The following is a 115343-nucleotide window of genomic DNA, read 5'->3' as shown; positions in this document are numbered from 1 at the left end:
CGGTGAGCAAGGTTCACGCCGACCGTGAGCTCTGCATTCAGGCGGGCAACTGCGTGATGGTCGCCGGCGACATCTTCGATCAGGACGACGACGGGATCGTGGTCATCCTCACCGACGAGGTCAGCGGCGACGCGGCCGAGCGCGCCCGGGAAGCGGTCAAACTCTGTCCGGCGAGCGCGCTGCGTCTGGATGATCGATGACGCCGGCACGGACCAGCAGCAGCACACTGACGATCAGCACCCAGACCGGGAAACTCACCGTCATCCACTTGGTGACGTCGCTGCCGATCAGGACACACAGCGCCACAACGTAAGTCACGACAACCAGCCAGGTCGGCATCAGCCGGGTGCGCAGCCAGATGGTGGCCAGCGAGATCATGAACACCGCGGCCATCCGCAGCGCGTAGGTGTCGGACAGCGCGAGCAGAAGCGCCTGACCGAAAGCGTTGACCTCGGTGCGCGAACCCGGCACGGCGGACTCCCTCGTCGCGATCAGCCCCGCACCTACGGCTGTCGACGCGAAGATCATCGCCAGGAACAGCAGACCGCTGCCGAGGAACACCGTCGAGAAGAACTTGTCCTCCAGCGCACCGACGCCGTCGCGGACCACGCCGAGGAACCACAGAAAGGCGATGCCGGCGAACGGCATCAACACGATGGCGATCCGCAGCCGGTGCACCGAGCCGTCCGGCAGCTCGGTGCGGATCAGCACCAGGGCCGCTCCGAACATCAGCGCGAACAGGACACCGGCGAACGCGGCAGCGCGTGGGGTGGTGAGCCGGCGCAGGTGCCGGTCTGCCGGATGGGTCATCGCATCATGCTGCCACGGCGGCCATCACGGTACGGTTCCCTCCGGCGTGTTTGGCGCGGTACATCGCGGCGTCGGCCCGCTCGATCAGCGTGCGGACCACGCCGCCGAGGTCGCCGTCGATCTGGGCGGTGGCCGCCCCGATGCTGACGGTCGGCACCAGCGCGGCATCGCAGCGCGCCACCGTGTCGTGCAGCAGCGCGGCCACGGCGGCGACGGTCTGCGGTCCGCCGTCGACGACGATGACGAACTCCTCACCGCCGGTGCGCGCGGTGACCGACCGCACGCCGAGGGCGGCCACCGCGGCGCGCGCCGCGTCGGCCACCGCCACCAGCACCCGGTCTCCGGTGTCGTGGCCGTACCGGTCGTTGATCGCCTTGAACTTGTCGATGTCCACCGCCAGCACGCCGACCCGGGTACCGCCCGGGGCCACCACCTCGGCCAGGTGAGTGTCCAGGCCGCGCCGGTTGAACAACCGGGTCAGCGGATCGTGGAGCGAGTCCACCGCGTCCATCCGCAGGGCCAGCAGGTAGGACTGGACGATGACCGGCAGCGCGATCACCGTCGGCATCAGCACCAGCAGGCGCACTGTGATCACCGAGACCGGCGCCGTGGCCTGGGCGATCGCGAGCCCGTAGGTGACCGCGAACACCACCGCGGTGAACCCCAGGTGCAGCAGCAACGCCCGGGGGCCGTGCACGACGACGATGTAGATGCCGTTGGCCGCCAGCAGCGCCAGACCGGGCATCGCGGTGAATGCGTCGTGATAGCAGGCCATCACCGCGACCACCGCGATGTCGGCGTACACCGCGAACGCGGCCGACTGCCGTTCGGTGGGCCAGGGCCCGAAGATCCACAGCACACCGAGCACGCACGAACTGGCGGCGATGGCAAGCACCAGGACGCGGCCCGCCACGGAGCCACCGTCGAAATAGGCCCACACCACCGACAGCACTGCGGTCAAGCCGTACAGCAACGAGAAGCAGCCGACGAAGACCTGATGCACCCGCAGCACCCCGCGGGCACGGAAATGTCTTGCCGTCCAGTCGAACTCGTGAGGTTGCCGCCACCAGGTGAGGAGAAACTCCCGCACCCCCATCGCTGTCCTCCCCCCAGAGGCGTCTGCTTAAGGCTGACCGGGCAAGAGCCTGATCATCAGCCCGTTCGACTCGGCGAGCACATTACCGTCGGCGTCGAGCAGCTCGGCGTTGACGAACGCTTTGCGCCCCTCGGCTTCCCGCAGCCAGCCCCGCGCGGTCAGCACGGTGTCGATCGGGGTGACCCTGCGGTAGTCCACGTGCAGAAATGCGGTGCGGCTGATCGGGCGGCCGGTCGCGTGGATCACCATGCCGAACATCGAATCGAACAGCAGCGGCAACACTCCGCCGTGCACGGCGGAGTTGCCGCCCACGTGGTAGCGGCTGAAGGTGACCTCCAACTCGACGCCGTCGGCCTCGAACTTGGTCACCGTCCACGGCGGCATCAGCAGGCTGCCCGCGCCCGGCAGGGCCGGCACCCGGTTGGCCGGGCCGACGCCTTCACCGGCACGGTAGGGCTCAAGCAGTTTCACCAGTTCCTCGACCCGGTCCGCGGCATCGTCCCAGGTGTCCGGGTCCGGGTTCGTCGACACGGCCAGGTCCTGGGCGCGCCGCATCGCGGCGAGGAAACGCCCGAAGCCGGGGCCGGGCCGGGCGGCTTCGAACACCGGGAAGCCGCCGTGCTTGTTGTACTCCGGATCGGTGCGGCGCGGATCCAACCCGTAGTCGGCTGACATCAACGCGGCGCCAAGACGTCGCGCCGCACGATCGTCTGGTCGCGTCCCGGACCGACACCGATGCACGAAACATAGGCTCCGGCAAGCTCTTCGAGCCGCAACACGTAGTCACGCGCCTTGGCGGGCAGATCCTCGAACTCGCGCGCGCCGGAGATGTCCTCCCACCAGCCGGGCAGCTCTTCGTAGATCGGCTCGGCGCGGGCGAAGTCGCTCTGGGTCATCGGCATCTCGTCGGTGCGCTTGCCGTTCACGGTGTAGCCGACGCAGATCGGCACCGTCTCCAGGCTGGACAACACGTCGAGCTTGGTGAGGAAGTAGTCGGTGATGCCGTTGACTCGGGTCGCGTACCGCGCGATCACCGCATCGAACCAGCCGCAGCGGCGGGCCCGGCCGGTGGTCACACCGACCTCACCGCCGGTCTTGGCCAGGTAGGCGCCGTGCTCGTCGAACAGTTCGGTGGGGAACGGACCCGAACCGACGCGCGTGGTGTAGGCCTTCAGGATTCCCAGCACCGTGGTGATCTGGGTAGGCCCGATACCGGATCCGACGGATGCGCCGCCGGCGGTCGGATTCGACGATGTGACATACGGATACGTGCCGTGGTCGACGTCGAGCAGCGTGCCCTGCGAACCTTCCAGCAGCACGATCTCGTCGCGTTCGAGCGCCTGGTTGAGCAGCAGCCTGGCGTCGGCGATGCGGTGCTTGAAACCCTCGGCCTGCTCCAGCAGGTTCTCCACGACCTCGGCCGGCTCCAACGCCTTGCGGTTGTAGATCTTGACCAGCACCTGGTTCTTGAATTCGAGTGCGCCCTCGATCTTTTCGGCCAACAGCGTCGGGTCGAGCACGTCGGCGACGCGGATGCCGATGCGTGCGATCTTGTCCTGGTAGCACGGGCCGATTCCCCGGCCGGTGGTGCCGATCTTCTTGTTGCCGGCGTAGCGCTCCACGACCTTGTCGATCGCGACGTGGTACGGCATCAGCAGGTTCGCGTCGGCCGAGATCAGCAGCCGCTCGGTGTCGACGCCGCGATCCTCCAGGCCCTTGAGCTCGGTGAGCAGCACCCCCGGGTCGACGACCACTCCGTTGCCGATCACGTTCGTCACGCCCCGCGTCAGAATCCCCGAGGGGATCAGGTGTAGGGCGAAGTTCTCGCCAGTCGGCAGCACCACAGTGTGACCGGCGTTGTTGCCGCCCTGGTAGCGCACCACCCACTGGACCCGTCCACCCAGGAGGTCGGTGGCTTTACCTTTGCCCTCGTCGCCCCACTGGGCGCCGATGAGGACGATTGCCGGCATCGCAGTCCTTCGCGTCTTCCGCTGGTTTTTCACGCTCGAGCTGCGCTCGATACAGTGTGCAGCCGGTGACCCACCCTATCTCAAGGAATGCGTTGGACCTGTCATTAGTCGCAGTCGTGCGCTCGGACAGGCACCGTCTTCCCAGGTCGCTCCGCCATCTCGCGGTCATCGAGCCCGACTTCGAGGAGGTGACGGGCTACCGGCGCCTGATCGTGGTCGGATCCCACCGGGACCTGTCCGCCGTCCTGACCCGGCTGCTTCGCGCCGACCGGCTCGACGTCGAGGTCGCCCACGTGCGGCGCCCGTGGCAGGCCCGGCGCGCCCGGACCGCGACCGCTCACCGGGTGCCGCTGATCCGCGACGAGACGGGCACCGTGATCACCGGGGCAGCGCTGTGGCTACCCCCGGACGGGCAGGCCACCCTGCGCGGTGAGGCCGTCGTGGATGACGCACGGCTCTTCGACGGGGAGGTGCCCGCTGTACGCGTCGAGCCGACCGCGGCGATGCCGGGTCTGCGCGCCCGCGTGGTGCCGGGACGGCTGCGCCGTGCGCGCTGGATCAGCGGGCGCGCTGCGCAGCTCGGGACCACGGGCGCGGTGGTGATCCGCGACGGCGAGGCCGCACAGCGGCCGGTCCGCCGGTCGACGTTCTACCGCCATACCGAGGGCTGGCTGCGGGTCGGGCGCGCCTAGGCTCGACCGGGTGCGCCCGAGCCCGGTTTTCCTCGCACTGGTCGCGGTCACCGCTGCCGGCGGGGCGCTGGCATGGACCACCGAGGGGCAGATCCGGCCGCTGTCCTACGTCGCGGTGTTCGTGTTCGTGATCTCCGGCTGGCTCGTGACGCTGTGCCTGCACGAGTTCGGCCACGCCTACTCCGCCTACCGGTTCGGCGACCGCGACGTCGCCACGCGCGGCTACCTCACGCTGAACCCGTTGAAGTATTCCCACCCGCTGTTGTCGCTCGGTCTGCCGGTGCTGTTCATCGCCCTCGGGGGCATCGGACTGCCCGGCGGCGCGGTGTACGTGCAGACCGGGCACATGACCGACCGGCAGAAGACCGTGGTGAGCCTGGCCGGGCCGGCGGTCAACCTGATCTTCGCGGTGCTGCTGCTCGGACTGACCCGGCTGCTGTACGACTCCGGGCACTCGGTGTTCTGGGCCGGGGTCGCGTTCCTCGGATTTCTGCAGGTCACCGCGCTGCTGCTGAACATGCTGCCGATCCCGGGGCTCGACGGCTACGGCGCGTTGGAACCGCATCTGAGCCCGGACACCCGGCGCGCGCTGCTGCCGGCCAAGCAGTGGGGGTTCTTCCTGCTGCTGATCCTGCTGATCGCGCCGCCGCTCAACCAGTGGTTCTTCGGGGCGGTGTACTGGCTGTTCGACCTGTCCGGGGTACCGCCCACGCTGTCGGCCATCGGCGGTCAGCTGACCCGGTTCTGGTCGGCCTGGGTCTGACCCTTGTCACATATGCGGCTTTGCGCATATATTTCAGCTTATGGGCGCCGGACACGATCACAGCCACGCCGGTGACACCAAGGTGTCGCGCATGGTCCTCGGGGCCGCGATCCTGTCGGTGTTTTTCTTCGTGGAGCTGGGCACGGCGCTGGCCATCAACTCGATCGCGCTGCTGGCCGACGCCGGGCACATGCTCACCGACCTCGTCGCGATGTTCATGGGACTGACCGCCGTACTGCTCGCCAGGCGCGGCAGCACGTCACCGTCGCGGACCTACGGCTGGCACCGCGCCGAGGTGTTCACCGCGGTCGCGAATGCGGCGCTGCTGCTCGGGGTGGCCGGGTTCATCCTGTACGAGGCCTTCGAGCGGCTCGGCGACGCGCCCGACGTCCCCGGCGTCCCGATGATCGTGGTCGCGTTGGCCGGGCTGATGGCCAACGCGGTCGTGATGCTGCTGCTGCGCTCGCACTCCAAGGAGAGCCTCGCGGTCAAGGGCGCCTACATGGAGGTCGTCGCCGACACCCTCGGCAGCATCGGGGTGCTGATCGCCGGCATCGTCGTCGTCACCACCGGGTGGCCCTACGCCGACGTCGTGGTCGCGGTGCTCGTGGCGCTCTGGGTGCTGCCCCGGGCCATCTCCCTGGCCAGGTCGGCGCTGCGCATCCTGTCGGAGTCCTCCCCCAGCCACATCGACGTCGACGAGCTACGTGAGGCACTGTGCGCCGTGGACGGGGTCACCGAGGTGCACGACCTGCACGTGTGGACGCTGGTGCCGGGTAAGGACATGGTGACCGCGCATCTGACCAGCGTCCGAGACTCGGCGCGGATCCTCGACGACGCGCGTGCCGTGCTGGCCGCGCGCGGGCTCGAACACTCCACCGTGCAGATCGAGCCGCCGGACACCGCCGCGGACTGCGAGTGCGAGAGCCAGAACTGCTAGCTCAGCCCGAGTTCGGCGCGGGCCGCCGGATCGCAGTCGTCGAGCAGATCCAGGCAGCGCTGATACTCGGGCAGCTCCCCGATCGCCTGGGCGGCGCGGGCCAGCGCCGCCACGCAGCGCAGGAAGCCCTGATTGGGCTCGTGGGCGAACGGCACCGGTCCGAAGCCCTTCCAGCCGTTGCGGCGCAGCGCGTCCAGGCCGCGGTGGTAACCGGTGCGGGCGTAGGCGTACGCGGCGACGGCCTGCTCGTCGGCGAGCGCCTGCTCGGCGAGCACCGCCCACGCGATCGACGCCGCCGGATGCGCCGCGGCGACGATGGCGGGGTTCTCCGCCGCGTCGAGTTCGGCTTCGGCGGCGGGGTCGCCGGGCAACAGCACAGGATCCGGTCCGAGGAGGTCACCCATCCGAGTCATGGGCCCATTGTGCCGTGCGGGCGCGCGCGGGCGTCACCGCGGATGGCTAAGCTTCCGCAATATGTCGAACGCAGGACGGCCTGACAATTCGGACCCGGATCTCACGTCCGCTGACGCCGAGACCGAGGTGTTCGCCCCCGCTGATCCGCGCAGCGAAGACCCCGACCAGTCCGGCGAGCGGCGGTTCACCGCTCCCTCGGGATTCGACGCCGGTTCCACCACGATCATCAACCGGCCCAACGAACCGGTCACCGAACAGTTCGCGGCACCCAAACCTGCTGCGCCACAGATGATTCCACCACGCGGCGACGCGCCGAAGCCGCCGCAGAAGAAGCGCAGGTGGGGCTGGGTGATCGCCATCGTGCTGGTGATCGCGGCGCTGGCCGCCGTCGCGATCCTGGGAACCCTGCTGCTCACGCGCGGTTCGGAGCCGGGGGTGTCGCAGGAGGACAGAGTCCGCTCGGCCATCCAGAGCTATGACGCCGCGATCGAGAAGGGTGATCTCGCGACGCTGCGCAGCATCACCTGCGGCAGCACCGCCGAGGCCTACAACAACCTGGACGACAAGAAGTGGGCCGACACGCACCGGCGGGTGGCCGACGCCGGCCGCTACCCCGTCGTCGCCAGCATCGACCAGATCGTCATCAACGGCGACCACGCCGAGGCCAATGTGACCACGTTCATGGCCTACGCACCGCAGACCCGCTCCACTCGCAGCTTCGACCTGCAGTTCCGCGACGACGAGTGGAAGATCTGCCAGGCCCCCACCTGAGCCGCCGGCCGGGCGCTAACCCGCCGACACGCTCCGGCCCGCGCTGTGTAGGTCGTTGCACGCCTCCACCACGCGATCGCTCATCGACGCCTCGGCCTTCTTGAGGTAGCTGCGCGGGTCGTAAACCTTCTTGTTGCCCACCTCGCCGTCGATTTTCAGTACCCCGTCGTAGTTGGTGAACATGTGTCCGGCGATCGGGCGGGTGAACGCGTACTGGGTGTCGGTGTCGACGTTCATCTTGACCACGCCATAGCGCAGCGAGTCCTCGATCTCGGACTTCAATGAGCCGGAACCGCCGTGAAACACGAAGTCGAACGGTTTGGAACCCTCCGGCAGACCAAGCTTGGCCGATGCCACCCGCTGCCCCTCGGCGAGCACCTCGGGCTTGAGCACCACGTTGCCCGGCTTGTACACGCCGTGCACGTTGCCGAACGTCGCGGCGAGCAGATACCTGCCGTGCTCCCCGGCGCCGAGCGCCTCGACGGTCTTCTCGAAGTCCTCGGGCGTGGTGTACAGCTTTTCGTTGATCTCGGCTTCGACCCCGTCCTCCTCGCCGCCGACGACCCCGATCTCGATCTCGATCACGATCTTCGCCGCGGCGGCCTGCTTGAGCAGTTCCTGGGCGATCGCCAGGTTCTCGTCGATCGGCACCGCCGAGCCGTCCCACATGTGCGACTGGAACAGCGGGTTCTCCCCCCTGCTCACCCGTTCGGCCGAGATCGCCAGCAGCGGACGGACGTACGTGTCCAGCTTGTCCTTCGGACAGTGATCGGTGTGCAGCGCGACGGTGATCGGGTACTTCTCGGCGATCACATGCGCGAACTCCGCCAGCGCCACCGCTCCGGTGACCATGTCTTTGACACCCAGACCGGACGCGAATTCCGCACCGCCGGTGGAGAACTGGATGATGCCGTCCGAACCGGCGTCGGCGAATCCCTTGATCGCTGCGTTGATGCTCTCCGAGCCGACACAGTTGATGGCCGGGAAGGCGAACGAGTGTTCCTTGGCGCGGTCCAACATCTCGGCGTAGACCTCGGGCGTGGCGATGGGCATGGCGTTCCTTTCGACCGGGGCCGGCGATGGGGCTGGAGCCGGGGTTCCTGCAGTATCTCAAGAAACGGCAGCGCTCACACGGTCAGAACCATCCGGTATCGGGCGCGGCCCGAGTCCATCGCCTCATAAGCCTCCGCCGCCCTGTCCAGCGGCACCTCCTCCACCTTCGCGCGCACCCCGGACAGCAGCGCGAAGTCCAGCGTTTCCTCGACGTCACGCGACGTGCCCGACGGGTGCCCGGTCACCGAACGCCCGTCGTTGATCAGATCGAGGGGGCTGATCGGCAGGTTCTCGGCGGTGACGCCGACGACCACGAGTTCGCCGGCCGGCCCCAGACCGCCGACGGTCGCGGCCATCGCGTCGGCGTTGTTCGCGGTGGCCAACACCACGGCCGCTCGGCCCAGCCGGGTGAGTTCGGCGGCGACGTCCTGGGCGGTGGAGTCGATGTAGTGGTGGGCGCCGAGTCGGGTGGCCTCCTCGGCCTTCCCGGCGCCGCGGGCGATAGCGACGGTCTCGAAACCCATCGCCCGCGACCACTGCACCCCGAGATGTCCCAGGCCTCCGACCCCGAGGACGGCCACCAGGTCACCGGCCTTGGCGCGGGTGTGTCGCAGACCGTTGAAGGTCGTCACGCCGGCGCAGCCCATCGGAGCGGCCTCGACGAAGGACAACCCGTCCGGGATCCGGGCGAGCGCGGTCACCGGCGCCGTCATCGACTCCGCGTAGCCGCCCGGGTAGTGCCAGCTCGGCACCTGCAAGCGCTCGCACTGCATGAACAAGCCCTTGCGGCACGGCACGCAGCGGTTGCAGTTGCCGCCGAACCAGCCGACGGCGACCCGGTCGCCGGCGGCGAAGTCCTGCACCCCGTCGCCCACCTCGGCCACGGTGCCCGCGACCTCGTGCCCCAGCGTGACCGGCCACTGCAGTCCCGGGAAGTGGCCGGCGCGGAACTCCCGGTCGGTGCCGCACACCCCGCACGCCGCCACCGAGATGCGGACGTGCCCCGGCGGCGGAGGCTGGGACTCGACCTCGACGACGGCGAACGCTTCATTGACGGACGGGACCTGAACCGCCTTGTGAGTGGGCATAACCGACATTAAGTCGAACGCGGTGATTCGGGGGCGCGATCACACGCCGGTAACCTAGGGAGCCGTGGTCGTCGACACTCTCGCCCTGATGCCGGGTTTCCTGGAGCCGGTCAACCTGCTCAACTCGTTCGGAACCTGGACACTGGCCGGACTGCTGCTCGTCGTCTTCGTCGAGTCGGGCCTGCTCTTCCCGCTGCTGCCGGGTGACTCGCTGCTCTTCACCGCCGGACTGGTGGCGGCGGGCGGCTCGGAGGAGATTCCGCCGTTCGCGCCACTGTGGGTGCTGTTGGTCACCATCCCGATCGCGGCGATCCTCGGGGACCAGGTGGGCTTCAACATCGGCAAGCAGGGCGGCACGCGCCTGTTCAAGGAAGACGCGCGGGTCTTCAAACAGCGCTATCTCGACGAGGCCCACGAGTTCTTCGAGAAGTACGGGCCGGTGACGATCTTCCTGGCTCGCTTCGTGCCGATCGTGCGCACCTACGCCCCCCTGGTGGCCGGCGCCGCCGACATGCGTTACCGCACATTCCTGATGTGGAACGTGACCGGCGGCATCGTGTGGGGCTCGGGGCTGACCCTGCTGGGCTACCTGCTGGGCCAGATCACGTTCATCCGCGACAACGTCGACTTCATCGTCATCGCCATCGTGGTGCTCTCGATCGTCCCGATCGTGCTCGAGGTGACGCGCAGGCGGTCCCGCAACAGGAACGGCGACCCCACCTCCGAGCCCACGCCCTAGGAGCGTGCGACGCGCGACTGTTCGAGTGCCCGGATCAGGCTCGCCGCGTCCCACGGCCCCTTGTGCCGTAACCCGTTGACGAAAAACGTCGGGGTGGCGCTCAGATCCATCTCGTCGGCGTCCTCGGCGTCGTCCTCCACCCGGTGCAGCACCTTCGACGAGTGCACCCGGACATCCTGGTCGAACTGTTCGATGTCGCAGCCGGCCGCGACCGCGTAGCGATACATGTCCGACCATTCCAGGTCGTCCTGATGGGCGAACAGTTCCCGGGCCATCTCCCAGAACCTGCCCTGCAGCGCGGCCGCCTCACTGGCCCGGGCGGCGTCGAACGCACGCGGATGCGCGCGCTCGAGCGGGAAGTGCCGCCACACGTACAGCAGGTCGTCGCCGAAGTGGGCGCGCACCTCGTCGATCATGCCGGTGGCCCGGCTGCAGAACGGGCACTCGAAGTCGCCGTATTCGACCAGCGTCAGCGGCGCGTCGGGCCGGCCCCGGACGTGGTCGCGCTCGGGATCGACCGGGCGCAGCAGTTTCAGCCCGACCGGCTCCGGTGGGCTCAGCGCGTCGGTGATCCGGAAGATGGCCCACCCGAACACGAACGCGATGACCGAGGCCGCCAGCACCCCGATCCGGGCCTGATCCTGGCGTCCGGGATCGGCGATCGCGATGTCGACGATGAACAGCGAGATCGTGAAGCCGATCCCCGACAGCGCTGCACCGCCGGCGATCCGGCGCAGGGTCAGGCCGGGCGCCAGCTGACCCAGTCCGCTGCGCTGCACCAGCCAGGTGGCGCCGGTGATCCCGACGAACTTGCCCAGCACCAGGCCGGCGACGATGCCCCAGGTCAGTGGCGAGCGCAGCGCGGTGGTCAGGCTCTCCCTATTAAGCACCACACCGGCGTTGACGAGCGCGAACAGCGGCAGGATCACGAACGACACCGCCGGGCCGACCGCGGTCTGCATCCGCTCGTTGATCGAGATGGCGTCGCGCAAAGAGCGGCTGGCCGCGCGCGCGTACTGGGAGTTCGGTGACTGCCGGAACGCCCGGATCTGCTCGACGGCCCGCTCGACGGGGCGGCGTTCAGGAGTGAACACCGGGATCAGCACCGCGACGGCGACACCGGCCAGGGTGGGATGGATACCGGCCAGGAACAACGCGATCCACAGCGCCACGCCGAGGACGGCGTATGCCGGACCCCGCGCGGCCGGAAGGTAGCGCACCGCGGCGAGCGCGACGAGCAGCCCCAGCGCCACCAGCAGCGGTCCGACCTGGATGCTGTCGGAGTAGAACACCGCGATCACGATCAGCGCGCCGACGTCGTCGACGACGGCGAGGGTGAGTAGGAACAGCCGGACCCGGGCCGGGAACATCGGTTTGATGATCGCCAGCGCACCGACCAGGAACGCCGTGTCGGTGGAGATCACCACACCCCAGGCGTGGGCGTTCTCCCCGGACGGGTTGAATGCCAGAAACACCACGGCGGGCAGGATCAGCCCGGCCGCGGCGGCGATCACCGGCACCGCGGCGCGGGACCGGTCGGTGAGCTCGCCGATGGTGAATTCCCGCGTCACCTCCAGCCCGACGATGAAGAAGAAGAACGTCATCAGCGCGTCGTTGACGATGTGCTTGACCGACATCTCGACGTGGTGATCACCGAAACCGAGACCGATCTCGGTGTCCAGCAGCGCCCGGTAGCTGTCGGCCCACGGCGAATTCGCCCACAGGATCGCCAGGACGGTGAATGCCAGCATCAAGGCTGCGGCGGTGTTGTCGGTGGTCCTGGTGGCCCGGCTGCCACGGTTGAGCCGCGAGGGCAGCAGCGGGAACCCGCGCTGTGCGGCCGGTTCAGTCACTGTCACCTGCGGTCACAACATGCGCGGCTTCCAGAACCATCCATCCCGACAGTTGCACGGACAGATCCCGCTCGGGGATCTCCGACGAATTGACCGCCCCCTCCACGAACTGCGCGTCCCCGCCGCCCGCGGTGGGCAGCTCCGCCGGGCGATCCCAGAACGCCCCGAACAACGGCAGGTTCTCGGTGGCCTTGCCGGTTTGCCGGTTGTCCCACACCGCCCGCGCCGACGTGACCACGATGTCGCCCGCCGTCTTACGGGCCTCGACGTCTGCGTCGGAGTCGCCGGGCAGCGCGGTCGCCACCAAGGCCAGGTATCGCGCGAGGATGCCGTCGAACAGTCCGCCGTCCCCACCCCCGGCGCCCTTGATCACCCCGCCCGGCGCCATGTGCTCGGCCACCGCGGCCACCAGCCGGCGCACCCGTTCGGCGTGCCGCGGGTCGCTGGTGCGCACCGCCAGTTCGGTCTCGGCGCCCAGCACCACGCCCTGGCAATAGGTGTACTGGGCGCGCACCAGCGAACCCGCCTTGATGCCGTCGAACACCAGGTGGGTGTCCGGGTCGATCAGGGTCTCGTCCATCCAGTCGGCCATCTGCTGGGCACGACGCAGAGGTTCGCCCAGAGAGGAGAGGTGCCGGGCGAGGAAGATCGCCGCCGGCCCGTTGGCGGGCGCGTTGAAGAACTGGTCCTGCTTGCGCCACGGGATGCCGCCGCCGTCCTCAGGCACCCACGCGGTCAGGAACTGATCGGCGAGCTTGTCCAGCGCCTTCGGCCGGCCCACCCCGGTCAGCCTCCCGGCCCGTTCGAGGGCCAGCGCCAGCCAGGCCATGTCGTCGTAGTAATCATTGGTCCACCGGCCCAGGTTGCGCAGCCGGTGCCCGCGGATCTGACGGTTGATCGCGGTCAGTCGTTCCGGTTTGGGGTCGCGGACCTGCGCGTCGACCAGGTTGTCCAGCAGGTGCGCCTGCCACCAGTAGTGCCAGGTGCCGAACCGGCGGTGCTGTGCCGCGGGGGGCCACGCGACCACCCCGAGCTGGGTGCCCGGCAGCCCCCACAGGCGTCTGAGGTGGCGCGTCGTGATCGCGGCTTCGGCACTGGCAGCGCGGTTGGCCCACAACTGATCCATGCCGTCGATCCTGCCTCACCGAAGCCGCGCAAGCTATGAGACAAATATGTCTCACATGAGCTAGTGTTGTCGCATGCCTGCCACCCGGGACGAGTTGCTCCGCGCCGCCGCCGACTTCCTCGGCCGCCGGCCGAACGCGACCCAGGACGAGATCGCCACCGCCGTCGGCGTGAGCCGCGCGACGCTGCACCGCCACTTCGCGGGCCGGCTCGCGTTGATGACCGCGCTGGAGGAGCTCGCGATCGCCGAAATGCGCGCGGCACTTGACACGGCCCGGCTGCACGAGGGCACCGCCACCGACGCGCTGCGGAGGCTGGTGGCGGCATGCGAACCGGTTTCGCCGTATCTGGCGCTGCTCTACAGCCAGAGTCAGGAACTCGACGTCGACACCACCCTGGACATCTGGCACGACGTCGACAGCGAGATCACCGCACTGTTCGAGCGCGGGCAGCGCGCCGGCGAGTTCCGGCCGGAACTCACCGCGGCGTGGCTCACCGAGGCGTTCTACGGCCTCATCGGCAGCACCGCGTGGTCGATCCGCGCCGGCCGCGCCGCGGCCCGGGACTTCGACCGGTTCGTCATCGGCTTGCTTCTGCACGGGGTGAGCGCATGACCCGCCGCTGGGCGGCTCTCGGTGTCCTGACACTGGCCGTACTGCTGATCGGCATCGACGGCACGGTGCTCGCACTGGCGACCCCGTTCATCAGCTCCGACCTCGGCGCCACCGGCACCCAGATCCTGTGGATCGGTGACATCTACTCGTTCGTGCTCGCCGCGCTGCTCATCAGCATGGGCAGCCTCGGCGACCGGATCGGACACCGGAAGTTGCTGCTCTGCGGCGCAACGGCTTTCGCGGTCATCTCGGCCGTCACGGCGTACTCTTCGTCGCCGCAGATGCTGATCGCCACCCGAGCGCTGCTCGGGATGGCCGGCGCGACCCTGACACCGGCCACATTGGCGTTGATCCGCGGCCTGTTCCCCGATCAGCGCGAGCGCAGCATCGCCGTCGGCGTGTGGGCGTCGGCATTCTCGGCCGGCGCCGCGCTCGGACCGGTGGTGGGCGGCGTTCTGCTGGAGCACTTCTGGTGGGGATCGGTATTTCTGATCAACATCCCGGTCATGGCGGTCCTGCTCGTTGGCGGCGTGCTGCTGCTGCCCGAACACCGCAACCCCGACCCCGGTCCGTGGGATCTGCCCAGCGTCGCGCTGTCGATGGCCGGGATGCTCGGCGTGGTGTACGCGCTGAAGGAGGGCTTCACCGGGCTGGTGCACGGCATCGGAGCCGACGTGGTGATCGCCGGCCTGGCCGGCGTCGCGGCGCTCATACTGTTCGTCCGTCGTCAGTTGCGGCTTCCGGCGCCGCTGATCGACGTGCGCCTGTTCGGCAACCCACGGTTTTCCGGCGTGGTGGCCGCGAACCTGCTGTCGGTGCTCGGGCTGTCCGGCCTGGTGTTCTTCCTGTCCCAGTATTTCCAACTCGTGCACGGGTACGGCCCGTTGAAGGCGGGCCTGGCCGAACTCCCGGCCGCGGTGACGGCCACGGTGTTCGGGGTGCTTGCCGGCGTGGCCGTGCGCCACTTCTCCCACCGCGCCGTGCTGACCACCGGACTCGCCCTCGTCGGCGTGGCGATGGCCGCGCTGATGGGCACGCTGCTCATCCTCACCCCGATCGCGCCGTACCCGCCGCTGGGTGTCGCGTTGTTCGTGGTCGGCGTCGGCCTCGGACTGGCGTTCACCGTCGCCAGCGACGTGATCCTGGCCAGCGTCCCCAAGGAGCGGGCCGGCGCGGCGGCCGCGGTCTCGGAGACGGCCTACGAACTCGGCATGGCGCTGGGCATCGCGATGCTCGGCTCGATCGTCACCGCCGTGTACCGCACCGTCGCGTTCGCGCCACAGCTTGCGCCCGGGCTCGCCGAGCAGGCCCGCGACTCACTGCCCAGCGCGATCCACGCCGCCCAGGCGCTGCCCGCCGATCAGCAGGCGGTGATGCTCGACGCCGCGAAAGCATCGTTCACCCAGGGCCTTTCGGTGGCTTCCGGGGTCGGGGCCGTTCTTCTGCTCACCTCCGCGGTCGCGGTGTGGTGGCTGCTACGTCCCCGGCCGGGGGACTCACCACGCCTGGTTGAGGTCGGCGTGCTGACGGATCCAGGCGTGCATCGCGATCCCGGCGGCGACCCCCGCGTTGATACTGCGCGTGGATCCGAACTGGGCGATTGAAACCGTCAGCGGAGCACCGTCTTTCGCGTCCTCGGTGATACCCGGTCCTTCCTGCCCGAAGATGAGCAGGCAGTCCCGGGGCAGTGTCACGTCCTCGATGCGGGCCGCACCCTGGACGTTGTCGACGGCGACCACGGCCAGCCCGGCCGCAGCCGCGAAGTCGAGGAGGTCGGCGGTGGTGTCGTGGTGGCGCAGTCGCTGGTACCGGTCGGTCACCATGGCGCCGCGCCGATTCCAGCGGCGGCGGCCGACGATGTGCACGGTGTCCACCGCGAACGCGTTCGCGGTCCGCACCACCGAGCCGATGTTCGCGTCGTTGCCGAAGTTCTCGATCGCGATGTGCAGCGGGTGCCGGCGCCGATCGATATCGGCGATGATCGCTTCCCGGGTCCAATAGCGGTATGCGTCAACGACATTGCGGGTGTCACCGGTGCGCAGCAGTTCAGGGTCGAAGCGCGGGTCGTCCGGGAGTGGCCCCTGCCAGGGTCCCACCCCGGGACCCTGGCCCCATTCGGTTGGACCGGGCTGGTCAGTCATCGGTGGTCCACAGCGCCGCGCTCGTGCCGATCAGCGACACAGTGGCGTACAGCAGCGCCGCGTTGATCTCCCCCTGCGTGCACAGCGACACACCCACCTGCACGCTGTCGCGCGATGCGTCGGGCAGCACCAGCACCGACGACCCGTACACTCCGCAGGCGTGACTTAGCCCCTTGCCGGGCAGCGTCGGTGCGGTGACCACCATCATCGGACCGCCCCGCTCGGCGGAGTCGTCGCGGTAGCGCGCTGCCAGACCGCTGATCTGCAGGCCGAGCAGCATGTAGCCGTCACCCTGGAACGCCGCCGGATCCCCCAACGCCGACGGAGCCAGCATGGCGCCGTCGGCGCGGAACGCGTCGACGCTGGTGGTCTTCAACGACAGGCCGGTGTCGCTTCCGGTGGTCGGCGGCAGCCCGACCGGGAACGCGGCGGGGTAGGCGACGGTGGTGCCGGGCATGCGGTCGCGCGGCGAATACACGTATACGCCGCGCACCTGGGACTGGTCGCGCAGCGGGCCGAGGCAGACCGTCCCGGTCAGCCGGTCCGGGGTCGGCGCCGTCAGCGGTCGGATGTCGAGGCTGGTCACGTCGTCACAGCCGCCGATCGCGTTCGCCTCCAGGGGGTGGGCCAGCGCGCCATAGAGACCGAACCGGAGGTCCTCGGGCGCGGCGTGCGGTTCACCTTCCCGCGCCGGGGACGCGTCGACGTCGACGAGCACGTTCTCGGCGTCGAAGCGCAGGTTGGCCACCGACATGTTCCATCCCAGGATGGCCAGCGATTCGCCGATCGTCGCGGTGGCCGCGGAGAAGACATCGTCACGGGCCTGCGGCGCGGAGCATGACGTGACGGCAAGCAGGATCGCCGCCAGCACCGTGATTACCCGCACCGGTTCTCAGGTCCGCCCACGGCCCTTGCCCACCACTTTCGTCAACGCGCGCACCAGGTTTCGCGGAACGACCCGGCTACCGGCCGTCAGCGCCTTGTACTGGAGGCCCGGGATGATCACCACCTTGCCCTTGGCGACGTCGGCCATCGTCTCGCGCACCACGTCGTCGACCTCCAGCCACAGCAACGACGAGGTGCCCGCCATGTCGATGCCGGCGCGCTGATGGAACTCGGTGTGCACGAATCCCGGGCACACCGCGTGCACGCCCACCCCGGTGCCGCCGAGACCGTTGGCCAGCCCCTCGGAGAATGACACCACCCACGCCTTGGACGCCGAATAGGTCGAACCGCGGCCGGGCAGCAGACCGGCCACGGACGCCACGTTGAGCACGGTGCCCGAGCCGGCCGCCAGCATCGACGGCAGCGCGGCATGGGTGAGCTGCATGACGGCGGTGACATTGACGTCGAGCTGGGCCTGCAGCATCTGGTAGTCGGCGGTCCAGAATTCCCCGGAGGTGCCGAAGCCGGCGTTGTTGACCAGGACGTCGACCCCGGCCCGCAGGCGGTCGGCGACGGCGGCGCGGTCGGCGGCGTCGGCCAGATCGGCGCGCAGCACCTCGACGTGCGCGCCTGCCTCGTCGCGCAGCTCGGCGCCGAGGCGTTCCAGCCGCTCGGCGTCGCGGGCGACGAGCACGAGGTCATAGCCGTCGGCGGCGTAGCGGCGCGCGAAACCCTCACCGAGCCCGGACGTCGGTCCGGTGATCAGAGCGACGGGGCGTGGCATGCCCCAGAGGATACTTATCGCTGATAGTTCGGCGACTGCCGCCCATTACGCGGCGGCGGCGGTGGCGGTGTGCGGCGCTGCGGATCGGGCCGACCGGCCTCGGGCCGCGGCGGCCCCGCCGGGGCGGGGGTGAGCGGGCGGCTCGGCGAGCCGGTGCGGCGCGCGACAGGCTGACCGGTGGCCGCGGACGGGACCGGCGGCAGCACCCGCAGCAGGTCGTTGAACTGCCGGACCGTGCGCAGCCCCTCGTCCCACTGGGCGCGGGTACTGGTGACCGGCATGCTGATCAGCGTCCAGTTCTGCTCGTTCCACATGATCTCCGCGCAATCCGGGGCGGTGTGGGCGAACGTCACCATGCGGCGGTCACAGGCGCGGCGGGCCGCGTCGAGATTCGTGGAGTAGACCATGCGCGGACCGATCGCCCCCAGCAGCCAGATGTCGCTCTCGCGGGGCTCCTTGACGCCCTTGAGACGCATGTCGACGACGACGTTGGTGCCGACCTTGCGGTGCAGAGCGATCACGGTAGCGACGTCGTCGAGATCGAAGATGAACACCGCCTCGCCGCGGATCTGCCCGAGCACCACGTTACGGGCCGTCACGTCGCCGACGGTGGACATGACCCCACGCTTCCAGCGCTTGAGGATGTCGGTCGACTCGTGTTCGTAGTCGAAACCGTGCGACTTCGCCCACGACTTACGCCGACGACCGAGCCCGCGGCGTCGGTCCTGGTCGACGTACAGCAGAACTGCCGCACCCACGAAACAGAGTGCGGACAGCGTGAACCAAAGCGGAACCATTGCGTCAAGAGTATCCGCTCGACACGGCGCTCTCCGAATCCGAATGGGTCACAACCCGGTCACCCTTCCCGCGAAATCGCATTCCACGCGCGTCAAGTAGCGAATTCAGCGCGTGGAACGCGATTTCGGCGAGGGTCAGCCCAGCACCAGCTTGTCGCCGTCCGGGCTCACATTGACCGGCACCACGTCGCCGTCGTGCACGTCGCCCGCGAGCAGCATCTTCGCCAGCTGGTCACCGATCGCCTGCTGGATCAGCCTGCGCAGCGGGCGCGCACCGTACAGCGGGTCGAACCCGCGCTGGGCGAGCCACTGCTTGGCCGGTAGGGACACCTCGAGGGTCAGCCTGCGCTGCGCCAACCGCTTGGCGAGCTGCTGCAGCTGGATGTCGACGATCGACACCAGCTCGCCGGGCTCCAGGCCGTCGAAGACGATCACGTCGTCGAGCCGGTTGATGAACTCCGGCTTGAACGCCGAGCGCACCGCCGCCATCACCTGTTCCTCGGAGCCCCCGGCGCCCAGGTTGGACGTCAGGATCAGGATGGTGTTGCGGAAGTCCACCGTGCGGCCCTGGCCGTCGGTCAGCCTGCCCTCGTCGAGCACCTGCAACAGCACGTCGAACACGTCCGGGTGGGCCTTCTCGATCTCGTCGAACAGGATCACCGTGTACGGACGCCGCCGCACCGCCTCGGTCAGCTGACCGCCCTGGTCATAGCCGACGTAGCCGGGAGGTGCTCCGACCAGGCGGGCCACCGAGTGCTTCTCGCCATACTCGCTCATGTCGATGCGGACCATCGCGCGCTCATCGTCGAACAGGAACTCCGCCAGCGCCTTGGCTAGCTCGGTCTTGCCGACACCGGTCGGGCCGAGGAACATGAATGAGCCCGTCGGCCGGTTCGGGTCGGCGACACCGGCTCGGCTGCGCCGCACCGCGTCCGACACCGCCTGCACCGCGGCTTTCTGGCCGACGACGCGCTTACCCAGCTCGTCCTCCATGCGCAGCAGCTTGGCCGTTTCGCCTTCGAGCATCCGGCCGGCCGGGATGCCGGTCCAGGCCGACACCACATCGGCAATGTCGTCGGGGCCGACCTCCTCCTTGAGCATCACGTTCTCGCGCGCCTCGGCTTGCGGAACGGCGGCGTCGAGTTTCTTCTCGACCTCGGGGATGCGGCCGTACCGCAGCTCGGCGGCCTTGGCCAGATCGCCGTCGCGTTCGGCCCGGTCGGCCGCACCGCGCAGGTCCTCCAGCTGTTCCTTGAGCTCGCGGACGACATCGATGGCGTTCTTCTCGTTCTGCCACCTGCTGGTCAGCTCGGAGAGCTTCTCCTTCTGATCGGCCAGTTCGGAGCGCAGCTTCTCCAAACGGTCGCGCGACGCAGCATCTGATTCCTTCTCCAGCGCCATCTCCTCGATCTCGAGGCGACGGACCAGCCGCTCGACCTCGTCGATCTCGACGGGACGCGAGTCGATCTCCATGCGCAGCCGGGAGGCGGCCTCGTCGACCAGGTCGATGGCCTTGTCCGGAAGGAACCGGGCGGTGATGTAGCGGTCGCTCAGCGTGGCCGCGGAGACCAGTGCCGAGTCGGTGATCCGCACGCCGTGGTGCACCTCGTAGCGCTCCTTGAGGCCACGAAGGATGCCGACGGTGTCCTCGACCGACGGTTCGCCGACCAGCACCTGCTGGAATCGGCGTTCCAGCGCGGCGTCCTTCTCGATGTACTTGCGGTACTCATCGAGCGTGGTCGCGCCGACCAGCCGCAGCTCACCGCGGGCCAGCATCGGCTTGATCATGTTGCCGGCGTCCATCGCCGATTCACCGGTCGCGCCGGCGCCGACGATGGTGTGCAACTCGTCGATGAACGTGATGATCTGACCCGCCGAGTTCTTGATGTCGTCCAGGACGGCCTTCAGCCGTTCCTCGAACTCACCGCGGTACTTGGCGCCGGCCACCATCGAGCCCAGGTCGAGCGACACGACGGTCTTGTCGCGCAGGCTTTCCGGCACGTCGCCGGCGACGATGCGCTGGGCCAGGCCCTCCACGATCGCGGTCTTGCCGACGCCGGGTTCGCCGATGAGCACCGGGTTGTTCTTGGTACGCCGGCTCAGCACCTGCACGACGCGCCGGATCTCGGTGTCGCGGCCGATGACCGGATCGAGCTTGCCTTCCCGCGCGCGGGCGGTCAGGTCGGTGGAGTACTTCTCCAGCGCCTGATAGGTGCCCTCGGGATCGGGGCTGGTGACGCGGGCACTGCCGCGCACCTTGACGAACGCCTCCCGCAACGCCTGCGGGGACGCGCCGTGGCCGGTCAGGAGTTTCGCAACATCGGTGTCGTTGCTGGCCAGACCGACGAGCAGGTGCTCGGTGGAGACGTACTCGTCGTCCATCTCGGTGGCGAGGTTGGTCGCGGCGGTGATCGCCGCGATCGACTGAGGCGCCAGCTGCGGCTGCGAGCTCGAACCGGTGACACTGGGCAACCGGTCGAGCAGCCGTTGCGTCTCGGCGCGGACGGTCGCGGGTTCGACGCCGACGGCCTCGAGAAGTGGTGCGGCGATTCCGTCATTCTGCGTCAGCAGAGCCATCAGCAGGTGCGCGGGCGTGATCTGCGGGTTCCCCGCGGCGGTGGCCGCCTGCAGCGCCGAGGTCAGGACCGCCTGGGTCTTGGTCGTCGGGTTGAACGAGTCCACGACACCTCCCTTTCCTATATGTATGTCAGGACTGCACAGCAGGCCCCTGAAATGCTTGTCTTCCACTCCAACGCCGTCAAGGTTGAGTGTGTTCCGCTCAAGTCTGATTAGTTTTACCAGATTTTCGGCGGCGGACACGAGTGCCGTGCCCGGTGCCCGGCTCCGCAGCGGGTTAGCGTCGCCCTATGTCCGACTCCGGCTCCGGTGATTTCGAGTTCGAACGGAAGTTCTTCGTCCGCGACATGCCCGCTGTGGCCGCCTCCGATCCGACTCCCGTCCTGATCGCCCAGGCCTATCTGTTCGCTTCCGACGGCTACGCGGTGCGGGTGCGGCTGCAGGGACCAGCGCCCGCCGACCTGAGTGGAACTCCCGGGGACCTGGTGACGAGACTGGGCGACGACGCGATCGGCACCATGACGGCCAAAGGCCCTGCGGCCGGCGGCACCCGTTACGAGGCCGAGCGAGATCTCGATCCGTTGGTCGCCGGGCAGATCGTGTCCCGGGCCGAGCACGTCGTGCTCAAGGTCAGGTCGTCGGTCTGGCTCGGCGAGGACGGCTGGGTCCTCGACCGGTTCCTCGGCGGCAACGCTCCCCTGCTGCTCGCCGAGGTGGAGCGCAACGGCCCGGTGGTCGACCTGGCGATCCCGTCGTTCTGCACCACCGAGGTGTCCGAGGACGACCGGTTCCGCAACGAGTACCTGGCGCATCACCCGTTCGGCACGTGGGCGGCGGACTACCGCCGCGAGCTGAACCTGCTCGGCCCGCGGTTCGTCGACAATCTCGGGCAGAACGAATTCGAGGGCACCTGAAGCTCCCCGGCCTGCCACTGCCGCGTCAATTCCGCTCAGGCTGAGCCCAACTCTTTTCTCAAGCAAGCATCACGCGGATGCTGACGCAGCCACCACACCGTGGCGGGAGTTCGCCAGTCGCGGGCTCCGTCAACTCACCCACTGGCCGGGCCGGCAGCCCACGCGCTGCGCCCAGCCTTGCTGGGGTGATGTCACCGCGCCGAGGAGTGTCTCCGTGTTCCATCCGTCCGACCTGTCGCCAGGCATCGGCTTCGCCCTGATGCTGGGCCTGGGCGCCTTCATGTTCGTCGTCGCCTTCACCGTCCGCTCGATGGTGAGGAACACCCACGATTTCGTGATCGCCGACCGCCGTATCGGTTTCGGCTTCGGCGTCGGCTCGGTGATCGCGGTGTGGACCTGGTCGATGGCGGTGATGATGTCGTCGGCGCAGGCCTTCAGCTTCGGTACCTCCGGCCTGATCTGGTTCGTGGTGCCCAACGGCCTGGCGGTGATGGTGATGGTGCCGTTCGCGCTGCGGCTGCGGCGCCAGATGCCGGCCGGCTACACGATCGTGGAGTTCATCCGCGAACGCTTCCAGAACAAACCCGCCACGACGGTGATGCTGGTGGCGATGCTGCTCGGGCTGCTCGCCGAAATCTTCATCAACCTGTTCGGCGTGGTGTTGGTGATGGGCGTGATCTTCGGCCTCAACCCCACCGTGGTGCTCATCGTGACGCTGGCGACGGTCACTGTGTACTCCTATTTCGGCGGCCTGTGGACCTCGGCGATCACGGCGACGTTCAACACACTGCTCATCACCGTGCCCGCGGCGATCGTGGTGCTGTACGTGCTGCAGAAAGTCGGCGGGCCCGAGCTGGTGTTCCAAAAGGTCGACGAGGCAGGGGCCGACACGCTCAATGCTCTCGACGGCTCCGCCGCGGCCGCCTTCGGCATCTCGCTCGCGCTGGGCCTACTCGCGTCGACGATGGCCGACCAGACGTTCTGGCAGAAGGCGTGGGCGCTAAAGCCCGCGTCGGCCGGTCGCACCTTCGTCTGGGCCGGCATGTGGTTTTACCCGATCCCGATCGTGCTCGGCCTGCTCGGCCTGGTCGGCCTCGGGTTCGGCGTGACGCTGCAGGATCTGGGAGCCGCCGGCCCCGGCGGCATCGGGCCGTACGTGATCAGCCACCTCGGTCTGCCGATCGTGCTGATCGCCCTCTATGTCCTGATCATCCTCAACGCCTGCTACTCGTCGATCGACGGGGCGTTCTCGGCGTTGTCCTCGGTGGTCGCGGTCGACATCCTCAAGCGGGCGAAGCCGGACATCGCGCCGAAGTCATTGTTCCGCTACACCAAAGCCTCGATCCTCGTCGCCGGCGTGATCGGCGGCATCGTGGTCAGCTCCGGCATCGACTACGTGGATCTGGTCAACACCGTGTACTTCCTCAAGGCCTCGCTGATCATCCCGCTGGGGCTGGCGATCTTCTGGAAGCGCATGACCTCAACGGCGTTCGTCACCAGCCTCGTGCTGGCCATCGCCGTCGGCTACCCCGTCCGTGAGTTCGTCGGCGAACTGCCCGGAATCATCACCCTGGAGGTCATTTCACTCGTGGCTGCCGTCGGCATAAGCCTGTTGTCCCAGCAGAGATTCGACTACGAGGCGCTCACGCGGCGCGGCGAGGCGCTCACCGAGCGCGACGTGCCGACCGCTGCCCCGACGACGGAACCGGATCCGGTCCGATGAGCGCGTTCTGGATCGCCGTCGTCATCGGCGTCGCCGTCGGCGTGGTGTACGTGGCGCTGGCCGTGCAGGCGTTCTTCAGGGTGCGCCGCGATGTACTGGCCTCGGCCGAGCTAGGCGTGGCCGCCGAGATCGACACCGCCGGGCTGGAAGAGGACCACGGCACCTTTGCCTGGAAGGCGCTCGGCGCGGTGGCCGCCTCGACGGCGGTAATCGTGCTGCTCGGTGTCAGCCCCGTCTTCTGGTATCTCCCAGCAGTTCTGGCCATCGGCTCCGCCGCGGCCGTGGCCACCGCCTTCATCATCGACCGGAGAGTTCAACCGTGACCGAGAACGTCAAGAAAGCTCATCTGCTCGGGTTCGTTCAGCACGGTGTGATGAACCACGCATCGACGATGTGGGCGCACCCGCGTGACAAGGTGGGCTATCACTGGTCGCGGCCGGAGTATTGGCGCGACCTGGGCCGCACGATGGAACGCGGCTTGTTCGACGCGATGTTCATCGCCGACGAGCTGGCCCCGTACACCACCTATAAGGGCAACTCCGATCCGGTGGTGAAGTTCGCCGGCCAGTGCCCCGTGCACGAACCGGCCAGCGTGGTGCCGATCGTCGGGGCGTTCACCAAGCACCTGGGCATCGGCATCACGTTGTCGACTTCCTTTGTGCCGCCGTACATGATGGCCCGCCAGCTGTCCACGCTGGACCACCTCACCGGCGGCCGGGTGGGCTGGAACATCGTCACCTCGTACTCCAAGAGCGAGTTCCAGGCGATGGGCAAGCAGAACCTCACCCCGCGCGACAAACGCTACGAGGTGGTCGAGGAGTACATGCAGCTGCTCTATCAGCTGTGGGACTCCTGGGACGACGACGCGATCGTCTACGACCGCGAGAACGGGATCTTCGCCGACCCCGCCAAGGTCCGCGAGGTCGACTTCCAGGGCGAGTTCTTCCAGTCCAAAGGTCGCCACTTCGTGGCCCCGTCCCCGCAGAAGCGGCCCGTGCTGTGGCAGGCCGGATCCTCGGACCAGGGACGGGAATTCGCCTCCAAGCACGCCGAGTCGGTGTTCGGCATCTTCCCGACACCCAAAAGCATGCGCGCCTACGCCGACGACATCCGCACCCGCGCCGACAACCACGGCCGCGACCCGGAGTCGGTGAAACTGATCTACGGCCTGCAAACCGTCATCGACCGCGACAAATCCCGCGCCAACGACCGCTACGCCGAGTTCGTCGAAAACGTCCAGATCGAAAGCGCACTGGGAATCCTGTCCGGGCACACCGGGTTCGACTTCTCCACCCTCGGCCTGGACGACAACGTCGTCGACGCCGACGTCCAAGGCATCCGGGGCCTGTTCGACGCCATCCTCGAAGCCAAGGACGGCGCCCCGGTCACCGTGCGCGAGGCCGCCCAGATCTACGGCGTGTCCATGGGCGCACCGGTCGCGGTCGGCACGCCGGCCGATGTGGCCGACCAGATGGAGCAGTACCTCGACGACGGCGGCTGCAACGGCTTCATGATGCTGGCCACCGACACGCCGGGCTGCTTCAACGACATGACCGAACTACTGGTCCCCGAACTGCAACGACGCGGACGCTTCCGCACCCGCTACCCCGGAACCACACTGCGCGAAAGCCTCCAGGAGTATTGATTGCGCAAGGCGCATTTTCTCGCCTTCATGCAGCACGGGGTGAGCAGTCACTCAGTCGGCATGTGGCGCCACCCGCAGGACAAGGTCGGCTGGGACTACGCGTCGCCACCGTACTGGGAACATCTGGCCAAGACGCTGGAGCGAGGGCTGTTCGACGCGGTGTTCCTGGCCGACGAACTGGCCCCGTACAACTCCTTCGAGAACAGCTCGGACGCCACTGTGCGGTACGCGGTGCAGGCCCCGACGCATGAGCCGGCGGCACTGGCGCCGATAATCACCGGCGCGACAACGAATCTCGGAGTGGGCATCACGTTGTCGACCGCGTTCGAGCATCCCTACTCGATGGCCCGCCGGCTGTCCACGCTCGACCACCTCTCGGGCGGGCGGATCGCGTGGAACATCGTCGGGTCGTACTCGCCGTCGGAGTTCGCGGCCTACGGACAGGAGATGCCGGACCGCTCGATCCGCTACGAGCGCATCGCCGAGTATGTGGACCTGTGCTGTCAGTTGTGGGATTCGTGGCAGCCCGACGCGGTGGTCGCCGACCGGGCTACCGGCATCTACGCGCACCCCGAGAAGATCCGCGAGGTCGTCTTCGGGGGTAAGCACTTCCAGTGCCGCGCACGACATTTCGTCGCTCCTTCGCCGCAGGGCCGACCGGTGTTGTGGCAGGCGGGAGCCAGCGAGCCGGGCCGACAGTTTGCCGCGTCCACCGCCGAGGCGATCTTCGCGATCCAGCCGACGGCGTCCTCGATGCGGGCCTACTCCGACGACATCCGCGGGCGCGTCGCCGCTGCCGGGCGTGATCCGGACGCGGTCAAGCTGTACTACGGCGCGCAGGTCATCGTCGGCGCGACCGACGCCGAGGCGTCCGAGAAGGCCGCGCATCTGCGGTCGCTGCTGCGGCCGGAGGCGTCGCTGGCGATGCTGTCCGGTCAACTGGGTGTGGACTTCTCGACCTTCGATCCGCTCACCCCACTCGACGAGGTCGCGGTTCCCGGAATCCAGGGTGTCAAGGACGCGTTGGTCGCGACGGGCGCGGGCCAGCGGGTGACCGTTGCCGAGGCCGCCGACATCTACGCGTTCCGCTTTTCGATGCCGCAGGTGATCGGCACGCCGGAGTCGGTGGCAGATCAGCTGGAAGTGTTCATCGACGACGGTGGCGCCGACGGCTTCATGCTGCTGGCCACGTACACCCCTGGGTGTTTCGAAGAGTTCGTCGATCTGGTCGTGCCGGAGCTTGTCCGCCGCGGGCGCTACCGCACCCGCTACCCGGGGCGGACGCTACGCGCGAACATCCGCAACGACTAGGTGGCCTACGGGCCGCTCGCAATGACGACCGGGGACGCGGCAGATCAGTAGTCGACGCGGAATCCCCCGATGAGGCCGATGATGTTCCCGTCGGGGTCCGGGAAGCGGCTCAGCCGCACCCCTTTACTCGCGTCGACGATGTCGCCGGGGTGTAGACCGCGCTGCGTCAGCTCGGCGATGTGGTTCTCCAGATCGTCCACCGCGACGTTGAGCTCGTCTGTTCCGGCTCTGTCCGGGTCGTGGAACACCTGCACCCACGCCCCCGGCAGCACCTGCCATTCGACCAGGGTCGGCATCGGGTTGTTGTCCTCCCCGCGGCCGAACAGGGATGCGTACCACTGCCTGCTCATCGCGATGTCGCGGACATGGACGACCGCCAGTACGTGGGCGATAGACATGCGGCTCTCCTTTCTTCTCACGGATACCGACTCCGGACCACCGCCGATCTCACCGCTCCGGCCGCAGCCGCGTCCGGACCTTGCTAGGTTTTTCCGGTGCCGGGTAGCTGGGGACCAATTCTGACGGAGCTCATTCCACTCGCCCTTGTCATCGCGCTCTCCCCGCTGTCGATCATTCCCGCGGTCCTGGTGCTGCGGAGTCCGCGGCCCCGCGCGGCGGGGGTGGCGTTCTGCATCGGCTGGCTGGTCGGCCTGGCCGTGCTGACCGGGATCTTCCTGCAGTTGTCCGATCTGGTCGGCGGGATCGGCACCAAGCCGCCGAACTGGGCGTCGTGGCTGCGCATCGTCATCGGCGTCGGATTGATCGTCTTCGGCGCCTACCGCTGGGCCACGCGTAAGCAGTCCGAGCACATGCCCGGATGGATGACGCGCATGAGCGGCCTGACTCCACCTCAAGCGTTCGGCATGGCGGCGGCGCTGACCGTGCTCAACCCCAAGGTGTTCTTCATCTGTGTCGCAGCGGGTTTGGCGATCGGATCGGCGGGACTGGAATCGCCGGCCGTGTGGGGCGCCGAGATCTGGTTCGTCGCGATCGCGGGCATGACCGTCGCGATTCCCACTCTCGGCTACGCGATCTCCGGGGGGCGCCTCGAGCCGACGCTGAACCGGGTCAACGCGTGGATGGAGCGCCAGCACGCGGTTCTGGTGGCTGCGATCCTCGTCGTGATCGGTCTTCTGTTGCTGTACAAGGGCGTTCACGCCCTAACCGGGTAGGCCCAGCTCCTCGGCATCGGCGGTCAGATACCGCGTCACGGTCGGGGCCAGCAGCCTGACCACATCCTCGGCCGGCAGTTCGGACAGCGGCGCCACCCTCATCACGTACCGCAGCAGCGCGGTCCCTACCAGGCTGCTCGCCGCGAGCATCGCCCGCAGCCTGGCCTGGTCACCGCCGCCGAGCTCCCCGGACACCGCGGTCAGCACGTAGTTCTGCATGAAGGTGCGGAAAGCCTCGTGCGCATCGGAATTGGACGTGGCCGACGCGAGCATGGCGCGCATGGACTCGGCGCTCTCGGGCGCTTCCCAGATCCCCAGATAGGTCCGCACCATCCTGGTCCCGATGTCGGCGTCGTCCCCATCCGAACCGGCGAGCGCCGCGACCAGTACCGCGGGGTCGATGATCAGGCGCAGCGCCTCGCGGAACAGCTGCTCCTTGGAACCGAACAGATACAGCACCATCGACGGATCCACCCGGGCGTCGTCGGCGATCGCGCGCAGCGTGGTCCTCTCGTAACCGTCGCGTGCGAAGCGTAGCTTCGCCGCCGCCAGCACCGCGTCCCTGGACACCGGCTCGCCCTGACGACGGCCCCGGCGCCTCGTTGTTCCGGCTGGTCGCGGCATGCACCGACGCTACCATTTCAATCATCGTTGAATTACGGCCGGATCAGGCTTACGCTCTTCTCACCAGCATTTCAACGACTGATGAAAAGAGACCGTCATGACGTCGACGCGCTCACACACCGAACCGTCGGCCGCCGTCCGTGCCGGCGGCATCGTCGTCGCCATCACCGCGCTGCTCGCGGTGGTGGCTCTCGCCTTCGCTCTGCCCGCGGCCCGGTCAGGCCCGCACGACGTGCCGATCGGTGCGGCCGGACCGGAAGCCGCCGGCGGCCGGATCGCCACCATGCTCGACGAGAAGATGCCGGGCGCCTTCGCGGTGACCTACTACCCTGGTGAGGCCGCGCTTCGCGACGCGATCCGGAACCGGGACGTCTACGGCGGGTTCGTGCTCCCGTCACGACCCGGTGAGCAACCCGCGCTGTTGATCGCCAGCGGCGGCAGCCCGGCGGTCGCGCAGTTGCTGACCCAGCTGGGCGCTGAGCTGGGACGGCAGACCGGCACACCGGTGCGCACCGAAGACCTCGCCCCTCCCACCGCCCGGGATCCCCGCGGCGCGGGTCTGGCCGCGTCGGCGCTGCCGATCACGCTGGCTGGGATTCTGCCCGCCATCGCGCTGGTGCTGGCGCTGCGGCGCGAGATCTGGACCGGCTTCGCCGCCGCCGTGGTGTTCTCTGCCGTCGCCGGAGTCACCATCGCCGCGCTGCTGCGATTCGTCCTCGGTTCGATCGACGCGAACTTCTGGGGTGTGGCCGCCGGGCTCACGCTCGGGGTGGCCGCGACGCTGCTGTTCATCTTCGGCCTCGGCTCGCTGTTCGGCAGAGCGGGCCTGGCCGCCGGTGCCCTGCTCGCGCTGCTGGTGGGCAACCCGTTGTCGGGTCTGGCCGGCGCCCCGGAGATGCTGCCCGCCGGCTGGGGCCAGTTCGGCCAGCTGCTTCCGCAAGGCGCGACCGCGACGCTGTTGCGGTCGACGGCGAGCTTCGGCGGCGCCGGCGCCACAACCGCCGTCATCGTGCTGACCTGCTGGGCACTGGCCGGCGCAGCGCTGGTGGCGGTCGCCGCCGTTCGCGACAGGACCGCAGGCGCCGACGTGACTTAGGATCGTGCGGCGTGGGACTCGAAGACCGCGAATCGATGCGCATCCTGCGGGAGGCGTTCGACTTCGACCGCGGCTCCGAGTCGCTGATCGCCGACTTCTATACCCGATGGTTCGCCGCGGACCTGTCCGCGCGCGACCTGTTCCCCCCGGACATGGAGAAGCAACGCCAGGTCTTCGCGCAAGCCATGTGCTGGCTGTGCGACGAGCTCATCGCCCAGCGCGCCGAGGAGCCCGTCGCGTTCCTGGCCCAGCTCGGCCGCGACCACCGCAAGTACGGTGTCACACAGGCGCATTACGCGACTATGCAGCAAGCGCTGCTGGACACGCTGCGCAAGGCGCTGGTGGAGCAGTGGGACCGTCGGCTCGCCGAAGCCGTCGACGACGTCGTTCAGCTCGTCGTCGGGGTGATGAGCGGTGCGGCCGACGCCGAGACCAGCCCCCCGTTCTGCGACGGCACCGTGCTCGAACACCTCCGGCCCACCCGCGACGTCTCGGTCGTCCGGCTCAAGATGGACCATGCGCTGGCCTACCACCCCGGTCAGTACGTGCCCGTGCAGGTGCCGCAGTGGCCGCGCCGGTGGCGCTACCTGAGCCCGGCGATCCCGGCCGACCCGCAGGGCTACCTCGAGTTCCACGTCCGCTCGGTCGCCGGAGGCATGGTCAGCACCGCCGTCGTCGGAGAGACCCGGCCCGGTGACCGCTGGCGGGTTGCCAATCCGCACGGCGCGATGGAGATCGACCGGGCCGCGGGGGATGTGCTCATGGTCGCCGGCAGCACCGGCCTGGCGCCGCTGCGGACGTTGATCATGGACCTGACCCGGTTCGGTGAGAACCCGCGGGTGCACCTGTTCTTCGGCGCCAAGTACCCGTGCGAGCTCTACGACCTGCGCACGCTGTGGGAGATCGCGTCGACCAATCCGTGGCTGTCGGTCACACCGGTTTCGGAGCTGAACTTCGACCCGCCGTGGGCGGCGCACTTCCCCGACCCAACCCCGCCCCGCGGACTGCATGTGCGCCAGACCGGTCTGCTGCCCGAGGTCGTGACGCGGTACGGCAACTGGGGCGACCGGCAGATCCTGCTCTGCGGACGGCCGGAGATGGTGCGGGCCACCAAGGCGGCCCTGATCGCCAAAGGTGCCCCCGCCGAACGGATCCAGCACGACCCGCTGGCGGGCTGAACAACGCATGGCAGGATCGCAGCCATGGACGCGTTCGAAACCGTCACGCTGCGTGATCCGTCGTCCCCGCTGACCGCGACCTACGCTCCGGGCGCCGGCATGGTCGGCACCTCGCTGTCCGACGACGGGGTCGAGCTGCTCGGCCAGCGCCGCGGTCTGTACGCCTACGTGTCGAACCACAAGACCATGGGGATCCCGATCCTCTACCCGTGGGCCAACCGCCTCAGCAGCAACGGTTACGGGGTGGACGGCGCGGTGGTGACGCTGACCCCGGGCACCGGGGGCGTGCGCACCGACGAGCACGGGGTCCCGATCCACGGCATCCTGGCCGCCTATGACGACTGGACCGTCACCACGATGCTGGAGTCGCAGCTGAGCGCCGAACTGGATTTCGCGGCGCGGCCCGGCCTGCTGGCCAGCTTCCCGTTCCCGCACCTGCTCACCCTGGACATGACACTGCGCGACCGCACACTCACCGTCACCACCACGGTCACAGCGACGACCGGGTCCCGGGTGCCGCTGTGCTTCGGCTTCCATCCCTACCTACAACTGCCCGACGTGCCGCGTGCGCAGTGGCAGATCGAGACACCGCCTATGCGGTACCGCCCGGTCAACGCGTGGGGCATCCCGACGGGGCTCATGGAGGACCGGCCGGCCCACTCCGAGACGCTGGGCGACACGGTGATCGACGACGGCTACGACGAGGTCGCACCCGGGTCGATGTTCGCGCTGTCCGGCGGCGGGCGGCGGATCGAGGTGCATTTCGACGAAGGGTTCACCGCCGCACAGGTCTTCGCCCCGGGCAACGACGACGTGGTGTGCTTCGAGCCGATGGCGGCCCCCACCGACGCACTGCGCAAGGGCGGTTACCGCGAGGTGCGGCCCGGCGAGTCCGCGGTGGCCCGGTTCCGGATCAAGGTCGCCTGACCCCAAGGTGCCCTGACTTCCAAAAGGCCGAAATCGCATTCCCTGCGGGCACATCGCGAAAAAGGCCGCGTGGAATGCGATTTCGGCGGTTCGGGGTGCGGCGCGAGAGCCCCGGACTACGAGCGCTTGTTGCGCGGCTGCCACACCACCAGCGCGGTGCTCTTGGCGCGCGGCTGGGCCCGCAGGTGCTCCACTTCCTCGCTGAGCTCTCGCACCCGGGCCTGAAGCGCCTCGACCTGATTGGTCAGCTCGATGATGCGTTTGATCCCGGCGAGATTGACCCCTTCGTCCTGTGACAGCCGCTGCACCTCGCGCAGCAGCTCCACGTCACGTTGCGAATAACGCCGTCCGCCACCGGAACTGCGCTGCGGGCTGACCAAACCGAGCCGGTCGTAGGTACGCAGTGTCTGCGCGTGCATACCGGCCAGCTCGGCGGCCACCGAGATCAGGAAGGTCCTGGCCTCCTCGTTACGGCTGGACCGGCCGGCGCTCACAGCGCACCGGCCCATCCCGCCCGCGGGTCGAAACCGCTGGCGCGTTCAGCTTTCGCGTACGCCTCCAGTGCCTCTGCGGCCTCGCCTTCGAGGTTCGGCGGCACAGCGACCTTCACGGTGACCAGCAGGTCGCCGTGGCCCCCGGAACGCTTCGGGACGCCCCGGCCGCGGACCCGCAGGATGCGGCCGTCGGAGGTGCCCTTCGGCACCCGGACACCCACCTTGCCCTCCAGAGTCGGAACCGAAAGCGTTGTCCCCAACGCGAGTTCGTGGAAACTGACCGGGACGGTGACCGTCAGGTCGTCGCCGTTGCGGCCGAAGACCTTGTCCGGCTTGACGTGGACGGTCACGTAGAGGTCGCCCGACGGCGCCCCGCGCAACCCGGCCTCGCCCTGGCCGGCCAGCCTGATCCGCTGCCCGTCCTCCACGCCCGGCGGGATCCGCACGTTGATGGTGCGCGTGCGGGTGGTCACCCCGGTGCCCCGGCATTCGTCGCACGGGTTCTCGATGATCGAGCCGCTGCCCCGGCATTCGGTGCATGGCTCGGAGAATCCGAACGCGCCCTGGTTGCGGCTGACGACGCCGGCCCCGTTGCAGTTCGGGCACACCTTCGGGCTGGTTCCCGGACGTGCGCCGCTGCCATGGCAGTTCGTGCACGGGGCCGGGCTGGTGAGCCGCAACGGCATCGCCACACCCTTGGTGGCCTCCAGGAAACTGAGCGAGGTCTCGGTCTCCAGGTCGTTACCGCGGCGGGGCCGCGACGGCCGCGGCTGCTGGGCGCCACGGCCGAACAGCCCACCGAAGAGATCCCCGATGTTGGCGCCGCCGGCCTGGCCGGCGGCGTCGAACAGATCGTTGAGGTTGAACTCCGTGCCGTCGCTGCCACCGAAGCCGCCGAACCCCCCGCCGCCACTGAAGCGGCCGCGACCGAACCCGCCGCCTGCGAACAGCCGGCGGGTCTCGTCGTACTCCTTGCGTTTCGCGGGATCGGTGAGCACCTCTTTGGCTTCGGAGGCAGTCTTGTAGCGCTCCTCGGCTTCGGTGTTGCCCGGATTCCGGTCGGGGTGGTTCTCCGCGAGGATCTTGCGGGCGGCCCGCTTGATCTCCTTCTCGTCGGCATCGGAAGCGACGCCGAGCACTTTGTAGAAGTCCTTCTCAACCCACTCGCGTTGGGCCATGGTGCGTCACCTCCTTACCTTCTTGTCACGGTTGCTGGTCGATTCTCACGATTGTGAGGGTTGTTCCGGCGCGGCGTCGGCATTCTCGGCCTCGGACGCGTCGGGAACGGTGTCGACGACGCCCACCATCGCGTGGCGGACGACCTGTTCGCCGACTTTGTAGCCGCGCCGCATCACGTTGCCGACCACCGGATGAGTGCCCTCGCCCTCGTGCTGCACGGCCTCGTGCAGCGCGGGATCGAACTCCTCACCCTCTTCGCCGAAGCCGGTCAGGCCCAGCCCCTCGAGCGTGGAGACCAGCTTGTCCGCGACGGCCCGTAGCGGCCCGGACTCCAGGTCTCCGTGGCTGCGTGCCCGGTCGAGGTCGTCGAGGATGGGCAGCAACTGGCTGATCACCGTGGCCTTGGCCCGGTCGGCGATCATCTGCTGGTCGCGCAGCGAACGCTTGCGGTAGTTGGTGAAGTCGGCCTGTACCCGTTGCAGGTCGGCGAGCAGCTCTGCCGCCTTGCCGGCTTCCTCGGCTTCGACCGCCGACTCACCGGCCGACCCCGCCGGCGCCGGCCCACTGGGGGCCGGCCCGGCTGCCGGAGTCTCGCGCACCTGCCCGGTCTGCGGGTCGATGCGCCGTTTGTCGGTGACCGTGATGGGTTCTTCTCTGTCGACTGGATCGCTCACTTGCGCTCGCCGCCGTTCGAGCTGTCGTCCTCCACCACCTCGGCGTCGACCACGTCGTCGCTGGAGCCCGATCCACCGGCGGACTCGCCACCGGGCGCGCCGCCCGCGGGCTGCTCGGCCTGGGTGGCTTCGTAGATCGCCTGGCCGAGGGCCTGGCTCTCCTCACCGAGCTTCTCCATGGCCGACTTGATGGCGCCGATGTCGGTGCCGGCAAGTGCGGTCTTGGCGTCGGCGATCGCGGCGTCGACCTTGGACAGCGTGTCCTCGGGAACCTTGGACCCGCCCTCGGCGGAACGCTGTTCAGAGACGAACTTCTCCGTCTGGTAGACCAGCGACTCGGCCTGGTTGCGGACGTCGGCCTCTTCGCGGCGCTTGCGGTCCTCGTCGGCGTGCGCCTCGGCGTCCTTGATCATCCGGTCGATCTCCTCCTTGGACAGGCCGGAGCCTTCCTGGATCTTGATCGTGTTCTCCTTGCCGGTGCCCTTGTCCTTGGCGGTGACGTGCACGATGCCGTTGGCGTCGATGTCGAAGGTGACCTCGATCTGCGGGACACCGCGCGGGGCCGGCGGGATGCCGGTCAGCTCGAAGGAGCCGAGCAGCTTGTTGTGCGCGGCGATCTCGCGCTCGCCCTGGAACACCTGGATCTGCACCGACGGCTGGTTGTCGTCAGCCGTGGTGAAGGTCTCCGAGCGCTTCGTCGGGATCGTGGTGTTGCGTTCGATGAGCTTGGTCATCACGCCACCCTTGGTCTCGATACCGAGCGACAGCGGGGTGACGTCAAGCAGCAGAACGTCTTTCACCTCACCCTTGAGCACACCGGCCTGCAGCGCGGCGCCGACGGCGACGACCTCGTCCGGGTTGACGCCCTTGTTCGGCTCCTTGCCGCCGGTCATCTCCTTGACCAGATCGGAGACCGCGGGCATCCGGGTGGACCCGCCGACGAGCACGACGTGGTCGATGTCGCCCACGGCGATGCCGGCGTCCTTGATCACCTGCTGGAATGGCTTGCGGGTGCGGTCCAGGAGATCCTGGGTGATGCGCTGGAATTCGGCGCGCGTCAGCTGCTCGTCGAGGAACAGCGGGTTCTTGTCGGCGTCGACGGTGATGTAGGGCAGGTTGATCGACGTGCTCTGCGAGCTCGACAGTTCGATCTTGGCCTTCTCGGCGGCTTCGCGCAGCCGCTGCATCGCCATCTTGTCCTTGGTCAGGTCGATGCCGGCCGAGGCCTTGAACTTGTCGACGAGCCACTCGACGATCCGGTCGTCCCAGTCGTCGCCACCGAGGTGGTTGTCACCGGAGGTGGCGCGCACCTCGACGACACCCTCGCCGATCTCCAGCAGAGACACGTCGAACGTGCCGCCACCGAGGTCGAACACCAGGATGGTCTGCTCTTTCTCACCCTTGTCGAGGCCGTAGGCCAGCGCGGCGGCGGTCGGCTCGTTGACGATGCGCAGGACGTTGAGGCCGGCGATCTGACCGGCTTCCTTGGTGGCCTGACGCTGGGCGTCGTTGAAGTATGCGGGGACGGTGATCACCGCGTCGGTGATGTCCTCACCGAGGTAGCTCTCGGCGTCACGCTTGAGCTTCATCAGCGTGCGTGCGCTGATCTCCTGCGGCGTGTACTTCTTGTCGTCGATCTCGACCGTCCAGTCGGTGCCGATGTGGCGCTTGACCGAACGGATGGTCCGATCGACGTTGGTGACGGCCTGGTTCTTGGCGGGCTGACCGACCAGCACCTCGCCGTTACGCGCGAACGCGACGACCGACGGTGTGGTGCGGGAGCCCTCGGAGTTGGCGACGACGACCGGATCGCCACCCTCCAGAACTGCGACGACGGAGTTGGTGGTCCCGAGGTCGATACCGACCGCACGAGCCATAGTTGCTGCCTCCTGAGTAGACGTTTCATCGGACTGAGTGCACCGGACTCAAGACTGCTCTTTTCGACACGTCTCTGTCAACCCAGACTTGAGTCAAGTTCACTCAACTATCGAAAGATGAACGAGCCCGGCCCGGGGATTTGTTCCCGGGTGCGGATCGAGAACTGCGAAGGGGCCTGGGTGTACCCGGCTAATTTCCGTCGGGGGCGGCGCCGAAGACGAACCGCCGACCGCTGACGATGAACGGGCGGATCCGCACGAAATGGGTCTTCACCGTCGCCGTCCATGGCATCAGGCCCGCGCACTCGGCCTCGGCGATCTCCTCGTCGGTCCGCAACGAGCGCGAGGGTCCCTTGACGATCACGCTCCAGCCCTCGGCGCTGTTGTAGCCGTCGGCCTCGAAGAGCACCTCCTTGCTGATCGCCGCCGCGATCAGCTTGGTGCCCTCCGCGGTGCTGAACAACACGGTGCGGTTCTGGACAGCGAAGTTGATCGGGAAGATGTACGGTTCCCCGTCGACGCAGGTGACCAGCCGCCCGAGGGGCGCCCCGGCCAGCAGATCCCAGCACTCCGAGACCGACAGGATCGAGACCGGCTGGCCCTCGTGCGACATGGGGGTGATGTTACCGATCCGAGTCGACATCGGACCCCCCTACGAGCACAGCCACCGCGAGTCACTCCCGTCCCATGCGCCACAGCTGCGTACGCTGAGGGGCAATGAGGACTCAGGTGGCCCTGGCCGCGACGGCGCTGGCATGCGCAGTCGCGCTCGTCGGCTGCCAGTCAGCGGTCGAGGGCACCGCGACGCGGGAACCCGACTCCCACAGCGAACCGGAGTTTCCGACCACCCGGCCAAGCCGTCCGAGTACCACACCGCCGCCCACCACGACCCGTCCTGCACCGTCGACACCGCCGCGCCCGTCGGGCGGTGAGGTGCTCCAGCCGCAGAACGGCTATGTGTTCATCCAGACCAAGAGCGGCAAGACCCGATGCCAGCTCAACCAGAGCGAGGTCGGCTGCGAGTCGGCTTTCACCGACGCACCGCAGATCGACGGTCTGCCGGCCAACGGGGTGCGCCTGCGCGCCGACGGCGAATTGAGCTGGGTGCTGGGCAATCTGGGCGATATCCCGGCGGTGACCCTGGACTACCGCACCTATTCGGCGGTGGGGTGGACGATCGACGCCGGCCAAGACGGCACCCGGTTCACCAACGACAGCACCGGTCACGGCATGGTGGTGCGTGTGGAGGGCGTCGAGAGCTTCTGAGTACCGGGGTGCGAACGACCGATTGAAAGTCCCAGGACTTCAGGCGATCTCGCGCGGCCATACTGGTCGTGTCCCGCACTCTTTTGGAACCGGCCGACGGGCCGCAGAAGGGAACGAACTGACATGACCGTTGCGCAACGTGAACGGGCGGCCCTGGTGGCCACCTTCCGCGACGCCCCGCCGGATGCCCCGACGCTGTGCGAAGGATGGGACGTGCGGGATCTCACCGCTCACCTGGTGGTACGGGAACGCCGGCTCGACGCGTCCCCGGGCATCATGATCCCGGCGTTCGCCGACTACACCGAGCGGGTGCAGAAACGGGTGGCCGCGTCCACCGACTGGGACGCGCTGCTGGATCAGGTCGCGGAGGGCCCACCGCTGTACTCGCCGTTCAAACTTCTGGATCCCATCGCCAACGTCGCCGAGATGTTCATCCACCACGAGGACGTGCGCCGGGCCCGCCCGGGTTGGGAACCCAGGCCGCTTGACGAGCAGACCACCTCTGCGTTGCGCCGACCGATCGCGATGATGGCCAGGATGACGCTGCGCAAGGCTCCCGCGCATGTGGTGTTCCGCACCCCGCAGGGCGAGACGGTGGCCACCGCGGGCCGCGGCCCCCAGGTGACGGTCACCGGCGACCCCGGGGAGCTGCTGATGTTCGCGGCGGGCCGCGACGAGGCGAGGGTGCAGCTCGACGGCGCCCCCGACCTGGTGGAAAGACTCAAGAACGCCCGAGGCGGACTCTGAGCCTAGGCTGGCGACCGTGGCCGTGACACATTCCCCCGACTTCCGCGTCTTCGTCGAACCCCAGCAGGGCGCGACCTACGCCGATCAGCTCGCCGTCGCCCGGACCGCCGAGAGTGCCGGCTATTCGGCGTTCTTCCGGTCCGATCACTACCTCGCGATGGCCGGCGACGGATTGCCCGGCCCCACCGACTCGTGGGTGACGCTGGCCGGCCTCGCGCGCGAGACGTCGACCATCCGGCTGGGCACGATGGTCACCTCGGCCACCTTCCGGTACCCCGGCCCGCTGGCGATCTCGGTCGCTCAGGTGGACGAGATGAGCGGTGGCCGAGTCGAATTCGGGATCGGCGCAGGCTGGTTCGAAGCCGAGCACAAGGCCTACGCGATCCCGTTCCCGCGGCTGGGCGAACGCTTCGACCGGCTCACCGAGCAACTGGAGATCCTGACCGGTCTGTGGGACACCCCGGTCGGTGAGACGTTCGACTACACCGGCCGGCACTACACGATCAGCGACTCCCCCGCGCTGCCCAAACCCGCGCAGCGTCCGCACCCCCCGATCATCATCGGCGGCGGTGGCGCCAAGCGAACCCCGGCGCTGGCCGCGCGGTTCGCCGACGAGTTCAACATCCCGTTCGTGCCGCTGGAAACGCTGACCGAGCAGTACGCCCGGGTGGCGGCCGCGGTCGAGACGGCGGGCCGGGCCAAGGACTCGCTGACCTACTCGGCGGCGTTCGTGTTGTGCGTCGGCAAGGACGAGTCCGACATCGCCCGGCGGGCCGCCGCGATCGGCCGGGAGGTCGACGAACTGCGCTCCAACTCCCCGGTGGTAGGCACCCCCGACGAGGTCGTCGACAAGCTCGGCCCGTTCCTCGAAGCCGGTGTCCAACGGGTCTACCTGCAGGTTCTGGACCAGTCCGATCTCGACCACGTCGAGTTCTTCGCCGAGCACGTCATCCCCCGCATCGGCTGACCCGGCGGCGGGAACCCGCTCACGTCTACTATCGGTGCCCGTGAGCAGCCGGGACCATGACGACGCGCCGGAGGACCCGCCCGTCGCTTGGCACAACCAGACCTCCACCCTGCTCGCGGCGAGTGTGGCCGGTCTGGCGGCGATCGCGCTGGTCATCACGCTGATCTCCTATGTGGCGCGGCAGTTCAGCGAGCCGGAGCCCGCCCCGTTGTACTACGTGCCACCGGCCACCACGGCCAGCACGACCAAATCTGGGGTGTCGACCACGACCGGGACCATCACCAGCACCAGCCCGCCGATGACCAGTGACATCAATCCGGAGTCCACCACCGAGACCACGTCGGAGTCGTCCACGACGACCAGGAGCACCCGCCCGCCCCGCACGCGAGAGACCGATGACGAGGCCCGGACGACGACGCGCAACCGGCCGCGCACCAACGTGACACGCACGGTGTCCCCGGTTCCGTAGCCGCGAGCGCCTACTATCGGGTCCCGTGGCGCGATACGGCGATTCCGACGACCAGAACTACTACTCCGAAGAGGAACCGACCCAGCTCAGCAACTACGGGACGGGCTACGGAGACTACGGGACCGGCGGCTACGACCAGCCGCCGCCGGACGCCGGTGCCGACACTCCGTGGTACCGCAAGCCGGTCGCGCTGGTGTCGCTGGGCGCAGTCGGGGCGCTGCTGATCGCGCTCATCGTGTTCGGTCTGGCCAAGGCGATCACCGGGGATTCCGACTCCGAGACCGGCACCACCACCTCGCTCACACCGATGACCACGACGTCGGCTCCGGCGGCGGTGCCGCCCGCCACCGTGACCGAGACCGCGACCCCCACCACCACCGAAGCGGCCACGACCACCCCCGAGCCGACCACCACCACGACCACCACCACCACCGAGCCGACCACCACGACCACCACGACAACGAGCCCGTCGGTCAGCACGAGCACCAGCACGGTCACGCAGACCGAGACGCAGACCGAGACGGTCACCGAGACCCCGGCGCCGCCCGCGCCCTAGCAGGCCGTTTCGGACTCCGGCAGGCAGCTGGTTTCCGGCGACGGCTCGGGTTCCGGCGACGGCTCGGGTTCCGGCGACGGCTCCGGCGCAGGTTCGGGGCCCGGCGCTGGCGCGGGTTCCGGCGCCGGCTCCGGCGACGGCGAAGGCTGGGGCTCCGGCTCCGGCGACGGCGAAGGCTGGGGCTCCGGTGAAGGCTCCGGCTCCGGCTCCGGCGACGGTGCAGGCTCGGGCGACGGTGAAGGCTCTGGCTCCGGCTGGGGCGACGGCTCGGGGGACGGTGACGGCTCGAGCTCGGGGGCCGGCGCGACCGTGAACACCGGCCACGGGATCCGCCCCGGCGCTGCAGGTGCCGGCGCTGCAGGTGCCGGCGCTGCAGGTGCGACTGCCGGTGCCGGTGCGGGTGCGGCCCCTGATTGCTTGACCACCCGCTCCTCGGCCGTAGCGGGAACTGGAACGTCGACCGCCGGCCCGGGCGCGGCGACACCGGTCACCGGCGACGGCACACGCGGCACGGCCGGGGCGGTGGCCGGCGCCGGTTCGGCGGTGGCCTCCTGCCAGGGTTGGACCGCCACCGGCGCCGCGATCCCCTCGGCGCCAGACGGCGTGGTGTCGGCCTCCACCGTGTGGGAGGTCAGGACGAACGCGCCGACCGCGACCGCGGCGGCACACGCCGCGCCGGCGAACAGCACGCCCGGACGGCGGTACCACGGCCACGGCTCCGGCTCGCCGACCTCGTCCTCGTGGTCCTCGTGGCCGAAGTGCACCTCGGGGCGCGCGTACGCCGGGTCGTACAGGGCGAACACGGTGGACGCGTCATCGTCGGCCTGGGCCGACCAGGCGAGCGCGGCATCGGCCGACCGGGCGAGCGGCACGGCCACGGTCGCGACCGTCGGCCCGGGGACCACTGCGGTGGGCAGGTCGCGTTCCGCCGCACGCAGCGCCAGCAGCTCGGCACCGGCGGCGGCCGCCACCCGGGAATGTGCCGGCTTCACCACCGGCGCCCGAAGCGCCGCTGAAAGGCGTTGTGTGACAACAGGTATAGCGGCACCGCCGCCGACGGTGACGACCGCCGAGACCTGGACGGGGAGCACCCCGTTGCGGTCCAGGGTGTCGACCAGGACGGCGACGAATCGGTCCAGCGGCCCGGCGAGGGCGTTCTCGAGCTCGGCGCGGGTCAGTCGTACCGCGGTGCGCCCGGTCGGCACGGCGGTCGCGGTATGCCGGCTCAACCGCTCCTTGGCATCCCGGCACAGCGCGCGCAGGTCGGCCAGCGCCGCGACCGCCGCGGTGCCGGCCGGGTCGGCTTCGAGCGTCGTCATCACCGTCTGAAGCACCAATTGATCGACCAGGTCGCCGGAGAGATCGTCGAACCGGACGGTCCGCCCGATCCCCGCCATGCCGCTACCCGCGTCGGCCAGCGTGATGCTGCTGCCGGTCGCACCGAAGTCGCACAGCACGACCACACCGCGGTCGGGCAGGCCGCGCTCGGCCTGCACCGCGGCGAGCGCGGCCACCGCGTCGGACACCACGGTCAGGTGCGGAACCCGGGTCCGGAGCGCCGCCACCGCCGCTCCTGACCAGTACGCGGGAACGGCGACCGCGGCGACATCCGGCCGGCGCTGCGGTCGGGCCAGGCGTGTCATCGCCTCGATCGCGTCGGCCGCCAACTGCTCGGCGTGGTGGTACGAACCGTCGGCGGCCACCAGCGGCACCGGGTCCCCGACGCGGTCGACGAAACCCGCCGGCGACAGTGGAGACAGGATTTGTGCCGCGCTCCGGACCGTCGGCCTGCCATCGGCGACCGCGATCAGGTTGGCGGCGCCCAGCGAGACGCCCAGAGAACTGCGCATACTTCTAGATCGCTGCGCGCAGCGGAAACGTTAAGTGCGGGCGTACTCCGCCACCAGCGCTTCGGCACTGCGCACCGCGGCCCGGCACGCCCGCGCGGTGAACGGGTCGTTGAGCGGGTGCTCGGCGCGCCGGCGCCAGCGCTGGGCCGCGGCGAACGCGGCGCGCGGGCCGTCGTCGGGAGCCTCGGGCGACAGGCCCAGCCGGCTGGTCGCATCGGTGCCCGCACCGCCGATCAGGCGCCGCAGCGAGGCCATCTCGTCGTCGTTGAGAGTGGTCGGCCGCGAACGCAATTGGCTCAGCAACCGGAGTTCCTCGAAGGCGTGGGTGTCGGCGAGCAGCGGCTCGATGTCGGCGAGGATCCGCGGGGTGCCGTAGATCGGGTGCAGTTGCACGAACTGGCGCAGCGACAGCAGCGCGGTATGCGCCTTGAGCAGATCCGAGCGTTGCGCGAACTGCTGGTCGATCACCTCGCGCAGCGCGAGCAACCCGCTGCGTTCGAGCAGCTCATCGGCCAGCGCCACCGAATCGTCCACCCCGGCGCGCAGCACCGCGATCGCGATGCGGATGCCGAACATCCCGAACCGGTCCAGCAGCTCGGACCTGGTCGCCGCATCCACCGGCAGCACAGGTTCCCCGTCGCGGACGAAGCGGTCCACCGACAGCATCGCTTTCGCCAGCTGGGCCGGCTCGACCTCGGAGAGCCTCTTCAGCGCCACGAACTCGCTCTGCCGCAGCGTGCGGGCGGTCAACGCGAGGAGCCCGGACACCGGCACGACGGCCTGGCAGATGCCGGTGCGCTCCAGTTCGGCGGTGAACCGCTGGGCCACGTCCTTGGCCGACAACATCGCGTCGATGCGGCCGGCGCCGATCTCGTCGGCTCTCGAAGCCACACCGATGACGCCGAGCGCGCCGGCCGAGCCGCCGACCAGCTGACCGATCTGCTTGAGCAGTGCGATGTCGGCGGCGTTGAGAGTGCGCAGCAGGAACACCACCGCGTCGACCCGGGGCACGCTGTCGTCGGGCACGAGAAGTCGCAGTGTGCGCGCGGAGACATCCTGGGACAGCGACGAAGTGCCGGGGGTGTCGATGATCGTCGCGTCGATCAGCTCGGCGGCGGGCCATTCCACGTCCAGATCCACCACGTCGTCGGGGTCTAGGCGGGCGAAGTCGAAGCTCAGGCCGCGGTCCGGTCCGTTCCGCTCACGCATGATCGGCACGTTGGAGCGCCGTCCGCCGCGGTGGTTGGCGGTCACCTTCGGGGTCGGGCCGTGCCGGAACCAGGTGACGATGCGCGTCGCCTCGGTCGCGTCCGTGGGCGCGATCTCGTCCCCGACCAGCGCGTTGACCAGCGTCGACTTGCCGGCCTTGAGGGTTCCGGCCAGCGCGATGCGGATCGGCTCGTTGAGCCGGTGCCCGATCCGCTCGAGTTCGGCGTGCACGTCAGGACGCCTGCGGTAGGCGGGGTCGGACCGGTAGGCGGCGATGGTGCCGCCCAGGATCGCCCGCACTCGGTCACTGGTGCTCAGATTTCACCGTCTCGGATCGCTCGACTGCTGACCGTTCGAGCTTAATGAGGCTGGGAGCTGAGTTTGCGCGTGTGGTCGACGACCTGCCGCAGGATGCCGAGCTGGCGGTCCAGTTCCTTGACGCGGTTGTTGCGTTCGGTCTCCTCCAGCTTGGCCGCGGCGAGGGTGGCCTGCAGCGACTCGTTCAGCGAGCGCGTGGTCTGGTTGGCGATCTCTCGGTAGTGGTCGCGCAGCTGGCGCTGGATCCCCTTGAGCCGGTCCCGTGACTCCTTGCCGACGACGAAGGCGACGTCGTCGACGAACCGGCGGACGTTGGCGTTGGCCTCGCTGCGCACGCGCAGCATCCGGTTCTCCATGTCCTCCTTGTAGGCCTTGCGGCCCAGCACGAATCCCGCGCCCAGCGACAGCGGGTTGAACATGCCGAGACCGGCGAAGGAGGTCAGCATGCCGAACATCAGTACGCCGCCGTAGGAGCCGCGCATCCCGGTGACGACCTTGTGCCCGAACTTCAGCGGTTTGGCCTCGAGCTGGGTCAGCGACTTGAACTCGCCGAAGTCGGCGCCCATCTCGCGAGCGTCGATCGACGGCATCCGCACCGCGTCCAGTCCCGCCTCCCGGAATGTGCGGGCCACCTCGGCGGCCAGCGCCTCGGCACGCTGGTATGCCCACACGAAGTTGTCGCCGACGGCGGTGGCCACCGAATCCTCCAGCTCGGCGCCGATCGCGGCCCAATTCTGGGTGGGATCGCAGCCGTCGATCACCCGCTCGGTGTGAAAGGTGATGTTGCGGAACCGATGTCGCAGATCGTGATCGACGTCGGCGGTCAGGTCGGCGATGCCGTCGTTGAGCACCTGCTGCCACAGCGCGGTCTGCTGCAGCGCGTCCTGCGCCTCCTGCTTTCGGCGCTCGAGGTCTGCCGAGAGATGGTCGCGGGCCTGCGGGTCGTTGAGCGCGGACAGCTCGGACTCGACGGCCAGGCTCAGGTGCTCGGCCGCCGCGCGGACCTCGCCGATCACCTGCTCGCGGACACGGTCCCGCTGGCGGGCCAGCACCTCGTCGGACAGGAACTTCACCAGTGCCGGAAAGTTGGACTCCTCGTTGAGTTCCTTGTCGTTGAGCGCCACCGCGTGGCTGCGCAGCGTGGAGGACACCGGCACCAGCGGGGCGGTGACCCCGGCGCGCCCCAGGTGCGCGCGGTTCGCGTCGACCACCTGCCGCCAGTGCGGGTACAGATCGGTCTTGGTGGCGACGAGCAACGCGACCGGGCAGATCTCCAGCGCCTGCCGGATGAAGGTCATCTCCGGCTCGGTGAACTCCTGGCTGGTGTCGCTGATCATCAGGACGGCGTCCGCGTCGGGCAGCAGGCCCAACGTCGCCGACAGGTGCGGCTGCCCGTGCCCGCCGACCCCCGGGGTGTCGATGAACGCCAGGCCGCCCTTGAGCAGAGGGCTCGGGGCCTTCACCTCGACGCGCAGCACCTCGCGGCCCCGGGCCTGCGGCGCCCTGCGCAGGTCGCTGCCCAGATCGGCCGTCGGGATCTCCACCAGCTCGGGTTCCTCACCGTCGGGCCGGGCGACCACCAGCCGCGCCGACGGTTGTTCACCGTAGGACACCACGGTCGGCAGCACCGTCGACTCGTCATCGCCGACCCGCGCGACCGGCATGTTCAGCAACGAGTTCAGCAGCTGACTCTTGCCCTGTTTGAGCTGTCCGGCGATCACCACCCGGATCTGCGGGTCGGCGAGCCGCGCCCCGGCCCGCTCGAGCCGGTCCGCGAGATCACCGCGCTGCTGGGCGTGCGCGATCTTGCCGACGTGGTCGATCAGCTCGACGATCACCGTGTTGGCCGGCTGCGTCATGGTGCCCCTCTGGTTGCTGCGGCGTGGTTCAACGGTAGGCGCGCGAACCGGCGGGGACCTCACGGTCCCCGCCGGTGTCGCGCGGTGGCGGATCAGAAGGCGTCCAGAGCCGCCTGGGTGTCGTTGTGGGACGCGACGTCGGTGTCGAAGTCGGTGTCGACGCCGGTGACGTTGTCCGAGAACAGGTCGGTGTTGGTCTCGTTGCCCGAGCCGATGTTGGACTCGAAGTTCGACGAGTTGTCCTCGACCGAGGTCTCGGTGGAGGTCGAGATGTCGTTGCGCACCGAGGTGTTCACCGAATTGTCTTCGGTGTTCTTGCTGCCGAAGTCGCCGTCGATCTGGGTGCCGGTGTTGACGTCGTTGTCGGTGATGATGATGCCGCCGCCGTTGCCGCCGGAGCCGCCGACCGCGTTGCCGCCGCCGATGCCGATGAGGCTGCCGCCGCCGTCGGCGCCGCCGCCGTTGCCGCCGCTGGTGTCGACGTCGTTGAGCACCGGGGCGTCGTTGTCGGCGATCAGGTCACCGCCTGCGGTCTTCGAGTTGTCCTCGACCTCGTTGTCCTTGCCGACCACGACGTTGGAGCCCGAGCCGGCGAGGATGTCGCCGTTGTTCATCGTGTTGCCGTCGCCCAGCGCGGCGCCGTCACCGCTGACGATGTCACCGTCGTTGTCGCCGTCGACCACGACGCCGCCGTTGGTGGCGGTGTTGCTGGTCTTGTCGCCGAAGGTGATGTCACCGAAGCCGAGGTTGAACGCGCCGTTCTGGGCGTTGGCGCCGGCGTCCTGGACCGGGCTGGCCACCGGGACGTTGTTGCCGCTGAGCAGGTCGGTGTCGGTCTCGGGGGCGAAGGTCGGCGCCCACGAGGTCTGCGGGGAGAACGGCGAGGCGAAGTTGGAGGCGAGCTGGTGGTGGTCGGCGACCGCGCGCTGCAGGCCCACGACCGGATCGCCGCCGCCGAGCGCGTACCCGGCGGGAGCGGCGGTGGCGGCCACCGACGCCAGCTGGGCGGCCGTGACGTTGGGCAGGCCCGCGTCGCGCAGTGCGCCGTCCGGGTCGGTGACGAAGGCCGCCGCCGAGGCCGGGCTGCGGAACAGGTCGAGGATGAAGTCGATGATGGTGTTCATGGCAGTGCCTTTCTGCTCTGTCCGGGGTGGTGCTCGCCGGTCACTCCGGCGATCTGGACACCACGTTATGGAGTTCGCCAACCCCCGAAAACGGGGTTCGCTCCCATCCCCTCACGGGCTCACCTAGGGGTTTTGCGTGGCGGGCACTAGGGGATTAGGGGGTCGCCCGGGGGGTGCTTCGGGCATGGAAAAACCCGCAAGGAACGCGTGGTCCTTGCGGGTTTCCGGCTGCCGCTCAGGTGAGTCGAACAGCGCAGCTCAGTCGAACAGATCGATACCCGACGCGTGGTCGTCGGCATCGGGGCCGTCGAAGGCGGCCGGGGACTCGATCCAGTGCTCGGACGGGAGGACGGTCGGGTCGATTCCGTCATTGAGGCCGTCATCGACCACCAGGTCGTCCACCGGAACCGCGGTCGGCACCTCGAGCAGGTCAACGGTCTCGGGTGTCGCCTCCCCGGCGTCGATGACGGCACGCTCGGGCAGGCTCTCGTCGGGTAGGTCGAACGCATCGAACGCGGCGGTGGCCGCTCCGCTGGCCCACACGTTGTCCACCGGGGCCGCGGCGAAGGCGTCCACGCCGTAAAACGGTGCCGTCGTCGACATCGACTCGGCGACCACCGGGATCAGGTTCTGCACATCAGCGCTGGTCACGCCGGTGAGATCGGCATCCGCAAGGGCCTGCGCCGGGTCGGCCGCGTAGCGCGCGGCGGCGTCGGGATCACGCACCAGCGTCATCACGAAATCCAGCAAGGCGTTCGGCATGGCTCGATGCTATGCCCGCCGACCCGGTACCGGATCGGTGCGCAGCCCAACTCCGGCGAATTCCCATTAGGGGATAGCCCGTTAGGGGATCCGCGACATTAGGGGCACATGCCCCGGTAAAGCGTCGTCAGGCGCTAAGGTGGTCCACGGTCCAGACAGGAGAGAGCTCACATGACCGAACCGCTGGGGTTGTCGATCGGGATGACCAACCTGGTCGCGGCCCGCGTTGGTCGCCCACCGGTGACGCGACGATCCATCCTGAACCTGTACGGCAACCGGGCGCCCGAGGTGGGCGCCCCGTCGGAGATCCCCGGCTTCACCGAGCCGCGGCTCGTCCTGACTGGGTTCGTGGAACGCGTGGGTGACCCCGTTCCTCTGGTCGCGGCGGACGGCTCGGCCCATCGCGGCGAACAGACCCTCGCCCAGGCCCTCGACGTGATGGCGGGGCTGGTCGACGGAGGCGCCCCGATCGCGGTCGCCGTACCCGCCCACTGGGGCCCCGGCAGCGTCGGGGCGCTGCGCGGTGCGCTGCGCACCCAGCCGCGGCTGTCCCCCAACGGCGTCCCACCCGCGCTCATCCCGGACGCCGCGGCGGCGCTCGCCGCGCTGCGGGTGGCACCGGGGCTGCCGAACCAGGGCTTCATCGTGCTGGTCGATCTGGGCGGCAGCGGCTCCAGCATCACGGTGGCCGACGCGGCCGCCGGCGCCGCGATCGTCGGCCAGACGGTCCGCTACGGCGAGTTCTCCGGCGAGGCGATCGATCAGGCGCTGCTCGATCATGTGCTCAGCGGCATCGCGGCCGCCGAGAACCCTGACCCCGCGGGAACAGCGGGCACCGCCGCGGTGGGGCCGCTGGCGCAACTGCGCGACGAGTGCCGTGCGGCCAAGGAACGGCTCTCGGCGGAGACCGCGACGGCGGTGCCGGTCGCACTGCCCGCGTTCACCTCCGACGTCCGGGTCACCCGCCCCGAACTCGAGCAGCTGATGTCCGAACCGCTGACCGGCCTGCTCTCTGCGATCGAGGATGTGCTGCAGCGCAACAACATCGCGCCCGCCGACGTTTCCGCGGTGGCCACCGTAGGCGGTGGCGCGGCCATCCCGCTCGTCACCCAGAGGCTCTCCGAGCGGCTGCAGGCGCCGGTGATCACCACCCCGGAGCCGGCGCTCAACGTCGCCGCGGGTGCTGCGCTGGTCGCCAATCAGAGCCTGGCCGCCGATGCTCCCACCGGCATGGCGCCCGCCGCCGATGCGCCGACGGCGATGGGCCACGCGGCCTGGGCGGCCGGCGCCGCGGGCCTGGCCGCGACCGAGTCCGCCGGCGACGGCGCCTCCTCGGCGACGTTCCGCGCGCTGGCGTGGTCCCAGGACGACGCCGCCGGTGATCCGCTTCCGTACACCGGCGGGGACTACACCGCCGCCGGCGCCTATGCCGACCCGGCCGGCACCGCCGCGCGGCCCGCCGTCGAGTTCACGCCCCAGGACGAGGGTTACACCGACGTGCCTCCGGCACTGCCCTGGTACAAGAGGCCGCCGGTGCTGTTCGGGGTGGCAGCGGCCGCGGCGCTGCTCGCCGCGGGCGGGCTGGCGGTGACTCTGACCAGTTCCGAGGGTGATTCGGGCACGGTGACCGAGACCGCCACCCCGCCCGCCGAGACCACTCCGGTGCAGCTGCCGCCGCCGGTCACGACCGTGACGGTCGGCCCGGACGGAGTCGCGACCACCACGGTGAGCCAGCCGCCGCCGCCTCCGCCGCCGCCGGACACCACGACGCCGGCCACCACCACGACGGCGACGACCTCGCCGACCACCACCACCACGACGACCACGACGACCACCACCACGACGTCGCCGACCACGACGACGACCAGGACCACGACCACGCGGCCGACCACGACGACGCCGCCGACCACGACACAAGCACCGCCGCCCACCACGACGATCCCACCGCTGCCCGAGCCGGTGGATCCGCCCGACCCGATCATCACGACCGTCCTCCCCGAAGTCGGCGCCTGACTGCGGCATGACCAGTCCGGGGGTGCCGCGGCACTCGGATCTCGCACCTGCCGCGCGGGAGGCCGCCGCGGCGGTCGAGGCCAATCCGCGCGCCGCGCACAAGCTCGTCGTCACAGGCGGTGTCGGCACCGGCAAGTCCACCCTGCTGACCGCGGTGCGCGCGGCGCTGCTCGGTGCCGGACGCCCGGTGCTGGCGCGTCCGCCGCGGCCCGGCGATCCCGCTGACACCGTGACGGTCGTCGACGACAGCCATCTTCTCGACGGCGCCGAACTCGACCGGCTGACCGCACTCGTCGCCGACCCCGCGGCCACCGTGGTGATCGCCACCGAACCGCTGGCTCACCATCGGCCGTTGCGCGAACTGACCACTGCCCTGGAACGGGAACGGCCCGCGGTGACGCTCGGGCCGCTGCCCGCGGTCGAGGTGAGCCGGGTCGCCGCGGCGGCGCTCGGGGTGCCGGCGTCCCCGGAGTTGTTGCGCGCGTTGATGTCTGCGACGGCCGGGCTGCCCTTCCTGTTGGCGCCGGCGCTCGCCGCGGCGGCAGGCGGCGGCCACCCCATGCGGGATGCGGCCCGATTCGGGCTCATCGAGCGGCTCCGCGGGTGCGACGAACGCCTGCTCGACGCTTTCGTGGTCTCGTCGCTCAGCTTCGAGCTCGGACCCGACGACGTCGCCGCCGCGCTCGGACTGTCCTCGCAGGACGCGCTGTCGGTCGTCGACCGGGCCCGGGCGAGCGGGCTGATCGAACCGTCACACCCGCAGGACTTCCAGCACTCGGTGCACCGCGCGGTCGCTCAGATCGTCGGTACGGCAAGGCATCACGACATCGAGGTGTCGGTACTGGCCTCCCAGCTCGAAAGGGGAACGTTGACAGCCGATCTGGCGTTGCGACTGGCCGAGCACGGGCTGCGGGACGAGCGGTTGGCCACCGCGCTGAGCGAGCTGGCCGGTCACACCCGCGCGCACCCGGCCCGCACCGCGCGCCTGTACCGGGCTGCCGCCGACGCCGGTGCGACGGCGTCCAGCGCGCAACTGGCCGACGCGCTCGCCCTGACCGGTGACTGCGCGACGGCCGGCCGGCTGGCCGACGAGCTGTTGACCGCCCCCGACCCGGCCGAGCGGGCCGCCGCGGTGCGGATCGCGGCGAGCATCGCCATGCACGACACCGGCGCCGCGCAGGCGCACGCGCTGTTCGGTTGGCTGGGCCCGGTGCCCGATGCGGTCCTGGGGGCCGCGGCGACGATCGCGGCCGTCGCGGCGGGTGACGTCGCCGGGGCGCGGGATGCCGCCTCGACGCCCGCCGAGGGCCCGCCGACCTCCACCGCCCGCGCCGCGGCCGGCCTCACCGAGGGCCTGGCGATGACGCTGGACCGGCCCTACCCCGTCGCTGTTGCCCGGTTGAGCCAGGCCCTCGGCAGTGATCTGGGGTCGGCGGCGACCCTTCCCGACACCCCGGCCGCGCTGGTGACTCTGGCCGCGTTGCACGGCGGGGACGCGGTTCGGGCGCGCAGCGTGGCCGGCCGCGCGGTGCACGCGGATGCGGAGCGCGGGGCCGCCGATGCCGCCTTCGTCTCGCTGCGGCACCGGCTTCTGCAGGCCTGGGCCTTCATGCAGGACGGTCAGCTGGCGGCAGCCACCAACGCGGTCCGGCCTGCGACGGGGCCGGCCCCGCACCGCCGTGACGCGCTGTGGGCCGCGGCATTGCAGACCGGCGTCGCGCGGCGCAGTGGGGACAGCGGCGCGATGCAGAAGCACTGGTATTCGGCCATGGAGGTGCTCACCGAGTACACGGTCGATGTCTTCAGCGTGTTGCCGCTGGGCGAACTGTGGATCGCCGCCGCCCGGATGCGGCAGGTGGACCAGCTACAACATCTGCTCGACGAGGTGTTCACTCTTCTCCGCGGGCTCGATGACCCGGTGCTGTGGACCGTGCCGCTGCATTGGGCCGGCGTGCACGCGGGCATCCTGGCCAACTCGCCGGAGGCGGTGGCGCCGCACGGTCAGGCGCTGACCGCCGCGGCGACCCACTCCGGGTTCGCGCGGGCGCTGGCCACCGCGGGCCGGACCTGGTTGCGCGTCCTGGCCCATCAGGTCGACGTCGACGAGGTGACCGTCGCGGCCCGCGCTCTCGCGCAGTTCGGCCACACCTGGGACGGCACCCGGCTGGCCGGACAGGCCGCGTTACAGGCCTCTGACCCGCGGATCTCGCAGGCCATGCTGCAACTCGCCCGTGATCTCAAACACACCGCGGCCGGCGATGCGGCGGCCGACCCGGCGGACGCCGACACCCTCGCGGCCACGACGGTATCCGCGTTACCGTCCCGGCCGGCCGCGGCGCACCTGTCCGATCGCGAACGTGAGGTCGCCGAACTGTTGCTGCAGGGTTTGCCCTACCGCGACATCGGCGCCCAGTTGTTCATCTCGGCGAAGACCGTCGAACATCACGTCGCCCGGATCCGGCGACGCCTCGGTGCCGAATCGCGTTCCGAGTTGCTCTCGATGCTGCGCGCGCTGATGGAGACACCCGGCGGCGACCGACCGATCTGAGTCGCCTCAGCCACGAGTTAGGTGAGCCTTTGTAGCGGCCTTTCCCCGGTGGATGTAACTATGAGCAGGCACCGAGCTAAAGTTACCGCCCAGTAACATACTGTAAGTTACCCACGGGTAACAAGAAAACCGGAGGCACGCGTGGATACGCAGATGTTGATCAGGATCGTCGTCGGCGTCCTGATGATCGCCGTCGTGGGCGTCTTCGCCGCCAAGCGTGTGCTCTGGCTGACCAAGCTGATCCGGTCCGGGCAGCCCCTGAGCGAGGGCAACAACCGCAAGGACAACCTCCAGAAGCGCATCACCACGCAATTCGAAGAGGTCTTCGGGCAAACCCGGCTGTTGCGCTGGTCGGTGCCCGGTCTCGCACACTTCTTCACGATGTGGGGCTTCTTCGTCCTGGCCACGGTGTATCTGGAGGCGTTCGGCCTGCTCGTCGACCACGACTTCCACATCCCGCTGGTCGGTCGCTGGGATGCGCTGGGATTCCTGCAGGACTTCTTCGCTGTCGCGGTGCTGGCCGGCATCATCACGTTCGCGATCATCCGCATCGTGCGCGAGCCGAAGAAGCTCGGCCGCGACTCCCGGTTCTACGGATCGCACACCGGCGGCGCCTGGCTGATCCTGTTCATGATTTTCAACGTCATCTGGACCTACGCGCTGGTGCGCGGCGCGGCCGTGGTCGTCGGCAACCTGCCCTACGGCAACGGCGCGTTCCTCTCGCAGTTCATGGGCGCGATCCTGCGCCCGCTCGGCCACACCGCCAACGAGTGGATCGAGACGTTCGCCCTGCTCGCGCACATCGCGATCATGCTGGTGTTCCTGCTGATCGTGCTGCACTCCAAGCACCTGCACATCGGTCTGGCGCCGATCAACGTCACGTTCAAGCGGATGCCGAACGCGCTGGGCCCGCTGCTGCCGGTGGAGTCCAAGGGCGAGCTGGTCGACTTCGAGGATCCCGCCGAGGACGCGGTGCTGGGCCGCGGCAAGATCGAGGACTTCACCTGGAAGGGCTACCTCGACTTCACCACCTGCACCGAGTGCGGTCGCTGCCAGTCGCAGTGCCCCGCCTGGAACACCGGCAAGCCGCTGTCGCCGAAGCTCGTGATCATGAACCTGCGCGACCACATGTTCGCGAAGGCGCCGTACTTCCTCGACGGCAAGGAGTCGCCACTGGAGAACACCCCCGAGGGTGGCATCATCGAGAGGCTGGTCGACGAGGACGACGAACACCACGTCCCCGAATCCGGCTTCGAGCGCATCCCGGCCGACTCGCCGCTGCAGGCGACCCGTCCGCTGGTCGGCACGCTTGAGCAGGGCGGCGTCATCGACCCGGACGTGCTGTGGTCGTGCACCACGTGCGGTGCGTGCGTCGAGCAGTGCCCGGTCGACATCGAGCACATCGACCACATCGTCGACATGCGCCGCTACCAGGTGATGATGGAGTCCGAGTTCCCCGGCGAGCTCGGCGTGCTGTTCAAGAACCTGGAGAACAAGGGCAACCCGTGGGGCCAGAACTCCAAGGACCGCACCAACTGGATCGACGAGGTCGACTTCGACGTGCCGGTCTACGGCAAGGACGTCGAGTCCTTCGACGGCTACGAGTACCTGTTCTGGGTCGGTTGCGCCGGCGCCTACGAGGACCGCGCGAAGAAGACCACCAAGGCCGTCGCCGAGCTGCTCTCGGCGGCCGGCGTGAAGTTCCTGGTGCTCGGCGAGGGCGAGACCTGCAACGGCGATTCGGCGCGGCGGTCCGGCAACGAGTTCCTGTTCCAGCAGCTGGCCGCGCAGAACGTCGAGACCCTCAACGAGCTGTTCGAGGGCGTCGAACGGGTCGACCGCAAGGTCGTCGTCACCTGCCCGCACTGCTTCAACACCCTGGGCCGCGAGTACCCGCAGGTCGGCGGCAACTACACGGTGCTGCACCACACCCAGCTGCTGAACCGCCTGGTCCGCGACAAGAAGCTGGTGCCGGTCAAGTCCACCGACGGCAGCCCGAACGGTCAGGACATCACCTACCACGATCCCTGCTACCTCGGCCGCCACAACAAGGAGTACTCGGCGCCGCGTGAGCTGATCGGGGCCTCGGGCGCGACACTGACCGAGATGCCCCGCCACGCCGACCGCGGCCTGTGCTGCGGCGCCGGCGGCGCCCGGATGTGGATGGAAGAGCACATCGGCAAGCGCGTCAACACCGAGCGCACCGAGGAGGCCTTCGACACCGGTGCCTCGGCGATCGCGACCGGCTGCCCGTTCTGCCGCGTCATGATGACCGACGGGGTGGACGACGTGGCCGCGACCAGGGACATCGAGAAGATCGAGGTGCTCGACGTCGCGCAGCTGCTGCTCGGCTCGCTCGACAAGAGCACGTTCACGCTGCCCGAGAAGGGCACGGCCGCCAAGGAGGCCGAGGAGCGTGCGGCACGGATCGCCGCCGAGGCGCCCGCCAAGGTCGAGGAGCCCGAAGCCGAACCCGAGGCTGCTCCGGAACCCGCCAAGGCCGAGGCGCCGGCCGCCGCACCCGCCGAGGCCAAGCCGGCCGCGGCGGCACCGGCCAAGGGACTCGGGATCGCCGGCGGCGCCAAGCGCCCCGGTGCGAAGAAGGCCGCCCCGGCGGCCGCGGCGCCCGCAGAGGCCCCTGCCAAGGCCGAGCCGGAGGTCAAGGGCCTGGGCATCGCGGGCGGCGCGAAGCGCCCCGGCGCCAAGAAGAAGGCCCCGGCCGCCGCCGCACCGACCGCACAGGCATCGGCACCCGCAGAGGCTCCGGCCGAGGCTCCCGCCAAGCCCGAGCCCGAGGTCAAGGGGCTCGGCATCGCCTCGGGCGCACGCCGCCCCGGCGCGAAGAAGGCACCGGCCAAGACCGCGTCGCCGAACGAGGGCGCGGGCACCGTGGTGCAGCCGCCCAACGTGGACCCCGATAAAGCGGCCACCGGCACCGAGCCCGCCGACACGGCCGACTCAGATCGCGGGCTGGACGCACCCAGGCCTGAGCCCGAGGTCAAGGGCTTGGGGATCGCAGCGGGTGCGCGCCGGCCGGGCGCCAAGAAGAAGGCCCCGGCCGCGGCGCCCAAGACCGAGCCGACGCCCGAGCCGGAACCGACGGCGGCCGAACCCGCCTCGCCGGCGCCGTCGCCGAACGGTTCCGGTGACGGCGGAGACCGCGTCGTCGGTGACGAGCCCCCGGTGAAGGGTCTCGGCATCGCCAAGGGCGCCCGCCGGCCGGGCAGGCGCTGATCACGCGGTGATATCGGGGCCGCCGTCGCGACTGCGACGGCGGCCTCGGTGTTTCCGGCACCGAAATTGACTTGGACACCCGTGGGAGACTGATCGTCGTGAGTACCCATCAGGCGCCGTGGCACACGGCCAGTGGCCAGCATGCGCGCCAGCGTGAGTTCACCCAGTCGAGCAAGCTGCAGGACGTTCTGTACGAGATCCGCGGCCCGATCCACGAGCACGCCTCCCGTCTGGAGGCCGAGGGCCACCGGATCCTGAAGCTCAACATCGGCAACCCGGCCCCCTTCGGGTTCGAGGCCCCCGATGTGATCATGCGCGACATCATCGCCGCGCTGCCCTACGCGCAGGGCTACTCCGACTCCAAGGGCATCGTCAGCGCCCGCCGCGCGGTGTTCACCCGATACGAGCTCGTCGACGGCTTCCCGCGCTTCGACATCGAGGACGTCTTCCTCGGCAACGGCGTCTCCGAGCTGATCACCATGACGCTGCAGGCGCTGCTCGACAACGGCGACCAGGTGCTGATCCCGGCCCCGGACTACCCGCTGTGGACGGCGTCGACCGCGCTGGCCGGCGGCACCCCGGTGCACTACCTGTGCGACGAGACGCAGGACTGGAACCCCGACATCGCCGACCTGGAGTCCAAGATCACCGAGCGCACCAAGGCGCTGGTGGTGATCAATCCGAACAACCCGACCGGCGCGGTGTACAGCCGCGAAATCCTCGAGCAGATGGTCGAACTCGCCCGCAAGCATCAGCTGCTCCTGCTGGCCGACGAGATCTACGACAAGATCCTCTACGACGACGCCAAGCACATCAGCCTGGCCAGCCTGGCCCCGGATCTGCTCACGCTGACGTTCAACGGATTGTCGAAGGCCTACCGCGTCGCGGGCTACCGCTCCGGCTGGCTGGTGATCACCGGCCCCAAGGAACACGCGAGCAGCTTCATCGAGGGCATCAACCTGCTGGCCAACATGCGGCTGTGCCCGAATGTGCCTGCCCAGCACGCGATTCAGGTCGCACTGGGCGGACATCAGAGCATCGACGATCTGGTGCTGCCGGGTGGCCGGCTGCTCGAGCAGCGCGACGTCGCCTGGGAGAAGCTCAACGAGATCCCCGGGGTGTCCTGCACCAAACCCAAGGGGGCGCTGTACGCGTTCCCGCGGCTGGATCCGGAGGTCTACGACGTCGAGGACGACGAACAGCTGGTCCTCGACCTGTTGCTGCAGGAGAAGATACTGGTCACCCAAGGCACCGGATTCAACTGGCCCACACCGGATCACCTGCGCATCGTGACACTGCCATGGGCCCGTGATCTGGCCGCCGCCATCGAGCGGCTGGGCAACTTCCTGGTCAGCTACCGGCAGTGAGCAGCCCGCGCGCCGACAGTACCGACGCGCGTGGGCCCACCGCCTCCCTGATGTTCCTGCTGAAGATCGACCATCGCTCCTGACGCCCGAACACACGGTGCAACAGCGCGACATAGCGGGTCAGGGTGTCCATGTCACCGGTGGCCGCGAGGTAACAGCAGGTGCTCTCATAGGCGATCAGCAGATTGTTCTCGACGGCGTACTCGACCAAATGCGGTGTGGTTTGGATACTTTCCATCGCCGACAGCGTTCGGCCCAGATCCGCGCACACCCCGTCGGCGAACCCGTCCATGTCCGTGCTGCGGTCGAACCGCAGTTCGTAGGGCGCTCCGGGCGCCAGCGCCTCCCAGCGGCGGTTCAGGAGCAAACTCTGAGGCGGGTGCAGTTGATGCTCATGCCCCGGGCAGGCGGCGTCGACCTCCCCCGAACCCATCCCGACGTTGACGAAGAACCCGTGCCACCGGGTCACGCCGTTGTGCCAGTTGTTCTGAAAATTGATCCTGTCGCGCAGCGGGCCTCGGGGGCGTTCGAAGTCGTGGCCCGACCTTTCGAATCCCCGTTCCAACAGAAACGCGCCGACCGCCCCGGACAACATCGCCTCGAACGACCGTCTCAACCGCGCCCGCTCGACCTCCCTTTCGACCATGCACTCAGGCTAAGGCCGGCCGTCGAAGCGTCCGCGCGGCAATTTCCTAGGCTGGTCGGGTGTCTCACGCGCACCCGCACCCGCACTCGCACTCGCTGAACGGCCCGTCACCGCTGGGTCCGCTGGCGGCCAGGATCGTGGTCGGTCTGCTCGTCGCGATCGGGATCGCGACGCTGATCGGCGGTGCCCTGTTGTGGCCGACCGGGGAGAAGGCCGACATCCCGCTGCCGTTCCAGAACGCCGCGGGCGGGGCGGTCACCACCGAGTCCGGGCACGTGCTGTCCAGCAGCGCCGCGGTGTGCGGCAGCCCGTCGGCGGGCGCGGTGCTGACCTCTGATCCGATACCCGCCGAGGGCGACCGCGCGGCCTGTGTGCAGACGCTGGTGCGCATCGATTCCGGCCCCAACCGCGGCGCCAACACGCTGCTGGAGTTCAGCGGCGGGCCCGGCCAGCCGGTCCTGGCCGTCGGGGACGACATCCGCATCAGCAGGCAGGTCGATGCCACCGGCAGCACCACCTACGCGTTCTACGACTACGAGCGCACTTGGCCGCTGACCGCGCTGGCGGTGGCGTTCGCGATCGTGATCGTGGCGGTGGCCCGGTGGCGGGGCCTGCGAGCCCTGGTCGGCATCGTGGTCGCCTTCGGCGTGCTGGTGGTGTTCCTGTTGCCGGCGCTGCGCGACGGCGCCCCGGCCGTGCCGGTGGCGTTGGTGGCGTCGTCGGCGATCCTGTACGCGGTCATCTACCTGGCCCACGGAGTCAGCCTGCGTACCAGCGCCGCGCTGCTCGGGACGCTGGCGTCGCTGCTGCTGGCCGCGGTACTGTCCTGGGCGGCAATCGAATTGGCGCATCTGACCGGACTGTCGGAAGACCAGAACAACGAGGTCGCGGCGTATCTGGGCAATGTGTCGATCACCGGGCTGCTGCTGGCCGGCTTCATCATCGGCTCCCTCGGCGTGCTCAACGACGTGACGGTCACCCAGGCATCCACGGCCTTCGAACTCGCCGCGCTCGGCAACGGTGCGGGCCGGCGCGACGTCTTCGTCGGCGCGATGCGGGTCGGACGCGACCACATCGCCTCCACGGTCTACACGCTGGTGCTCGCCTACGCGGGCAGTGCCCTGCCGCTGCTGTTGTTGTTCAGCGTCGCGAACCGCTCGCTGGGCGACGTGCTGACCAGCGAGAGCGTCGCGATCGAAGTCGCCCGCTCGGCGGTCGGTGGAATCGCGTTGGCGTTGTCGGTGCCATTGACCACCGGCATCGCGGCGTTGCTGGCCACCCCGCAACCAGCCGGGCGTTGACGGCGGCGTTTGGCCGGTAAGCCGTCGGGTACACGGGCGCACGTGACCCAGCCTCAATACACCTCTGAAGTGACTTTGGAGGTCGACGGTCATCGGAGCGCGGTGACTGTCGACCATCGCGTGACGCTGTTGGACATGCTGCGGGAGAGGCTTGGCGCGACCGCGCCGAAGAAGGGGTGCGACCACGGGCAGTGCGGCTCGTGCACCGTGCTGGTCGACGGACGCCGGGTGGTCAGCTGCCTGACGTTCGCGGTGGCGGTCGACGGAGCGCGAGTCACCACCGCGGCGGGACTCGGCACCGGCGACGAGCTCCACCCGGTGGCGCAGGCGTTCCACGAGGAAGACGCCTTCCAGTGCGGGTACTGCACTCCCGGCCAGATCTGCTCGGCCGTCGGCATGCTCGACGAGGCCAAGTCCGGTGCCCCGAGCTTCGTCACCGACGACCTGGAGGCGTCTCCGGAGCTCACCGACGCCGAGATCCGTGAGCGGATGAGCGGAAACCTGTGCCGCTGCGCGGCCTACCCGAACATCGTCGCCGCCATCGAGAAGGCGGCGGTCCGGTGAAGCCTTTCGACTACCACCTCGCCACCAGCCCGGCCGACGCGGTGGCCACACTGGCCCGGCATCCGGGCGCGGTCTACCTGGCTGGCGGCACCAACCTCGTCGATCACATGAAACTCGGTGTGGCCGAACCGGATCTGCTCGTCGACGTCAGCCGCCTGGAGCTCGCGGAGGTCAGCGCCACCGACGACGGCGGCGTCAGCATCGGCGCCAACGTGCGCAACAGCGAGCTCGCCGCCCATCCGGTGATCCGGTCGCACTACCCGATGCTGACTCGTGCGTTGCTCTCCGGCGCGTCCGGGCAGTTGCGCAACGCAGCGACCACCGCCGGTAACCTGTTGCAGCGCACCAGGTGTGTGTACTTCCAGGACGTCACCACACCATGCAACAAGCGGGTCCCCGGCAGCGGCTGCTCGGCGATCGGCGGCTACGTGCGCTACCACGCCATCCTCGGCGCGTCACCGAACTGCGTCGCCACCCATCCGTCCGACATGGCGGTCGCCATGAGCGCCCTGGACGCCCAGATCGTGGTCGAGGGCACCGAGGGACCGCGTTGCATCCCGGCCGGCGAGTTCTACCGCCTGCCCGGAGACGAACCGCACCGCGACACCGTCCTCGAGCACGGTGAGCTCATCACCGCGGTCGAACTCCCGCCCGCCCCTGCGAACGCGGTGTCCGACTATCGCAAGGTGCGTGACCGGGCCTCGTTCGCGTTCGCCCTGGTGTCGGTGGCCGCCGAACTCAGCTTCGTCGGCGAGGCCATCGCGACCGCGCGGATCGCGCTCGGCGGTGTCGCGCACAAGCCGTGGCGGGCTCGGCACGCCGAAGAGATGCTCAACGGCGCGCTCGCGTCCGAGGATGCGTTCGCGGCGGCCGCCGATGCCGAACTCGCACCGGCCGAACCGTTGCCCGGCAACGAGTTCAAGGTGGAGCTGACCCGGCGTGCGCTGATCGCGCAGCTGCGCATGCTGACCGAGCGAGGCCGGCGATGACGCTGCTGCAGCCGCGGGCAATCGGCGCCTCCGTCGCGCGCCGGGACGGGCGGGCGAAGGTCACCGGCACCGCCACGTACGCGTTCGAACAGCAGGTCGACAGTCCGGCCTATCTGCATCCGGTGCAGTCCACCGCCGCACGCGGGCGCGTCATCGCGATGGAGATCGCTTCGGCCCGTGCCGTCGACGGTGTTCTGGATGTGCTGACGGTGTTCGACGCGCCGGAGCTGGCCGACACTTCCGATGGCGAATTGGCGATACTGCAGGACGCGCGGGTGCATTTCCGCGGTCAGATCATCGGCGGCGTGGTCGCCGAGACCGCCGAGATCGCCCGTGAGGCAGCCGCGTTGGTGGCGGTGGAGTACAGCGAAGAACCCCATGACGCCGAGCTGCGCCCGGATCATCCCGGCCTCTACACCCCGGAGTCGGTGAACGCGTCGTATCCGTCGGACACGGCCGAGGGGGACGTCGACGCGGCGCTCGAAGCCGCCCAGTTCACCGTCGACCAGACGTACACCACACCCATCGAGCACAACAACCCGATGGAGCCGCACGCTTGCATCGCACGCTGGAGCACCGACGGCGGCGCCACGTCGGTCACTCTGTACGACTCCACGCAGGGAGTGCACGCGGTGCGCAAGACGCTCGCGCCGCTGTTCGGGTTGGATCCCGAGCACGTACACGTGGTGGCGCCGCATGTGGGCGGTGGGTTCGGTTCCAAGGGCGCGCCCCACGCCCACAACGTGCTGACGCTGCTCGCCGCGCAGCGGTCCGACGGACGCCCGGTGAAGCTGGCACTGACCCGCCAGCAGATGTTCTCGCTCGTCGGCTACCGCACGCCGACCATCCAGCGGTTGCGCCTTGGTGCGGAACGGGACGGACGCCTGACCGCCCTTGCCCATGATGTCATCGAACAGACCTCGGCGGTCAAAGAATACGCCGAGCAGACAGCGGTGACGTCACGCAAGATGTACGCGTCGCCGAACCGCCGGACATCGCACCGGCTGGCCGCGCTCGACGTGCCGGTCCCGTTCTGGATGCGGGCCCCGGGCGAGTGCCCCGGCACGTTCGCCGCCGAGGTGGCGATGGACGAGCTCGCGGTGGCCGCCGGCATCGACCCGATCGAACTGCGGATCCGCAACGATCCCGAGGTCGATCCCGAGACGGGTAAGCCCTGGTCGGGTCGGCATCTGGTGGAGTGCCTGCGGCTCGGCGCCGAGCGTTTCGGATGGGCGGCGCGTGATCCGCACCCCGGCAACAGGTTTGTCGGCGAATGGTTCACGGGCCTCGGGGTGGCGTCGGCGACCTACCCGGGGATGGCGATGCCGGGCAACGCGGCTCGCATCACCTACGCCGCCGACGGCCGCTACGAGGTGCACATCGGCGCGGCGGACATCGGCACCGGAACGTGGACGGCGCTGTCCCAGATCGCGGCGGATGCACTGGCATGCGACCTGGCGGCGGTCGATCTGCACATCGGTGACACCGCTCTGCCGCCGGCGTCGGTGGCGGGCGGATCGTCGGGCATCACGTCCTGGGGGTCGGCGATCGTCGCTGCGGCCCAACAGTTCCGGCGTGACCACGGTGATCCGCCCGCGGTCGGGGCCACCACCACCGCGGAGTCGGCCGAGAACCCGGATGCCGACGCGTACACCGTGGCGTCGTTCGGCGCGCACTTCGTCGAGGCGCGCGTCAACCGGGACACCGGCGAGATCCGCGTGCCGCGCATGCTCGGGGTGTTCTCGGTCGGCCGGGCGATCAACGCGCTGACGCTGCGCTCGCAGCTGATCGGCGGCATGACGATGGGTCTGTCGATGGCGTTGCACGAGGAGAGCGTGCGCGATCCACGCTTCGGGCATGTCGTGACCCAAGACCTGGCGAACTATCACATCAGCGCGCACGCGGATGTGCAGGACATCGACGCCATCTGGCTCGACGAGGTCGACGAGCATTTCAACCCGATGGGTTCGCGCGGCGCCGGGGAGATCGGCATCGTCGGCTCGGCCGCGGCGGTCGTCAACGCGGTCTACAACGCCACCGGGGTCCGGGTGCGCGGCCTGCCCGTCACGCTGGACAAGGTGCTGGCCCGCCTCTCCCTGCACGACTCGACGAAGCCATCGAGGATGCGGTAGGAGAACTCGCACGACCCCCAGTTGACTTCGGGATGCCACTGCACCGCGGTGAACGGGTGGTCGGGGGACTCGAAGGCTTCCACCAAACCGTCGGGGGCGTACGCGGCAGCGGTAAAGCCCTCGGCCAACCGGCGCACCCCTTGGTGGTGCTGGCTGTTGACCTTCATGCGGGAGCCGGCCTGCGTCCACCGCGCGATGCGGCCGCCTTCGACGAGCTCGACGTCGTGCGCGGTCTCGAGCAGGGCCTCCTCCCCCAGACGGTGCGCGATCGGCGAGGGGAAATCGCGGGGCAGATCCGCATAGAGCGCACCGCCGCGGGCGGCGGTGACGAGTTGGGCGCCACGGCAGATCGCCAATGTGGGGAGACCCAGTTGCCAGGCGGCTTCGAACGCCGCGATCTCGTTCTCGTCGCGGACCGGGTTCACCCAGGTCAGTGTCGGATCCTCGGGGTCTCCTCCCCATCGGCGCGGATCCACGTCTCCGCCGCCGCTGATGATCAGCCCGTCGACGGTCCCGACGGTGTGTGCGATGTCGACGATCGAGCTCGCGCACTCGACCGCCATCGGTATCGCTCCGACGGTTTGCAGGCCGTCGAACATCTTGCGCCAGTGCACCATCCGGTCGAGTTCGGTGGCGTTGAGGGTGACGGCAATCAGGGGTTTCGCGGTCATGGGTTTTCCTCGTCGGGGCCTGCGTCAGCTCAACCGGACGGCGATCCTGCGCAGCAGCTTGGTCGCCAGGATGTACGGCGTCGCACCGAAGGGCCACTGCGAGACGACCTTGCCGGTTCCGGCACGGAAATAGTTGTGGGTCTTGGCCCAGACCGTCTTGGCGAGCTGGGCCTGCAGCCAGTCGTTGTAGATGACGAAGGCCGATCGGCGCACGTCGATGACGCGGCTGCCGGTCTTCGCGGCGCGGCGGATGAGGGAGGCGGCGAAGTCGGCTTGCGCCTCGTAGAAATGGACCAGCGGTACGGAGTTGGTGTTGGGCCCGTACATGATGAAGAAGTTCGGGAAGCCGGGCACCATCATGCCGAGGAATGCCTCCGGCTCTCCGCGCCACGCACTGTGCAGCTCCTGCCCGCCCTGGCCGTAGACCTGGTAGTTGCCCAAGTAGTTCGCGGCGTCGAAACCGGTGGCCAGGACGATGACGTCGAGATTGTGTTCGTCGCCGTTGGCGTCGATGGCGCCGGTGCGGGTGAGGCCTTTGAGCGCGTGAGGCACCAGTGTCACCTTGGGGCTGCGCAGTGACGCATAGTAGGTGTCGCTGCACACGGTGCGCTTTCCCTCGAAAGCAAATGTGGGCGTGACCTTTTCGAGAAGATCAGGACGCCCGGCGAGCTCTCGCCGCATGAACTCCAGCGAAGCTTGGTGCCGCCGCCTGTGGAACCTTCCGGTGCTGCGGGCGTGACTCGACCGCAGCTGCCTGCGGTCATAGTCGAAATACAGCGCCCACCGGCGCCACGCGTAGACCGCGCGCAGTCTGTTGAGTCGGCGCTCCAGCGGCGTGAAGTCGCGACTGTTCTTGGGCACCAGCCAGTTGGGCTCGAGCTGGAAGATCGTCACGTCTTCGGCGACCTTCTCTGCCTCGGTGACCACCTGGACCGCCGAGGATCCGGTGCCGACGATGCCGACGGACTTGCCGGTGAGGTCCAGGCCGTCGATCCACGCCGAGGTGTGGCACATCGCGCCCCCGAACTCGTGTTCCTCGCGGGCGAACGGTGGAACGACCGGGATGTTGAGGAACCCCACGGCGCTGATGACCGCGGTGAACTTCCCGTGGTCCGTGCCGGAGGACGTCGAGACCGTGTGGGTCTGATCCTCGTCGGACCAACGGACGTCGATGACCTTCTCGCTGAACCTGATCCGCCGGGGCAGGTCCCACTCGTGGGCCACCCGTTCCAGATACTCCTGCAGTTCCTGCCAGCCCACGTGGGTGCGGGTCCAGTCGCTGCGCGCGTAGGAGAACGAGTACACGTGCGACTCGAGGTCCACCTCCGCGCCCGGGTAGCGGTTGAACCACCAGGTGCCGCCGATCCCCTCGCCCTGCTCGAAGATGACGAAGTTCTCGATACCTTTCTGGCGCAGCGCGATCGCGGCGGCCAGGCCGCTGAACCCGGCACCGATGATCGCCACGCGTGGGGCTGGGACGGTTGCGGTCATCGGTGCTGTCTCCTCGCTCGTGCCCGGATGGGCGATGCAATCTCAAAAGCTCTATAGGTTCAGTATTTAGACCATTAATGTCGGTGTCAATAGCGGCCCGCCGGCCGGTCTGTCTACTTGGTCTGGGCGATCCAACCGCCGTCGACCACCAGGTCGGTGGCGGTGATGAACGATGCTTCCTCCGAGAGCAGGAAGCGGATGGCGTTGGCAATGTCGGCTGGAAAACCCAGGCGGCCCAACGGGGTCCGCTCCTCCATGTTGGTGCGCCGCGCGGGGTTCTCGCGGTACAGCGGCTCGATCATCGGAGTCAGGATCGCGCCCGGGCACACGGTGTTGGCGCGGATACCCTCCGGCGCGAGCTGCAGCGCGAGGCTGCGGGTCAGCGAGACCACCGCGGCCTTGCTCACCTGATACGCGTCCAACGGTGAATCCATGTTGCGCAGGCCGGCGATGCTCGCGACGTTGACGATGCTCCTGCCATGGCCGGCCCGCAGCCACGGCACCGCGGCGACGGTGAGCCGCCGTGTTCCGTGCAGGTTGACCCCCATGGTCAGTTCCCAGACGGACTCCTCGGCGTCGAGGCTGGATCCGTCTCGGTCGAAGAGCGCCACTCCGGCGGCGTTCACCAGGTAGTCGAGCGCGCCGCCGGGTACCGCGGCCAGCAGTTCCTGGGGGTCTCCGTGGAGGAGGTCGTACGGGACGTACTCGACGTCCGAGGGGAGCCCGGGCAGGGCCGCTGCGAGGTCGGTGGCGAGGACGTGAACGCCGTCCGCGGCCAGGCGCGCCACCGTCGCGGCGCCGATCCCGCCGCCGGCACCCGTCACCAACGCGGTGCGGGTCATCGCTGCTGCACCGCCAGCGCCTCCGACAGCCGCCGCCCGGCGAAAGTCATCGCATCGGAGGCTGTCGGGAACACCTCGTCGAGACCGAAGAACCCGTGCACCATGCCCGGGGTCCGATGGGTGGCCGTTGGCACACCGGCCTCGGCGAGCGCCTCGGCGTAGAGCTCGCCCTGCGGACGGATCGGGTCACATTCGGCGAGGATCACCGTGGCCGCGGGCAGGCCGTCCAGGTCGGCATCGAGAATGCTCACCCGGGGATCGGCGGCGGCGTCGCTGCTTGGCAGGTAATTGTCCTGGTGCCATTGCATCTCGTCACGTTCGAGCATCACGCCCTGGTACTCGTCGTCGAAGCCGCGCGTCAGATCCGTCATGGTCACCGGGTACACCAGCAGCTGGTGGCGCAGCGCCGGCGCGCCGGTGTCACGGACGTGCAATGCGACGGCGCCGGCGAGGTTCCCGCCCGCGCTGTCGCCCGCGACGGCCAGCCGGGTGGTGTCCACTCCCAGGCCCGAGGCCGGGTCGGCCGCCCAATTCAGCGCGTCGATCGCATCATGGACCGCGGTCGGGAATCGCGACTCCGGGCCCCGGCGGTACCCGACGGAGAGCACCGCGCTGCCCGACGCGTTGGCCAGCAGACGGGTCGCCACGTCGTGGGAGTCGATGCTGCCCAGCAGCCAACCGCCGCCGTGGTAGTACACGGTCAGCGGCAACGCGGCGGCGTCTTCCGACGGCAGGTACAACCGGCCGGGAATGCTCTGGCCGTCACGGGTCGGGATCGCCACGTCCCTGACGCGGTGGATCGGCGGCTTCGCCAGCGCCCCGAAGGTGTCCTCGAAGTTCTGCCGGGCCGTGGGCACCGGCAGCAGGTGCGCGTTGGGGCGCCCGGACTTCTTGGCATCGGCGAGCATCTTCTGGGCGATGGGGTCGATGGGCATCGGAACTCCTGTGAAACGTGTTGCGGGGAAACAGAACGAACGGTAGGGGTCAGACGCGTTCGTAGTAGCGGCGCATCTCCCAGTCGGTGACGGTGTGGGAGTCGAACGCGACCAGTTCACTGCGGGATGACGACAGCAGGTGTTCGAACACGTCGTCGCCCAACGCCGCGCGTGCCATCTTGCACTCCTCGAACAGGCGCAGCGCCTGATGCAGCGAGGTCGGGACGACCGGCACGTCGGTACCGGTCCAGGCGTTACCGTCGAAGATGTCCGGCGCGGGCAGCTCACGGGCGATGCCGTCGAGTCCGGCGGCGATGGTGGCCGAGTACGCGTAGTACGGGTTGACGTCTCCGCCGGGGATACGGTTCTCGACCCGGAACGACGGGCCGGTGCCCACCAGCCGGAACGCGCACGAACGGTTGTCCGCTCCGAGCGCTATGGCAGTGCCGGCGAACTGGTCGGGCTGAAACCGCTTGTAGGAGTTGACCGTCGGCGCCAGAAGCAGTGTCATGTCGGCGGCGTGGCTCAGCTGACCGGCCACGAACGACCCGAACTTCCCGGACATCCCGACGGTCTCCGCCGACCAGCTCAGCGGCAGGCCGTCACAGGACCACATGCTGACGTGCAGATGGCAGGACGAACCCACCTCGTCGATCTTCGGTTTCGCCATGAACGTCACCGTCAGGTCCGCGGCGTGGGCGAGTTGCTTGACCCCGTACTTGAACAGCACGTGCCGGTCGGCCATCTCCAGCGTGTCGCAGTAGTCGAGGGTGACTTCCTGCTGACCGAGTCCCCACTCCGGTTTCGAGGACTCGATGCAGACACCGAAATCGGGCATCTGGTTGCGGATCCGTTCGATGAACCAGTCGTCGCGGCTCGACTGGATCATCTGGTAGTCGGAGCGGTAGTCCGACAACATCTTCAGGTTCTGGTAGCCGAGCTCCCAGGCCTGCCGGGGCGGGGTGGCGGCAAGGAAGAACTCCAGTTCGGAGGCGAACTTGAACGTCAGGCCCTGTTCGCGCGCCCGCTCGATCTGCTGCCGCAGGATGGTGCGCGGCGCGACCGACAGCATGGTGTCGGACTGCGATTCGTAGGCGTCACAGATGACCAGCGCGACGTGCGGCTCCCAGGGCACCCGCCGCAGCGTGGTCAGGTCGGGGACAAGGCGGATGTCGGCCCAGCCGTTGGCCGCATTGGAGACCGGCAGATCCAGAGGGTTCATCTCCAGGTCGACCGCGAAGATGAAGCTGCTGGCGTTGATCCCCGCACCGCGCAGCCCCAGCGACCGGAACGCCGGGATCGTCAGCCGCTTGCCGACGAGGCGACCGTAGGGGTCGGGGGTGGCGCAGACTACGGTGTTGATCTCTCCGGTCGCGGCGAGCTTCTCGAACTGGTCGAGGTCGAGGCGGGTTGATTCGTCGGTCATTGATGCTCCAGGTGGCGGGTGAGTTCCCAGGACGTGATGGTGGTGCGCAGCCACTGCGCATAGCGATCGGCTTCGGCACGGCGGGTGGCGGCGAAGGACGAGCAGAACGCCTTGCCGAGCAGGTCGGGCAGCCACGCCGAGTGCTCGAAGGCGTCCAGCGCCGTGGACAGGTCACCGGGCAGTGGCGCCGGGCCGTCACCGCTGTCCGGTAACCCGAGTTCGTTCTCCAGGCCGTGCAGACCCGCGGCCAGCAGTGCCGACGCCGCCAGATACGGACTAGTGTCGGCTCCCGGTCGGCGATGCTCCACCCGGGCGGATTTCGCGTGATCGAGGATCAACCGGCATGCCGCGCTGCGGTCGTCGTAGCCGTAGGTCGCCGCGGTCGGGGTGAACATCTCCGGGTCGATGCGCTTGTAGGAGTTCACGTACGGGTTGAACAGGGCGGTGGTGTCGGCCATGCCGGCGAGCAGGCCCGCCAGGTAGTGGGTGGCGTCGGCGGAGAGCCGGCCGGGGCCGTCGGTGAAGATGTTGGCGCCGTCACGGGTGAGGCTCGAGTGGACGTGACCGCCGGCACCGGACTTGTCGCCGAACGGTTTTGCCATGAAGCTGGCATGCAAACCGCGTTCGGCACACAGGTCGCGCAGATACTGTCGGGCGCGGACCGCGGCGTCGGCGGCCCGGCACGCCGGAGCCGGAGCCATGGTGAACTCGAAGAAGCCGGGCCCGAGTTCGGTGTGGAACATCTCGATCTCGACGCCGACCGCATGCATGCGATCGATGAATTCGGCGGCCAGGCTGTGCGATTGGGAGACCCTGGTCAGCGAGTAGGCGTTCTCGGTGGAGCCCAGCGGCGAGCGCGCGTCGGCTCCGGCCGGGCCGTCCTGGAACAACCAGAACTCGTACTCGAACCCCAGCACCGGTTCCAGGCCGCGGTCGGCGTAGCGCTCGACGAGCGCGCGCAGGCAGTTGCGCGGTGACATTTCGACCGGCGCGCCGTCGGCGCCCACCATGTCGGCGATGACGGCCTCGGTGCCCGGGCGCCACGTCAACTCGACGCGGGTCGATTCGTCAGGCGTGAGCCGTGCGTCGGGATATCCGTTGGCGGCGTTGCTGGCGGGGGTGTCGGTGACCTCGTCGACGACCGACAGGCCGTAGAGGATGGTGCAGAACGCCAAGCCCGCCGGGTTCATCGTCTTCTCGGTGCGGACCAGCTTTCCCCGGATTCCCAGATCGTAGTCGGGCACCTCGAGTTGTGTCATCGCCACCGGCATCACACGTCTCCTCGTCGGGTCGGCCTGCGGGAGGGGCTGCGCCCCACGCGCTCGTACACGTGGTCGGGAACGTCGGCGGGGTCGCGGTATACCCACCAGGTGCATTCGGTGACCGGGGCGTCCGGGTTCCAGGTCGGCGCGTCGATCACGCGGGTGGGGAAGCCCAGCCGGTCGATCGGCATCACCTCGTTGAGCAGGCAGCAGTGCACGCAGTAGCTGCAGATGCCGACGGTGTTCCACGCCCAGTCGTGGCGCGCGGTGGTCACGGCGAATCCGAACGGGCCACCGGCCCTGGGGGCGCCGTCGGTGATGCGCGCATCCAGGCTACGCCCGCCTGATCCGCATGGGGCGAAGCGGAATCCGACCCGGGTGGGCTCCGTGATGATCTCGATGTCCCCCTGCCGCCCGGTGCCGGCCAGGTGGGCGTGGAAGCCGTCGACGATCGCGATCATGAGCTGGTGGGCAGAGGTCTCCCAGGGTTGGTTGCTCAGCGCATAGCGGTGCTCGTGGACGTCGTACCAGTCGGCCATCAGCGCATCCCACAGATCACCCAGCGCGTGCTCGCCGACGGTGGTGACGGCGATGTCGATCAGACCGCTCACCCGGTCCACGGCACGGTCGTGCACGCCCTGCCAGACTGCACGGGCCGTCTCGATCGCCATCGGGGCGGTCGGCAGCTGGGTGCGACAGGCGTGGGCGGCCTCGTCGACCGCGGTGACGAACCGCGGCCACTCCGCTTCGATGCCGCCCATGGCCTGCTCGCCGATCAGGGCAGTCAGACGTGACGCGGCCTCGTCGACGAGAACGGGTGCCACACCGCGTGATTCGATCCATTGCCGGATCGAGATCGGCCAGCGTTCGTACACGTCGCGGAGTTCCTCGGCTTCGGCGACCGAGATCTCGACCAGTTCGGCGGCGGCCTGCCAGTTCCCGCGGTCGAGGTGCTCGACGGCGACGCGAAACGTGCCCTTGGCCAGTTCATCCCAGCTTCCGACGCGCGCCGGGCGTCCCAGCGACGCTTCATAGGCCACCACGGTGGTGGTTTCGGTCTCGGTCATGTGAGCTGGAAACCTCCGTCGACGCGCAGGTCGCTGCCGGTGATGTAACCGGCCTGGTCGCTGAGCAGGAAGGCGACGGCGTGGGCGATGTCGGCGGGGGCGGCGAAGCGTCCCGCCGGTACCCGGGACGCCAGCGCGGACGGCAGTACGCCGGTGTCGCCGTGTGCCGCCGCCATCGGCGTGGCGACGAATCCGGGCGAGACACTGTTGACCCGGATCCCGTCGCCTGCCAGCGCACGGGCCGCCGTCTGGGTCAGCATCTGCAGCGCCGCCTTGGACGCCGCGTACTGCGGGGTCGGATCGGGATTGGTGAGGGCCACCACGCGTCCCGCTTCGATCGAGCTGATGTTCACCACGGCGGCCCGCGACGCGAGACGCAGCACCGGGGTCAGCGCGTCGATAGTGTTGTAGGCGCCCATCAGGTTGATCTCCAGGCAGCGCAGCCACATCGTGCGATCCACGCCTGAGAAACCCGTATCGTCCAGAACCCCTGCGCAATTGACCAGATAGGCCACGCGGTCGGGCTCGACGCCGGCCGCGGTCAGCCGGTCCAGCAGGTCCGGTTCCCGGACGTCGATCTCCACACCGGCCTGCAGATCGGCCGGAAAGTCGGGATCCGGTTGCGGCGCGCGGAGATCCATACGAATCGTGCGCACGCCCGCCGACATCAGCGTGCGGGCGATCGCCGCGCCGATGCCCGATGCGGCGCCGGTGACCAACGCGTCGCCGCCGCTGAAGGTCATCGGCAGGGCGGGAGTGGGCACGCCGGCGCTCATTGCGGGCCGAAGCGGCGCTGGTGTTCGGCGAGCGCATCGGCGAAGCACTCCCGCGGCGCGCGGATCACTCCCGCGCCGATCTGTCCCCCATCGCGGCCGGCGAGTCCGACATCCATCACCGGCAGCACCCCGGTCGAGAGAACCTTGCGCGCGTCGATGCCGGTCGGGGTACCCCGGAAGGCGAACTGCGGGATGCGGTAGGTGCTGTTCTCGCCGTGGGTGATCGAGTACATCTCGAGGTTGCGCTCGATCATCACCTCGGGCGACCCGCCCTGATACTCCTGCAGCGACAACGCGCACGCCTGGGCGAATCCGCCCAGGCCCACCGTCTCGGTGATCGGAGACTCGCCCCCCATCCAGGTGATCTCGTCTTCGGTGTGGCCGGGGAACAGCTTGCCCTGATGGATGGGCGGCGGTCCCTCGAACCAGGCGTCGCCGAGCCCGGCGAGTTTCACCGCGAAACCCCGGCAGCTGAACGCCATCGCCGAGATGAGCGTCGAACCGGCCACCACCATCGCGTCGGCAGAGGCCTTGGCCGCGGCCATCGACAGTCTCAGGAAGAAATAGTCATTCTCAGCGAGGTGGAGCAGCGTCTCGCGGACGCCGGGCACGCGATCGTCGCACATGTCGAGGACAGCGGGCATGATCTCCCGGTTGAACAAGATCGACGCCGCGGCGTTGCGGCTGTGCACCTCGTCGCCCATCCGCAGGGCACGCGCGATCAGCGGCTTGAGCGCGATGCCGCCGCGACGGCGGATCGCCTCCCCGACCACGGGCGCGAGCACGGTGTTGACGTGCAGCAGGCGCTGGTGGACGCCCTCGTCGTAGCAGCCGTAGTTCAGCCGGCGCGGTTCCTTGCCTTCGTAGAAGTTGCAGAACCCCCGGTTACCGTGGGTGCGGTTCTCCACCACGAACACCGGCATGGACGCGGTGTAGATGCCGGCCAGCGATCCGACGGCCGCGTAGTCCTGGCAGGCGCCGACCTCGATGCGTCCCGAGGCGAATCCCGCGATCGCGTCCTCACGGCTGTGGGCCAGCCCTTCGAACAGTGCACCGCCGATCAACGCCTCACGCTGACCGCCGGTGTACTCCGGCCATGCCATCGGCGCTCCGGAGGTGAGCACCAGATTCTCGCGGTATCCCGGCAGCACATCGCGTGCCGCGGCCACATCGACGACCCACGGGTCGGCGGCGTCCAGGCGCTCGAACGCCACGGCGTTGGCCTCCTCAACCGAGGTGAAGCCGAGGGCGGGATCGGTGCCGAGACCGGTGGCGCTCACCATGCGACCACACCGCCGTCCACCAGCAGGGTCTGCGCCGTGATGAACGAGGCCCGCGGGGAGAGCAGGAATTCGACGGCCTCGGCCACCTCCTCGGGCTCACCGATGCGCTTGAGCATCGCATAAGACGCGCTGATCTCCTCGCCTCCTGACACGCGCGCCATCGACGGGCTCATCGGTGCGCGGATCACTCCTGGGGCGACGTTGTTGACCCGGATAGACCGCGGCGCAAGCTCTTCGGCGATGTAGCGGGTATAGGCGGCGATGCCCGCCTTGGTGGCTCCGTACACGGAGGCTCCGCGGAAGCGGCCGAAGTGTCCGGTCAGGCTGCCGACGTTGACGATGGCACTGCCCTCGGTGAGCAGCGGCGCCACCGCGTCGGTGACCCGGGCCATGCCGGCGATGTTCACCTGGAACATCACCTCGAGCTTGGCCTCGTCGAGCTCTCCGAGGAACGAATCCCTCAGGATGCCTGCACAGTTGACCAAACCGAACAGCGCCTCACCGTCGTCGACCGTCGAGGCCACCGCCGAATCCACGTCGGCCCGATCGGTGACGTCCATGACGAGGGGCAGTGTGCCCTCCAGGCCATCGCGGCCGAAGTCGACCGCCTCGACGGCATCCTTGAGGTCGGCCGCCACCGGTGCGTACCCGCTCTGCAGCAATCGGCGGCAGATCGCCTGCCCGATGACCCCGGCTCCCCCGGTCACGATGACTTTGTTTCCCAACGCCTCAACCCTTCTCGGCTGGTGATTCGGATTACGGTCTGACCGCCAGTTTCACGGATAAAGCCCTATTGGTCAAGTTTTTAGTTCTTTTATTTCCACGGGTTGCGGCTCGCCCGTCCGACCGGTTCAACCTTTGGTCTAAAGGGCGAGGCAAAGCCCCCGCAAGGACCGATGCGGTACCGTGCTGGCAAACGAAAGGGGGCTCCACATGACTGCGGAACGCCCGCCGGCGTTGAGCCCGGTCCGCCAGATCCCCGCCCACGAACTCGTGGTGGACCAGATGCGCCGGGCGCTGGAACTGGGCCAGTTCCGGCCCGGCGACCGCCTGCCCACCGAACGCGAGCTCTCCGAAATGCTCGACGTGTCCCGCACCACGGTCCGCACCGCGGTGGCGGTCCTGGAACGCGAAGGCCTGATTGCGGTGCGCCGCGGCCGTGGTGGCGGCTTCACAGTGCAGGCCCCACACGTCGACCCCGCCGAGATGCGCCGCGAGCTACGCCGCAACAAGCGGGCCATCCGCGATGCCTTCGACTACCGCATCATCGTCGAGACCGGCGCCACCCGGCTCGCCGCCATCCGTCGTCGCGCCATCGACCTGGCCGACCTGCGTAAACTGCTCGGCGGCATGGAGGCCGCCTTGGACGTGGCCCTGAAGGACCAGTCGGCGCAGCGCACCATCGAGTTTCAGACCCTGGACACCGCCTTCCACATGGGCATCGCGCAAGCGGCCCAGAACGACCGCCTGCTCGATGCCGTCGGCGATGCCCGCCGCCGCATGTGGCTTCCGGTGGGCGCCATCTTCGGTCGCCTGGAGCCGAATGCCAACGACTTCCACGCATCGATCCTCGAGGCGATCGAGAACCGCGAGCCCGAGCTGGCCGCGTCGCGGATGGAAGCCCACATCAACGACACCCGGAACACGCTGGAAAGCTGGCTCAAGCGCTGATCCTGCGGCGCGGGCGCCGGCCATCACTCGGCGGGCTTGTCGTCGAACACGGTGGACCCGATGCGGGCGTAGAGCTCCGGCTTGGCCTTGCGCCAGTACAGGGCCAGCGCGATCGACCCGAACAGCAGGGTCAGCAGGATGTACGGAATGAGCTTGAAGAACAGTGTGTCCGAGGCGGTTCCGGCTGCTGCGGACATGTTCGAGGCCATCAGGTAGATGACGTAGACCATGCCGGCACCGCCGATGATGGGAGCGGCCAGGGTGCGCCACCAGCTGGCGGTCTCCGGATGCTGCTTCTTGACGTGGAAGTACACCACGGTGGCGATCGACGACATCGTCTGCACAGTCAGCAGGCACAGCGTGGCCAGGATCGCCACCAGCACGAACAACACCGCGTAGGGGTCCGAGCCGCTGGCCGCGCACACGATCAGCACGATCGCGGCGAACACGCTCTGGGCCAGTGACGCGACATACGGCGAGGCGTGCTTGGGGTGCGCCTCACCCAGGCGACGAGGCAGCAGCCCGTCACGCCCGAAGGCGAACAGGTAACGGGCGGCGGAGTTGTGGATGGCCAGCGCGCAGGCGAATGAACCCCCGACCATCAGCCATTCGAAGACGACGATCGCCCACTGGCCCAGGTACTGCTGAGTCGGCGCGTAGATCAGATCGAAGGGTGTTGCGCCGGAGGCCAGTTCGACTGCCTTGGTGGGTCCGTTGCCGACGATCATGCCCCACGCGATGAACGTATAGAACACGCCGATCCCGATGACGGCGATCATGGTGGCCTGCGGGACGATCTTCTTCGGGTTCTTCGACTCTTCGCCGTAGATCGCGGTGGACTCGAAGCCCACCCAGGACCAGAACGCCATCAGCAGACCCAGACCCACCACGCCGCCGGCGACTCCGTTGGTGCTCAGCGCGCTCACCGGGTTCAACGAGGTCCAGCTCATGCCCTCCGGGTGATGCAGCAGCGACGCCGTGGCGGTCAGGCTCAGCATCACGATCTCGGCGACCAGCACCGCACCCAGCACCTTGGCCGCCACCGAGATGTCCCAATGGGACAGCGTGGCGATGACGATCACGCCGATCGCGGCATATACCAGCCAGGGCAGATCGATCCCGAACTGGGCGGAGATCGCCTGGTCTGCGAACACGGAGAAGATGCCGATCAGGCCGGCTTCCATCGTCATGTAGGTGAACATCGACATCACCCCGGCGGGCAGGCCCGGTATCTTCGACCATCCGCGGGAGACGAACGTGTAGAACGCCCCGGCAGCGGTGATATGCCTTGCCAGAGCGATGAATCCGATACTGAAGATGCTGAGCACGACGGTGGCGATCACGAAACCCGCGGGGGCGCCCAGACCGTTCCCGAAACCGACGGCCACCGGCAGGTTGCCCGTCATCGCGGTGATCGGCGCCGAGAAGGCCACCACCATGAACACCACACCGGCCAGTCCGATGGCGCCCCGCTTGAGGGTGTGTCCTTCTCCGGCCTGGGTGGCGACCTGCGCCGGGGGGTCTGAACGGAGGGCCATGCAGAGCCTGCCTTTCGTCGATGGTGACGTGAGTCACTGAACTGACAGGAGCGTAAGGGCCTAAAGAACTAAAAACAAGACCTATAGACCAATGTTTACAATTGTGGCGCGCAGCACAGAACCATGGAGATACAAGGCACCGCCGCCTCAGCGCTGCAGCAGCTCCAGCAGATATGCGCCGTAACCGGACTTGAGCAAGGTGTTCGCCCGGGCTTCGAGCGTGGCGTCGTCGATGAAGCCCACCCGCCACGCCACCTCTTCGGGCACGCTGATCTTGAGTCCCTGCCTGCGCTCGATGGTGCGGACGAAATCGCTGGCGTCCAGTAGTGAGTCGAAAGTCCCGGTATCCAGCCACGCCGTTCCGCGGGCCAGCGTCTCGACGGTCAGCCGGCCCTGGTTGAGGTAGGTCTGGTTGATCTCGGTGATCTCGTATTCTCCGCGCGCGGATTTCCGCAGCCCGCGGGCGATCTCGACGACGTCGTTGTCGTAGAAGTACAGCCCGGGCACCGCGTAGTGCGACTTCGGCGTGGCCGGTTTCTCCTCCAGGGACAGCGCCGTGCCGTCGTCGGCGAACTCGACCACGCCGTACGCCGACGGATTGGACACCCAGTAGGCGAATATCGCTCCGCCGGAGACGTTCCGGTAGCGCTGCAGGCTGGTGCCCAGTCCGGGACCGTAGAAGATGTTGTCCCCCAACACCAAAGCCACTGATTCGGTGCCGATGTGGGAGGCTCCGATGACGAACGCCTGGGCCAGGCCGTCGGGCTCGTCCTGCACGGCGTAGGTCAGGTTGATTCCGAAATCCGAACCGTCGCCGAGCAACCGGTGAAACGCCGGGGCATCCTGCGCGGTGGTGATCACCAGGATGTCGCGGATGCCGGCCATCATCAACGTGGACAGCGGATAGTAGATCAGCGGCTTGTCGTAAACCGGCACCAACTGCTTGCTGACGCCCATGGTGATCGGATACAGCCGGGTCCCCGATCCGCCGGCCAGGATGATGCCACGCATCAGCCGGTCAGGTCCGCTTCGGTCAGTTCGGTGGCCGCCAGCGCGGCGGCGAGGCCGGGATGACGGAACACCGACGTGACTTTGTCGTGCACGACTCGGAACGCCGCCGCCGCCGAACCGGTCTCCCCGGTGACCGATACCGTCTGCTGCTCGACGACCACCACGCCGTCGTGGACGTAGATGCGGCCAGGTTCGAGCCGTTCGTCCAGCGCCTCGGCCCAGTGGCGCAACGCGGCGTGCCCCTGGGCGGCACCGCCGGCGTGACCGATCTCGATGTCGTCGCTGGAGAGCTCCAGCAGCGTGTCGACCTCGCCGGCGTTCAGCGCGTCATGCCAGGCGAGGACGGTGGCCAGCTCCGAAGTGGTCATGATCGCGAAGGTACCCACTCAGAACGGGGTGCGCTCCAGCCACCCGTCCCAGACGGCGGCATCCCCGAACATCTCGAGCCCGGCGTCGGCGGCCGACCTGCGCCGCACGGTCGCCAGCAGCAGCCCGGTGACGGGGCCGCGCAACGCCACGCTGCCCTTGCTGTGGGTGTGCGACCACGACAGCCCGTCGTCGTCGTGGGCGATGCTCCACTCCCCCGTCGGACCCAGCTTCTCCTCGGTGGCGTGCAGGTGGATCGACTGCCCCGGGTCCAGGGCCGGGGGATGCCGTCGGTCGACGGTGGCCAGTTCGATCCACTCGCTGAGGCAGTCGGCGGCGAAATCGGCGGGCAGTTCGAAATCGGCGCCGAGCGCCAGGGCCGCGTCCGCGCGGTGCACCGCGGTCTCGTGCACGCGGCGGCGGATCCACCAGCCGGCGGGCCGGGGCCCGATGAAGGTCCACACCCGCGCGTCGGCGCCGACGTGGTCGACGGCGTCGATCACCATCCGGGCGCCCTGATCGAACCATTCGATCGCGGCCTCGTGATCGTCGGGCGGTTTGCCGTCCCGCACTTCGCGCGGGTCCAGCGGCTGGTTGCGTCGTTCACTGATGATCTGGGCGGCCCAACGGTTTCCGCGGCCCACGTGGCGATAGAGCTGTTTGAGCGTCCACTCCCCACACGTGGGCACCGGCGTCGCCGGGTCTGCCGATCGAATCAGGTCACCGAAGGCTCGAGTCTGCTCGAGCAGGGCTGCTCGGAAGTCCACCTCTACGAACCTAGCGCGGCGCGCGTCTTTCCAAGGGTGATCGGCAAGGTTGACCACCCGCGCAGCACCCTGGTGTCGCGGCGCCTGCCCGCACCGGCCAGCCGGGCGTCGGGATAGCGCTCGAAGAACGTCCGCAGCCCGACCTCACCCTCGGCGCGGGCCAGCGCGGCGCCCAGGCAGAAGTGCCGGCCGCTCGAGAACGACAGGTGGCGTCCGGCGTTCTCACGTTCGATGTCGAACCGGTGCGGGTCGGGGAAGACGTCCGGGTCGCGGTTGGCGCCCGCGAGGTAGATCACGACGAGTTCGCCGCGCCGGATGTCGGTCCCGCCGACGGTGACGTCCCGGCGTGCGAACCGGGCGCTCATCTGCACGGGCGAGTCCAGCCGCAGGATCTCCTCGACCGCATTCGGCCACAGCTGCGGCCGGGCGGCCAGCGTATCCAGGTGTCCGGGGGTGTCGAGCAGCATCCGGATGCCGTTGCCGAGCAGGTTCACCGTGGTTTCGAACCCGGCCGCCAGCACAAGGCCCGCGGTGGCCTGGAGCTCGCGGTCGGACAGCCGGTTGGCCTCGTCGGCGGCCTGGCTGGCCCGGATCAGCTGACTCATCAGGTCGTCACCCGGGTTGCGGCGCAGCTCGTCGATGTGGCCGCCCAGCCACTCGTTGAAGCCGACGATGCCCTCGTGCACCTGGGTGAACTGCCGCCAGGAAAGGCCGATGTCGAGGCTGGGTGCACCGAGCTCACCGAAGTGCAGGATGTGCCGGCGGTCCTGCTGCGGGACGCCGAGGATGTCGCTGATGACCGCGACCGGCAGCTGCGAGCAGTACCGTTCGACGACGTCGACCACCCCGGATTCGCGTTCCAGGTCGTCGAGAAGCTCATTGGCGGTCTGCTGGACGCGGTCGCGCAGCGCAGCGACCGCCCGCGTGGTGAACACCGAGGACACCAGCTTGCGGCAGCGGGTGTGGTCGGGCGGTTCGATCGACAGCAGCGACGGCGGCTCGATCGGGTGTAGCAGGCCGGGGTGGGTCTTGCGGTTGATCCACTGCAGCGGCTTCGGCAGGCCCGCGCCGAGCGAGGACACCCGGAAGTCGTCCGAGCGCAGGATCTCGTTGGCCGCCTGGTGGTCGACGGTCATCAGCACCGCGCGGCACCGGACCACCGGCCCGTGGTTACGCAGTTCATCGGCGAACCCGGCGGGGTCGTCCCGCACGGCCGGGTCCGCGATCAGCCTGGCCTGTGGGTCTCCGCCGCGACGCGCCCCGACCTTCGACAGACCGCGGATCACCCCGTGCAGAGCCAGCCACCGGATACGTTGCGCAAGATCGGCTGCCATCAGGTCAGCTTAAGCAGGGGCCGCAGATCGTCCAACCGGTCGAACAGGTGCCAGATGTAAGACGACGAGCCGTTCTCCCGGTGGGCGTGCAGATCGGCCAGGTCGGGGTCGTCGCGGTAGCTGTCGAACGCTTCCCGCGACTCCCACTCGACGAGGATCAGGACCTTGCGCGGTGCGATGTCGCCGGTGATCGACTCCTGGAACCGCCCGAGCGCGACGACGCGGCCGCCGTGCTTGGCGACTTCGGCCGGCGAGCGTTTGGAGTAGGCCAGGTATTCATCGCGGCCGGCGATGTCGAACAGGTTCAGCGCGTAGACGGACACGAGCCGACGCTACGCCGCTGCGGGTTCTCCCCCGTACCGGCCCAGCGCGAACACCCGCCAGCCGGCCCGTTGCCACGCGCCGACATCGAGGCAATTGCGGCCGTCCACAACCACTTTCGCCCGCACCGTGTCCGCCAGTGCGGCGGGGTCGAGGTCGACGAACTCCCGCCATTCGGTGAGCACGAGCACGGCGTCGGCGCGGTCGCAGGCCTCCACGGCCGTCGTCGAGTAGTTCAGGGTCGGGAACAGCCGGCGGGAGTTCTCGATCGCCTGCGGGTCGTAGACGTTGACGGTGGCGCCGTTGAGCTGCAGCATCCCGGCGACGTTCAGGGCGGGCGAGTCCCGCACGTCGTCGGATTCGGGCTTGAACGCCGCGCCGAGCACCGCGATGTTGGCGCCCAGCAGCGACCCGCCGCAGGCGGTGGTGGCCAGCTCGACCATGCGGGTGCGACGCCGCATGTTGATGCTGTCCACCTCGCGCAGGAACGTCAGCGCGTGGTTGGCGCCGAGCTCGCCGGCTCGGGCCATGAACGCGCGGATGTCCTTCGGTAGGCAGCCGCCGCCGAAACCGAGGCCCGCGTTGAGGAATCGGCGCCCGATGCGGGCGTCGTGTCCGAGCGCGTCGGCCAGCAGCGTGACGTCGGCGCCGGCGGCCTCACACACCTCCGCGATCGCGTTGATGAAGCTGATCTTGGTGGCCAGGAACGCGTTGGCGACACCTTGACCAACTCCGCGGTCTGCAGATCGGTGACCAGGAACGGGACGCCATCGGCGAGCAGCGGCGCGTAGATCTCCCGTGCCGCCCGCTCCGCCGACCGCGAGTCCCGTTGCACCCCAAACACAATGCGGTCGGGGTGCAAGGTGTCCGCCACGGCGAACCCCTCCCGCAGGAACTCCGGATTCCACGCCACCTCGACGGTGACGCCCTCCGGAGCGAGGCCCGCGGCACGCTCACTCAGGTCTGCGGCGGTGCCCACCGGCACCGTTGAGTTGCCGACGATCACCGCAGCCCGGCTCAGCAGCGGCACCAGGGTGTCGATCACGGCGTGCACATGACGCAGGTCGGCGCCGTATTCGCCCTTCTTCTGCGGTGTCCCGACACCGAGGAAGTGCACGTCGGCGAACGCCGCGGCCTCGGCGTAGTCGGTGGTGAAGCGCAGCCGCCCCGCAGCAATGTTGCGCTGCACCATCTCTGGAAGCCCGGGCTCGTAGAACGGCACCTCACCGGCGGCGAGCTTGGCGATCTTGCCCGCGTCGACGTCCACCCCGAGCACGTCATGCCCCAGTTCGGCCATGCCCGCGGCGTGGGTGGCGCCGAGGTAACCGGTCCCGAAGACGGTGCACCGCATACCGCCTGTATAGGCAGCCGCGGTGAGCGGTCGGCCACCTGCCGCTGAGCGTCGGGCCAACGGCGGGTGACGAGCTAGTTGCGGCCTGCCCCGGGAGCGCAGAAGACCAGGAAGCAGCCGTCGCCGTTGATGTCGCCGGGCACACCGCTGCCCGAGCCGCCGCCGCGCGACGAACCGGAATCCGAGCCCCGCCCGGAGCCGCCGTCGCCGCGGCCGCCGTTGCCCGGGCCGGAGCCCGAGTTCGACCCGGAGCCGTTGCCCGAGCCGTTGCCCGATCCGCTGCCCGGCCACTGGGGCACCTGGGGCACCTGGGGAACCGTGGGTTGGGGACGGGTGGGCTGCACCGTCCGCGTCGGCAGGGTCGGGGCCGGCTTGTCGTCGTCATCGTCGTTCTGCCACGGCGGCCGCCACGGCTCGTCCGGCTTGTCGGGCTCGGCGGTGCGGGTGGGCCACGTCCAGGCGGGCTTGGGCGGGGTCCACTGCGGGCGCGGGAGCACGATCACCGGCGGCGGGACGACCACCGGTGCGACGACCGGCGGGGGCGCCACGGGAGCCGGGGCCGGCGCCGGGGCGGCGGGGGCCGGCGCGGCGGGAGCGGGTGCCTGTTGCTCGACGTACACGGTGCGCGGGGCCTGCTGGGGCTGGGGCGCTTCCCGCACCACCGGCACCGGTGGCTTGATGGTCTCGGCCGACGGCGGGTCGGCGGGCACGTTGGCGGCCTCCTGCCGTGCCGGGGCCGGCTCGGGAGCCTGCACCTGCGGGCTCGGCACGATCACGGCCTGCGCCGGGCTGGGCCGCTGGTCGGCAGTCGGCCGGATGCTGATGGCCAGCGAAACCACCAGCGCGGCAACGCCGATCACGAACAGTGAGGTCACCGCGCTGCCGACCAGCAGGAACGGCTTGCGCTGCTCGTCGACCGGCCGCATCTCGGTCGGCGCGAACTCGTCGACGAGGTCATCGCCGCTGTCGGCGCCGGCCGGGGCCAGCTGGGTGTCCGCGGCGGCCAGCCCCAGCACCGATCCGGCCGTCGGGCCGTCCGGGTCCTGGGAGTAGGCCAGCCCGACCGTGGTGGCCTCGAAGGCCGGCGCGGCGGCCGAGGCCAGCGCAGCGCCGCGGGCGAGCGCGAGGTCGGCCTCGTCGGGCGCGCTGACCGGAAGCGACACGAGATGTTCGAGGTGCGCCTTGACCGAGCTGATGTCCACGCCGGAGCCGACGACGAACATGCCCTGGGGCGGGGCCGGCTGCGCGGCGACCGCCGCGGCCATCTCGGTCAGCACCGCCATCGCGTCGGCACTGTGCAGGCTGCGGCTGAGCACCTTGACCACCGAGCCGTCGTCGGTCTGCACCACCGACAGGGTCGCGGTGTCGCGATCGACGAACAGCAGCGCGGTGGTGTCGTAGCCGACCGCACGGCCGACCGCCTGGGCCAGCGACGCCGCGGCGTGGCTCTCCGAGACGAGCATGACGTCGTCGATGCCGTGCGCGGCGAGCGCGTCGCGAAGGGCGGTCGCCTCGGCGTGATCGCTCCACGTGACACCGATCGACTTGAGGTGATGACCCCCGGTCTCGGCGCTCTCCTTGGTGCCCAACACCGCCGAGACCACATGCTCGGCCGCGTTTGCCGAGCCGTCCCCCGACGTGACGTCGAAGGCATCGTGGTCGACGGTCACACCGTCGGCCTTTTCGCCCTCAACCAGCACCATGCGGACCGTCGTAGGTGTCATCGACACACCTAATACGATGTCCACTGACCCCTCCCGAAGTTTGCTGCAGCGTTGCGGTCGGCACTGCTCACACGGGCGCGGCGAGCCGACAACTAGATACTTCATCGACGCGGTCAGCTGATGCGTTACATCCGACGCTGTTAGCTGAGCGTGGCTGAAGACCTGGCCGGGACACGTCGGCACGAATGACCGGTGGCGCCGGTGCCCACGACATTACTCGCGCCGGGCCAGGCGCGGCGATGACGTTTCAGCTCAGTTGGTCTTGAGGAAATTCTGGTACGAGCGGGACGGGGTGGGACCGCGCTGGCCCTGGTACTTGGAGCCGACGGCGCCACTGCCGTACGGGTGCTGGGCCGGGCTGGTTAGGCGCAGCAGGCAGAGTTGGCCGATCTTCATGCCCGGCCACAGCGTGATGGGCAGGTTCGCCACGTTGGACAGCTCCAGCGTGATGTGCCCGGAGAAGCCCGGGTCGATGAAGCCGGCGGTCGAGTGGGTCAGCAGCCCGAGGCGGCCGAGTGAGGACTTGCCTTCCAGTCGGCCGGCGAGGTCGTCGGGCAGCGTGCAGCGCTCGAGCGTCGCGCCGAGCACGAACTCGCCCGGGTGCAGCACGAACGGCTCGCCCTCTTTGGGTTCGACCAGCGAGGTCAGGTCGTCCTGGCGCTGCGCGGGGTCGATGTGGGTGTAGCGGGTGTTGTTGAAGACCCGGAACAGGTTGTCGAGGCGCACGTCGACGCTCGAGGGCTGGACCAGGCTGTCGTCGAACGGGTCGACACCCAGCCTGCCGGCGTCGATCTCGGCCCGGATGTCGCGGTCGGAGAGCAGCACCGCACGAGCGTAACGGGATGACGCCCGGTCAGGGGCAGGCAGCGGGTGCGTCGTCGCGGACGGCGCGGTCGGCGGGCAGCGTGTAGGTGACCACGGCGTGCGCGTCACCGGGGCCCTCGTTGCGCACGACGTGCGGGATCCCAGCCGGGATGAAGACGGCCTGGCCGGCCGGGTACGCGACCGGGACGCAGTCGGGTACGGATTGGACGTAGACCGTGCCCTCGTTGATGACGGTGTGTTCGGGGCCCGGGTGGGTGTGCCAACCGCTGCTGGCCGGGCCGTGCAGGACGATGTCCTGGACGTAGAGCGTGGTCGGGTGCCCGACGGAGACGATGACGACGGGCGCGCCGGTGGTGCCCTGCGCGAGATCGGTGCGCTCGATGTCGCCGTCGGGCGGGGTCGCGCCGGCGGAAGCAGGCGCAAGGATGGCGGCGATCAGGGCCGCGGTGACTGGGACGACATGCTTCATCAGATTCCCCCGGAGTGTGACTGACCAGCTTGCGGCCACCTCCACAGCGAGGGACCGCCAGGTGTTAACCTTCCTGATCAAACAGGCCGATGTAGTTCAATGGCAGAACATCAGCTTCCCAAGCTGCTGAAAGCCGTTCGCGGGTATCCGCGGGTGTATCTCGCCGGCTCACTTTTCATTTCCGACCAGCGATTTCCCTATGCAAGCGTTCGCGGACGTACTCCGGTGTTCGCGGTGAGTTTTGTTTGAGTTGTGACAACGTCGTGACACCGGACCCCCCGTCGCAACGCTGCGTTCGTTCGACGTCTGCAGATGCGGTCCGCCGCGCGTAGCCCACGAATGCCCGCGGTTTCGATCACGGCTGCCAGAACGGCCACCATCGCACGGGAACCCCAGTCGCCACTCGGCCCGTGATGCGAGTTTGTGCGGTCGTTTACATCGAGCAAACCGCGAGGGCTTTCTAGAAGCAGAACAGGATATGACGCCGTGGTGCCGAAACCCTCGGCGGGGGCTACAGGACCGGAGGAGTGAGCGAGTGACCGGAATCGCTGAAGCAGTGCAGAATTCGACGGAGCTGAAAAAGCCGCTGACCGCGCTGATCAACCAGGAGTGTTACCCCGTCGGCGGGGTGTACAAGCTGGACTACGACTCGGCGGTGGTACTCACCGACGATTACAAGAAGAAGGTGGCCGGTGGCGTTCCGCGCGGCGGGTTCCTGCTCGCGGCCGCCGGCGCGAACACCGCCGACGGCTTCGTGCTCGAAGACCAGGAGGTCATCCTGCTGAGGGTGCGGTCGACCGCCGGGCTGCCCAACGAGTCCGAGCTGGTGCAGACGCGGCTGGCGGTGGTCCGCGACGCCGATGCATCCGGAGTCGGCTTCGACGACGTGACCGACGTGCTGACCCGAAACGAGTTGCAGCAGTCGGCTTTCGACTGCGAAGTGCTGGGCACCTTCTACACCGACACCGATGAGCGCAATGCCCCGATCCGATTCGGCGCCGACATCGACAACGTCGTCGTGTCCGCCCGGTACCAGGTGTTCCTGCCGTCCCCGCAGGTGCTGTCCTGGCTGGCCTCCTACCCCGGCCCGGCGAATCCGAACGACGCGCTGGTCGTAGGGCACGTGCGCTTCGCCGCCACCCGACGTAAGGCGCGCATCTCGAAAACCGACACCGCCGAGGTACAGGTCGATGTCGCCGACTTCGTGGGCCGCAAGACCGCCGTGTTCGGGATGACACGGACCGGTAAGTCCAACACCATGAAGACTCTCGTCACCGCCGTGCACCAGTACGGCTCCGAGCACCGCCGTTTGATCGGTCAGCTGATCTTTGATCCCCAGGGCGAGTACGCCAATGTCAATCCCCAGGACGGGACCGGGCTGCGGCTGCTCGGCGACGACGACTCCAGCGTGCGAATCTACAAGGTCGAGCCCGACCCCTCCGACGACCGCGAGAAGGCGCTGCGGATCAACTTCTACGATCGCGAGGTACTCGAGGCTGCGTGGAGCCTTGTCAGCGACGCCACAGCCACGGTGAACACGAACTACGCCAAGAGTTTCCGCTCGGCTGCGCTGACCGAGCCCGACGCCGGCGACCGTAGCGCGCACAGCCGCTGGGGGTGGGCGATGGTCGCGTTCTACGGGCTGCTGGCCAAGTGCGGTTTCCAGTGCGCGGCCCTGCCGCAAGACCTCATCATCGCTGCACCATCGGCCCCCACCGACCAATTCATCGCCCGGCACGCCGGCATGCTGAGCCAGGCTGGCCGTGCCGGGAGCTACCGCGTGCACTCTCCCGCGGCCGCTCGTGCGTTCGCCGAGTGGGTAGGTGAGCATTCGGCTGACTACCCCAAGTGGCACGACACCGAGAACTGCCACTTCGTCGACATCTTCGGGGTATACAAGTACACCGGCATTACCTCGGCGATCCGCACGATTCGCGCCTTCCACGGCGCCCAGTCCGCCGGTGACGTCGGTGAGCACCTCTGGCAGGACATGATGGCCGGCCGGTTGGCGATCGTGGACCTGTCCAGCGGCAACGACACGGTCGCCAAGACGATGTCCGAACGGATCGTCAGCCACCTGCTCAACCGCGCCGGGGAGCGGTTCCGCTCCGACCTCGAACCCATCGATATGCAGATCATCGTCGAAGAGGCGCACAACCTGTTCGAGCGCGGCGGTCGCGACGTCGCGGACGACCCCTGGGTCAGGCTGTCCAAGGAAGCCGCCAAGTACCGGATGGGCCTGGTGTACGCGACCCAGGAGGTTACCTCCGTCGACAAGCGCATTCTGTCGAACACATCCAACTGGCTTGTCGCGCATCTCAATTCGGATCACGAGACGCGTGAGCTGTCGCACTACTACGACTTCAAGGTGTGGGCGCCCAGCATTATGCGCGCCGAAGACGTCGGCTTCGTGCGGATGAAGACCTACTCCGGCAAGTACATAGTCCCGGTCCAAATCGCCAAGTTCGACCACGCAATGGTCAACGCCGCACGCCTCGCGGCCGGTCTGCCCGAACTCGAACTCGACGCCCGCCCCGAGGGTCGTTGATCGTGCCGTACCAGATGGAACGCGCCTCCCGACTCGGCCACGTCGACATCGTCCGCAACCACGCCGTTCAGTCGGCACTGCAGCGGTGGACCATCACCTCCACCCGCCCCGATTCCAGCAGTGAGATTGAGGCCCTCTGCAGTCCGCTGTCCGAGCTCGCGTCGATCGGCCGGCCCGAGGACGTGGAGTTCTCGATCACCGTCGACGGGTCGGACACCGAGGTCGAGGCGACCCGCGACCACCCGACGGTGAAGGTGGGCTACCTGCGGGTCGCGGGCTCGATGGTCCGGCTCGACGCGTTTCGCACCCTGGCCACGCAGCGCTACATCGACCCCCGCGAGGTGCGCAGTGCGCACACCCAGTACGCGTTCGACGTGGCGCTACCGGGTTCTCAGCTGGTGCGTCCCGGCCTATCCGGAGTGGACACGTGGCGCACCGAACTCGACGCGTTCCTGAGCAGCGCCCGCTTCGACTCGAGTACCACCATGACGCTGGCCGACGGTCTGCTGGCCCTGCACGGTACGCGCGGCGGGCCCGCCGGGCGGATCACCTTGCGCGTGTGCCCCAGCTGCGGCGCCAAAGCCGACCAGGGAAACCCCATCACCGTCACCGCCGTCGGCGGTGAGTGCGCGGCATGCCGGGCGCCCCTGTACCTGTCCGACGTCCTGCGTACCCACGAGGAGTACTCCATCGAGGGATCCAACTTCACCCCGATGGGCCGGGTGATGACGGCGACGGAACGGCTGATGTCGATTTGCTACCTCAACTTCTTCGCCGATACCGCTCCGCAGGTGCTGCGGCACACCCTGTTCATCACCGACGGGCCGCTGGCGCTGTTCGGTCCGCTGGCACCGCTCAAGCGACGATTCGTCGAGCATCTCAGCGATCTCGGATCGTGGTGCGCCGAGCGGGATCTGACCGCACCTTTGATGGTGGGCATCGAGAAGTCCGGCGCCTTCGTCGAGCACGCGGCGCTGATCCGGGACTTCATCGCACCCGGTTCGGTCATGCGGCTGCCCAACGCCTACATCAACCGCATCAGCGGCCGCGCCCCGACCAACCGCTACGGGATCGACGAGTTCTACGGTCGCCGCTTCATCTACCGCACCCGCGCGGGGGACCCGCTGGTGCTGACCGTTCCACCGGCACCTGGCCTGTCCCCCTACGACGGCGGCCACGCCGTCGAGGGGTTCGACGCCTATCCGACGCTCCGGTTGGTCTGCGAGGTCCTCGACTCGCTGCGCACGCACATGTACCAGAACGCTGTCGTCCCGGTGGCGCTCGCCCACTCCGCGGCCGCGCTGCCGCTGGGTGTCGGACGCTCGGTGCTCACCATGATGGCTCAGCAGAACATCCCCGAGTTGAAGGTCGACGTTCAGGCGGTCAAGCGACCCTCCTACCTTCCGGCCTAGCAATCAGCCGAACTGTCGGAACCGTGGTGCAGGATACGACCATGGCACTCGTCAGCACTCCCGCGGTATCCACGGCCTCGGCCGGGCTGGCATGTGTCGCCGACACATTCGGCGCATCGCCGGCCATCGGCCGCCGCCCAAGGACCCTGCAGAAGGCGCCTAAGCCGATTGCGCACGCGCTGGCCGCAGGGCGCTATCAGTCACCACTACGATATCCGGGAGCCAAGTCCTCGCTCGCATCGGTGATCGCCCGGCTCATCACGTCTGCGCGGCGATCCCGCGAAGTAGATCACGTCGATCTCTTGGTGGAGCCGTTCGCCGGCGGGGCGTCGGCCTCCCTGCGCCTGGTCGGTTCGGGAGTGGTCGACCGCATCTTGCTGGCCGACGCCGACCCACTCGTCGCCGCGTTCTGGCAGACCGCCGCGGAAGACACCGAACGCCTTGTCGACCGCGCCTACGACGAGTGGCACCGATTCGTCCGTCCCGGCGGGTACATCGGCGTCGCGCGGTGGGACTACTGGAAGGCGTGGGAGCCGCGGCGGGGCGCGCAGCCTCGGACTCGCCGACTGGGAGCGGCGATGAAGTGTCTGTTCCTCAACCGCACGACGTTCTCGGGGATCCTGCACGGCACTGCTGGGCCTCTGGGCGGCCGACTTCAAGAGAGTCCCTACCCGATCGGATGCCGCTGGAATCCTGACGCCCTCGCCGAGCGCATCCGGTTGATTGGACACCTCTATGACAGCGGCCGTCTCGTTGACGTGTGGCGCAAGGATTGGCAGCAGACTCTGGCGGATGTGCCTGAGTACTACCCTCAGTTGCTTCCCTCGCGTGTCGTGGCGTATCTGGATCCGCCGTATGTGGAGAAATCGTCCGCCTTGTACCGAGCGTCGTTCGATCCGGCGTACAGCTACCACGGGACACGACGGGCCCAAGCGTCAAAGGACGACTCCTTGCACCTTATGCTGGCCCATTACCTGACCCATAAGGCGCAGTTCCGGTGGGTGCTGAGCTACGACAACCATCCAATGTTGACCGAGAACAGGTGGCTTTACGCCCGTAGCCGCATGACGCCGAGTGCATCCGACCGCGCGTTGCTCGGCGTATCGCAGTGGACCATCAGCAAACGTCTGGTGGCGACGCGGTACTCCGCGGCCGGCCGAGTGGGCAAGCGTTCGGCCGATGAACTGCTGCTCACGACACTGCCGCCAGCGACGGTCCCGATCGACGACGAGCTGCGGGAACTCTGAGCCGCCGCGTCATCGCGGAGTGCGCGGCGCTATTCCGTCTGCAAAGTCCTCTTGCGTCGTTTCTGCAGCGCCGCCTCCAGAATCGCCCGTGATTCCGCCGCCGACTGATCGAAGAAGTCCGCGGGCCAGTTGTCGATGCCGCCGTACTCGTTCGTCTCCACCGGTCGGTAGGTCGTTCGGCCCTCGGTCTGCTCGGTGAACAGCAACCCGACGCTGTCGCGTACAGTGTCGGACTCGTCTTCGGCGATGCGCAGACGAAGCCGAGAAACGAGGTATTCGCTGTGAGTTTCGACAATGAGTTGGCGGTTCGACGCGGCGATGGCGAGCAGGAAGTCGGCCAACCGCTGCTGGACTGCGGGGTTGAGGTGCAACTCGGGTTGCTCGATGAGTACTAAGGAGCCCCGCGGGGCCTCCAGGCACAGCACCAGCACCGGCAACAGTTGGCTCACCCCCGTGCCGACGCTGGTCAAGTCGAGGTCCACGTCGACGAACTGCTGCTGAATCTGCAGTTCCAGACCCAGCCGGCCCTGGTCGTGGGTGTCGATCCGATCACCCAACTTCAAGTATCCGACCCATTGGTTTAACGCATCCTTGAGCTTTACCCGCGATGTAGCACCGACGCGATTCTTGGTGCCTGGCAACGGCACGTCGACGAAGCGTGAGCCGCTGTTTTGCAGCACGGCGGCTAGGAACTCGCCCTTGGCGCCGATGTATCCCGTGGCGGCTTCGGCGGAGTCCTGGTAAACCACTCGCGGATCCTCGCGCAGCGGGCCGAGGTACCGAACCCTCGAGCGCAGGAAGTTCAGGATCGCGCGCACCGGTATCGACGTTCGTTGCAGTGGTTCGACGACCGGAACCTCACCGGTGATCGCGGAGCCGTTGAGCCGATGCATGACCGCGGATCCAAATGCGGGGTCGATGAGCTTGTTCGCATCGACGCTGAAACTGTGCTCTTTGCCGTACTTCTCCTCGAACAGCGTGCGCACGGCGAGAAAGATGTGTCGGCTGGACTTCAGTTCGGCCTCATTGCGATGCCAGATGCTGGTGATGTCGCCGACAACGAGATCCTCGAGCTCCGCCCAGTTCTGATCTGTGGAGGTGTCGTCGCTCTTTGCCCGTTCCGCTGGGTATCGACGGCGGGCCGACGAACTCTCCATGTAGCAGTCCCTCCACGCCTGCCACAGCAACTGGCTCTTCGACTCGCGCACGATGCCGTTCATCGGCAGACCGCCCCGCAACGTCACGTCGACGAGATCGAGCTTCTGCGTGCCGCTGGTATAGGAGCCAATCAGGTGGCGATCCGCGGCAGCTTCGGCGTCCGACATCCAGTCGGCGGGCGCCGCGCGCGCGTTCAGTTGGCACAGTCCTAGCCGGTGGTCGGTTTCGGTGTCGATGCCCGAGACCGAAAAGTGAACCTCCTCGATATAGGCGTGGCCGCTTTGCCCCTCGGGAGCCTCGCCGAGCACTAGCTGCCAGTCCACGCGCTGGGCGACAATTCGGCGCTGGAAACGCTGGCGGGCTCGAATTGTCTCGGGTACGGGACCGCCGCGGTACAACTCCGCAGCGGAGGCCAATTGGAACTGTCCACCCAAGGAGAAGGACGTGGGACGGACCTCGCACGGACCGGCATAACGGGTCTGGGTAACCGTGCCGAGGCGGATCGTCGTCCCGTTTAGGGGGAAACGGTCACCCGATGGTGACGCCGCGGCGGCCTGACTGGTGGCCAGAATGCTCTGGATGAGAGTGCTCTTTCCTGCACTGTTTGCCCCGACCAAGACGGTCAAAGGCAGCAGGTCGACTTCCGCGTCCTTGACGGACTTGAAATTGCTGAGCCGCCACGCTTTCAGCGTGATGTAGGCGTCCTCGCCGCGCGCGAGAACAGCGCGGTCGAATTCATCGTCCTCATCGATCATATGAACCCCTGACGTCGTTCACGAATGGCACGGCACGAGCACGCACTGGAACATCCGGCGCCCTACGGTGCGGCGCTGCGGGTAAGAAATGGCATCACGGGACCGGCCCACAAATTTGACAAACGTCGTCCCCGAGGCGGCGCTGTCCAATAGCACCTGAGCCTGTAGCAGTTCCAAGCCGGGTCGATCGACGGCAGCGAAGTCGGGCGCGTCCGGCTCGTCGTCGATCGACCACAACTTCTGGTTGAGGACCTGCGTCAAAGTGCTGTAGAGATCGAGCAGTCCCCACCTGCGGTAGGACTCCTCGAGCTCGCGGTCGCTCATAATTCCCCGCATAAGCCAGGCTGGCATCGAGACCTCGCCGCGTTCGACCATAGTAACGACGTCAAGCACGAAGTCCACTAAGTCGAAATCCGACAACCCCACAGGATCCAATCTGAACGACACGGGATCAACGATCAGATCCTGTTCTCCTTCGATCAACTGCCGAGTGCAGTCTCCCGTTACGGCGTTCAACCGATCCAATTCCGCGATTTTGTTGGCCCATCTGGGATCCGACGGTGAATCAAGTGGGGGCCCCGCCTTGAATTCGTCGGGAATGGTATCCATCGGCGGATTACGCGAAAAAAGTTCTCGAACCATCTCGCCGGGCAGCGAACCGATGGTTTTCAATTGCACATTCCAGACGTATCCGAACACATCTGTTTGTGCGGCGAGCGCGTAGGGCAATCCGGTCGCTTCCACCGACAGATAGACGTCCTTATCGGTCGCCAATTCCACATCCGGGGTCAAGAGGACCACGGTGAATGAATAGGACCGGGGGTCGGAGTCCACCACCAGCACGAGAACGTTGTCTGCTGAGCGATCCATCGGTTCGGCACGGCATATAGAGCCGATGGACGGCTGCCCGCCGCCATCGGCATCGGCGTCGATGCGCGGATATTTGGCCTTGAGTTTCGACAGCCAGCTATCGCGGCGTGCGTTCATGGCGATTCCTTCGTCGTCGAAAGTGCGACTATTAACGCGTCCATTACGGCGTCATCCGATACGTTGCCGACGTCGGCCAGCGCGACTTGAAGTTGCGCGAGGGCATTGCGCTTGTGTTTGTCGACTGTAGGTCGGCTGATCTGCAACATCCTTGCCAAGGTGGTGTCGGTGTCGCCGCGCAACTTACCGGCCAGCACCGCGCGTTCCACGGCGCTGAGACTGGCCACCGCCTGATCCACGGTCTCCTTCACCACCTTTGCTTCCTCAGGGCCGGGAGACGATTTCAGCTCGAAATCCTCCTCATTTGCCTCAAGCTCGCTAGGCACCAGGAATGTCAACGCCTCGCCGAACAATTCGTCGATCAGTCCGCGTGTGACCGACGGGTACGTCGCAGCGATGTCGGCGACGGCCGCCTCAAGGTCCGCCCGGGCCCACACCGGACTCGCGCGTTCGCTCGACGCTCCCGGCATGCGCGGAAGCTCCTTCAGCCGCGTGATGAGCCGATGTCGCTGCTGCGAGTCCGGCGCGCTCGCAGGTGAGCTGCCGTCGGTTCGGCGCCATGCCTCGCCGTCTGCGTCGATCGACGGTTCGTAGTCGGGTGCAACCAACACCTGCACGGCGCGGTCGACCAGATTGTCGACCACGGTGCGGCGTGAACGACGTCGGGAAGACAGCGCGAACTTGGTTTGTCGCCACAGCAGCCGACGAGCAGAGTCCAGATCGTGCGCGATCTCGCAGATGTACTCGATCTGGCGCTTTCTCAGCAGGTGCTCCACGACGTCCTGGAGCAAGTCTTCGCGCGCCGCGTCGTCCCAAGTGGCGGTACCCGCATAGGTCTGGGGGGAATACCGGTTGGCGACTATCCGGCACATTCGTTCGACTTCGGCGATCCACAGGTCGCCGAAGCTGCCGTCGAATTGATGCTCGCGTACGAGATCGTCGAAATGCCCCCCGCGCTCTGCTCCGTCCTCTGAGCCTTCAGTGACCTCCGACGGCGCGGCATCGGCGATTTCGTCGAGTGGATCCGGCTCTGCGGTCGGGCCGAGGTCGCTCGGCGGTGAGTCATCGGTCATGTCGGGCCTGCCATCACGGCTCTCACCGTGGCTTGATCATCTTCTGAACAAAGACGATTCGCATCACACAACTTGTCCTTGCTGACGGGCATCGGCAGTCGAGTGACCACCCAGCCATCCTTATCTAGCCAGCATTCAGGCCACTCGGCGCGGTGGCTGTGAGCCGGATTGAGCGGCTCAGCATTGTGCTTCTGGGTCGTTCGGGCGTAGACGACGGCGAGCGGACCGGACTCCGGCCACCGGCGAAGCACGATCGCTCTGGTCTTGTTCTTGTGCGGCGCGAACGGCAGGTCCTTATCGGGCAGATGAAACCACGCCTCACCCTCCGGCGGGCCGAGGCCAAGGCGGGCGCGCAAGCCATCCAGTGCTAGCCGCGCCACGCGCCTCCCTACCCCAGTCCTGCCGAAACCAAGTCGCCCTTTTTCGTTTCCGAATCAATGATGCACCAGGCGGGGTCGAAAACACGCCTGATCGGCCTTCGCACCTCGAGGGCGCGCGTCCCTAACACTCGCCCCAGCAGCGGCTACGGTAGCGCGGCTTGCTCCGTCCAGGGCGGCGCCCATATGCCTGCATCGCCAGCGATGTGTAGATCCTGACGAGCATGCATGCAGCCGCGCGGGCCCGTCCGGCGATCCACTCCGACTAGCAGTACCACGCGCTCGGGCCGCCGGCGCGCTCAGATCATGGACTCGTCCCACGGCTCGTCCGGCCTGTTCCTGATCGTTTCAAGCCAGTCACCCGACGTGTCCCGCTCGGGAGGGGGCCGGTCAATCTCAGCGATCGCTTCCGAAAGTTCGCGTGATTGCTTAATGAGCGCAGCGAATGCTGGTCCTGTCGTCGCCGGATCGTCGAGCGCCCGAGCAACACGAGCTTGCAACGCCACCAAGAGCTGACGACGGTCGCCAGACCGAACAGCCGCCGTAACTGATACCGGCGTCACCTTCCGGGGCGCAGGCTTCGCCGGCGCCTTACTGGCCGCTGCCTTTTTGGCCGGCCCCGCGTCGCCTTCCTTCACCGCCCGCAACGCTGGCCGCTGCTTCCGCTCGGTCATGCCGTCCTACCTGCTTGAAAAAAGAAACCCATCTAGGAGAGGGCGACGCCCTTGCCGTGAGGGGCGGCGCCTGAGGCGCATATGGGTACCTCCCCCTGGGGTGGTCTCGCGGTGTGCGCTTCCCGGTGCGCCGGCCGCGGGACGGTCATGCGCCCCAGGCATAGGCGATGGTGGCCTCGAAGGACTTATATTGCCGAAGTTTGGCAAGGTCTTTGAGGTCTTCGCCGGCGGTCGGGTTTTGTGTGGCGTACTCGTTGACGATGTTGTTCCATCCGGCGTCGAGTGCGCGTGCGACGATGGCTGCGGCGAGGATCTTGTCGTCGGAGCGTACGGCTGCTGCGTATACCTGTGCTGCCTCGTCGCTTTGGGTGAGACGGGCTGCCCGGTCTTGCGCATCGCGGTAGAGCAGAACTTGTCCGGGGTCGCTGCTGGTGACGCCGGACAGCCCGAAGAGCCGCTTCTCGAGTGTTTGCCTCTTGGCGTCGATGAGCTCGGTTTCCTTCTTGCGGAGGTCGCGGAGCTGATCGCGCATCCGGTCGCGCTCGGCGTCGCGCTTGGCCTGTCGGCCGACGGCGGAAAGAGTGGGGTCGTTGGCGAGGATGTCGCTGGTGCGGGCCGACCGCTTCTGGATGCTTGCGGCCTGTGCGCGCAGATCTTCGATTTGCGATTCGAGGTTTGCGAGAGACATTGCGTGCGTTTCCTTTTCGGTAGTTGTTTAGACGGTTTTACGATCCGTGGTTAGGTTCCAGAGTTCCTGGATACGGGTTGCTACCGGGTGCTCGCCGAAGTAGCGGACACCGGCTTTGACGACCTCGCCCCATCGGCTGTCGATCCCCATTTGCACGATTGCGAGTACTTGGAACCCGTCGGCATTGTTGCCCGCTGACGTGAGCAGCCGAGCCGCGTCGGACTCGGTCCTGACTGCTTCGATGCGGCGGTTGCCGCGCGTGGCGTTGCGGAACACTATGCGGCGCAGTTGTGCGACGCGTTCAGCGGTTGAGCGCGCAGCTTCGTCCCGTCGCCGCCGCTCGACCTCTGCCCAATCGACGCGCATCGCGGCACGCTCCACGATGGTCGGCCGGAACACAGGGCGTTCGTCGGCGTTAATCGTCACCACCGCCGAGCACCTGCGTGATGAAGGACGCGTTGTCGATTTGGGGCGAGCCTTTAGTATCGGGAGGACGCACCAGCTGAATGAGTTCGGTGAACTCGTCGTCGGTCAGCTCGCGGAGATACTGCTCGACACCGAGCCGAAGCCAGTCGATCGGATTCATCTGCGTTGACCCGCCTTTCGTTCGGCGTACCGGACGACGGCTTGCCGCCGGAAAACACGTTGGGTACCGATTTCACGGACGCCCAGCCTCTCTCGGATTCGCCGGACATACTGCGGCGAGCACTTCAGGATTGCGGCCGCGTCGTTCGTGTCGATGAGCTCTTCCGATGACGAGGATGCCGAGTGTGACTGCACTGCACAACTTTTGGTTTCACCGACGAAACCAGCCAGCTTGACCAACAGCGCGTCGAAGCCGCGCGGATACGGTCTGCTGCTGAGCCTGCGGCCGAAGACGAGGTCCCGCACCGCGTGGTGCAGAAGTACGATCTCCGCGGCGGTGATGGTCTTTGGTTCTGAACAGCTCATTGGCGTGACTCGTCGAGTTCGACGCTGACCACGGAATGCACCAGCACACACAGATCGCTGCACGGACTGAGCACCGCTTCGGCTCGCCTTGCTTCCTCGACGTTCTCCCAGTACGTCCACTCCACCGTGATCGGGCCGGTCTCGGTGGCACGGTGGCAGACCAACACGCCGAGGGCGGTCACTGCGCGGCCTTCGCGCGATGCCATTCGCAGGCGTCGCCCGCAGCCGCTACCCGAATTCGACACGGCCGGCCGGCTTGTGTGCGCCGGCCGCACCGATGCGCGCGTCGGCTGATCGTGAATCGACGGACGTATTCGATCGGCAACGGGCCTAGCTGTTCGTGGGCGACGTCGCAGCAGGTCGCGTCATAGACGGCGGTGTCGTCGTTGATGCTGTCGCGCTGGGCGAGGACCAGGTGCTCGCTGCCATCATTGGCGACCGCGGTGACGGCGAGATACTCGGGGGCTCCGCCATCACGCAGGCAGACAGACCGGGCGGCGTCGATGATCGGGGCATCGTTGATCACGCGGATGGCCTTCCAGAGATTCGGCACTCGGCACACAGGCCGGCTGCGAGGGAATCGGGATTTTCGAGTGCGGTTTCGCAGGCGCCGCACCGTGGGACAGATGCGCTGCTGGCCTTCGCCAGTGCCTTCTTCATGCGGGCGGTTTGGCCGGGACTTCGATCGGTAAGGCCGCCAGGTACGGCCTTAAATGCTGATTTGCCTGTGTCACCTGTGTCAGCGCCGATGACCTGCGGGTTTTCCGCGACTATGGACGCCGGATTGCTTGTGTCAGGCAGCGGCAGCCGATCTTCGGGGCCAGCCTGACACACGGTAGGTGCATCGTGATTTGGTTCGGCTTTACAACCTTGAGCAGTGGTTTCGCCGGCTGACACAGGTGACACAGGCAAAAGTCCAATGCCCGTGTAGTAACGGAGTTGCTTGCCGTCGATTCTCGGCTGAATCACCTTCACTTCGGGGACCACTGCGCGGATGTCTCGGCCGAAGGTGGATTTCGCCCCGGCGCGGTGACCGTTGTCCTCTGTCCATGCCTTCCACGCGTCGTAGAGCCCGTCGCGACTCACGTCCTCGTTCGGGCCGCGACGACAACGCTCGCGGACGAACGCGCTGACCGGCGACGCAAGATCCATCATCAGATTCGTGGCGTCGTCTGACGACGCCGGCACCGTAAATCTGCCGTTGCGAACCAACCGGTCCAGGCCCTGTAGAGCCCAGGTGAGGATGCCCGGGAGTTCATTGCAGAGTCGCTTGTCGAGCGCGCGGTCTTCGCGGCCAAGGAAGCTCTCGGTCATTTGCAGGATGACCAGTCGGTTGGCGATGGCGCCGGAAGCGTCCCGGAACTTGGGTAGCTCGTTGGACAGAATCACGAACCGCGTCGACAACTTGCCCGACCACGGTTCCTTAAACTTGCGGTCCACCGTGAGCATGTCCTCACCGGTAATGGAGAGCAGGCGCTCGACGACCGTGTCGGCCGGCGCATTGCCGAGTCGGGCATCGGAGACGATCGCGAGCGGCTTGCCTAGCAGGGGCGACAACCCGAAGTTCGTGCCTAAGCTCGCCAGCGTTGGGCCGGCGACGTGACCCCGGCCGACAAGCTCGGCCAGCATCCGCGCGATAGTGCCCTTGCCGGAGCGGGTCGGGCCGATCAGCAGCAACATCTTCTGCATGTCGGTGCGCCCGGAAAGCAGATAGCCGACGTACTCCTGTAGCAGCGCGATGGACTGCGCGTCGTTGGGCCACAGCGAGTTCAGGAATTGCAACCACGCCCCCGGCGCCGCGGCGTTCGGGTCAAAGTCGAACGGTACGGAGACGGTGTTGAACAGTGCCGGGGTATGCGAGTGGACTTCGCGCGTTGTGAGGTCCAGGACGCCGTTGGCGCATCCAATCATCTGGGCCGCCGGGTGGTTCGCCGCGCTATGTGGGCCGATCCAGGCCGGCGCGTCGACGTCGGCGTTCAAGTGCCCGATGGCGCCCATTGCTTCCATGACGTTGGCGATCTTCCGTTTGTCGGGGTTCCACGGCGCAGGTTCCCAGTCGACGATCTGGCCCTTGTCGACAACCGGCTTGAGGTAATCGACCGCGCCGAGGAATTCGTAGAGTTCGCTGCGCAGTTCCGCGGTATCCATCTCGGCCCAGTGCGGACCGCACCAGCGCATCCATCCGCCGCGCCAAGCCAATAAGGTCCGAATGCCGTCGCCGTCTCGACGGCTGAGGTACACCGTGCGGGCCACGTCCAGCGGCGCCGAGGGCGCCGGCACCTGCTGCCGGGGCTGGTTGACGTCGGTCATGATCGCGGCCACCCGTCGGCGCGTTCGCGCGGCGTCAGCGGGTCGCGCCGGCCGGTGTACGGTGACGGCGGTAGCCGACGGGCGGTATCGTTGCGGCGACGCAGCTCCGCCAGCAGCGCCGCTCCACGGCCCTGTCGCGCGGATCCGTTATCCTGGTCACGATCCCCCACCAGAGGATTACTAGCCGTCCGGTTGCCCTCCGGGCGCCTTTCTTTTTCATCGGTCATCGCGCCGCGCCGCCGCAGGCCTGAGTGCTGGCCATGCTGAGCCGATCCACATATGCCGCAAGGGAATCCGCGGTGATGAAGCTGCGCCGGCCGATGTTGACCTTGACAAGCTCGCCGCGCTTGATCAGTTCGTAAATGGTGGTGTGCCCGATGCCGCCGAGTGTTGACCGTCCCTCTGTGTGACGACCACGGCGGGGGTGATCGTCATTGAAGTTGTCGAAATCCCGGGTCGGGGACGGCGGTCGTCTGCATCATCAGCGTGCCCACGAACGGACCCCGCGCTGGTCTGCTCGCGCAGAGTCCATTTCGGCTCCGGCGCGATGCCGAATCCCGAGATCGTCACAATCGGTGACGGCGGACGCGTCGATTCTGCGGTCGCCCAACACGAACTGACCCCTATCCCGGTTCCCGGGTGATAGGTAAGGCTGGTGGATCATGGACTGGCTCTGCGGTGATCGTCGCGCGCACCGGCGAACTGGCCGAGAAACTGCTCGCCGCCGGCGAACTCCGCTGCCCGCGGTGCCGCGACGGCCAGCTGACTTCTTGGGGCTACGGCAGGCGGCGCTCTGTGCGCGATCACGACGGGACCACGATCACGGTGCGCCCCCGCCGCACGCGATGCCGGTCCTGCTCGTCAACGCATATCGTGATGCCCGCCGCTCTGCAGCCACGCCATGCCGACACCACCGCAGTGATTGGAACAGCATTGCTGCACAAAGCAAATGGACTCGGACACCGGCGTATCGCGGCGACCATGGGGCGGCCGGTGTCCACCGTGCGCCGCTGGCTTCGCCGACTACCGCCAGAGCACCTGGACCGTCTCGCACGCGACGGGACCGAGCAGCTGCTCGCCCTGGACCCCGACACGTTCACCGCGCTGCGCTACCGAGGGAACATGTTGCACCACGCGCTGTCGCTGTTGTCGGCAGCGGCCTACTGGGACCGCCGCCGCTACGCCCTCGGTGAGCCGCCGTGGACCCTGATCGGGATGTACACCCGCGGCCGCCTTCTGGCGCCACCCGGCTGACCCTCCGACGTCCCCGCGCTGCCGCCGGGGGCGTCATCACCATGCCTGCCGACAGTCGTCACCATGACGACCACCGCGTCGCCGCGACGATTACCCCGTCACAATGCAGACCGACCCCCGAAATCACGTCTGCATCCACAGTGACGCCATCGTCTGCATCCTGAGCGACGGCCAACACCGAGCGCCGCCTTTGAATCTGGTATCGACACCAGGCGCTTACCTTCACCGTTCATGTGGCCTTCTTTCGTTCGCTTGCTTCCGCTGGTGTTCCCACGGTGCTATGTTGACCGCTAAGCGGTCCACTTAGCAGAAGCGAGCGTCGATGAAAGACCAGTTCAAGCGAGGCAGGGGCACGCCGCTCAAGCGCGCCTTGAGGGAGGTAATGGCGCGCGACGGCGAATCGATTGAGGTTCTCAACTACCGGATCACCGTCGGCCCGCGGACGCACCTGGGCGAAAGCCTGTATATGCCGGAATGGCTGACCGTTGACGTCCCCGGCTACGACGAGCCTGATCTGACAGTGCGCATTGAATTACGTAATCAGACCCCGAGAATTGTGGCTATTTCCCTTGTTGCTGGCGAGAACTCGCGCGAGATTCGCCCTATCGACTTTCGTGACAGTGACTTGGAATCCTTCATCCGGCTGTACGAAATCTTCGTCTACGAGGTTGTTTACGACGAGACGATGGACCAGGTGTCCATTTCGGCGGCCACCGACGATCACGGAGAGCTTGCCTCAATCATCCGCAAGGACATCGAACGGCGAAGGTCCGGCAAGCGGGTTATCAACACGGCGTTCTTGCAGCAGGTGGCAACGGTCTACCGCGACAATATTGAACACGCGCCAACTGAAGCCGTATCGCGCACGTTCGGCGTAAAGCACCGTCAGGCAACCGATTACGTTAAGCAGGCGCGCGAACGTGGGCTGTTGCCGCCGACCAAACAGGGAAGGGCCAGGGCATGAGTTGCCCTGTGTCAAGCCGCCCTGGGTTGATCCTGGTTGATCAGCTTTTGGAGGGCCCTGTGTTGGGTGGGATCGTAGGCGACTTCGTCGTGCCAGCAGTGCCAGAGGATGTAGAGCCAGGCGCGGGCGAGGATGCGCACGGCGTGGGGGTGGTCGTGTCCGCGGGCTCGGGCGCGGTTGTAGAGATCGGCAGCCCAGGGGTTGGCTCGACGACTGTCACCGGCGAAATCGCATACGGCGTCGCGGAGTTGTTTGTCTGCAGCCCAGCGGAATCCGACGTGTTTGACTTTCCCGGACTGGCGGGTGGAGGGGGCGACTCCGGCCAGGCACGCCAGCGATTCGGGGGTGGGGAACCGTGCGCGGCAGTCGCCCATTTCGGCGAGCAGTCGGGCGGCACGGAAGGTGCCCGAGCGGGGCAGGCTGGTGAAGATATGAGCATCGGCGTGAGCGTCGAGTTGCTCGGCGATGCTCTGGTCGAGGGTTTTGATCTGGGCGCTCACAGTGCTCAACACCTCGACGAAGGTCGCGGTGATGGTGGCACCGTCGATACCGGTGGCGCCGCGAGGCGCGGCGGTGAGTCGTCGGTGCAGTTCACTGGCGTGGGTGCGGCCGCTGTAGCCAACGCTGGCCAGCCAGTTGGCCATCCGGGTGACCGAGAGCCAGTCGGCGCGGTCCTGGCAGTCAAAGCGGGCCAAAAAGGCCAGGCTGATCGGCGAGTCGATATCGGCGAACAGCCCGACCGCGCCGGGAAAGACGATCATCAGATGAGCCCGCAGCTGGTTGGCGATCGCCACGCGGTGAGCGACCAGATTTTTGCGGGCTCGACAGGTCTGACGCAGGGCGACGGTGGCCGGGCTGTCGGGCTGCAGGGGCCGCAGCCGGGTCCGGTCGGTGCGCAAGGTGTCGGCCAGGACGAACGCGTCGAAGCGGTCGTCTTTGTTGCCGGCCGATCCGTAGCGCCCGCGCAGGTTCTTCACCTGGTTGGGACTGATCACCACGACGGTGATCCCGGCCTCGAGCAGGGCATCTACAACCGGACCGTCGGGGCGTTCGATGGCGACTTCTCCGACACCGACGCGCTGCAGTGTGGTGAGCAGATCACGCAGCCCAACGGCGTGGTGACCGATCGTTTTGCGGGTGATCTCGCGGCCTTTGGCATCGACGATCGAGACCGCGTGATCATCGCGGGCCCAGTCGATTCCACAGGTGAGCCCATTGGTGGGTTCCGTTGGCAGGGTATTTCGGGCAGACTTCATGACAGCCTCCTCGCTGCTAAGCCCAGTGGGGAGGCACCCTTATGTGCAGGTTCCGGGGCACGACTGCCGGTTCGCTCACTGAGCGGCGCTCGGTGGCGCATAGCCCTGTCGACGGTCAACGCGCCCCGGGTAACCACTGGCCTCCGCAGAACTCATGCTGGACATCGAATGTGTCGAGCGAGCAGGGCGATAGATCAGCGGCACCTCGGGTGCATCGGCAATCCATCCAAGATCACCGACACAAGGATGGTGCACCAGTGAGCAAGCGTCAGCAGTTACCTCCGCAGATTCGGAAGATCAAAGTTCAAGACCGTAAACAGGGCAAAACCGTTGTGCGGTACCAGCTTACGGTGGACGCAGGACACGACATCCAGACGGGTAAGCGCCGCCAGGTCCGTCGCCGCTACGCGACCGAGAAAGAAGCGCGAGACGCTCTCTCGGAAATCGGCGACCAGGCCGCGAAGGACGTCTTCGTGCCGCGCTCGGTGCTTACGGTCAAACAGTTCTGCGAGGATTACACCAACGGCCGCCACGACCTCAAGGAAACGGCGCTGGCGAAGCTGCGATACGACCTGACCGCGTTCAGTCAGAAGTACAGCGATACACCGTTGCAGCGGATCACGAAGGCCGACATTGACGCTCTGGTCCGTGAGCTTGTTGCCGGCGGCAGCAAGACACCCAACGGCCGGAAGCGTAAACCGTGGGGGCCGGTCGCGGTCAACAAGGTGATTCAGACGGTCAAGGTCGCGCTGGCTGCTGCACATGCCGAGGGATTGATTAGCCGCAATCCCGCCGAGGTGGTGAAGCCGATGCGGGTCGGCCGCCAGGACGTCGACACCTACACCGATGCCGAGGTCGCGCAACTGCTCGCGCATGTAGCCGACGACCGCTTGGCTCACTTCTACGAGCTGGCCGCGCTCGGGCTACGGCGCGGTGAACTGTGCGGGCTGCGGTGGTCAGACGTCGACCTCACGGCCCGGACGATGAGGATCGTCAACACGAGGACCGTGGCGGCCGGCAAGACAGTGGAGGGTGACACCAAAACGGCCGCCAGCGAGCGGACGCTACCGCTGCCGGAGCGGGCGGTCGCGGCGCTTCGGTCAGCCCATACCCGTCAGGCCACCGAGCGGCTGGCACTCGGTCTCGGCGGCAGGGGCGAGCACTTCGGATACATCATCAGCAACGAGGTCGGCCAGCCGTACAGCCCCGCGGTGCTGTCGAAGATGTGGGCGACGGCGGTGAAGGCCGCGGGGCTGCGACACATCAAGTTGCACGGCGGCGGCCGGCACACGGCCGTGACCAAGATGCTGCTTGACGGCGTGCCCGTGCCAGTCGTCGCCGCTTGGGCCGGCCATGCGGACGCATCTGTGACGCTGCGCATCTACGCGCACAGCCAGCCCGACGCGCTCAAGTCGGCCGCAAGTAGTTTCGAGCGGGTTGTGACATCGTCGTGACACTGAGGATCTCAGCGGTCTGCTATCGTTTCCGTCCGTGCAGGTCAAAGGCACCGCGCCGATGTAGTTCAATGGCAGAACATCAGCTTCCCAAGCTGAATACGCGGGTTCGATTCCCGTCATCGGCTCCACTGTTTACGCTGATCAGAGCGTTTTCTGCGACCCTTCGGGTGCGCCGCAAATCTCTATTCACTTGTCTTGCACGCGTCAGATTCGTGCTTGCCCTCGCGGGCGGCCAAAAAGTGCCTGCTGGGCTGTCGGGGCTCTCTGGAAGCATCTGCGCATGATCTTTCGTATCGACGGGCACGAGATTCCCATCGCGACCGCCGCTGACTTCACCGATGACGAGCTCGCTTCGCACGTTAAGCACCGCATCTATGAACATGACGAGAAGATGGTAATTCCGACGGGCTATGTACCCGGCAAATCGGTCCCGTTCAACTTGCAGCATGGCGAAGGCGTATCGCGAGGCGCAAGTTTCACGTTAGTGCCGCCCGTGGGTCCAGAAGATCAGGCTTTTGACTTAGCGTCTTTGCGGCCGGTACGCGTAACCGGGCACAGGTACGCGGATGCCGATTGCAAGCACCAGCGTCGGCTTTTTTCTGCAGTCGGAGCCGTCACCGTCGCGGGCGGACATGTCGAGATGGCACTGAAGAAGGTACTCGTCTCATTAACCGGCGGCACGAACCGGGATCTCGCGAGCAAAGACGTGCCAGCTGACTGGAATCCTCTTCACACCAAAATCTCTAAACTGTGCGAGGCCGACCCGTCAGACCTCGCACAGCGCGTGGCGAAACTCTTAGAGGCTGCCGAGAAGGAGCGCCTCCGAGACATCCGGAACAACGTTGTGCACAGCAATTGGTGGCTTGCAGGTTTCGATTCTGGAGAGCTTTGGTCGGGCCGGTACTACCGCGGCGGGAAGGAACCGACCTGCATCAGCGATAAGGCCGAGCACCTCTACAGCATTGCCGACAAGCTCTTCGGCTTCGCCGCTGAGCTCGAAGCGCTGGTCACTCCAATGTGGCCGCTAGCGATTGTTCCGCCCACCGACTCGATCGCGGTCGCAAGCAACACCGACCTCGTGGCGCGCCTCGATCGCATCGACGATCTGATGAATGACGCCGCACTTGGCCGGAAGCGGGTCACGATCGCCAACCCAAAACCAGGTAAGAAGCCGACGGGTCGCAGACCTGGAAAGCGCAAGAAGCGATAACGGCGCAACGACACAACGTTTGTGGCGGCCGGTGCGACCGGCGCGGACCGCCCGGGCGTCAAGGGCGGCCATCGCGTCGGAATGGTCATCGGTGTTGATTAGATGGGCGGACACCCGCGTCGTCGTGTGCGGGTGGGCGTGGCCCATTAGCCGAGGGCATCGGCCGTCCGGCGGCAATCATCAGGCCCGAGTTGGGTCATTTGGCTTAGTGCCTTGAATTCTCGGCGTTCAGTGCGTTGAGGATTGCGTTGACCTCGGTGTTTAGGGCTGGCGGGTAGGTGGCGATGACGCCGTTGAGGTCGATGGTGGCTGATCGCAGGGGTTTGAGGGTGCGTAGGAATCGGCGCAGTGACAGGCCGGTGCGGGTCTGGACTTCGCGGCTGACGGCCAGGGCGGTGAACACGATGGTCAGGTGGGCTTCGATGGCGTCGCGGGCGCGGGCGAACATGGGCCGGGCAGCGAGGTCGGATTTGGACATCCGGAAGGACGCCTCGACGTGCCAGAGGTCGTGGTAGCTGGCGACCACTTCGGTCGCGGGCATCAGTGCGGCGTCGATGTTGGTGACGTAGCCCTTGAGCCCGACCAAGCGGCGGGCGCGCTGCAACGACGCCTCGTCAAATTCTTGGGAACCGTTGCAGTTCTTGATGAACCGCGGTACCCGCGCGGCTTTCTCGCCGGCGACGACCGCACGGGCCTTGTTCTCCTGCAGGTTGAGCGTCTTGGTGTCGCGCACCGCGCGTTTGGTCGAGTACGCCCACACCGCCCGCCAGGACTTGGTGTGGGTCGCCGGATCCCAGACGGGCTCGGCTTTGCGCTTGGGGTCGCTGGTCTTGGTCGCGGTGCCGCGTCGATCGCGTGGGGTGATGGTGTCGATGATCTGGCCATCGGTGAAGAAGTCGCCGTGCCAATGGAAGTGCGAGGCCAGATCGTTGGGCGCTTTGGTAACCCTCGATCCGACGATGAACCGCAACCCTGCCTCATCAAGTTCGCGCAGATTGCCGCTGGCCAGCATGCCCGCATCAGCGACGACGACAATGTCGGTGATCTCGTGGCGGGCTTGGAATGCCTTCACGATCGGCACGATCGTCAGAGTTTCGGCCTTGTTTCCTTCGAAACAGCCGATTTCCAAGGGGAATCCGCACCGATCGACCAGCAGCCCGACCACGATCTGCGGGTCCACTCGGCGTTCCTTGGAGTACCCCACGCGGCGTAGGTCGTCTTCCTTGTCGGCCTCGAAATACAGGGTCGTGACGTCGTAAAGCACCAGGCTGACATCACCGGCGGTGCGGGCGTGGGCGAAACACGCTGCGGCGATCTGGTCGCGGTAACCACCACCGCGGGCACGGCGCAGGGTGCGCTTGCGGGTCGACAGTGACGCTGAGGTACGTCCCAGCTCGGCGAGGACCCGATCGGCGTCGAGCAGGCTGGTCGGCTCGACCACCCGGGCGATGACCAGGTCACGGAAGACCTCATCGCCGACCGCGTCGTCGAACCCCAGGCTGGCATACACCTGCGCCAGGGCGTCATACAGCAGCCCGCTGCAGCTCTTGAGCACCCGCGGCCGCACCACCAACTCCCGTACTGCGGATTCTCCACCATCCTCGGTGAACAGCATGCCAGCTGGCGGTGGAACCATATGGGCCCGAACGGCTTTCGGCGTGATCCCCAGATCCAACTCGCCTTGGGTGTCATCGGCCAACAGCCGGCGGGCCTCCTCGAGCAGCAGACCCAGCTCGGCGTCATCACGCGCAGAGCCCACATGGCGCACGATCCGGCGGCGGCCATCGACGGATTCGGCGATCTGGACCGCGGTCGCGCCCGAGGCCGTGCGCACCCGCCGAATCCACACCATCCAGGCAGCCTACTGACCCAAATTAGTGCCTAGCAGGGGCACTAAGCGGAGACATCACCCCAGCTCAAGACACCGCCACCCTACAAAACTGACCAAAGTGACCCAACTCAGGTCTGAATGGTCATCGGTGTTGATTAGATGGGCGGACACCCGCGTCGTCGTGTGCGGGTGGGCGTGGCCCATTAGCCGAGGGCATCGGCCGTCCGGCGGCAATCATCAGGCTCGCGTAGGTGTGCCGTAGCGCGTGAAATGTGTTGTCCGGCAGCAATATTGCGACGCTTGTGCGAGTGGCCTTAGCGGGTTCGAATCAAGTCGTCCATCGGCAACCGCTTGTCCGAGACCATTTGACTATTCCGTATGCATGTCGGACAGTCGACGGCCTCTTGTCAGCGTCCATCATCTCTTGCACCCACTGCTGTATGCCGTCGCGGGTGATCGCATCGATCGGATATCCGCCAAACGTCGCGTCGATACCCAATGTCTCTCCATCACCGCGCTTTTGCGCTTTCGGTCGCAACGCCAGGCTGTAATTCTCCAGCGTGCTCGGCTTCATTTATCCCGCCGGCAACTCAACCACTGTTGGGCCACATCACGGAAGGCCACCGAATGCCCGCATTCGGATCGAACCCACGTCCGCGCCGAAGTCTTGGCTCCACCTCCGCTACGAGGTCGCCCTCAGCGGCCCTCTTGGTATTGAAGCCGCCCTTACCCTCCTCCAAGCCATCGGGGTTCATCCACCGTGCGTTATAGGTCACCGTGCCGATTGGCCATTTGCGCTTCTGTACGTAGGCCATCGTCAGTCCTGTTCTGTTGCCGCGTATTCGGCGATCGCATCGCGGATCTGTGCCACGCCGACATCGAAGTGCTTGGCAAGTGCAGTACGTGTGTAATCGCCGCTGCTGTACAGCTGTGCGACCTCGGTCCGTTCGGCGTCGGTGAGGAGCCGGCGAGTGCGTGACTGCGATGGCTCGTCGCCGCGTGCGAAAGCGTCGGGAGTGTACCTCGCGGGACGCTTCGTGCTCTTCGCCCGTGTCCCGACGCAAAACCGAATGTGCTCGCTCACGGGCTGCGCAACGCGGCCCAGGTTGTCGGTGTCGCCTCACCACCCGCGCGTGCACGCCGGTGCGAAGCGTCGGCGACGTGCGTCATAGGTCAGGGTGACGGCGGCACTCATCGGCGTAGCGGCACGGTCGGCATATCCGGCAGCGGTTGAGCAACGAGCTGTGCAGCCCGTGGGTCGTCGAGCTCTGCACGTTCGGCCAAGGCGTTGTGGTGGCGCTGTCTGCGGATAGCACCGTGGGCGATGACCGCGCCACCGACAATTGGTAACCCGACCATCGGATAGACCGCACACACCGCGACCATGAACACCGCAAAAGGAAAGACACCAAATACCTATCGCCGCGGTCGATCCGGCCGAAGCGCTGGTCAACGATTGGTGGCGCTAACCAACCGGCACGCCCACCGCGGACGTTAGGCTCGGCAAGTACACGGGGCGCTAGTCGCGCCAGCCGAAATCCCTGAGGTCGTCGATCAGTTCGTAGCCGAACGGGGTCACGCCAGGCGACACGTACTGCTTGTCGTCACGCTCGCGGCCTTGGCGGGTAGCGCCAGGGTATAGCGCTCCGTTACGCACCAGAGTCGCAAGAATCGGAATTGGCTCCTGCTTCAGCGCGGCTAGAAATTTGTCGACGGCCGAGTTGCTGTCCAGAATATCCAAGCGTTCGGCTTCGATCAGGCGCACCAACGCTCGGATGTGTGGCGCGTCAAGCTCGGCAAGCGCCGCTGCACGGGTCTGCTCGGGGTCGATCGGCTCGTCGCTTGTCATCGCGTTCTCGATGACTTTTTGCATCAGTAGCCGCTTGCTTTCTACACCAGTTGCCATGACGGCCTGCAGTACGAGCCACAGCAGAGCTTCCACTTCCGGATTGCGTTCGACGATCGCCAGCATGTTGTCCCACCCGACGCGCTCTGACGCAGCGCCCAGGAAATGCTCAGCGGCGTTTCTACGCCGCTCCTGCAACCCTGATATGAGTGTGTTGATAGCCCCGCCGAATGGCACGGCCGCGTCAACTGCCGCTTTGGCGGCTATTTCCGCTATGGACGGCTTGGCCGCTGACCGTTTACCCGGGGGCACAGCGCCTCACCATCCGCTAGTTCCGCTCTGCCATGACTGACAACCGTTCTCGCAGCGGCGCTCATTGCCTAAGGGAACGACAGTTCCACCAAATACAGTCGTTTCGTTCGGCGTGACCACTATCCGACCTTCGCACCCAGGCGCTTTGCACGGCTGTGCCGGATCAAAATGGGGCTGCCCGTATCGCGTTGCCATCGCTGCCCTCCCTTTCTACGGACAACATGTGACCCTCAAAGTAGGACCTAGTACCGACAACCGCCGCCGAGCATGCCACCAATCGACAATCATCCGTTCGACTTTGCTGGCTTCGCGGCACTTGCTCCCGTCATGCTCCCGTCTACATTTTCTTTGTTCCATCTTTCTTTCAGCTGATCAAGGACCACTGCAAACGGATCATCGCACCTATCAAGACTGATTAGGCTGTCAGGCTCGGTGGCATGCAACGCGTCGATCAGGCGTGACGTTTGCTGAATACACACCGAAACAGCTCCCAAGCTGGATACGCGGCTTCGATTCCCGTCACCGGCTCCACGAAAGCCGGCCCTTGACACTGGCTGCGCCAAACCGTGTCCGCGGGGCAGCTGCAGGCGAGACCAGTACCGTTCGGGTTTGAACTGCGTATGCGCCGGCGGGTCCGGCAGAGGTGGCAAAGACGGCCCCGCTCGTGTCGATGGCAACAACCGTGACCTTCAGCGCTGCCGTACGACGTGTGTTCACGACGACTCCTGTTCGTTCCGAACGATCACTGGACGCGGCAGCAGCTTCATCCCGACCACGGTCCGGACTTTGATGCGCGTATTCATGGTTCGTCCAATATCCGGCAGAATATCGTTGTCGCTGAGTCGATTTCACACTGACGTCGCCAGCACGCGCAGTCATCGCGTCCCTGACCCAATCAGCAATTCGCACGGGCCGACGAACCCGTCATCGGCCTGGTACTGGCGCAACACCTGGTGCACCTCGTCCCAGACGTCCTCCCGCTCGTCTGCGGGGACCCCAGCCAGCATCTGGTGCAGCGCCCCGAACGACTCGCGCTCGAACCGCAGGCACTCCGCCGCGGACGCGAGCCGGAGAGGAGCATCCAGCGTCTCGACTGTCACGTCGTGAAATCCGGCCTGGGTCAGGAGGTCCGCCAGCACGCTGGGCGAGCCGACGCTGAAGGGCCCCGGCAGGCCCGGCGCCGGTGCCGGTAGGCCGGCGCGGGCGCGGATGACCGACACCGGTCCGGCGAAGAAGCCGTTCCGCGCCGGCGTGGAGTACACCACCACGCTCACGCGGCCGCCGTCGGCGAGAACCTCGCGGAAGCCGGCCACAGCACTGCGCTGATCGGGCAGATAGATCAGGCCGAGGCGGGATACCACCGCGTCGTACCCGCCACCGACCCGGTCCGCGAGTCGCTCCCCGTCAGCTTCCACGGTGTCCAGTGCGAGGCCCTGTTCGGCGGCCTGCTTCTCGGCGTACTTCAGGATCGTCGGCGAAATGTCAGTGGCCACGACGTGGGCACCGCGCCGGGCCGCGGCAACGCTCTGGCCGCCCGCTCCCGCCGCGACGTCGAGGACCCGACTGCCGGCGCCGACCCCTGCCGCATCGAGCATGCGCGTAGTCGCCTCGCCCAGCCAGTCCTCGAGGACCGGTCCCCAGCGGTGCCACGCCTCGGCCGCCTCTTCCCACTGCCGACGCGTCGTTTCCTTGTACTGAATCGGGTCGAAGTTCATGTCGTCCTCCTCGAACGGTTTTGCTCTCACCCTTAAGGCGCCAGATTGTGCAAAGAAGGCGGAAGAAGCGTTCTGGCAGATTGCCAGCCCACGGACGGCAACAATGGATGGGTGACCGGTGCGCAGGTTCTTTTCGGACGCGAGGTCGCCTTTGACGAGGTGAGCCGCGTCGTCAAAGGGGCCCAACGCGGTGAGGGTCGCGTGGTGTTGGTCACCGGCTCCGCCGGGATGGGTAAGACGTCGTTGTTGCGAGCCGCGCTGCGCTCACCGTCTCAGTGCGTCGTCGGCTGGGGCACTTGCCTGTACGGCGGTGCAGCGCCCGGCTTTTGGCCATGGACGCAGGCGCTCAACGGGGTCGTGCGACGGGTCGGCGTGGATGCCGCCCGCGCCGCAGCCGGACCGGATCTCGGCCTGGTCGCAACGGTCGCCTCGGCTCTGGGTGAACCTGCGGGCGTCGAGTCCTCCAGCCGCGGACGCATGCTGATGCTCGACGCAACGCTGACGTGGCTTCAGACGCTGGCCGCCGATCGCGGCCTAATCGTTGTGCTCGACGACCTTCAGTGGACCGACGACTCGTCACTCGAGCTGTTGGAGCTCGCGGCCGCGGCTGCGTGGCCGTCTTCGGTGAGCGTGATCGGGGCCTACCGGCACGACGATGTCGAAGACAGGTTGGCGGAACGGCTGACTTCCGTGAGCGCCCGGGCGGAGCACGTGAGACTCCGACCATTGGCCCGCGAGGCGGCCGCTCAGCTGGCGACGCTGCTGACCGGGAAGCCGCTGGCGGACCCGGAGGTGTCGACCCTGCTCCGACGGGCCGGCGGGCACCCGTTGTTCCTCCGGGAACTCGCCCTCGCGGCCGCCGACGGTTCACCGGCCAACGACATTCCGTCGGCGATCCGCGAGGCGATCGACCGCCGAGCCCGTCGTCTGGACCCGCGGACCTCACGCGTGCTTGGGGTCGCGGCGCTCGCCGGACCGGTCGTGTTGCCGGACGTGGTCTCGGCGACTCTGGGCTGCGCTCGTGCCGAGGTTGAGCAGGCGCTCGCCGAGGCTGTGGCCGCCGGCGTCCTCACCAGCACCAATGACGGGACACGCTTCGCGCATGATCTTTACCGCGAGGTTCTTGCGGCGGGGGTCGCACCAGCGGAGCGCCCCTCACTGCACCTGGCGGTGGGCCGGGCACTCGCGACGCGCGCCGAACGAGTTGCCGGCGTGGCTGCCTCGGAAGTCGCCCGGCACTTTCGCTTCGCAGTGGGAATCGGTGGAATCGACGAAGCCGTGAGATGGGCTCTCCGCGCCGCACACGCGGACCGCACCTCGTCCGCCCTCGCGGAGGCGGCCGAGCACTTGCGGCTGCTGCGCGGCGCGATTGCCGACGCCGCGGTGGTCCCGCCTGCCGGCGTGCTGGTCGAAGTGCTCCTTGCCGAAACGGACCTGTTGGCCCGCGACGGCCGCGCAGCCCAGGCTCGCGACCTGCTTGCGCAGGCCAGGACGACAGCGCGCCACGGTGGGGACGCCCGGGCGAGCGCGTTGGTCGCGTTGGCCGCGGTCGGACTGGGCTCGCAGTTCGCGACGCGCCGGGACGAGGTCACCGCGGAACTCGAAGACGCGTTGAACGCTCTACCGGATGCCGAGACGGCTCTGCGGGCCAAACTGGCTTCGGCGCTGGCCCGCCAGCTCACACACTCGGTCGCCGAGGAACGAACGCGGGCACGGGAGTTCGCCGAGGAGGCACTCACCCTCGGGCGGACCACCGGCGACTCCGAAGTCCTCGCGGACTGCCTGCTCGCCCGCCACGACGTGCTGTGGACACCGGGTGCCGCGGCCGAAAGAGCCGAGGTGACCGTCGAACTCGTCGGCCTGGCCCGCCGCAGCGGTGACGCCGAACGCTTGGCCGAAATGCTGCTGCTGCACGCCAACGCGCTATTGGAGAACGGACGCGTCTCCTTCGACGCCACCCTCGACGAGTGCCTGGCGCTGTTGGAACAACAGGGACAGTTACGCCACCGATACACGGTGGCGACACGACGGGCCTTCCGCGCACTGCTGCACGGAGAGTTAAAGGAAGCCGACTCGCTGATCGACACCGCCGTCGCGCTGGGCGAACGACTAGGCGAGCCCGACACGCACAACGTGCGGATGTCCCAGCGCCTCGAGCTGGTCCGGGCTCGTGCGGCGCCGACCGAGTTGGTGGCATTCGCCGACGAAGCCGTCAGGCACTGGACCGGCGCTCCGGTGCACGCGCATGCGGTCGCCGCGGGCTTCAACGCCAGGGCGGGCGATCTCGACGCCGCCAGCCGCCACGTCTCGGCGGTACAGGACCTCGGGACCTGGCGGGCCGAGCGGTCCTACCTCTGGTCGGTGTTCGTTCGCGAGCTCGCTGTCGCCGCTGTCGCGGTGGACGAGCGGGTCCTGTGTGAGGAGCTGTTGACCGAGCTCGAGCCGCTGGCCGATTCGTGCGGGGTCAACGGCGCACTTGTCGCCTTCGCCGGCAGTCACGCGCACACCGCCGGCCGGCTCGCCGCCGCACTTGGGCAGCCGGACCGGGCGAAATCCCTTCTGGCGCAGGCATGCCGGGTATACGAGCGCCTCGGCGCCTGGACGCTGGCCGAGGCACGCACCGACCTCGAGGCGGCACAACGTGACGGCGCGACGCCGGCCACCCGCGCGCTGCGCAGGCGAGACCTCGACTGGGAGGTGACCTACGACGGGCAGACCGCCGTCGTTCGGGACTGCAAGGGCATGCATGACATCGCCGTGTTGGTGCGGCAACCGGGTGTGGAGGTACACGTTCTCGATCTCATGGCAGCCGGGGTCACGTCCGACGATGCCGGCCAGATCCACGACCACCGCGCTGCCAGCGAGTACCGCCGCAGACTCGCCGCGCTCGCCGATCTGCGTGAGGAAGCGATGCTGATAGGTGACGCGAGCCGCCTCGCCAGGATCGACGAGGAGCACGATGCGCTGGTGGCAGAACTCCGCACGGGCACGGGCTTCGGCGGACGGCAGCGTTCCTTCGCCAACAACCCCGCAGAGCGCGCCCGTAAAGCCGTCGCGGGCCGGATTCGCGACGCTCTGCGCCGCCTTGAGCCGGTGCTGCCGCACGCCGCCGCGCATCTGGACCAGAACCTGGTCACCGGAATCCGGTGCCGCTACCGCGGTGAAGCTCGCTGGCAGGTGGACGGCTGACGAACACGCGATCCGAGGCGGCGGTCCACTGGTTCCAAATCCAGTGTGAACCCGCGTTCACCCCTCAGGTGAACACGACCTGCAGGCCGTCGTGTCGGCTACCGGCCAGCCGCATGAGGACTTCCGGCGCCTCGGACAGTGGTTCGTAGTCGGTGATGATGTGTTCGGCGATGCTGTCGCCCGCCACGGCGAGAAGCGCAAGGGTTTCGGCGCTGAGCCGATCTCGGTCCCATATATGGGTGGTCCCGCGCGGTACCCGACCGATTTGCGCGCAGCGCAGGCTCAGACCGTTGTGGTGAAATTCCTCCCCCAGGCGCACGTTTTCGCATCCGGCCGGGTAGAACGCCATGTCGATGACCGTGCCCTGAGGGCGCACAATCCGCAGAGCCATCGCCAATGCGCTGTCCTGACCGCGAGACTGGAACACCACATCGGCGCCGCGGTCGCCGACCCCGTGGCGCCACCGGCTCTTGAGTACGGCCGCCGGGTCGACGTCGCGCGGATTGAGCGCTTCGAAACCGAGATTGCCCGCGACCTGACAACGTGACGGCGTGGGATCGACGAGCACGACTGACGCGGCCCCGTGGAGCCGGGCGAACAACGCGGTCAGCAGGCCCACGACACCGGCGCCGGTGATGACGACGCGGCGACCCTGGACGCCGTCGCCCAGCCCACGCACATCGGTCCCATGGATGTCGGCGGCCGCGTGCAGAAGGCCGTTCGCGCAAATCGGGCCCATGTGAGCGACATAGATCCCTAACACCGGCTCTAGCGTGTCGGGTACTTTGACGAATCGGTCCGTCAGCGCATCTGCGCGATACGCGCTGCGGTGACCGTAGGTCATGGCCACCACGTCACCCGGGGCCACGGCCGGGCTGACGCTCTCGGTCACCAGCCCAACCTGCATGTAGCCGAACTTGTCGATCGGGTAGCCGGCGTCCGGTTCTCCTGGCGTGAACAGTCCCAATTCCGGATCCCACCGCCTGTGCAGCGCTGGATTAGAGCCCTTCACCCAGCTGAGGTCCGTTCCGGTCGACAGCCCGCTGAACGCGGTCTGCACGTCGAATTGCCCCTCCCGTACAGGCCCCGGCGACGGCTCGTCCCGGAGCCTGACCTCACCGCGACGCTCGACTACGACGGTGTAGCGGCGGTCAGTCATCGAGTCTCACGGTCCGACGCTCTAAGGCGGAAGTCGATATGGCGCAGGCTAATTGGTGGGTCTGGAGGGCCTCGTCGTAGTCGACAAGGATGCGGCTGCGGGCAGCTCTGTCACCGAGCACGGCATCCACGAACGCACGGTCGGCGGCGCGCTTGGCGTCATCGGGCCGCAGGCTGCGCTGCACCGGCCCGTGGGCGGTCCGTGCGATCACGCAGTCCTCGTGGATCGTGACCGATACATCGTCGGCGTGTATGTCGAGGCCCGCCAACTGTTTCCACTTCAAGCAGCATGCCGCGGCCACGGTTCCGACCGCCCCGGAACGAAACCTCAGGATCGCCACCGTCGCTGCGTCGACGTCTGCCTCGGCAACACACGGTGGCGCGGCGTTCGCGTAGGCCGTCACTTCGACGACTTCGCCGCACAGCAGGCGAATCAGGTCCAAGACGTGGACCGCCTGCTCGATGATCTGACCGCCCGACAGTGCTCGTCTGCTCCACCACGACACCGGCGGCACCCGGTCGATCCATGACCCGGCAACCAGTCGAACGGCTCGCCCGTCGAGTAGTTCCCGGACCTGCGCCACCGCCGGCGAATAGCGCCAGTGATGGCCGACCGCGGTGACGACGCCGCTTCTGCGCGCCGCGTCGGCGATCCGCTGCGCGGTAGGAAGGTCGAGCGCCAGCGGTTTCTCGACGAACATCGCCGTCCCGGCGGCGAGCGCCTGTTCCTCGATGACGCCGTGAGCATGCGGCGGAACACAGACATAGACCGCGTGCGGTGACCGGTCCAGCAGCGCCTCGAGGTCGCGGGCGGTGGTGGCGCCGGCGAGAGTCTGCGCGGCTGCCGCGTCGTGGTCGGTGACGGCCACGATCTCGACGTCGGGGAATCCGGCGAGGTGGCGTGCGTGGCGGGTAGCCACACCGCCGGCACCGACGAAGCCCACCCTGCAGCGATTCACGGCCTGATCTCCCGCCTTCGGCGACGGAGCACGAGTACCCCTAGGTTGTCGCGGTTACCCCGCCCGTGGAGGATTTGACGCGCACGCAAGGGGTACATGGTGCTATGCGCGCGCCGGCGATCGGCACATCCGCACCGGGATCGACCCGGAGGCGCGACACGAGGCTCCCACGGCCATGACTTCGACGGTGCTGATCAACGCGGGGCCGTGGCTGTCGGTCCCACCGGACGGATACGGCGGCATCGAAAACATCGTCGCCACGCTCATACCGCAGCTTCGCCGGCAAGGGGTCCGCGTCGTCCTGGCAACCGTCGGCCGCAGCACCATCGACGTCGACGAACAGATCGCAGTATTCGACGAGCCGCAGTTCGGCCACCTCGCCGAGCCTTACAACGACGTCGTCGGTATCGCCGCGGCACACATGCAGCGCATCGCCGAAGAACTGCGATGCCGGTCGGACATCGACATTGTTCACGACCATATGGAGGTCTTCGGCCCGAGCATGCTGGCCGCCATGGGGCTCGGCAGGCCCCCCGTTCTGCACACCTTGCACTGGGACCTGGCCAAGCATGCGGCGTTCTACAACGCTTTCGAAGGACACGGGTGCTTCGGGATCAACGGCGTCTCCGCCTCGCAGATGCGCCGCGCGCCCGAGCAGCTTCGCTCGTACAGCCTCGGGCACGTGCATCTGGCCACACCGCTCGCCGACGGCGCGACCCACCGAACCGCACCGCAGAAGGACGAGCACCTCGTCCTCGTCGCACGGGTCACGCCCAACAAGGGACAGCACATCGCCGCGCGCCTGGCCCAGCGGTTCGGCTGGCAGCTGGTGTTGGCCGGACCGGTCGGGCCTTACACCGCGCCCGAAGGAATCGATGCCGACCCGGATGCGGATCGATACGCCGACGTACGGTACTGGCGACAAGCGGTCGCGCCGTATGTCGACGGTGACCGGGTGCAGTGGATCGGAAGCACGATGGGAACGGAGCGAGATCACCTCGTCGCGACTGCCCGAGCGACCTTGTTTCCGGTGTG

105 protein-coding genes, 1 tRNA gene and 1 pseudogene (2 of these 107 cut by a window edge) are annotated in these 115343 nt (G+C 67.9%); 41 read left to right on the top strand and 66 right to left on the bottom strand.

The window, feature by feature from the left end; translation table 11 throughout:
- On the top strand, positions 1-200 hold the 3' portion of the coding sequence (locus KXD97_RS10535) for a ferredoxin (RefSeq protein ID WP_260756692.1). Its footprint begins 4 nt before the window's first position; 200 of the gene's 204 nt are visible here — the last part of the coding sequence; its start codon lies beyond the left edge, outside the window; the stop codon is at positions 198-200.
- Here KXD97_RS10535 and KXD97_RS10530 read toward each other — a convergent pair.
- From KXD97_RS10530 to KXD97_RS10515, 4 genes are read right to left on the bottom strand one after another with little or no spacing between them, the layout of a single operon-like run.
- Positions 157-810, bottom strand: coding sequence for a hypothetical protein (locus KXD97_RS10530; RefSeq protein WP_260756691.1), 654 nt, complete (start codon positions 808-810; stop codon positions 157-159). The genes KXD97_RS10535 and KXD97_RS10530 overlap by 44 nt on opposite strands.
- A gap of 4 nt (positions 811-814) precedes the next feature.
- Entirely contained in the window at positions 815-1906 is a 1092-nt protein-coding gene (locus KXD97_RS10525) for a diguanylate cyclase (RefSeq protein ID WP_260756690.1), read from the bottom strand.
- Between the two features lie 27 nt (positions 1907-1933).
- Complete coding sequence (locus KXD97_RS10520; protein WP_260756689.1) at positions 1934-2581, bottom strand: PaaI family thioesterase; 648 nt, start codon at positions 2579-2581, stop codon at positions 1934-1936.
- Positions 2581-3876 carry an adenylosuccinate synthase gene (locus KXD97_RS10515; RefSeq protein WP_260756688.1) on the bottom strand — a complete coding sequence of 432 codons (1296 nt, stop codon included), beginning with the start codon at positions 3874-3876 and terminating at the stop codon, positions 2581-2583. Before KXD97_RS10515 ends, KXD97_RS10520 begins: the two co-directional genes overlap by 1 nt.
- A 92-nt stretch (positions 3877-3968) precedes the next feature.
- On the opposite strand from KXD97_RS10515, the gene KXD97_RS10510 reads away from it, so the two are divergent.
- The 3 genes from KXD97_RS10510 to KXD97_RS10500 are packed head-to-tail and all read left to right on the top strand — an operon-like array spanning position 3969 to position 6271.
- Positions 3969-4568, top strand: a complete 600-nt coding sequence (locus tag KXD97_RS10510; protein WP_260756687.1) for a peptidase M50 — start codon at positions 3969-3971, stop codon at positions 4566-4568.
- Between the two features lie 10 nt (positions 4569-4578).
- Positions 4579-5331 (top strand): site-2 protease family protein, encoded by a 753-nt coding sequence (locus tag KXD97_RS10505; protein WP_260756685.1) that lies wholly within the window; start codon positions 4579-4581, stop codon positions 5329-5331.
- A 40-nt stretch (positions 5332-5371) separates the two neighbouring features.
- Complete coding sequence (locus tag KXD97_RS10500) at positions 5372-6271, top strand: cation diffusion facilitator family transporter (protein ID WP_260756683.1); 900 nt, start codon at positions 5372-5374, stop codon at positions 6269-6271.
- Here KXD97_RS10500 and KXD97_RS10495 read toward each other — a convergent pair.
- Complete coding sequence (locus KXD97_RS10495; RefSeq protein WP_260756682.1) at positions 6268-6684, bottom strand: DUF3151 domain-containing protein; 417 nt, start codon at positions 6682-6684, stop codon at positions 6268-6270. The genes KXD97_RS10500 and KXD97_RS10495 overlap by 4 nt on opposite strands.
- 61 nt (positions 6685-6745) lie before the next feature.
- Between KXD97_RS10495 and KXD97_RS10490 the strand changes: the two genes are divergently transcribed.
- A complete protein-coding gene (locus tag KXD97_RS10490) occupies positions 6746-7456 on the top strand; it encodes a DUF4878 domain-containing protein (protein ID WP_260756681.1) in 711 nt (236 codons plus the stop codon).
- A 15-nt stretch (positions 7457-7471) separates the two neighbouring features.
- Here KXD97_RS10490 and fbaA read toward each other — a convergent pair whose 3' ends face one another.
- Together fbaA and KXD97_RS10480 are read right to left on the bottom strand one after the other, a co-directional pair.
- Positions 7472-8509: a class II fructose-bisphosphate aldolase gene (fbaA, locus tag KXD97_RS10485; RefSeq protein ID WP_260756679.1), complete on the bottom strand. Its 1038-nt coding sequence runs from the start codon at positions 8507-8509 to the stop codon at positions 7472-7474.
- A 74-nt stretch (positions 8510-8583) separates the two neighbouring features.
- Positions 8584-9597 (bottom strand): alcohol dehydrogenase catalytic domain-containing protein, encoded by a 1014-nt coding sequence (locus KXD97_RS10480; RefSeq protein ID WP_260756678.1) that lies wholly within the window; start codon positions 9595-9597, stop codon positions 8584-8586.
- An 88-nt stretch (positions 9598-9685) separates the two neighbouring features.
- On the opposite strand from KXD97_RS10480, the gene KXD97_RS10475 reads away from it, so the two are divergent.
- A complete protein-coding gene (locus KXD97_RS10475) occupies positions 9686-10336 on the top strand; it encodes a VTT domain-containing protein (RefSeq protein WP_260757909.1) in 651 nt (216 codons plus the stop codon).
- On the opposite strand, the gene nhaA is transcribed toward KXD97_RS10475, so the two are convergent.
- Together nhaA and KXD97_RS10465 are read right to left on the bottom strand one after the other, a co-directional pair.
- Entirely contained in the window at positions 10333-12195 is a 1863-nt protein-coding gene (gene nhaA / locus KXD97_RS10470; protein WP_396884970.1) for a Na+/H+ antiporter NhaA, read from the bottom strand. The two genes, KXD97_RS10475 and nhaA, sit on opposite strands and share 4 nt — an antisense overlap.
- Positions 12182-13315 (bottom strand): glycoside hydrolase family 76 protein, encoded by a 1134-nt coding sequence (locus KXD97_RS10465; protein ID WP_260756676.1) that lies wholly within the window; start codon positions 13313-13315, stop codon positions 12182-12184. The genes nhaA and KXD97_RS10465 overlap by 14 nt, the downstream gene beginning before the upstream one ends.
- Before the next feature lie 73 nt (positions 13316-13388).
- Here KXD97_RS10465 and KXD97_RS10460 point away from each other — a divergent pair, with 73 nt between their 5' ends.
- On the top strand, positions 13389-13928 hold the full coding sequence (locus tag KXD97_RS10460) for a TetR/AcrR family transcriptional regulator (protein WP_260756674.1): 540 nt from the start codon (positions 13389-13391) through the stop codon (positions 13926-13928).
- Positions 13925-15532 (top strand): MFS transporter, encoded by a 1608-nt coding sequence (locus KXD97_RS10455; RefSeq protein ID WP_260756673.1) that lies wholly within the window; start codon positions 13925-13927, stop codon positions 15530-15532. Before KXD97_RS10460 ends, KXD97_RS10455 begins: the two co-directional genes overlap by 4 nt.
- On the opposite strand, the gene KXD97_RS10450 is transcribed toward KXD97_RS10455, so the two are convergent.
- The 5 genes from KXD97_RS10450 to clpB form a co-directional block, all read right to left on the bottom strand.
- Positions 15425-16069, bottom strand: a complete 645-nt coding sequence (locus KXD97_RS10450; RefSeq protein WP_260756671.1) for a TrmH family RNA methyltransferase — start codon at positions 16067-16069, stop codon at positions 15425-15427. The genes KXD97_RS10455 and KXD97_RS10450 overlap by 108 nt on opposite strands.
- Positions 16062-16955, bottom strand: coding sequence for a hypothetical protein (locus KXD97_RS10445; protein ID WP_260756670.1), 894 nt, complete (start codon positions 16953-16955; stop codon positions 16062-16064). The genes KXD97_RS10450 and KXD97_RS10445 overlap by 8 nt, the downstream gene beginning before the upstream one ends.
- A 6-nt stretch (positions 16956-16961) precedes the next feature.
- The gene (locus KXD97_RS10440) at positions 16962-17738 is read right to left on the bottom strand and encodes an SDR family oxidoreductase (RefSeq protein WP_260756669.1); all 777 of its coding nucleotides are present in this window, start codon (positions 17736-17738) and stop codon (positions 16962-16964) included.
- A 14-nt stretch (positions 17739-17752) separates the two neighbouring features.
- Positions 17753-18535 (bottom strand): trehalose monomycolate transport factor TtfA, encoded by a 783-nt coding sequence (gene ttfA / locus KXD97_RS10435; protein WP_260756668.1) that lies wholly within the window; start codon positions 18533-18535, stop codon positions 17753-17755.
- 135 nt (positions 18536-18670) lie between these two features.
- On the bottom strand, positions 18671-21217 hold the full coding sequence (gene clpB, locus KXD97_RS10430) for an ATP-dependent chaperone ClpB (protein ID WP_260756667.1): 2547 nt from the start codon (positions 21215-21217) through the stop codon (positions 18671-18673).
- Between the two features lie 185 nt (positions 21218-21402).
- Here clpB and KXD97_RS10425 point away from each other — a divergent pair, with 185 nt between their 5' ends.
- The 5 genes from KXD97_RS10425 to KXD97_RS10405 all read left to right on the top strand — a co-directional run bounded on the left by KXD97_RS10425 (position 21403) and on the right by KXD97_RS10405 (position 26705).
- A complete protein-coding gene (locus KXD97_RS10425; RefSeq protein WP_260756665.1) occupies positions 21403-22026 on the top strand; it encodes a hypothetical protein in 624 nt (207 codons plus the stop codon).
- Positions 22027-22240: 214 nt separating this feature from the next.
- On the top strand, positions 22241-23749 hold the full coding sequence (locus KXD97_RS10420) for a sodium:solute symporter (protein WP_260756664.1): 1509 nt from the start codon (positions 22241-22243) through the stop codon (positions 23747-23749).
- Positions 23746-24072, top strand: coding sequence for a hypothetical protein (locus tag KXD97_RS10415; RefSeq protein WP_260756663.1), 327 nt, complete (start codon positions 23746-23748; stop codon positions 24070-24072). The genes KXD97_RS10420 and KXD97_RS10415 overlap by 4 nt, the downstream gene beginning before the upstream one ends.
- A complete protein-coding gene (locus KXD97_RS10410) occupies positions 24069-25394 on the top strand; it encodes an LLM class flavin-dependent oxidoreductase (protein ID WP_260756661.1) in 1326 nt (441 codons plus the stop codon). Before KXD97_RS10415 ends, KXD97_RS10410 begins: the two co-directional genes overlap by 4 nt.
- 27 nt (positions 25395-25421) lie before the next feature.
- A complete protein-coding gene (locus KXD97_RS10405) occupies positions 25422-26705 on the top strand; it encodes an LLM class flavin-dependent oxidoreductase (protein WP_260757908.1) in 1284 nt (427 codons plus the stop codon).
- A 44-nt stretch (positions 26706-26749) separates the two neighbouring features.
- Here KXD97_RS10405 and KXD97_RS10400 read toward each other — a convergent pair whose 3' ends face one another.
- Positions 26750-27103, bottom strand: coding sequence for a VOC family protein (locus KXD97_RS10400; protein ID WP_260756659.1), 354 nt, complete (start codon positions 27101-27103; stop codon positions 26750-26752).
- Positions 27104-27199: 96 nt separating this feature from the next.
- On the opposite strand from KXD97_RS10400, the gene KXD97_RS10395 reads away from it, so the two are divergent.
- The gene (locus tag KXD97_RS10395; protein ID WP_260756658.1) at positions 27200-27877 is read left to right on the top strand and encodes a GAP family protein; all 678 of its coding nucleotides are present in this window, start codon (positions 27200-27202) and stop codon (positions 27875-27877) included.
- On the opposite strand, the gene KXD97_RS10390 is transcribed toward KXD97_RS10395, so the two are convergent.
- The gene (locus tag KXD97_RS10390; RefSeq protein ID WP_260756657.1) at positions 27866-28501 is read right to left on the bottom strand and encodes a TetR family transcriptional regulator; all 636 of its coding nucleotides are present in this window, start codon (positions 28499-28501) and stop codon (positions 27866-27868) included. The genes KXD97_RS10395 and KXD97_RS10390 overlap by 12 nt on opposite strands.
- 97 nt (positions 28502-28598) lie before the next feature.
- On the opposite strand from KXD97_RS10390, the gene KXD97_RS10385 reads away from it, so the two are divergent.
- Genes KXD97_RS10385 through KXD97_RS10375 form a run of 3 tightly spaced genes read left to right on the top strand, consistent with a single transcriptional unit; the run spans position 28599 to position 31702 of the window.
- Positions 28599-29597 carry an ABC transporter permease gene (locus tag KXD97_RS10385; protein WP_260756655.1) on the top strand — a complete coding sequence of 333 codons (999 nt, stop codon included), beginning with the start codon at positions 28599-28601 and terminating at the stop codon, positions 29595-29597.
- A gap of 11 nt (positions 29598-29608) precedes the next feature.
- Positions 29609-30775 (top strand): FAD-binding oxidoreductase, encoded by a 1167-nt coding sequence (locus tag KXD97_RS10380; RefSeq protein WP_260756653.1) that lies wholly within the window; start codon positions 29609-29611, stop codon positions 30773-30775.
- 24 nt (positions 30776-30799) lie between these two features.
- Complete coding sequence (locus KXD97_RS10375; RefSeq protein ID WP_260756652.1) at positions 30800-31702, top strand: aldose 1-epimerase; 903 nt, start codon at positions 30800-30802, stop codon at positions 31700-31702.
- Between the two features lie 116 nt (positions 31703-31818).
- Here the strand turns inward: KXD97_RS10375 and KXD97_RS10370 are convergent, their stop codons facing one another.
- The 5 genes from KXD97_RS10370 to KXD97_RS10350 all read right to left on the bottom strand — a co-directional run bounded on the left by KXD97_RS10370 (position 31819) and on the right by KXD97_RS10350 (position 36539).
- Positions 31819-32211, bottom strand: a complete 393-nt coding sequence (locus KXD97_RS10370; RefSeq protein ID WP_396884960.1) for a heat shock protein transcriptional repressor HspR — start codon at positions 32209-32211, stop codon at positions 31819-31821.
- Positions 32193-33374, bottom strand: coding sequence for a molecular chaperone DnaJ (gene dnaJ, locus KXD97_RS10365; RefSeq protein ID WP_260756650.1), 1182 nt, complete (start codon positions 33372-33374; stop codon positions 32193-32195). Before dnaJ ends, KXD97_RS10370 begins: the two co-directional genes overlap by 19 nt.
- Before the next feature lie 45 nt (positions 33375-33419).
- The gene (gene grpE, locus KXD97_RS10360; RefSeq protein WP_260756649.1) at positions 33420-34049 is read right to left on the bottom strand and encodes a nucleotide exchange factor GrpE; all 630 of its coding nucleotides are present in this window, start codon (positions 34047-34049) and stop codon (positions 33420-33422) included.
- Positions 34046-35926 (bottom strand): molecular chaperone DnaK, encoded by a 1881-nt coding sequence (gene dnaK, locus KXD97_RS10355; protein ID WP_260756648.1) that lies wholly within the window; start codon positions 35924-35926, stop codon positions 34046-34048. The genes grpE and dnaK overlap by 4 nt, the downstream gene beginning before the upstream one ends.
- 190 nt (positions 35927-36116) lie before the next feature.
- A complete protein-coding gene (locus KXD97_RS10350) occupies positions 36117-36539 on the bottom strand; it encodes a pyridoxamine 5'-phosphate oxidase family protein (RefSeq protein ID WP_260756647.1) in 423 nt (140 codons plus the stop codon).
- A gap of 104 nt (positions 36540-36643) precedes the next feature.
- On the opposite strand from KXD97_RS10350, the gene KXD97_RS10345 reads away from it, so the two are divergent.
- The 5 genes from KXD97_RS10345 to KXD97_RS10325 all read left to right on the top strand — a co-directional run bounded on the left by KXD97_RS10345 (position 36644) and on the right by KXD97_RS10325 (position 39931).
- Complete coding sequence (locus KXD97_RS10345) at positions 36644-37192, top strand: hypothetical protein (RefSeq protein ID WP_260756646.1); 549 nt, start codon at positions 36644-36646, stop codon at positions 37190-37192.
- Between the two features lie 123 nt (positions 37193-37315).
- Entirely contained in the window at positions 37316-37939 is a 624-nt protein-coding gene (locus KXD97_RS10340) for a TIGR03085 family metal-binding protein (protein WP_260756645.1), read from the top strand.
- A 16-nt stretch (positions 37940-37955) separates the two neighbouring features.
- On the top strand, positions 37956-38906 hold the full coding sequence (locus tag KXD97_RS10335) for an LLM class F420-dependent oxidoreductase (protein WP_260756643.1): 951 nt from the start codon (positions 37956-37958) through the stop codon (positions 38904-38906).
- A 40-nt stretch (positions 38907-38946) separates the two neighbouring features.
- A complete protein-coding gene (locus KXD97_RS10330) occupies positions 38947-39375 on the top strand; it encodes a hypothetical protein (protein ID WP_260756642.1) in 429 nt (142 codons plus the stop codon).
- 25 nt (positions 39376-39400) lie between these two features.
- Entirely contained in the window at positions 39401-39931 is a 531-nt protein-coding gene (locus KXD97_RS10325) for a hypothetical protein (protein WP_260756641.1), read from the top strand.
- Here the strand turns inward: KXD97_RS10325 and KXD97_RS10320 are convergent.
- The 5 genes from KXD97_RS10320 to KXD97_RS10300 form a co-directional block, all read right to left on the bottom strand.
- A complete protein-coding gene (locus tag KXD97_RS10320; RefSeq protein ID WP_260756639.1) occupies positions 39928-41781 on the bottom strand; it encodes an Hsp70 family protein in 1854 nt (617 codons plus the stop codon). The genes KXD97_RS10325 and KXD97_RS10320 overlap by 4 nt on opposite strands.
- Positions 41782-41811: 30 nt before the next feature.
- Positions 41812-43308, bottom strand: a complete 1497-nt coding sequence (locus tag KXD97_RS10315; protein ID WP_260757907.1) for a dynamin-like GTPase family protein — start codon at positions 43306-43308, stop codon at positions 41812-41814.
- A 41-nt stretch (positions 43309-43349) separates the two neighbouring features.
- On the bottom strand, positions 43350-45167 hold the full coding sequence (gene iniA / locus KXD97_RS10310) for an isoniazid-induced dynamin-like GTPase IniA (protein ID WP_260756638.1): 1818 nt from the start codon (positions 45165-45167) through the stop codon (positions 43350-43352).
- Positions 45168-45259: 92 nt separating this feature from the next.
- Positions 45260-46291, bottom strand: a complete 1032-nt coding sequence (locus KXD97_RS10305; RefSeq protein ID WP_260756637.1) for an IniB N-terminal domain-containing protein — start codon at positions 46289-46291, stop codon at positions 45260-45262.
- Positions 46292-46549: 258 nt separating this feature from the next.
- The gene (locus KXD97_RS10300) at positions 46550-47053 is read right to left on the bottom strand and encodes an Rv0340 family IniB-related protein (protein ID WP_260756636.1); all 504 of its coding nucleotides are present in this window, start codon (positions 47051-47053) and stop codon (positions 46550-46552) included.
- 171 nt (positions 47054-47224) lie between these two features.
- On the opposite strand from KXD97_RS10300, the gene KXD97_RS10295 reads away from it, so the two are divergent.
- The 4 genes from KXD97_RS10295 (at position 47225) to KXD97_RS10280 (ending at position 56215) form a co-directional block, all read left to right on the top strand.
- Complete coding sequence (locus KXD97_RS10295) at positions 47225-49066, top strand: Hsp70 family protein (RefSeq protein ID WP_260756635.1); 1842 nt, start codon at positions 47225-47227, stop codon at positions 49064-49066.
- A 7-nt stretch (positions 49067-49073) separates the two neighbouring features.
- Entirely contained in the window at positions 49074-51614 is a 2541-nt protein-coding gene (iniR, locus tag KXD97_RS10290) for an isoniazid response ATPase/transcriptional regulator IniR (protein ID WP_260756634.1), read from the top strand.
- Between the two features lie 141 nt (positions 51615-51755).
- Positions 51756-54848 carry a (Fe-S)-binding protein gene (locus KXD97_RS10285; RefSeq protein ID WP_260756633.1) on the top strand — a complete coding sequence of 1031 codons (3093 nt, stop codon included), beginning with the start codon at positions 51756-51758 and terminating at the stop codon, positions 54846-54848.
- A 71-nt stretch (positions 54849-54919) separates the two neighbouring features.
- The gene (locus tag KXD97_RS10280; RefSeq protein WP_260756632.1) at positions 54920-56215 is read left to right on the top strand and encodes a pyridoxal phosphate-dependent aminotransferase; all 1296 of its coding nucleotides are present in this window, start codon (positions 54920-54922) and stop codon (positions 56213-56215) included.
- On the opposite strand, the gene KXD97_RS10275 is transcribed toward KXD97_RS10280, so the two are convergent.
- Complete coding sequence (locus KXD97_RS10275; protein WP_260756631.1) at positions 56199-56861, bottom strand: DUF4304 domain-containing protein; 663 nt, start codon at positions 56859-56861, stop codon at positions 56199-56201. The two genes, KXD97_RS10280 and KXD97_RS10275, sit on opposite strands and share 17 nt — an antisense overlap.
- Positions 56862-56920: 59 nt before the next feature.
- Here KXD97_RS10275 and KXD97_RS10270 point away from each other — a divergent pair, with 59 nt between their 5' ends.
- From KXD97_RS10270 to KXD97_RS10255, 4 genes are read left to right on the top strand one after another with little or no spacing between them, the layout of a single operon-like run.
- Positions 56921-58162, top strand: coding sequence for a YibE/F family protein (locus KXD97_RS10270; protein ID WP_260756630.1), 1242 nt, complete (start codon positions 56921-56923; stop codon positions 58160-58162).
- Between the two features lie 42 nt (positions 58163-58204).
- Positions 58205-58726: a 2Fe-2S iron-sulfur cluster-binding protein gene (locus tag KXD97_RS10265; protein WP_260756628.1), complete on the top strand. Its 522-nt coding sequence runs from the start codon at positions 58205-58207 to the stop codon at positions 58724-58726.
- A complete protein-coding gene (locus KXD97_RS10260) occupies positions 58723-59715 on the top strand; it encodes a xanthine dehydrogenase family protein subunit M (RefSeq protein ID WP_260756626.1) in 993 nt (330 codons plus the stop codon). Before KXD97_RS10265 ends, KXD97_RS10260 begins: the two co-directional genes overlap by 4 nt.
- Positions 59712-61847, top strand: a complete 2136-nt coding sequence (locus tag KXD97_RS10255; RefSeq protein WP_260756623.1) for a xanthine dehydrogenase family protein molybdopterin-binding subunit — start codon at positions 59712-59714, stop codon at positions 61845-61847. Before KXD97_RS10260 ends, KXD97_RS10255 begins: the two co-directional genes overlap by 4 nt.
- On the opposite strand, the gene KXD97_RS10250 is transcribed toward KXD97_RS10255, so the two are convergent.
- The 10 genes from KXD97_RS10250 to KXD97_RS10205 form a co-directional block, all read right to left on the bottom strand.
- Complete coding sequence (locus KXD97_RS10250) at positions 61742-62518, bottom strand: gamma-glutamyl-gamma-aminobutyrate hydrolase family protein (protein WP_260756622.1); 777 nt, start codon at positions 62516-62518, stop codon at positions 61742-61744. The two genes, KXD97_RS10255 and KXD97_RS10250, sit on opposite strands and share 106 nt — an antisense overlap.
- A 24-nt stretch (positions 62519-62542) precedes the next feature.
- Positions 62543-64009 (bottom strand): NAD(P)/FAD-dependent oxidoreductase, encoded by a 1467-nt coding sequence (locus KXD97_RS10245; protein ID WP_260756621.1) that lies wholly within the window; start codon positions 64007-64009, stop codon positions 62543-62545.
- A 113-nt stretch (positions 64010-64122) separates the two neighbouring features.
- Positions 64123-64851, bottom strand: a complete 729-nt coding sequence (locus tag KXD97_RS10240; protein WP_260756619.1) for an SDR family NAD(P)-dependent oxidoreductase — start codon at positions 64849-64851, stop codon at positions 64123-64125.
- Positions 64848-65786 (bottom strand): alpha/beta hydrolase, encoded by a 939-nt coding sequence (locus KXD97_RS10235; protein WP_260756618.1) that lies wholly within the window; start codon positions 65784-65786, stop codon positions 64848-64850. The genes KXD97_RS10240 and KXD97_RS10235 overlap by 4 nt, the downstream gene beginning before the upstream one ends.
- A gap of 49 nt (positions 65787-65835) precedes the next feature.
- Entirely contained in the window at positions 65836-67212 is a 1377-nt protein-coding gene (locus KXD97_RS10230) for a glutamine synthetase family protein (RefSeq protein WP_260756617.1), read from the bottom strand.
- Entirely contained in the window at positions 67209-68483 is a 1275-nt protein-coding gene (locus KXD97_RS10225; protein WP_260756616.1) for a glutamine synthetase family protein, read from the bottom strand. The genes KXD97_RS10230 and KXD97_RS10225 overlap by 4 nt, the downstream gene beginning before the upstream one ends.
- Entirely contained in the window at positions 68483-69541 is a 1059-nt protein-coding gene (locus KXD97_RS10220) for a hypothetical protein (RefSeq protein ID WP_260756615.1), read from the bottom strand. The genes KXD97_RS10225 and KXD97_RS10220 overlap by 1 nt, the downstream gene beginning before the upstream one ends.
- Positions 69538-70305, bottom strand: a complete 768-nt coding sequence (locus KXD97_RS10215) for an SDR family NAD(P)-dependent oxidoreductase (protein ID WP_260756614.1) — start codon at positions 70303-70305, stop codon at positions 69538-69540. The genes KXD97_RS10220 and KXD97_RS10215 overlap by 4 nt, the downstream gene beginning before the upstream one ends.
- Before the next feature lie 8 nt (positions 70306-70313).
- Positions 70314-71600 (bottom strand): DUF1116 domain-containing protein, encoded by a 1287-nt coding sequence (locus KXD97_RS10210; protein WP_260756613.1) that lies wholly within the window; start codon positions 71598-71600, stop codon positions 70314-70316.
- A complete protein-coding gene (locus tag KXD97_RS10205) occupies positions 71594-72325 on the bottom strand; it encodes an SDR family NAD(P)-dependent oxidoreductase (RefSeq protein ID WP_260756612.1) in 732 nt (243 codons plus the stop codon). Before KXD97_RS10205 ends, KXD97_RS10210 begins: the two co-directional genes overlap by 7 nt.
- Positions 72326-72533: 208 nt before the next feature.
- Between KXD97_RS10205 and KXD97_RS10200 the strand changes: the two genes are divergently transcribed.
- Entirely contained in the window at positions 72534-73271 is a 738-nt protein-coding gene (locus KXD97_RS10200) for a FadR/GntR family transcriptional regulator (protein ID WP_260756611.1), read from the top strand.
- Positions 73272-73294: 23 nt separating this feature from the next.
- Here KXD97_RS10200 and KXD97_RS10195 read toward each other — a convergent pair whose 3' ends face one another.
- The 10 genes and pseudogenes from KXD97_RS10195 to KXD97_RS10150 form a co-directional block, all read right to left on the bottom strand.
- Complete coding sequence (locus tag KXD97_RS10195; RefSeq protein WP_260756609.1) at positions 73295-74809, bottom strand: APC family permease; 1515 nt, start codon at positions 74807-74809, stop codon at positions 73295-73297.
- A gap of 147 nt (positions 74810-74956) precedes the next feature.
- Positions 74957-75820: a glucose-1-phosphate thymidylyltransferase RfbA gene (gene rfbA, locus KXD97_RS10190; protein WP_260756608.1), complete on the bottom strand. Its 864-nt coding sequence runs from the start codon at positions 75818-75820 to the stop codon at positions 74957-74959.
- A complete protein-coding gene (locus tag KXD97_RS10185; RefSeq protein ID WP_260756607.1) occupies positions 75820-76188 on the bottom strand; it encodes a nuclear transport factor 2 family protein in 369 nt (122 codons plus the stop codon). The genes rfbA and KXD97_RS10185 overlap by 1 nt, the downstream gene beginning before the upstream one ends.
- An 18-nt stretch (positions 76189-76206) precedes the next feature.
- A complete protein-coding gene (locus KXD97_RS10180) occupies positions 76207-76953 on the bottom strand; it encodes a maleylpyruvate isomerase family mycothiol-dependent enzyme (protein WP_260756606.1) in 747 nt (248 codons plus the stop codon).
- A gap of 2 nt (positions 76954-76955) precedes the next feature.
- Positions 76956-78287, bottom strand: coding sequence for a cytochrome P450 (locus KXD97_RS10175; RefSeq protein ID WP_260756604.1), 1332 nt, complete (start codon positions 78285-78287; stop codon positions 76956-76958).
- Positions 78287-78610, bottom strand: a complete 324-nt coding sequence (locus KXD97_RS10170; RefSeq protein WP_260756603.1) for a DUF1330 domain-containing protein — start codon at positions 78608-78610, stop codon at positions 78287-78289. Before KXD97_RS10170 ends, KXD97_RS10175 begins: the two co-directional genes overlap by 1 nt.
- A 9-nt stretch (positions 78611-78619) precedes the next feature.
- Positions 78620-79959, bottom strand: a pseudogene (locus tag KXD97_RS10165) (UDP-glucose dehydrogenase family protein).
- Between the two features lie 74 nt (positions 79960-80033).
- The gene (locus tag KXD97_RS10160) at positions 80034-81707 is read right to left on the bottom strand and encodes a hypothetical protein (protein ID WP_260756601.1); all 1674 of its coding nucleotides are present in this window, start codon (positions 81705-81707) and stop codon (positions 80034-80036) included.
- Between the two features lie 228 nt (positions 81708-81935).
- Positions 81936-82508 (bottom strand): dCTP deaminase, encoded by a 573-nt coding sequence (gene dcd, locus KXD97_RS10155; RefSeq protein ID WP_260756600.1) that lies wholly within the window; start codon positions 82506-82508, stop codon positions 81936-81938.
- Between the two features lie 28 nt (positions 82509-82536).
- Positions 82537-82977 (bottom strand): cupin domain-containing protein, encoded by a 441-nt coding sequence (locus KXD97_RS10150; RefSeq protein WP_260756599.1) that lies wholly within the window; start codon positions 82975-82977, stop codon positions 82537-82539.
- Positions 82978-83512: 535 nt separating this feature from the next.
- Between KXD97_RS10150 and KXD97_RS10145 the strand changes: the two genes are divergently transcribed.
- The 3 genes from KXD97_RS10145 to KXD97_RS10135 are packed head-to-tail and all read left to right on the top strand — an operon-like array spanning position 83513 to position 88184.
- The gene (locus KXD97_RS10145; protein WP_260756597.1) at positions 83513-85525 is read left to right on the top strand and encodes a helicase HerA domain-containing protein; all 2013 of its coding nucleotides are present in this window, start codon (positions 83513-83515) and stop codon (positions 85523-85525) included.
- A gap of 2 nt (positions 85526-85527) precedes the next feature.
- Positions 85528-86937 (top strand): hypothetical protein, encoded by a 1410-nt coding sequence (locus KXD97_RS10140; protein ID WP_260756596.1) that lies wholly within the window; start codon positions 85528-85530, stop codon positions 86935-86937.
- 41 nt (positions 86938-86978) lie between these two features.
- On the top strand, positions 86979-88184 hold the full coding sequence (locus tag KXD97_RS10135; protein WP_260756595.1) for a DNA adenine methylase: 1206 nt from the start codon (positions 86979-86981) through the stop codon (positions 88182-88184).
- A gap of 29 nt (positions 88185-88213) precedes the next feature.
- On the opposite strand, the gene KXD97_RS10130 is transcribed toward KXD97_RS10135, so the two are convergent.
- The 13 genes from KXD97_RS10130 to KXD97_RS33095 all read right to left on the bottom strand — a co-directional run bounded on the left by KXD97_RS10130 (position 88214) and on the right by KXD97_RS33095 (position 97536).
- On the bottom strand, positions 88214-90097 hold the full coding sequence (locus KXD97_RS10130; protein WP_260756594.1) for a DUF3696 domain-containing protein: 1884 nt from the start codon (positions 90095-90097) through the stop codon (positions 88214-88216).
- A gap of 18 nt (positions 90098-90115) precedes the next feature.
- Complete coding sequence (locus KXD97_RS10125) at positions 90116-91084, bottom strand: hypothetical protein (protein WP_260756593.1); 969 nt, start codon at positions 91082-91084, stop codon at positions 90116-90118.
- Positions 91081-92157 (bottom strand): hypothetical protein, encoded by a 1077-nt coding sequence (locus tag KXD97_RS10120; protein WP_260756591.1) that lies wholly within the window; start codon positions 92155-92157, stop codon positions 91081-91083. Before KXD97_RS10120 ends, KXD97_RS10125 begins: the two co-directional genes overlap by 4 nt.
- Complete coding sequence (locus tag KXD97_RS10115) at positions 92154-92537, bottom strand: hypothetical protein (RefSeq protein ID WP_260756590.1); 384 nt, start codon at positions 92535-92537, stop codon at positions 92154-92156. Before KXD97_RS10115 ends, KXD97_RS10120 begins: the two co-directional genes overlap by 4 nt.
- Positions 92538-92833: 296 nt before the next feature.
- Positions 92834-93208, bottom strand: a complete 375-nt coding sequence (locus tag KXD97_RS10110) for a hypothetical protein (protein WP_260756589.1) — start codon at positions 93206-93208, stop codon at positions 92834-92836.
- Between the two features lie 145 nt (positions 93209-93353).
- Positions 93354-93896 carry a hypothetical protein gene (locus KXD97_RS10105; protein WP_260756588.1) on the bottom strand — a complete coding sequence of 181 codons (543 nt, stop codon included), beginning with the start codon at positions 93894-93896 and terminating at the stop codon, positions 93354-93356.
- A 27-nt stretch (positions 93897-93923) separates the two neighbouring features.
- Positions 93924-94325, bottom strand: coding sequence for a hypothetical protein (locus KXD97_RS10100; protein ID WP_260756587.1), 402 nt, complete (start codon positions 94323-94325; stop codon positions 93924-93926).
- Positions 94312-94482 (bottom strand): hypothetical protein, encoded by a 171-nt coding sequence (locus tag KXD97_RS10095; RefSeq protein ID WP_260756585.1) that lies wholly within the window; start codon positions 94480-94482, stop codon positions 94312-94314. The genes KXD97_RS10100 and KXD97_RS10095 overlap by 14 nt, the downstream gene beginning before the upstream one ends.
- The gene (locus KXD97_RS33275) at positions 94479-94847 is read right to left on the bottom strand and encodes a helix-turn-helix domain-containing protein (RefSeq protein ID WP_396884939.1); all 369 of its coding nucleotides are present in this window, start codon (positions 94845-94847) and stop codon (positions 94479-94481) included. Before KXD97_RS33275 ends, KXD97_RS10095 begins: the two co-directional genes overlap by 4 nt.
- A complete protein-coding gene (locus KXD97_RS10090; RefSeq protein WP_260756584.1) occupies positions 94844-95029 on the bottom strand; it encodes a hypothetical protein in 186 nt (61 codons plus the stop codon). Before KXD97_RS10090 ends, KXD97_RS33275 begins: the two co-directional genes overlap by 4 nt.
- Positions 95026-95373 carry a hypothetical protein gene (locus KXD97_RS10085; RefSeq protein ID WP_260756583.1) on the bottom strand — a complete coding sequence of 116 codons (348 nt, stop codon included), beginning with the start codon at positions 95371-95373 and terminating at the stop codon, positions 95026-95028. Before KXD97_RS10085 ends, KXD97_RS10090 begins: the two co-directional genes overlap by 4 nt.
- Entirely contained in the window at positions 95370-97157 is a 1788-nt protein-coding gene (locus KXD97_RS10080) for a phage/plasmid primase, P4 family (protein ID WP_260756582.1), read from the bottom strand. Before KXD97_RS10080 ends, KXD97_RS10085 begins: the two co-directional genes overlap by 4 nt.
- Positions 97158-97380: 223 nt before the next feature.
- On the bottom strand, positions 97381-97536 hold the full coding sequence (locus tag KXD97_RS33095) for a helix-turn-helix domain-containing protein (RefSeq protein WP_396885373.1): 156 nt from the start codon (positions 97534-97536) through the stop codon (positions 97381-97383).
- 299 nt (positions 97537-97835) lie between these two features.
- On the opposite strand from KXD97_RS33095, the gene KXD97_RS10075 reads away from it, so the two are divergent.
- A complete protein-coding gene (locus KXD97_RS10075; RefSeq protein ID WP_260751629.1) occupies positions 97836-98411 on the top strand; it encodes a DUF6431 domain-containing protein in 576 nt (191 codons plus the stop codon).
- A 322-nt stretch (positions 98412-98733) separates the two neighbouring features.
- On the top strand, positions 98734-99375 hold the full coding sequence (locus KXD97_RS10070) for a hypothetical protein (protein WP_260756581.1): 642 nt from the start codon (positions 98734-98736) through the stop codon (positions 99373-99375).
- Positions 99376-99386: 11 nt separating this feature from the next.
- On the opposite strand, the gene KXD97_RS10065 is transcribed toward KXD97_RS10070, so the two are convergent.
- Positions 99387-100631 carry an IS110 family transposase gene (locus tag KXD97_RS10065; RefSeq protein ID WP_105386664.1) on the bottom strand — a complete coding sequence of 415 codons (1245 nt, stop codon included), beginning with the start codon at positions 100629-100631 and terminating at the stop codon, positions 99387-99389.
- A gap of 257 nt (positions 100632-100888) precedes the next feature.
- Between KXD97_RS10065 and KXD97_RS10060 the strand changes: the two genes are divergently transcribed.
- The 3 genes from KXD97_RS10060 (at position 100889) to KXD97_RS10050 (ending at position 103298) form a co-directional block, all read left to right on the top strand.
- Positions 100889-102085 (top strand): site-specific integrase, encoded by a 1197-nt coding sequence (locus KXD97_RS10060; RefSeq protein ID WP_260756580.1) that lies wholly within the window; start codon positions 100889-100891, stop codon positions 102083-102085.
- Positions 102086-102142: 57 nt separating this feature from the next.
- Positions 102143-102216: transfer RNA gene (locus KXD97_RS10055), tRNA-Gly, on the top strand.
- A 152-nt stretch (positions 102217-102368) separates the two neighbouring features.
- Complete coding sequence (locus tag KXD97_RS10050; RefSeq protein WP_260756579.1) at positions 102369-103298, top strand: hypothetical protein; 930 nt, start codon at positions 102369-102371, stop codon at positions 103296-103298.
- A 205-nt stretch (positions 103299-103503) separates the two neighbouring features.
- Here KXD97_RS10050 and KXD97_RS10045 read toward each other — a convergent pair whose 3' ends face one another.
- The 3 genes from KXD97_RS10045 to KXD97_RS10035 all read right to left on the bottom strand — a co-directional run bounded on the left by KXD97_RS10045 (position 103504) and on the right by KXD97_RS10035 (position 109032).
- On the bottom strand, positions 103504-105150 hold the full coding sequence (locus KXD97_RS10045) for an IS1634 family transposase (protein ID WP_260756578.1): 1647 nt from the start codon (positions 105148-105150) through the stop codon (positions 103504-103506).
- A 1498-nt stretch (positions 105151-106648) separates the two neighbouring features.
- On the bottom strand, positions 106649-107101 hold the full coding sequence (locus KXD97_RS10040) for a hypothetical protein (RefSeq protein ID WP_260756577.1): 453 nt from the start codon (positions 107099-107101) through the stop codon (positions 106649-106651).
- Between the two features lie 1061 nt (positions 107102-108162).
- Positions 108163-109032, bottom strand: a complete 870-nt coding sequence (locus tag KXD97_RS10035) for a class I SAM-dependent methyltransferase (protein WP_260756576.1) — start codon at positions 109030-109032, stop codon at positions 108163-108165.
- Between the two features lie 81 nt (positions 109033-109113).
- On the opposite strand from KXD97_RS10035, the gene KXD97_RS10030 reads away from it, so the two are divergent.
- Positions 109114-112191, top strand: a complete 3078-nt coding sequence (locus tag KXD97_RS10030; protein WP_260756574.1) for an AAA family ATPase — start codon at positions 109114-109116, stop codon at positions 112189-112191.
- Positions 112192-112255: 64 nt separating this feature from the next.
- Here KXD97_RS10030 and KXD97_RS10025 read toward each other — a convergent pair whose 3' ends face one another.
- Together KXD97_RS10025 and KXD97_RS10020 are read right to left on the bottom strand one after the other, a co-directional pair.
- Positions 112256-113350 carry a zinc-binding alcohol dehydrogenase gene (locus tag KXD97_RS10025; RefSeq protein WP_260756572.1) on the bottom strand — a complete coding sequence of 365 codons (1095 nt, stop codon included), beginning with the start codon at positions 113348-113350 and terminating at the stop codon, positions 112256-112258.
- Positions 113343-114308, bottom strand: coding sequence for a Gfo/Idh/MocA family protein (locus tag KXD97_RS10020; protein ID WP_260756571.1), 966 nt, complete (start codon positions 114306-114308; stop codon positions 113343-113345). Before KXD97_RS10020 ends, KXD97_RS10025 begins: the two co-directional genes overlap by 8 nt.
- Before the next feature lie 175 nt (positions 114309-114483).
- Here KXD97_RS10020 and KXD97_RS10015 point away from each other — a divergent pair, with 175 nt between their 5' ends.
- Positions 114484-115343: the 5' portion of a glycosyltransferase gene (locus KXD97_RS10015; protein WP_260756570.1), read on the top strand. 349 nt of this gene lie beyond the right edge of the window; 860 of the gene's 1209 nt are visible here — the first part of the coding sequence; it begins with the start codon at positions 114484-114486; its stop codon lies beyond the right edge, outside the window.

The sequence above is a fragment of the Mycobacterium sp. SMC-8 genome, assembly GCF_025263565.1.
Lineage (GTDB): Bacteria > Actinomycetota > Actinomycetes > Mycobacteriales > Mycobacteriaceae > Mycobacterium.
This window is presented reverse-complemented; position numbering and strand designations above follow the sequence as displayed.

Bases quoted from the DNA above. Each gene is read 5' to 3' on its own strand.
- KXD97_RS10530 (WP_260756691.1), bottom strand. From the start codon at position 810: ATGACCCATCCGGCAGACCGGCACCTGCGCCGGCTCACCACCCCACGC.
- KXD97_RS10525 (WP_260756690.1), bottom strand. From the start codon at position 1,906: ATGGGGGTGCGGGAGTTTCTCCTCACCTGGTGGCGGCAACCTCACGAG.
- KXD97_RS10520 (WP_260756689.1), bottom strand. From the start codon at position 2,581: ATGTCAGCCGACTACGGGTTGGATCCGCGCCGCACCGATCCGGAGTAC.
- KXD97_RS10515 (WP_260756688.1), bottom strand. From the start codon at position 3,876: ATGCCGGCAATCGTCCTCATCGGCGCCCAGTGGGGCGACGAGGGCAAA.
- KXD97_RS10500 (WP_260756683.1), top strand. From the start codon at position 5,372: ATGGGCGCCGGACACGATCACAGCCACGCCGGTGACACCAAGGTGTCG.
- KXD97_RS10495 (WP_260756682.1), bottom strand. From the start codon at position 6,684: ATGACTCGGATGGGTGACCTCCTCGGACCGGATCCTGTGCTGTTGCCC.
- KXD97_RS10490 (WP_260756681.1), top strand. From the start codon at position 6,746: ATGTCGAACGCAGGACGGCCTGACAATTCGGACCCGGATCTCACGTCC.
- fbaA (WP_260756679.1), bottom strand. From the start codon at position 8,509: ATGCCCATCGCCACGCCCGAGGTCTACGCCGAGATGTTGGACCGCGCC.
- KXD97_RS10480 (WP_260756678.1), bottom strand. From the start codon at position 9,597: ATGCCCACTCACAAGGCGGTTCAGGTCCCGTCCGTCAATGAAGCGTTC.
- KXD97_RS10475 (WP_260757909.1), top strand. From the start codon at position 9,686: ATGCCGGGTTTCCTGGAGCCGGTCAACCTGCTCAACTCGTTCGGAACC.
- KXD97_RS10465 (WP_260756676.1), bottom strand. From the start codon at position 13,315: ATGGATCAGTTGTGGGCCAACCGCGCTGCCAGTGCCGAAGCCGCGATC.
- KXD97_RS10460 (WP_260756674.1), top strand. From the start codon at position 13,389: ATGCCTGCCACCCGGGACGAGTTGCTCCGCGCCGCCGCCGACTTCCTC.
- KXD97_RS10455 (WP_260756673.1), top strand. From the start codon at position 13,925: ATGACCCGCCGCTGGGCGGCTCTCGGTGTCCTGACACTGGCCGTACTG.
- KXD97_RS10450 (WP_260756671.1), bottom strand. From the start codon at position 16,069: ATGACTGACCAGCCCGGTCCAACCGAATGGGGCCAGGGTCCCGGGGTG.
- KXD97_RS10440 (WP_260756669.1), bottom strand. From the start codon at position 17,738: ATGCCACGCCCCGTCGCTCTGATCACCGGACCGACGTCCGGGCTCGGT.
- ttfA (WP_260756668.1), bottom strand. From the start codon at position 18,535: ATGGTTCCGCTTTGGTTCACGCTGTCCGCACTCTGTTTCGTGGGTGCG.
- KXD97_RS10425 (WP_260756665.1), top strand. From the start codon at position 21,403: ATGTCCGACTCCGGCTCCGGTGATTTCGAGTTCGAACGGAAGTTCTTC.
- KXD97_RS10415 (WP_260756663.1), top strand. From the start codon at position 23,746: ATGAGCGCGTTCTGGATCGCCGTCGTCATCGGCGTCGCCGTCGGCGTG.
- KXD97_RS10405 (WP_260757908.1), top strand. From the start codon at position 25,422: ATGCAGCACGGGGTGAGCAGTCACTCAGTCGGCATGTGGCGCCACCCG.
- KXD97_RS10400 (WP_260756659.1), bottom strand. From the start codon at position 27,103: ATGTCTATCGCCCACGTACTGGCGGTCGTCCATGTCCGCGACATCGCG.
- KXD97_RS10390 (WP_260756657.1), bottom strand. From the start codon at position 28,501: ATGCCGCGACCAGCCGGAACAACGAGGCGCCGGGGCCGTCGTCAGGGC.
- KXD97_RS10385 (WP_260756655.1), top strand. From the start codon at position 28,599: ATGACGTCGACGCGCTCACACACCGAACCGTCGGCCGCCGTCCGTGCC.
- KXD97_RS10375 (WP_260756652.1), top strand. From the start codon at position 30,800: ATGGACGCGTTCGAAACCGTCACGCTGCGTGATCCGTCGTCCCCGCTG.
- KXD97_RS10370 (WP_396884960.1), bottom strand. From the start codon at position 32,211: ATGGGCCGGTGCGCTGTGAGCGCCGGCCGGTCCAGCCGTAACGAGGAG.
- dnaJ (WP_260756650.1), bottom strand. From the start codon at position 33,374: ATGGCCCAACGCGAGTGGGTTGAGAAGGACTTCTACAAAGTGCTCGGC.
- dnaK (WP_260756648.1), bottom strand. From the start codon at position 35,926: ATGGCTCGTGCGGTCGGTATCGACCTCGGGACCACCAACTCCGTCGTC.
- KXD97_RS10350 (WP_260756647.1), bottom strand. From the start codon at position 36,539: ATGTCGCACGAGGGCCAGCCGGTCTCGATCCTGTCGGTCTCGGAGTGC.
- KXD97_RS10345 (WP_260756646.1), top strand. From the start codon at position 36,644: ATGAGGACTCAGGTGGCCCTGGCCGCGACGGCGCTGGCATGCGCAGTC.
- KXD97_RS10340 (WP_260756645.1), top strand. From the start codon at position 37,316: ATGACCGTTGCGCAACGTGAACGGGCGGCCCTGGTGGCCACCTTCCGC.
- KXD97_RS10320 (WP_260756639.1), bottom strand. From the start codon at position 41,781: ATGCGCAGTTCTCTGGGCGTCTCGCTGGGCGCCGCCAACCTGATCGCG.
- iniA (WP_260756638.1), bottom strand. From the start codon at position 45,167: ATGACGCAGCCGGCCAACACGGTGATCGTCGAGCTGATCGACCACGTC.
- KXD97_RS10305 (WP_260756637.1), bottom strand. From the start codon at position 46,291: ATGAACACCATCATCGACTTCATCCTCGACCTGTTCCGCAGCCCGGCC.
- KXD97_RS10300 (WP_260756636.1), bottom strand. From the start codon at position 47,053: ATGCCGAACGCCTTGCTGGATTTCGTGATGACGCTGGTGCGTGATCCC.
- KXD97_RS10295 (WP_260756635.1), top strand. From the start codon at position 47,225: ATGACCGAACCGCTGGGGTTGTCGATCGGGATGACCAACCTGGTCGCG.
- iniR (WP_260756634.1), top strand. From the start codon at position 49,074: ATGACCAGTCCGGGGGTGCCGCGGCACTCGGATCTCGCACCTGCCGCG.
- KXD97_RS10275 (WP_260756631.1), bottom strand. From the start codon at position 56,861: ATGGTCGAAAGGGAGGTCGAGCGGGCGCGGTTGAGACGGTCGTTCGAG.
- KXD97_RS10255 (WP_260756623.1), top strand. From the start codon at position 59,712: ATGACGCTGCTGCAGCCGCGGGCAATCGGCGCCTCCGTCGCGCGCCGG.
- KXD97_RS10250 (WP_260756622.1), bottom strand. From the start codon at position 62,518: ATGACCGCGAAACCCCTGATTGCCGTCACCCTCAACGCCACCGAACTC.
- KXD97_RS10245 (WP_260756621.1), bottom strand. From the start codon at position 64,009: ATGACCGCAACCGTCCCAGCCCCACGCGTGGCGATCATCGGTGCCGGG.
- KXD97_RS10240 (WP_260756619.1), bottom strand. From the start codon at position 64,851: ATGACCCGCACCGCGTTGGTGACGGGTGCCGGCGGCGGGATCGGCGCC.
- KXD97_RS10235 (WP_260756618.1), bottom strand. From the start codon at position 65,786: ATGCCCATCGACCCCATCGCCCAGAAGATGCTCGCCGATGCCAAGAAG.
- KXD97_RS10230 (WP_260756617.1), bottom strand. From the start codon at position 67,212: ATGACCGACGAATCAACCCGCCTCGACCTCGACCAGTTCGAGAAGCTC.
- KXD97_RS10225 (WP_260756616.1), bottom strand. From the start codon at position 68,483: ATGCCGGTGGCGATGACACAACTCGAGGTGCCCGACTACGATCTGGGA.
- KXD97_RS10220 (WP_260756615.1), bottom strand. From the start codon at position 69,541: ATGACCGAGACCGAAACCACCACCGTGGTGGCCTATGAAGCGTCGCTG.
- KXD97_RS10210 (WP_260756613.1), bottom strand. From the start codon at position 71,600: ATGGTGAGCGCCACCGGTCTCGGCACCGATCCCGCCCTCGGCTTCACC.
- KXD97_RS10200 (WP_260756611.1), top strand. From the start codon at position 72,534: ATGACTGCGGAACGCCCGCCGGCGTTGAGCCCGGTCCGCCAGATCCCC.
- KXD97_RS10195 (WP_260756609.1), bottom strand. From the start codon at position 74,809: ATGGCCCTCCGTTCAGACCCCCCGGCGCAGGTCGCCACCCAGGCCGGA.
- rfbA (WP_260756608.1), bottom strand. From the start codon at position 75,820: ATGCGTGGCATCATCCTGGCCGGCGGATCGGGGACCCGGCTGTATCCG.
- KXD97_RS10185 (WP_260756607.1), bottom strand. From the start codon at position 76,188: ATGACCACTTCGGAGCTGGCCACCGTCCTCGCCTGGCATGACGCGCTG.
- KXD97_RS10175 (WP_260756604.1), bottom strand. From the start codon at position 78,287: ATGGCAGCCGATCTTGCGCAACGTATCCGGTGGCTGGCTCTGCACGGG.
- KXD97_RS10150 (WP_260756599.1), bottom strand. From the start codon at position 82,977: ATGAAGCATGTCGTCCCAGTCACCGCGGCCCTGATCGCCGCCATCCTT.
- KXD97_RS10135 (WP_260756595.1), top strand. From the start codon at position 86,979: ATGGCACTCGTCAGCACTCCCGCGGTATCCACGGCCTCGGCCGGGCTG.
- KXD97_RS10130 (WP_260756594.1), bottom strand. From the start codon at position 90,097: ATGATCGATGAGGACGATGAATTCGACCGCGCTGTTCTCGCGCGCGGC.
- KXD97_RS10125 (WP_260756593.1), bottom strand. From the start codon at position 91,084: ATGAACGCACGCCGCGATAGCTGGCTGTCGAAACTCAAGGCCAAATAT.
- KXD97_RS10120 (WP_260756591.1), bottom strand. From the start codon at position 92,157: ATGACCGATGACTCACCGCCGAGCGACCTCGGCCCGACCGCAGAGCCG.
- KXD97_RS10110 (WP_260756589.1), bottom strand. From the start codon at position 93,208: ATGACCGAGCGGAAGCAGCGGCCAGCGTTGCGGGCGGTGAAGGAAGGC.
- KXD97_RS10105 (WP_260756588.1), bottom strand. From the start codon at position 93,896: ATGTCTCTCGCAAACCTCGAATCGCAAATCGAAGATCTGCGCGCACAG.
- KXD97_RS10095 (WP_260756585.1), bottom strand. From the start codon at position 94,482: ATGAATCCGATCGACTGGCTTCGGCTCGGTGTCGAGCAGTATCTCCGC.
- KXD97_RS33275 (WP_396884939.1), bottom strand. From the start codon at position 94,847: ATGAGCTGTTCAGAACCAAAGACCATCACCGCCGCGGAGATCGTACTT.
- KXD97_RS10080 (WP_260756582.1), bottom strand. From the start codon at position 97,157: ATGACCGACGTCAACCAGCCCCGGCAGCAGGTGCCGGCGCCCTCGGCG.
- KXD97_RS10070 (WP_260756581.1), top strand. From the start codon at position 98,734: ATGAAAGACCAGTTCAAGCGAGGCAGGGGCACGCCGCTCAAGCGCGCC.
- KXD97_RS10065 (WP_105386664.1), bottom strand. From the start codon at position 100,631: ATGAAGTCTGCCCGAAATACCCTGCCAACGGAACCCACCAATGGGCTC.
- KXD97_RS10050 (WP_260756579.1), top strand. From the start codon at position 102,369: ATGATCTTTCGTATCGACGGGCACGAGATTCCCATCGCGACCGCCGCT.
- KXD97_RS10045 (WP_260756578.1), bottom strand. From the start codon at position 105,150: ATGGTGTGGATTCGGCGGGTGCGCACGGCCTCGGGCGCGACCGCGGTC.
- KXD97_RS10040 (WP_260756577.1), bottom strand. From the start codon at position 107,101: ATGCTGGCGATCGTCGAACGCAATCCGGAAGTGGAAGCTCTGCTGTGG.
- KXD97_RS10025 (WP_260756572.1), bottom strand. From the start codon at position 113,350: ATGACTGACCGCCGCTACACCGTCGTAGTCGAGCGTCGCGGTGAGGTC.